This is a genomic window from Dietzia sp. WMMA184, assembly GCF_002441635.1.
Classification (GTDB): Bacteria; Actinomycetota; Actinomycetes; order Mycobacteriales; family Mycobacteriaceae; genus Dietzia; species Dietzia kunjamensis.
The window spans coordinates 402,046-517,388 of sequence record NZ_NXEI01000001.1; the positions used below are offsets into that span (position 1 = coordinate 402,046).

Annotated in this window: 103 protein-coding genes and 4 tRNA genes (2 of these 107 only partly in view); 76 read left to right on the forward strand and 31 right to left on the reverse strand. The window is 70.0% G+C overall.

Annotation, left to right across the window (positions count from 1 at the left end; translation table 11 throughout):
- The 6 genes in view from CK206_RS01860 to CK206_RS01885 are tightly spaced (at most 58 nt apart) and all read left to right on the forward strand, a layout consistent with a single transcriptional unit that may run on beyond the window.
- Positions 1-62, forward strand: partial view of a flavodoxin family protein gene (locus CK206_RS01860; protein ID WP_067717716.1) — the final stretch only. 391 nt of this gene lie to the left of the window's left edge; only the last 62 of its 453 coding nucleotides appear in the window; the start codon falls outside the window, past its left edge; its stop codon occupies positions 60-62.
- Positions 63-94: 32 nt separating this feature from the next.
- Positions 95-847: an FAD-dependent thymidylate synthase gene (gene thyX / locus CK206_RS01865; protein ID WP_067717719.1), complete on the forward strand. Its 753-nt coding sequence runs from the start codon at positions 95-97 to the stop codon at positions 845-847.
- A gap of 58 nt (positions 848-905) precedes the next feature.
- A complete protein-coding gene (gene dapA, locus CK206_RS01870) occupies positions 906-1,865 on the forward strand; it encodes a 4-hydroxy-tetrahydrodipicolinate synthase (RefSeq protein WP_096907226.1) in 960 nt (319 codons plus the stop codon).
- Positions 1,862-4,039 carry a ribonuclease J gene (locus CK206_RS01875; protein ID WP_096905351.1) on the forward strand — a complete coding sequence of 726 codons (2,178 nt, stop codon included), beginning with the start codon at positions 1,862-1,864 and terminating at the stop codon, positions 4,037-4,039. The genes dapA and CK206_RS01875 overlap by 4 nt, the downstream gene beginning before the upstream one ends.
- A 5-nt stretch (positions 4,040-4,044) precedes the next feature.
- Positions 4,045-4,701, forward strand: coding sequence for a TIGR03085 family metal-binding protein (locus tag CK206_RS01880; RefSeq protein WP_083249542.1), 657 nt, complete (start codon positions 4,045-4,047; stop codon positions 4,699-4,701).
- A 52-nt stretch (positions 4,702-4,753) separates the two neighbouring features.
- Positions 4,754-7,615, forward strand: a complete 2,862-nt coding sequence (locus CK206_RS01885; RefSeq protein ID WP_371606812.1) for a DNA translocase FtsK — start codon at positions 4,754-4,756, stop codon at positions 7,613-7,615.
- Positions 7,616-7,634: 19 nt separating this feature from the next.
- Here CK206_RS01885 and CK206_RS01890 read toward each other — a convergent pair whose 3' ends face one another.
- Positions 7,635-7,916 (reverse strand): YciI family protein, encoded by a 282-nt coding sequence (locus CK206_RS01890; RefSeq protein ID WP_069389096.1) that lies wholly within the window; start codon positions 7,914-7,916, stop codon positions 7,635-7,637.
- An 82-nt stretch (positions 7,917-7,998) separates the two neighbouring features.
- Between CK206_RS01890 and pgsA (CK206_RS01895) the strand changes: the two genes are divergently transcribed.
- The 9 genes from pgsA (CK206_RS01895) to CK206_RS01935 all read left to right on the forward strand — a co-directional run bounded on the left by pgsA (CK206_RS01895) (position 7,999) and on the right by CK206_RS01935 (position 14,750).
- Entirely contained in the window at positions 7,999-8,586 is a 588-nt protein-coding gene (gene pgsA, locus CK206_RS01895; RefSeq protein WP_069389095.1) for a CDP-diacylglycerol--glycerol-3-phosphate 3-phosphatidyltransferase, read from the forward strand.
- A 5-nt stretch (positions 8,587-8,591) separates the two neighbouring features.
- The gene (locus tag CK206_RS01900) at positions 8,592-9,125 is read left to right on the forward strand and encodes a CinA family protein (protein WP_173674751.1); all 534 of its coding nucleotides are present in this window, start codon (positions 8,592-8,594) and stop codon (positions 9,123-9,125) included.
- Positions 9,126-9,141: 16 nt separating this feature from the next.
- A complete protein-coding gene (locus CK206_RS01905) occupies positions 9,142-9,456 on the forward strand; it encodes a helix-turn-helix domain-containing protein (RefSeq protein WP_067717740.1) in 315 nt (104 codons plus the stop codon).
- Between the two features lie 96 nt (positions 9,457-9,552).
- The gene (gene pspA / locus CK206_RS01910; RefSeq protein ID WP_069389093.1) at positions 9,553-10,380 is read left to right on the forward strand and encodes a phage shock protein PspA; all 828 of its coding nucleotides are present in this window, start codon (positions 9,553-9,555) and stop codon (positions 10,378-10,380) included.
- A 67-nt stretch (positions 10,381-10,447) separates the two neighbouring features.
- Complete coding sequence (locus CK206_RS01915; RefSeq protein WP_067717747.1) at positions 10,448-10,642, forward strand: DUF3046 domain-containing protein; 195 nt, start codon at positions 10,448-10,450, stop codon at positions 10,640-10,642.
- Between the two features lie 226 nt (positions 10,643-10,868).
- Positions 10,869-11,975: a recombinase RecA gene (recA, locus tag CK206_RS01920; RefSeq protein WP_067717750.1), complete on the forward strand. Its 1,107-nt coding sequence runs from the start codon at positions 10,869-10,871 to the stop codon at positions 11,973-11,975.
- On the forward strand, positions 11,975-12,583 hold the full coding sequence (locus tag CK206_RS01925; protein WP_096905353.1) for a regulatory protein RecX: 609 nt from the start codon (positions 11,975-11,977) through the stop codon (positions 12,581-12,583). The genes recA and CK206_RS01925 overlap by 1 nt, the downstream gene beginning before the upstream one ends.
- Positions 12,584-12,609: 26 nt before the next feature.
- Positions 12,610-14,181, forward strand: coding sequence for a tRNA (N6-isopentenyl adenosine(37)-C2)-methylthiotransferase MiaB (gene miaB, locus CK206_RS01930; RefSeq protein ID WP_096905354.1), 1,572 nt, complete (start codon positions 12,610-12,612; stop codon positions 14,179-14,181).
- On the forward strand, positions 14,169-14,750 hold the full coding sequence (locus CK206_RS01935; RefSeq protein ID WP_096905355.1) for a hypothetical protein: 582 nt from the start codon (positions 14,169-14,171) through the stop codon (positions 14,748-14,750). The genes miaB and CK206_RS01935 overlap by 13 nt, the downstream gene beginning before the upstream one ends.
- A 129-nt stretch (positions 14,751-14,879) precedes the next feature.
- Here CK206_RS01935 and CK206_RS01940 read toward each other — a convergent pair whose 3' ends face one another.
- The gene (locus tag CK206_RS01940) at positions 14,880-16,268 is read right to left on the reverse strand and encodes a DUF349 domain-containing protein (RefSeq protein ID WP_096905356.1); all 1,389 of its coding nucleotides are present in this window, start codon (positions 16,266-16,268) and stop codon (positions 14,880-14,882) included.
- A gap of 198 nt (positions 16,269-16,466) precedes the next feature.
- On the opposite strand from CK206_RS01940, the gene CK206_RS01945 reads away from it, so the two are divergent.
- From CK206_RS01945 to CK206_RS01955, 3 genes are read left to right on the forward strand one after another with little or no spacing between them, the layout of a single operon-like run.
- Positions 16,467-17,198: a hypothetical protein gene (locus tag CK206_RS01945; RefSeq protein WP_254050451.1), complete on the forward strand. Its 732-nt coding sequence runs from the start codon at positions 16,467-16,469 to the stop codon at positions 17,196-17,198.
- On the forward strand, positions 17,195-18,148 hold the full coding sequence (gene miaA, locus CK206_RS01950; protein ID WP_096905357.1) for a tRNA (adenosine(37)-N6)-dimethylallyltransferase MiaA: 954 nt from the start codon (positions 17,195-17,197) through the stop codon (positions 18,146-18,148). The genes CK206_RS01945 and miaA overlap by 4 nt, the downstream gene beginning before the upstream one ends.
- Entirely contained in the window at positions 18,145-18,891 is a 747-nt protein-coding gene (locus tag CK206_RS01955; protein WP_096905358.1) for an IclR family transcriptional regulator, read from the forward strand. The genes miaA and CK206_RS01955 overlap by 4 nt, the downstream gene beginning before the upstream one ends.
- 178 nt (positions 18,892-19,069) lie before the next feature.
- Here the strand turns inward: CK206_RS01955 and CK206_RS01960 are convergent, their stop codons facing one another.
- The gene (locus CK206_RS01960) at positions 19,070-21,250 is read right to left on the reverse strand and encodes a malate synthase G (protein ID WP_096905359.1); all 2,181 of its coding nucleotides are present in this window, start codon (positions 21,248-21,250) and stop codon (positions 19,070-19,072) included.
- Positions 21,251-21,369: 119 nt separating this feature from the next.
- Between CK206_RS01960 and dapF the strand changes: the two genes are divergently transcribed.
- Entirely contained in the window at positions 21,370-22,260 is an 891-nt protein-coding gene (gene dapF / locus CK206_RS01965; protein ID WP_173674752.1) for a diaminopimelate epimerase, read from the forward strand.
- Between the two features lie 53 nt (positions 22,261-22,313).
- Positions 22,314-23,762 (forward strand): GTPase HflX, encoded by a 1,449-nt coding sequence (gene hflX / locus CK206_RS01970; RefSeq protein ID WP_096905360.1) that lies wholly within the window; start codon positions 22,314-22,316, stop codon positions 23,760-23,762.
- 39 nt (positions 23,763-23,801) lie between these two features.
- Here hflX and lexA read toward each other — a convergent pair whose 3' ends face one another.
- Complete coding sequence (lexA, locus tag CK206_RS01975) at positions 23,802-24,512, reverse strand: transcriptional repressor LexA (protein WP_371607057.1); 711 nt, start codon at positions 24,510-24,512, stop codon at positions 23,802-23,804.
- A 189-nt stretch (positions 24,513-24,701) separates the two neighbouring features.
- Between lexA and CK206_RS01980 the strand changes: the two genes are divergently transcribed.
- Positions 24,702-25,142 carry a hypothetical protein gene (locus tag CK206_RS01980; RefSeq protein ID WP_143337680.1) on the forward strand — a complete coding sequence of 147 codons (441 nt, stop codon included), beginning with the start codon at positions 24,702-24,704 and terminating at the stop codon, positions 25,140-25,142.
- 111 nt (positions 25,143-25,253) lie between these two features.
- Positions 25,254-25,709, forward strand: a complete 456-nt coding sequence (nrdR, locus tag CK206_RS01985; RefSeq protein WP_096905363.1) for a transcriptional regulator NrdR — start codon at positions 25,254-25,256, stop codon at positions 25,707-25,709.
- A 10-nt stretch (positions 25,710-25,719) separates the two neighbouring features.
- Here the strand turns inward: nrdR and hrpA are convergent, their stop codons facing one another.
- Both hrpA and CK206_RS01995 read right to left on the reverse strand, forming a co-directional pair.
- On the reverse strand, positions 25,720-29,634 hold the full coding sequence (hrpA, locus tag CK206_RS01990) for an ATP-dependent RNA helicase HrpA (protein WP_096905364.1): 3,915 nt from the start codon (positions 29,632-29,634) through the stop codon (positions 25,720-25,722).
- A gap of 51 nt (positions 29,635-29,685) precedes the next feature.
- Positions 29,686-29,874, reverse strand: a complete 189-nt coding sequence (locus CK206_RS01995) for a hypothetical protein (RefSeq protein WP_067717794.1) — start codon at positions 29,872-29,874, stop codon at positions 29,686-29,688.
- A gap of 49 nt (positions 29,875-29,923) precedes the next feature.
- Between CK206_RS01995 and CK206_RS02000 the strand changes: the two genes are divergently transcribed.
- The gene (locus CK206_RS02000) at positions 29,924-30,616 is read left to right on the forward strand and encodes a hypothetical protein (protein WP_096905365.1); all 693 of its coding nucleotides are present in this window, start codon (positions 29,924-29,926) and stop codon (positions 30,614-30,616) included.
- Here CK206_RS02000 and CK206_RS02005 read toward each other — a convergent pair.
- Together CK206_RS02005 and CK206_RS02010 are read right to left on the reverse strand one after the other, a co-directional pair.
- A complete protein-coding gene (locus CK206_RS02005) occupies positions 30,591-31,250 on the reverse strand; it encodes a TrkA family potassium uptake protein (protein ID WP_096907229.1) in 660 nt (219 codons plus the stop codon). The two genes, CK206_RS02000 and CK206_RS02005, sit on opposite strands and share 26 nt — an antisense overlap.
- Positions 31,251-31,326: 76 nt before the next feature.
- Entirely contained in the window at positions 31,327-31,989 is a 663-nt protein-coding gene (locus CK206_RS02010; RefSeq protein ID WP_096905366.1) for a TrkA family potassium uptake protein, read from the reverse strand.
- A gap of 98 nt (positions 31,990-32,087) precedes the next feature.
- Between CK206_RS02010 and CK206_RS02015 the strand changes: the two genes are divergently transcribed.
- From CK206_RS02015 to dxs, 3 genes are all read left to right on the forward strand, one after another.
- Entirely contained in the window at positions 32,088-34,094 is a 2,007-nt protein-coding gene (locus CK206_RS02015) for an APC family permease (protein ID WP_173674753.1), read from the forward strand.
- On the forward strand, positions 34,091-35,434 hold the full coding sequence (locus CK206_RS02020) for a class I SAM-dependent RNA methyltransferase (RefSeq protein WP_096905367.1): 1,344 nt from the start codon (positions 34,091-34,093) through the stop codon (positions 35,432-35,434). The genes CK206_RS02015 and CK206_RS02020 overlap by 4 nt, the downstream gene beginning before the upstream one ends.
- A gap of 119 nt (positions 35,435-35,553) precedes the next feature.
- On the forward strand, positions 35,554-37,428 hold the full coding sequence (dxs, locus tag CK206_RS02025) for a 1-deoxy-D-xylulose-5-phosphate synthase (RefSeq protein WP_096905368.1): 1,875 nt from the start codon (positions 35,554-35,556) through the stop codon (positions 37,426-37,428).
- 87 nt (positions 37,429-37,515) lie between these two features.
- Here dxs and CK206_RS02030 read toward each other — a convergent pair whose 3' ends face one another.
- Together CK206_RS02030 and CK206_RS02035 are read right to left on the reverse strand one after the other, a co-directional pair.
- Entirely contained in the window at positions 37,516-38,754 is a 1,239-nt protein-coding gene (locus tag CK206_RS02030; RefSeq protein ID WP_096905369.1) for an HRDC domain-containing protein, read from the reverse strand.
- Complete coding sequence (locus tag CK206_RS02035) at positions 38,751-39,338, reverse strand: DUF3000 domain-containing protein (RefSeq protein WP_067717809.1); 588 nt, start codon at positions 39,336-39,338, stop codon at positions 38,751-38,753. The genes CK206_RS02030 and CK206_RS02035 overlap by 4 nt, the downstream gene beginning before the upstream one ends.
- Before the next feature lie 106 nt (positions 39,339-39,444).
- Between CK206_RS02035 and hemE the strand changes: the two genes are divergently transcribed.
- Genes hemE through hemQ form a run of 3 tightly spaced genes read left to right on the forward strand, consistent with a single transcriptional unit; the run spans position 39,445 to position 42,641 of the window.
- Positions 39,445-40,557 (forward strand): uroporphyrinogen decarboxylase, encoded by a 1,113-nt coding sequence (hemE, locus tag CK206_RS02040; RefSeq protein WP_096905370.1) that lies wholly within the window; start codon positions 39,445-39,447, stop codon positions 40,555-40,557.
- Between the two features lie 2 nt (positions 40,558-40,559).
- Positions 40,560-41,942: a protoporphyrinogen oxidase gene (hemG, locus tag CK206_RS02045; protein WP_096907231.1), complete on the forward strand. Its 1,383-nt coding sequence runs from the start codon at positions 40,560-40,562 to the stop codon at positions 41,940-41,942.
- Positions 41,943-41,945: 3 nt separating this feature from the next.
- Entirely contained in the window at positions 41,946-42,641 is a 696-nt protein-coding gene (gene hemQ / locus CK206_RS02050) for a hydrogen peroxide-dependent heme synthase (RefSeq protein ID WP_096905371.1), read from the forward strand.
- 104 nt (positions 42,642-42,745) lie between these two features.
- Here hemQ and msrB read toward each other — a convergent pair whose 3' ends face one another.
- The 4 genes from msrB to CK206_RS02070 are packed head-to-tail and all read right to left on the reverse strand — an operon-like array spanning position 42,746 to position 46,718.
- Positions 42,746-43,180, reverse strand: a complete 435-nt coding sequence (gene msrB, locus CK206_RS02055) for a peptide-methionine (R)-S-oxide reductase MsrB (protein WP_096905372.1) — start codon at positions 43,178-43,180, stop codon at positions 42,746-42,748.
- Between the two features lie 9 nt (positions 43,181-43,189).
- Complete coding sequence (locus tag CK206_RS02060) at positions 43,190-44,386, reverse strand: glycosyltransferase family 87 protein (RefSeq protein ID WP_254050452.1); 1,197 nt, start codon at positions 44,384-44,386, stop codon at positions 43,190-43,192.
- Between the two features lie 53 nt (positions 44,387-44,439).
- A complete protein-coding gene (locus CK206_RS02065; protein ID WP_096905374.1) occupies positions 44,440-45,981 on the reverse strand; it encodes an alpha/beta hydrolase in 1,542 nt (513 codons plus the stop codon).
- Positions 45,978-46,718, reverse strand: a complete 741-nt coding sequence (locus CK206_RS02070) for a dihydrofolate reductase family protein (RefSeq protein WP_254050453.1) — start codon at positions 46,716-46,718, stop codon at positions 45,978-45,980. The genes CK206_RS02065 and CK206_RS02070 overlap by 4 nt, the downstream gene beginning before the upstream one ends.
- Positions 46,719-46,775: 57 nt before the next feature.
- Here CK206_RS02070 and zapE point away from each other — a divergent pair, with 57 nt between their 5' ends.
- The gene (gene zapE, locus CK206_RS02075) at positions 46,776-47,792 is read left to right on the forward strand and encodes a cell division protein ZapE (protein ID WP_096905376.1); all 1,017 of its coding nucleotides are present in this window, start codon (positions 46,776-46,778) and stop codon (positions 47,790-47,792) included.
- 317 nt (positions 47,793-48,109) lie between these two features.
- On the opposite strand, the gene CK206_RS02080 is transcribed toward zapE, so the two are convergent.
- A complete protein-coding gene (locus CK206_RS02080) occupies positions 48,110-48,643 on the reverse strand; it encodes a GNAT family N-acetyltransferase (protein ID WP_096905377.1) in 534 nt (177 codons plus the stop codon).
- A gap of 254 nt (positions 48,644-48,897) precedes the next feature.
- Here CK206_RS02080 and CK206_RS02085 point away from each other — a divergent pair, with 254 nt between their 5' ends.
- Positions 48,898-50,064, forward strand: a complete 1,167-nt coding sequence (locus CK206_RS02085) for a cellulase family glycosylhydrolase (protein WP_096905378.1) — start codon at positions 48,898-48,900, stop codon at positions 50,062-50,064.
- A gap of 12 nt (positions 50,065-50,076) precedes the next feature.
- On the opposite strand, the gene CK206_RS02090 is transcribed toward CK206_RS02085, so the two are convergent.
- Positions 50,077-51,165, reverse strand: coding sequence for a glycosyltransferase family 4 protein (locus CK206_RS02090; RefSeq protein ID WP_096905379.1), 1,089 nt, complete (start codon positions 51,163-51,165; stop codon positions 50,077-50,079).
- Positions 51,166-51,180: 15 nt separating this feature from the next.
- Positions 51,181-52,959 carry a condensation domain-containing protein gene (locus tag CK206_RS02095; RefSeq protein WP_096905380.1) on the reverse strand — a complete coding sequence of 593 codons (1,779 nt, stop codon included), beginning with the start codon at positions 52,957-52,959 and terminating at the stop codon, positions 51,181-51,183.
- Positions 52,960-53,279: 320 nt separating this feature from the next.
- On the opposite strand from CK206_RS02095, the gene CK206_RS02100 reads away from it, so the two are divergent.
- Complete coding sequence (locus CK206_RS02100) at positions 53,280-54,350, forward strand: hypothetical protein (RefSeq protein WP_143337681.1); 1,071 nt, start codon at positions 53,280-53,282, stop codon at positions 54,348-54,350.
- A gap of 29 nt (positions 54,351-54,379) precedes the next feature.
- Positions 54,380-55,480 (forward strand): glycosyltransferase, encoded by a 1,101-nt coding sequence (locus CK206_RS02105; RefSeq protein ID WP_096907232.1) that lies wholly within the window; start codon positions 54,380-54,382, stop codon positions 55,478-55,480.
- On the opposite strand, the gene CK206_RS02110 is transcribed toward CK206_RS02105, so the two are convergent.
- From CK206_RS02110 to CK206_RS02135, 6 genes are all read right to left on the reverse strand, one after another.
- The gene (locus CK206_RS02110) at positions 55,477-56,802 is read right to left on the reverse strand and encodes an O-antigen ligase (protein WP_159981058.1); all 1,326 of its coding nucleotides are present in this window, start codon (positions 56,800-56,802) and stop codon (positions 55,477-55,479) included. The two genes, CK206_RS02105 and CK206_RS02110, sit on opposite strands and share 4 nt — an antisense overlap.
- Complete coding sequence (locus CK206_RS02115) at positions 56,799-57,575, reverse strand: polysaccharide deacetylase family protein (protein WP_254050454.1); 777 nt, start codon at positions 57,573-57,575, stop codon at positions 56,799-56,801. The genes CK206_RS02110 and CK206_RS02115 overlap by 4 nt, the downstream gene beginning before the upstream one ends.
- Entirely contained in the window at positions 57,572-59,044 is a 1,473-nt protein-coding gene (locus CK206_RS02120) for a flippase (protein ID WP_254050455.1), read from the reverse strand. The genes CK206_RS02115 and CK206_RS02120 overlap by 4 nt, the downstream gene beginning before the upstream one ends.
- A gap of 74 nt (positions 59,045-59,118) precedes the next feature.
- Entirely contained in the window at positions 59,119-60,252 is a 1,134-nt protein-coding gene (locus CK206_RS02125; RefSeq protein ID WP_159981061.1) for a GNAT family N-acetyltransferase, read from the reverse strand.
- On the reverse strand, positions 60,249-63,104 hold the full coding sequence (locus CK206_RS02130) for a glycosyltransferase (protein WP_096905386.1): 2,856 nt from the start codon (positions 63,102-63,104) through the stop codon (positions 60,249-60,251). Before CK206_RS02130 ends, CK206_RS02125 begins: the two co-directional genes overlap by 4 nt.
- The gene (locus CK206_RS02135; RefSeq protein WP_240341294.1) at positions 63,101-64,048 is read right to left on the reverse strand and encodes an amino acid--[acyl-carrier-protein] ligase; all 948 of its coding nucleotides are present in this window, start codon (positions 64,046-64,048) and stop codon (positions 63,101-63,103) included. Before CK206_RS02135 ends, CK206_RS02130 begins: the two co-directional genes overlap by 4 nt.
- Before the next feature lie 293 nt (positions 64,049-64,341).
- On the opposite strand from CK206_RS02135, the gene CK206_RS02140 reads away from it, so the two are divergent.
- The 3 genes from CK206_RS02140 to CK206_RS02150 all read left to right on the forward strand — a co-directional run bounded on the left by CK206_RS02140 (position 64,342) and on the right by CK206_RS02150 (position 66,878).
- Positions 64,342-64,584 carry a phosphopantetheine-binding protein gene (locus tag CK206_RS02140; RefSeq protein ID WP_240341293.1) on the forward strand — a complete coding sequence of 81 codons (243 nt, stop codon included), beginning with the start codon at positions 64,342-64,344 and terminating at the stop codon, positions 64,582-64,584.
- Positions 64,585-64,699: 115 nt separating this feature from the next.
- Positions 64,700-65,749, forward strand: coding sequence for a glycosyltransferase family 1 protein (locus CK206_RS02145; protein WP_096905388.1), 1,050 nt, complete (start codon positions 64,700-64,702; stop codon positions 65,747-65,749).
- A gap of 28 nt (positions 65,750-65,777) precedes the next feature.
- Positions 65,778-66,878, forward strand: coding sequence for a glycosyltransferase family 4 protein (locus CK206_RS02150; RefSeq protein ID WP_143337682.1), 1,101 nt, complete (start codon positions 65,778-65,780; stop codon positions 66,876-66,878).
- A gap of 44 nt (positions 66,879-66,922) precedes the next feature.
- On the opposite strand, the gene CK206_RS02155 is transcribed toward CK206_RS02150, so the two are convergent.
- From CK206_RS02155 to CK206_RS02165, 3 genes are all read right to left on the reverse strand, one after another.
- A tRNA-Val gene (locus tag CK206_RS02155) sits at positions 66,923-66,997 on the reverse strand.
- 32 nt (positions 66,998-67,029) lie between these two features.
- Positions 67,030-67,100, reverse strand: a tRNA-Cys gene (locus CK206_RS02160).
- 49 nt (positions 67,101-67,149) lie between these two features.
- Positions 67,150-67,222, reverse strand: a tRNA-Gly gene (locus tag CK206_RS02165).
- Positions 67,223-67,591: 369 nt separating this feature from the next.
- Here CK206_RS02165 and CK206_RS02170 point away from each other — a divergent pair.
- A tRNA-Val gene (locus CK206_RS02170) sits at positions 67,592-67,663 on the forward strand.
- A gap of 146 nt (positions 67,664-67,809) precedes the next feature.
- Here CK206_RS02170 and CK206_RS02175 read toward each other — a convergent pair.
- Positions 67,810-68,490: a DsbA family oxidoreductase gene (locus CK206_RS02175; RefSeq protein ID WP_096905390.1), complete on the reverse strand. Its 681-nt coding sequence runs from the start codon at positions 68,488-68,490 to the stop codon at positions 67,810-67,812.
- A 142-nt stretch (positions 68,491-68,632) separates the two neighbouring features.
- Here CK206_RS02175 and thrS point away from each other — a divergent pair, with 142 nt between their 5' ends.
- From thrS to CK206_RS02265, 18 genes are all read left to right on the forward strand, one after another.
- Positions 68,633-70,732, forward strand: coding sequence for a threonine--tRNA ligase (gene thrS / locus CK206_RS02180; protein WP_096905391.1), 2,100 nt, complete (start codon positions 68,633-68,635; stop codon positions 70,730-70,732).
- A gap of 86 nt (positions 70,733-70,818) precedes the next feature.
- Positions 70,819-71,331, forward strand: coding sequence for an HIT domain-containing protein (locus tag CK206_RS02185; RefSeq protein ID WP_254050662.1), 513 nt, complete (start codon positions 70,819-70,821; stop codon positions 71,329-71,331).
- Between the two features lie 12 nt (positions 71,332-71,343).
- Entirely contained in the window at positions 71,344-71,988 is a 645-nt protein-coding gene (pgsA, locus tag CK206_RS02190) for a phosphatidylinositol phosphate synthase (protein WP_096905393.1), read from the forward strand.
- Positions 71,985-72,893: a phosphatidylinositol mannoside acyltransferase gene (locus tag CK206_RS02195; protein WP_096905394.1), complete on the forward strand. Its 909-nt coding sequence runs from the start codon at positions 71,985-71,987 to the stop codon at positions 72,891-72,893. Before pgsA (CK206_RS02190) ends, CK206_RS02195 begins: the two co-directional genes overlap by 4 nt.
- A 7-nt stretch (positions 72,894-72,900) precedes the next feature.
- On the forward strand, positions 72,901-74,016 hold the full coding sequence (locus tag CK206_RS02200) for a glycosyltransferase family 4 protein (RefSeq protein ID WP_096905395.1): 1,116 nt from the start codon (positions 72,901-72,903) through the stop codon (positions 74,014-74,016).
- Positions 74,006-74,605: an NUDIX hydrolase gene (locus CK206_RS02205; RefSeq protein WP_096905396.1), complete on the forward strand. Its 600-nt coding sequence runs from the start codon at positions 74,006-74,008 to the stop codon at positions 74,603-74,605. The genes CK206_RS02200 and CK206_RS02205 overlap by 11 nt, the downstream gene beginning before the upstream one ends.
- Positions 74,606-74,700: 95 nt before the next feature.
- Entirely contained in the window at positions 74,701-75,606 is a 906-nt protein-coding gene (gene pdxS, locus CK206_RS02210; RefSeq protein ID WP_096905397.1) for a pyridoxal 5'-phosphate synthase lyase subunit PdxS, read from the forward strand.
- 7 nt (positions 75,607-75,613) lie between these two features.
- Positions 75,614-76,477, forward strand: coding sequence for an acyl-CoA thioesterase II (locus CK206_RS02215; protein ID WP_096905398.1), 864 nt, complete (start codon positions 75,614-75,616; stop codon positions 76,475-76,477).
- The gene (gene pdxT, locus CK206_RS02220; protein WP_096905399.1) at positions 76,474-77,088 is read left to right on the forward strand and encodes a pyridoxal 5'-phosphate synthase glutaminase subunit PdxT; all 615 of its coding nucleotides are present in this window, start codon (positions 76,474-76,476) and stop codon (positions 77,086-77,088) included. The genes CK206_RS02215 and pdxT overlap by 4 nt, the downstream gene beginning before the upstream one ends.
- Positions 77,089-77,169: 81 nt before the next feature.
- Entirely contained in the window at positions 77,170-77,922 is a 753-nt protein-coding gene (locus CK206_RS02225) for a YebC/PmpR family DNA-binding transcriptional regulator (RefSeq protein WP_096905400.1), read from the forward strand.
- Between the two features lie 61 nt (positions 77,923-77,983).
- Positions 77,984-78,643 (forward strand): crossover junction endodeoxyribonuclease RuvC, encoded by a 660-nt coding sequence (locus CK206_RS02230; RefSeq protein WP_096905401.1) that lies wholly within the window; start codon positions 77,984-77,986, stop codon positions 78,641-78,643.
- A complete protein-coding gene (gene ruvA, locus CK206_RS02235; protein ID WP_096905402.1) occupies positions 78,640-79,239 on the forward strand; it encodes a Holliday junction branch migration protein RuvA in 600 nt (199 codons plus the stop codon). Before CK206_RS02230 ends, ruvA begins: the two co-directional genes overlap by 4 nt.
- On the forward strand, positions 79,239-80,363 hold the full coding sequence (gene ruvB / locus CK206_RS02240; RefSeq protein WP_096905403.1) for a Holliday junction branch migration DNA helicase RuvB: 1,125 nt from the start codon (positions 79,239-79,241) through the stop codon (positions 80,361-80,363). Before ruvA ends, ruvB begins: the two co-directional genes overlap by 1 nt.
- An 89-nt stretch (positions 80,364-80,452) precedes the next feature.
- Positions 80,453-80,761 carry a preprotein translocase subunit YajC gene (gene yajC, locus CK206_RS02245; protein ID WP_096905404.1) on the forward strand — a complete coding sequence of 103 codons (309 nt, stop codon included), beginning with the start codon at positions 80,453-80,455 and terminating at the stop codon, positions 80,759-80,761.
- 73 nt (positions 80,762-80,834) lie between these two features.
- On the forward strand, positions 80,835-82,535 hold the full coding sequence (gene secD, locus CK206_RS02250) for a protein translocase subunit SecD (protein WP_371606814.1): 1,701 nt from the start codon (positions 80,835-80,837) through the stop codon (positions 82,533-82,535).
- Complete coding sequence (gene secF / locus CK206_RS02255) at positions 82,532-83,593, forward strand: protein translocase subunit SecF (RefSeq protein WP_096905406.1); 1,062 nt, start codon at positions 82,532-82,534, stop codon at positions 83,591-83,593. The genes secD and secF overlap by 4 nt, the downstream gene beginning before the upstream one ends.
- Positions 83,590-84,147 (forward strand): adenine phosphoribosyltransferase, encoded by a 558-nt coding sequence (locus tag CK206_RS02260; RefSeq protein ID WP_096905407.1) that lies wholly within the window; start codon positions 83,590-83,592, stop codon positions 84,145-84,147. Before secF ends, CK206_RS02260 begins: the two co-directional genes overlap by 4 nt.
- A gap of 46 nt (positions 84,148-84,193) precedes the next feature.
- The gene (locus CK206_RS02265; RefSeq protein ID WP_096905408.1) at positions 84,194-86,617 is read left to right on the forward strand and encodes a bifunctional (p)ppGpp synthetase/guanosine-3',5'-bis(diphosphate) 3'-pyrophosphohydrolase; all 2,424 of its coding nucleotides are present in this window, start codon (positions 84,194-84,196) and stop codon (positions 86,615-86,617) included.
- 114 nt (positions 86,618-86,731) lie between these two features.
- Here CK206_RS02265 and CK206_RS02270 read toward each other — a convergent pair whose 3' ends face one another.
- Complete coding sequence (locus tag CK206_RS02270; RefSeq protein ID WP_096905409.1) at positions 86,732-87,655, reverse strand: peptidylprolyl isomerase; 924 nt, start codon at positions 87,653-87,655, stop codon at positions 86,732-86,734.
- A gap of 210 nt (positions 87,656-87,865) precedes the next feature.
- Here CK206_RS02270 and CK206_RS02275 point away from each other — a divergent pair, with 210 nt between their 5' ends.
- Together CK206_RS02275 and hisS are read left to right on the forward strand one after the other, a co-directional pair.
- Positions 87,866-88,531, forward strand: a complete 666-nt coding sequence (locus CK206_RS02275) for an MBL fold metallo-hydrolase (protein WP_096905410.1) — start codon at positions 87,866-87,868, stop codon at positions 88,529-88,531.
- Between the two features lie 46 nt (positions 88,532-88,577).
- The gene (gene hisS / locus CK206_RS02280) at positions 88,578-89,858 is read left to right on the forward strand and encodes a histidine--tRNA ligase (protein WP_096905411.1); all 1,281 of its coding nucleotides are present in this window, start codon (positions 88,578-88,580) and stop codon (positions 89,856-89,858) included.
- Between the two features lie 61 nt (positions 89,859-89,919).
- Here the strand turns inward: hisS and CK206_RS02285 are convergent, their stop codons facing one another.
- Positions 89,920-90,852: a neutral zinc metallopeptidase gene (locus tag CK206_RS02285; RefSeq protein WP_096905412.1), complete on the reverse strand. Its 933-nt coding sequence runs from the start codon at positions 90,850-90,852 to the stop codon at positions 89,920-89,922.
- Positions 90,853-91,087: 235 nt separating this feature from the next.
- Here CK206_RS02285 and aspS point away from each other — a divergent pair, with 235 nt between their 5' ends.
- Positions 91,088-92,887, forward strand: coding sequence for an aspartate--tRNA ligase (gene aspS / locus CK206_RS02290; RefSeq protein ID WP_096905413.1), 1,800 nt, complete (start codon positions 91,088-91,090; stop codon positions 92,885-92,887).
- A gap of 27 nt (positions 92,888-92,914) precedes the next feature.
- On the opposite strand, the gene CK206_RS02295 is transcribed toward aspS, so the two are convergent.
- Positions 92,915-94,219, reverse strand: a complete 1,305-nt coding sequence (locus CK206_RS02295; protein ID WP_096905414.1) for an alkaline phosphatase family protein — start codon at positions 94,217-94,219, stop codon at positions 92,915-92,917.
- A gap of 130 nt (positions 94,220-94,349) precedes the next feature.
- Here CK206_RS02295 and CK206_RS02300 point away from each other — a divergent pair, with 130 nt between their 5' ends.
- The 5 genes from CK206_RS02300 to CK206_RS02320 all read left to right on the forward strand — a co-directional run bounded on the left by CK206_RS02300 (position 94,350) and on the right by CK206_RS02320 (position 101,277).
- Positions 94,350-95,750 (forward strand): replication-associated recombination protein A, encoded by a 1,401-nt coding sequence (locus tag CK206_RS02300; protein WP_096905415.1) that lies wholly within the window; start codon positions 94,350-94,352, stop codon positions 95,748-95,750.
- Positions 95,751-95,994: 244 nt separating this feature from the next.
- Positions 95,995-98,655, forward strand: a complete 2,661-nt coding sequence (gene alaS / locus CK206_RS02305; protein ID WP_096905416.1) for an alanine--tRNA ligase — start codon at positions 95,995-95,997, stop codon at positions 98,653-98,655.
- A complete protein-coding gene (gene ruvX, locus CK206_RS02310; RefSeq protein ID WP_096905417.1) occupies positions 98,652-99,182 on the forward strand; it encodes a Holliday junction resolvase RuvX in 531 nt (176 codons plus the stop codon). Before alaS ends, ruvX begins: the two co-directional genes overlap by 4 nt.
- Positions 99,183-99,275: 93 nt before the next feature.
- Positions 99,276-100,448: an endolytic transglycosylase MltG gene (mltG, locus tag CK206_RS02315; RefSeq protein ID WP_096905418.1), complete on the forward strand. Its 1,173-nt coding sequence runs from the start codon at positions 99,276-99,278 to the stop codon at positions 100,446-100,448.
- Positions 100,438-101,277 carry a shikimate dehydrogenase gene (locus CK206_RS02320; RefSeq protein WP_096905419.1) on the forward strand — a complete coding sequence of 280 codons (840 nt, stop codon included), beginning with the start codon at positions 100,438-100,440 and terminating at the stop codon, positions 101,275-101,277. Before mltG ends, CK206_RS02320 begins: the two co-directional genes overlap by 11 nt.
- 78 nt (positions 101,278-101,355) lie before the next feature.
- On the opposite strand, the gene CK206_RS02325 is transcribed toward CK206_RS02320, so the two are convergent.
- The gene (locus tag CK206_RS02325; protein ID WP_096905420.1) at positions 101,356-102,870 is read right to left on the reverse strand and encodes an NAD(P)/FAD-dependent oxidoreductase; all 1,515 of its coding nucleotides are present in this window, start codon (positions 102,868-102,870) and stop codon (positions 101,356-101,358) included.
- Between the two features lie 70 nt (positions 102,871-102,940).
- Between CK206_RS02325 and CK206_RS02330 the strand changes: the two genes are divergently transcribed.
- From CK206_RS02330 to carB, 13 genes are all read left to right on the forward strand, one after another.
- The gene (locus CK206_RS02330) at positions 102,941-104,014 is read left to right on the forward strand and encodes an AraC family transcriptional regulator (RefSeq protein ID WP_096905421.1); all 1,074 of its coding nucleotides are present in this window, start codon (positions 102,941-102,943) and stop codon (positions 104,012-104,014) included.
- Positions 104,015-104,040: 26 nt separating this feature from the next.
- Positions 104,041-105,255, forward strand: coding sequence for a chorismate synthase (gene aroC / locus CK206_RS02335; protein WP_096905422.1), 1,215 nt, complete (start codon positions 104,041-104,043; stop codon positions 105,253-105,255).
- Complete coding sequence (locus CK206_RS02340; RefSeq protein WP_096905423.1) at positions 105,252-105,800, forward strand: shikimate kinase; 549 nt, start codon at positions 105,252-105,254, stop codon at positions 105,798-105,800. The genes aroC and CK206_RS02340 overlap by 4 nt, the downstream gene beginning before the upstream one ends.
- A gap of 58 nt (positions 105,801-105,858) precedes the next feature.
- A complete protein-coding gene (gene aroB, locus CK206_RS02345) occupies positions 105,859-106,986 on the forward strand; it encodes a 3-dehydroquinate synthase (RefSeq protein WP_067717930.1) in 1,128 nt (375 codons plus the stop codon).
- Positions 106,983-108,083 (forward strand): aminopeptidase P family protein, encoded by a 1,101-nt coding sequence (locus tag CK206_RS02350; RefSeq protein WP_096905424.1) that lies wholly within the window; start codon positions 106,983-106,985, stop codon positions 108,081-108,083. The genes aroB and CK206_RS02350 overlap by 4 nt, the downstream gene beginning before the upstream one ends.
- Positions 108,084-108,158: 75 nt before the next feature.
- Complete coding sequence (gene efp / locus CK206_RS02355) at positions 108,159-108,722, forward strand: elongation factor P (protein ID WP_067717936.1); 564 nt, start codon at positions 108,159-108,161, stop codon at positions 108,720-108,722.
- A gap of 2 nt (positions 108,723-108,724) precedes the next feature.
- Positions 108,725-109,303 carry a transcription antitermination factor NusB gene (nusB, locus tag CK206_RS02360; protein WP_096905425.1) on the forward strand — a complete coding sequence of 193 codons (579 nt, stop codon included), beginning with the start codon at positions 108,725-108,727 and terminating at the stop codon, positions 109,301-109,303.
- A gap of 69 nt (positions 109,304-109,372) precedes the next feature.
- Complete coding sequence (gene pyrR, locus CK206_RS02365; protein WP_067717941.1) at positions 109,373-109,957, forward strand: bifunctional pyr operon transcriptional regulator/uracil phosphoribosyltransferase PyrR; 585 nt, start codon at positions 109,373-109,375, stop codon at positions 109,955-109,957.
- Positions 109,954-110,895 carry an aspartate carbamoyltransferase catalytic subunit gene (locus tag CK206_RS02370; RefSeq protein WP_067717943.1) on the forward strand — a complete coding sequence of 314 codons (942 nt, stop codon included), beginning with the start codon at positions 109,954-109,956 and terminating at the stop codon, positions 110,893-110,895. Before pyrR ends, CK206_RS02370 begins: the two co-directional genes overlap by 4 nt.
- A complete protein-coding gene (locus CK206_RS02375; protein WP_069389336.1) occupies positions 110,892-112,217 on the forward strand; it encodes a dihydroorotase in 1,326 nt (441 codons plus the stop codon). The genes CK206_RS02370 and CK206_RS02375 overlap by 4 nt, the downstream gene beginning before the upstream one ends.
- Positions 112,214-112,762 carry a hypothetical protein gene (locus CK206_RS02380; RefSeq protein WP_067717949.1) on the forward strand — a complete coding sequence of 183 codons (549 nt, stop codon included), beginning with the start codon at positions 112,214-112,216 and terminating at the stop codon, positions 112,760-112,762. Before CK206_RS02375 ends, CK206_RS02380 begins: the two co-directional genes overlap by 4 nt.
- Entirely contained in the window at positions 112,759-113,967 is a 1,209-nt protein-coding gene (gene carA / locus CK206_RS02385) for a glutamine-hydrolyzing carbamoyl-phosphate synthase small subunit (protein ID WP_067717951.1), read from the forward strand. The genes CK206_RS02380 and carA overlap by 4 nt, the downstream gene beginning before the upstream one ends.
- Positions 113,967-115,343 carry the beginning of a carbamoyl-phosphate synthase large subunit gene (gene carB / locus CK206_RS02390; RefSeq protein ID WP_096905426.1) on the forward strand. Its footprint extends 1,986 nt past the window's final position, so 1,377 of the gene's 3,363 nt are visible here — the first part of the coding sequence; it begins with the start codon at positions 113,967-113,969; the stop codon falls past the right edge of the window. Before carA ends, carB begins: the two co-directional genes overlap by 1 nt.

Below are 115,343 nucleotides of genomic sequence, written 5' to 3' on the forward strand. Positions count from 1 at the left end.
GCCAGGATCTCGACACCGCCGCCGAGGTCGCGGCCACCGTCGCCGCACATCTGCTCGGCTGAACCGCCGGGCACATCATCGAAGGAGTCAAGCGATGTCCGAGCTCGTCCGCCGGCAGGTCCGCCTGGTCGCGCACACCGAGTTCATCCCGCCCGACGAGGTCGAGTGGGAGACGGACGCCGAAGGCGGATCGGCGCTGGCCGAGTTCGCGGGGCGGGCCTGCTACCAGAGCTGGGAGAAGCCGAATCCGCGCACCGCGACCAACGCCGGGTATCTGCGGCACATCCTCGAGGTCGGGCACCTGTCGGTGTTCGAGCACGCGAGTGTGTCGTTCTACATCACCGGGATCTCCCGCTCGTGCACCCACGAACTGATCCGGCACCGCCACTTCTCCTACAGCCAGTTGTCCCAGCGCTTCGTCCCCGAGCACGACTCGAAGGTGGTGCCCCCACCGGCGATAGCGGACGATCCCGAGCTCGTCGAGATCTTCCGGCGCGCGACCGACGCCTCCCGTGACGCCTACGCGGAGATGCTGGCGAAGCTCGAGGACAGGTTCGCGGACGTGCCCAACCCCATGCTGCGGCACAAGCAGGCCCGGCAGGCCGCCCGCTCCGTGCTACCGAACGCCACCGAGACCCGGATCGTCGTGACGGGGAACTACCGCTCGTGGCGCCACTTCATCGGGATGCGCGCCACCGAGCACGCCGACACCGAGATCCGGGGCCTGGCGATCGACGTACTCCGTCGTCTCCGCGAGGCGGCGCCGGCGGTGTTCTCGGACTTCGAGATCGCCACGCTGGAGGACGGCTCGGAGATCGCGGTCAGCCCCTACGTTCTCGAGGGATGACGACGCCCCCAGGGTGGGAATCGGGGTCTGCCGGGTACTGCGGGTAGTCTCGGAGACCATGACACACGTGACCACCGGGGGCCCTGTCGGCCGGCAAGCGCCGACCGACCGTGGCCGGGCCCCCGCCGATACAGGGCGCCCCGCGCCGTTCGGCACGGTCGTCACGGCGATGGTGACCCCGTTCGGGTCCGACGGTTACGTCGATCTGAAGGCCGTCGCACGTGTCGCGCGGCATCTCGTGGACTCGGGGTGCGACGGTCTCGTCGTCTCCGGCACCACGGGGGAATCGCCCACCACCACCGACGCGGAGAAGATCGCGGTCCTCGAGACCGTCCTCGCCGAAGTGGGGGACCGGGCGACGATCGTCGCGGGTGTCGGTACGTACGACACCGCGCACTCGGTGCACGCGGCCAAGCAGGCCGCTGCCTCCGGGGCGCACGGACTGCTCGTGGTGACGCCGTACTACTCGAAGCCCACCCAGGCAGGTCTGGACGTCCACTTCCGGACGATCGCCGACGCGACCGACCGGCCCGTGATGCTCTACGACATCCCGCCGAGATCGGTGGTCCCCATCCAGGCGGACACCCTGATCGGTCTGTCCGACCACCCGAACATCGTGGCGGTCAAGGACGCGAAGGGCGACTTCCACGACGCCGTCACCGTCATGTCCCACTGCGACCTCGTCTACTACTCGGGGGACGACCAACTCAACCTCCCGTGGCTGGCCGTCGGAGCGACCGGGTTCGTCAGCGTGATCGGCCATGTGGCCGCGTCACGGCTGGTCGACCTGCGCCGTGCGTACCTGAGTGGCGACATCGAGACGGCACGACGTATCAACCTCGGACTCCTCCCTCTCTTCGACGCCCAGCGGGCGCTCGGAGGTGTGTCGATGTCCAAAGCAGCACTAGAACTTCTCGGGGTCCCGGCCGGTGTGCCGCGACTCCCGCAGTTACCACCAACCGACGAGCAGCGAGACGCCCTCGCGGCGCTGCTGCACAGAGCAGGAGTCACCAGATGACGGAAAGTACCTCCACCGGCCGCGGACGCGGCCGCACCCGACGTGCCGCAGGACGGCCCTCGGGAGAGCCGGCGGCCACGACCGCCGTGCAGTTCACCGAGCCCACCCCGGTAGCCGACGCCCCCGCCGCAGACGCGGGGCAGGGACGCTCCGATCGGACCAAGGGTAGGCAGGACCAGCCCCAGCAGGGTAGGAACCAGCAGGGCGACGGCCCGAAGGGCAGCGGCCAGAAAGACAGTGGCCCGAAGGACAGCGGCCAGAAGGACAGCGGCCAGAAGGATTCGTCCAGGGGCGGATCGCGTGGCCGGGGCAGGGGGTCGTCCTCGGGAGCCAAGGGCGGACCCGCGACCGGCGACCAGAACGGCGGCCAGAACTCGGGCGGCCAGAAGGGCGGTCGTGGTCGCAGCGGACGCGGCCGCGGTCGCGGCGACACCTCCACCGCCGAGTTCGGTGGTGTGAAGACCATGCAGGGCGGCGACATGACGGTCCGCCTGCCCAGCCCGCCCAAGCCCCGCAAGGGTGCGCTGCGCATGGTGGCGCTCGGCGGCGTCACGGAGATCGGCCGCAACATGATGACCTTCGAGTACGACTCGAAGCTGCTCATCGTCGACTGCGGCGTCCTCTTCCCGAGCTCGACCGAGCCCGGCGTCGACCTCATCCTCCCGGACTTCGGCCACATCGAGGACCGCCTGGACCAGGTCGAGGCGCTCGTGCTGACCCACGCCCACGAGGACCACATCGGGGCGATCCCGTTCCTGCTCAAGCTGCGCCCGGACATCCCGGTCATCGGATCGCGGTTCACGCTCGCGCTGGTGGCCGCGAAGTGCCGCGAGCACCGCATCAAGCCGGTCTTCCGCGAGGTCGACGAGTCCAGCGTGAGCACCCTGGGCAAGTTCGAGGTGCGCTACTTCGACGTCAACCACTCGATCCCCGAGTGCCTCGGTGTGGTCATCCGCGCCGGTGGCCAGTCGGTGATGATGACGGGCGACATCAAGCTCGACCAGCTGCCCACGGACAAGCGCCCCACCGACCTGCCCAAGATGGGGCGATTCGGCGACGAGGGCATCGACCTGCTGCTGATGGATTCGACCAACGCCACCACTCCGGGGGTCAGTCGCTCGGAGTCGGAGATCGGTCCCGCGCTCCAGCGGCTCATCTCCGACGCGCGTCAGCTCGTCGTGGTGGCCTGCTTCGCCTCCAACGTCTACCGCGTCCAGTCCGTCATCGCGGCCGCCGCCGCGAGCGGTCGCAAGGTCGCGCTCACCGGTCGGTCGATGATCCGGAACATGGAGATCGCCCTCGAGATGGGCCTGCTCACCGATCCGAACAAGGTGATCGTGGACATGGACACGGCGGCCAAGCTCCCGTCGGAGAAGGTCGTCGTCATGACGACCGGGACCCAGGGGGAGTCCATGGCGGGGCTCAGCCGGATGGCCCGCCGCGAGCACCGGCAGATCAACCTCTCCGAGGGCGACACCGTGCTGTTCTCCTCCTCGATCGTCCCGGGCAACGAGGAGCCCGTCTTCAGCGTGCAGAACAGTCTGTCCCAGATGGGTGTGAACGTGGTGACCAGCCGCGAGGCCAACATCCACGTCTCCGGCCACGGGGACGCGGGCGAGCTGCTCTTCGTCTACAACGCCGTACGACCGAAGAACGCCATGCCGGTGCACGGTGAATGGCGGCACCTGCGCGCCAACAAGGCCCTGGCGATCGCCACCGGGGTGCCGGAGGAGAACGTCGTCCTCGCGCAGAACGGCGTCGTGGTCGACCTCGTGGACGGCAAGGCGTCCGTGGTCGGTCAGATCCCGGTCGGCAACCTGTACGTCGACGGCCTGTCCACCGGCGACGTCGGCGACACGGTCCTCGCGGACCGCACCGCGCTCGGCGAGGACGGCTTCATCGTCGCGACCGTCGTGGTGGACCCGCGTACCGGCCGGCCGGTGAGCAAGCCCCAGATCATCGGCAAGGGCTTCACCGACGAACCCGGCGCACTCGACCCGGTCGTCGAACTCGTGGAGAACGCCCTGTGGGACCTGGCCGGCGAGGGCGAGACCGATCCGTACCGCCTCGCCCAGGCCGTGCGACGCGTGGTCGGTCGGTGGGTGTCGGACAAGTGGCGCCGCAAGCCGATGATCGTGCCCACGGTCATCACCTCCGCCGTCGCGCAGGGCTGAGTCCGGTGAGTCCCGGCCGTCCGACCCTCGCGCAGCGGGAGCGCAGCGCTCTCGTGGAGAGCATGCGTGCCACCGGGCCCGACGCCCCGACGCTGTGCGAGGGCTGGACGACCAGGGACCTGGCCGCACACCTCGTCGTGCGGGAGTACCGCCCCGACGCCGCGGCGGGGATCGTCGTCCCCGCCCTCGCGGACCGCATGGAGCACCTGCGCCTGCGGGAGGCCGAGCGCCCGTGGGAGGACCTGCTCGACACGATCGCCGGGGGAGCCCCCTGGTACTCACCGCTGCGCTACGCGGACCGGGTCGCGAACCTGGCCGAGTACCTCGTCCACCACGAGGACGTGCGCAGGGGGCGCCCCGGGTGGGCGCCCCGCGAGTTCGAGGTGGACGACCTCGAGCGGGTCTGGTCCCTCGCCACGACCGTGGCGAAGACCTTCCTGCGCAAGGTCGGCGCCCGCGTCGACCTGCGCACCCCGGCCCACGTGGGATCGGCCACGATCGCGTCGGTCTCGACGGGCGCGGCGCTCGCCCCGCTGGTGAGCATCACGGCGGATCCCGTCGAGTTCCTCCTGTGGACGTTCGGTCGCGACGAGGTCGAGATCGACATCTCCGGTGCCCAGCGGGGGATCGACGCGCTCGAAGCCGTCCCACGCGGCATCTGAACCACCCCACGCCCGTGTGGCTGCTGTTACCAGTGGTGCTCCAGACGATAGAGTGACGGCCATGGCATCCAGCTCGAGCACGCGCTCCACCCGTGCCCCCGGCGGCCGACGTCCGGCTTCGACCTCGGGAGCACAGCGATCGACCAAACCCGCCCCGTCGTCGTCGCGGGGTGGCGGTTCCCGTCGCGGTGCGGTCGTCTCGACCCCCAAGAAGGGGACCCGCAGCGGTCCTCGTACCGCCGTCCCGGCGCCGGAACGCACCACGGGTGCGTTCGGTGCCGTGGGGCGTGGGCTGCGCGGAGGGTGGTCCGCGATGGCGAAGGGTGTCGGCCACGGGGTCCGTGGCCTCGGGGGTGGGGACGACGACGACAAGGTGGTCCCGCCGCACCGCCGTGACGGTCTCGGCCTGATCCTCATCGGCGTGGCGATCGTGTTCGTCGGCGCCGTGTGGTTCGGCGCGGCCGGCCCGATCGGCCACTGGATCGACACCGGGATCCGGACGGTGGTCGGCACCCCCGGTGCCCTCCTGCCGCTCCTGCTGGGCGGATGGGGCGTGCTCGTCATGGCCCGCGAACCCCGTCCTGACGTGCACTCGCGCTGGCTGGTCGGAACGACCGTCGCCGCTCTCGGTGTGCTCGGACTGTGGCACCTGGGGTCCGGCTCGCCGACCGATCCCGACGGGGTGCGGTCCGGCGCCGGGGTGCTCGGCCGGATCGTCGGTGGAACGCTCGAGGCCGGCCTGTCCGTCTTCGTCGCGGTACCGCTCCTCGTGCTGCTCGTGGCGTTCGGGATCCTGGTGATGGTGGGGCGGCCCGCGCGCGAGATCCCCGGCATCGTCCGTGGGTTCTTCGGCTGGGACGGCAGCGGCGACATCGTCGACCACGACTACGTCGATTCCGACGAGGACTGGGACGACGAGATGACGACGGCCTACCCGATCGCGGAGACGACGCGGGCGTCCGAGACCGAGCGCTCGGCGACGCGGCGCAGCTCCCGCCGCCGGATCGCCGCGTGGTCCGATACCCCCACGGCGGGCGAGACGGTCGAGATGCCCCGCGCCTCGCGGCCATCCGCCGAGCCCGAGGCGGCACCGGAGGTCGCCGACCTCCCCCCGGAGGAACCGGCCCGGGCCCCGGCACGCCCGAAGCGCACCCCCCGCAGGACCGAGGTCCTGCCCGCGGGCGGCGACGCCGACGAGGCCCCCGCCGGCCCGCCGGCCTCGGCCACCCCGTCCTCGCCGGCCACCGCGCCCGGACGTGCCGCCTCGACACCGTCGGTGGACACCTCCGCGGTCCCGCAGACCAACGTCCCGTCCACCCACACCGCCTCCGAGAGCGACGCGGAGCGGCTCGACTCCCAGACCCAGCTGCTGAACGGCGTGGACTACGCCCTGCCGCCCGTCAGCCTGCTCACGGCCGGTGACCCGCCCAAGGCGCGCAGCGAGTCCAACGACCAGATGATCGAGGCCATCCAGGGCGTCCTGGAGCAGTTCAAGATCGACGCGGCCGTCACCGGATTCACCCGCGGCCCGACCGTCACGCGCTATGAGGTCGAACTGGGCCCCGGCGTGAAGGTCGAGAAGATCACCGCCCTGCACCGCAACATCGCCTACGCGGTCGCCACGGACAACGTGCGGCTGCTGGCGCCGATCCCCGGCAAGTCCGCGGTCGGCATCGAGGTGCCCAACCTCGACCGTGAACTGGTGCGGCTGGCGGATGTGCTGACCGACCCCAAGACCGCCAGCAAGCACAATCCGATGCTCATCGGACTGGGCAAGGACATCGAGGGCGACTTCGTCACCGCCGACCTGGCCAAGATGCCGCACCTCCTGGTGGCCGGCTCCACCGGTTCGGGCAAGTCGAGCTTCGTCAACTCGATGCTCGTGTCCCTGCTCACGCGGGCCACCCCGGACGAGGTCCGCCTCATCCTCGTCGACCCCAAGATGGTGGAGCTCACGCCGTACGAGGGCATCCCGCACCTCATCACGCCGATCATCACCCAACCCAAGAAGGCGGCCGCGGCGCTCGCGTGGCTCGTCGAGGAGATGGAGCAGCGCTACCAGGACATGAAGTCCACCCGCGTTCGCCACATCACCGACTTCAACGAGCGCGTGAAGTCGGGAGCCATCACGACGCCGCCCGGCAGCGAGCGCGTCTACCGGCCCTACCCGTACATCGTGGCGGTGGTCGACGAGCTGGCCGACCTCATGATGACCGCGCCCCGCGACATCGAGGACGCGATCGTCCGCATCACCCAGAAGGCCCGCGCCGCCGGCATCCACCTCGTCCTGGCCACGCAGCGGCCGTCCGTCGACGTGGTCACCGGCCTCATCAAGACCAACGTGCCGTCCCGTCTGGCGTTCGCCACGTCCTCGCTCACCGACTCCCGGGTCATCCTCGACCAGGCCGGGGCGGAGAAGCTCATCGGTATGGGCGACGGCCTCTTCATCCCGATGGGTGCCTCGCGTCCCATCCGTATGCAGGGTGCGTTCATCACCGACGAGGAGATCCACGAGGTCGTCGACTACGCCAAGAACCAGGCCGAGCCCGAGTACGACGAGTCCATCACCGCCGCCAAGGAGGACGGCAAGAAGGACATCGACGCCGACATCGGCGACGACCTCGACGACCTGCTCGCCGCCGTGGAGCTCGTGGTGTCCAGCCAGTTCGGCTCCACCTCGATGCTGCAGCGCAAGCTCCGGGTCGGCTTCGCCAAGGCCGGCCGACTCATGGACCTGATGGAGTCGCGCGACATCGTCGGACCCTCCGAGGGGTCCAAGGCCCGCGACGTGCTGGTCAAGCCCGAGGAACTCGCCTCGGTGCTCTGGATGATCAAGGGCGGGGCCCCGCCGGAGGAGGATCCGGACGACGAGCCGGCCGACCTCCGCGACCCGGCCGAGACCCCGGTGGGGTAGCGGCCGGGCAGGGTGTGCGTCAGGCGAGGGCGCCGAAGACCGGCGTCCACTCCCGGACCGTGATCTCCGAGACCATTCCGCGCAGGCAGTGGGGGTCGTCTCCCACGAGCGATCGTGCGGCCTCGTCGTCGTCGGCCTCCACCACCAGCAACGCCCCGGATCCGTCGACGAACGGTCCCACGGACCGGACGGACCCGTCGTCGACGCGGGCGGACAGCCACTCGCGGTGGGCGGGCTTGTTGGCCTCCCGCTCCTCGGTCTGGGCGTCGGAGTAGCGGTAGGTGACGACGAAGAGCGGCATCGTGGATCTCCTGGGATCGGGATCGGGGTCGGGGGTGCGTCGCGACCAAGGGTATTCCCGCCGTCCTCGCTAAGGTGAGGGGGTGACTGCTTCCACGCGCGAGAACGGGCGCCGGACCGACGAGGTCCCCGTCCTCAACATCGCCAACGTGCTCACGGTGGTGAGGATCCTCCTGGTCCCCGTCTTCGTGGTCCTGTTCTTCGTCGCCGACGCCCAGGATCCCTGGTGGCGGGTGGGGGCGTTCGTCGTCTTCGCCGTGGCGATGTTCACCGACTACGTCGACGGGCACCTGGCCCGCAAGCTCGGGCTGGTCACCGACTTCGGCAAGATCGCGGACCCGATCGCCGACAAGGCGCTCATCGCCGCCGCGCTCATCTCGCTCTCACTGGTGGACGAGCTGTTCTGGTGGGTGACCGTGGTGATCCTGGTCCGCGAGGTGGGCATCACGCTGTGGCGCCTGTTCGGGGTGGACTACGTCGTGGCCGCGAGCAGGGGCGGCAAGCTCAAGACCGTCACACAGACGGTCGGCATGGGAATGCTCATCCTGCCGCTGCCGCACTGGGTGTGGCCGGTGGAGTGGATCGTCGTCGGTGCGGCCGTGGTGCTCACCGTCTTCACCGGCATCGATTACCTGGTCAAGGCCCGCCGGGCCGCACGCACCGCGGACTGACCCCCGTGGATCCCTCCGGTGCCGTGTCCCCGCCGGCGGCCGCCGCCGTCACCGCACTGCGGGACCGCGGATGGACCCTGGCCACGGCCGAGTCCCTCACGGCCGGGCTGCTCGCGGCCACCGTGGCCGAGGTGCCGGGCGCCAGTACGGTGCTCCGCGGCGGGTTGATCGTCTACGCCACGGACCTCAAGCACGAGCTCGCCGGGGTGCCGGCCGAGGTCCTGGAGCGGCACGGGGCCGTGTCCCCGGAGACCGCCCGCGCACTCGCGCGCGGTGCGGCGTTGCGCTGCGGCGCCGACGTCGGCGTGGGCCTGACGGGGGTGGCGGGGCCCGAGCCCCAGGAGGGCAGGCCGGTGGGGACCGTCCACGTCGGGCTGACGGTTCCCGGCATGGAGCCCTGGTCCGTGCCGCTCGCGTTGACCGGTGACCGGAGCCGTATCCGTACGGCGGCGTGCGCGGCGGCGCTGGAACTGGTCATCGCCGCGGCGACGGGGGAGGGGACCGGTGACGACGACGACGGGAACGAATCCGGGTCGTGATGCGTTGTACCCCGTGATGCCGAACATCCAGATGACCACCCTGCCCAGACCGGACCAGCCCGGCGGTGCCCCTCTGCTACGCGAGACGCTCGGGACGGTCCTGCGCGGGCTGCGCGGGGAATCCGGTCGGACCCTGCGGGACGTGGCCGACGCCGCCCGCGTGAGCCCCGGCTACCTCTCGGAGATCGAGCGCGGCCGCAAGGAGGCCTCGAGCGAACTGCTCGCCTCCATCTCGGGGGCGCTCGACGTCTCCCTGGGTGAGATCCTCATCCGCGCCGCCCTCGAGGTCTCCCCTCCGGGCACGTTCACCGAGCCGGTGCTCGCCGCCTGACCGCACGCCCGTCACGCCCGGTGGTCGCAACCGTGCGATGTTCGGTACCGTTGAACAGACCCGTCGTCCGAATCGGCAGAAGGACACTACGCAGCGATGGCCAATCCGTTTACCAAGGCATGGCGCTACCTCATGGCGTTGTTCGATTCGAAGATCGACGAGAAGGCCGATCCCAAGGTCCAGATCCAGCAGGCCATCGCCGATGCGCAGCGTCAGCACCAGCAGCTCTCGCAGCAGGCTGCCGCGGTCATCGGCAACCAGCGCCAGTTGGAGATGAAGCTCAACCGGCAGCTCGCGGAGATCGAGAAGCTCCAGGGCTCCACCCGGCAGGCGTTGCAGATGTCGGAGCAGGCGCGCCAGAAGGGCGACGCGGCCAAGGCCACGGAGTACGAGAACGCCGCGGAGGCGTTCGCGGCCCAACTGGTCACGGCCGAGCAGAGCGTGGAGGACCTCAAGGGCCTGCACGACCAGTCACTCCAGGCCGCGGCCCAGGCCAAGAAGGCCGTCGAGCAGAACGCGATGGTCCTCCAGCAGCGCGTGGCCGAGCGCACCAAGCTGCTCAGTCAGCTGGAGCAGGCCAAGATGCAGGAGCAGGTCAGCGCGTCCCTGCAGTCGATGTCGGAGATGTCCTCGGGTGGCAACACCCCGAACCTCGACCAGGTCCGCGACAAGATCGAGCGACGCTACGCCAACGCCCTGGGCTCGGCCGAACTCGCACAGAACTCGGTGCAGGGTCGCATGCTCGAGGTCGAGCAGGCCTCGACGCAGATGGCCGGCCACAGCCGCCTCGAGCAGATCCGCGCGTCGATGGCGGAGGGCGGCCAGCTCGGTTCCGGTACCGGCGCCACCGGCCAGCTCGGCCAGGGCCAGTCCGAGTCGGCCGCGCCGCCGCAGCAGCAGCAGGCGCAGACCGAACAGCAGTGATCTCACGGCAACGGGCCGTCGGCGACCACGCCGGCGGCCCGTCGTCGTCCGTAGGGGAGGGTGAGACGTGACCCTGACCGAGTTCCGCGCACGCACCGTGGAGGCCTTCGGCGAACTCCGTGCCGACAGTCTGACCAGATCACACCATCTCGCGGAGTGTGGCGGGAGGACCGCCCTCGAGGCGATCGACGCCGGCCTCCCCGTCAAGCGCGTGTGGTTGGCGTTGTGTGCCGAGTTCGAGGTGCCCGAACAGCTGCACTAGCGCTCCGTCCGCGGCGTGTCGGTCGACCTCGAACACCCGTTCGCCTACACTGGGTGTCACGTGATGACGGTTCGCCCCGTCCACAGGGCGCCCTTCCTCCACAGGAAAGCGGTCGCCGGGTTCGCGCGAGACGCTCGTGTCGTACCCGGCCCGTAACGTCCGCAACTGAATCACCACCCAGACCGATCGGCCGGACGCCGGGGGTCGCGCAGGAACGGAGAGCACCATGGCACCCAAGACCACCGCGAAGTCGGGGACCAAGACGGGCGTGGCCCAGAATCGCGAACAGGCACTGGAACTGGCCCTCGCGCAGATCGACAAGGCCTACGGCAAGGGCTCGGTCATGCGGTTGGGTGACGACAACCGGCCGCCGGTCCAGGTCATCCCGACCGGGGCGCTGTCGCTCGACGTGGCACTGGGCGTGGGGGGCTTCCCCCGGGGACGCGTCGTGGAGATCTACGGCCCGGAGTCCTCGGGTAAGACCACGGTCGCGTTGCACGCCGTGGCCAACGCGCAGGCGGCCGGCGGGATCGCGGCGTTCATCGACGCCGAGCACGCCCTGGATCCGGAGTACGCCCGCAAGCTCGGCGTGGACACGGACAACCTCATCGTCTCCCAGCCGGACACGGGTGAGCAGGCCCTGGAGATCGCGGACATGCTCGTCCGGTCGGGGTCGATCGACATTCTGGTCATCGACTCCGTGGCGGCGCTCGTGCCGCGTGCCGAGATCGAGGGGGAGATGGGCGACAGCCACGTCGGCCTGCAGGCGCGACTCATGAGCCAGGCCCTGCGGAAGATGACGGGCGCGCTGCACAACACCGGCACCACCGCCATCTTCATCAACCAGCTGCGCGAGAAGATCGGCGTCATGTTCGGCTCGCCGGAGACCACCACCGGTGGTAAGGCGCTTAAGTTCTACGCGTCGGTGCGGTTGGACGTGCGCCGTATCGAGACGCTCAAGGACGGTGCCGACGCGGTCGGCAACCGCACCAAGTGCAAGGTCGTCAAGAACAAGGTCGCGCCGCCGTTCAAGATCGCGGAGTTCGACATCCTCTACGGCGAGGGGATCAGCCGCGAGGGCTCGCTCATCGACATGGGCGTGGACAACGGCTTCATCAAGAAGTCGGGGTCGTGGTTCACCTACGGACCGGACCAGTTGGGCCAGGGCAAGGAGAACGCTCGGCGGTATCTCAAGGAGAACCCGTCGGTGCGGGACGAGATCGAGCGCAAGATCCTCGACAAGCTCAATATCGGCGCGGGGGCGGAGATCGCCGAGATCGAGGCGGAGTCCGACGAGGACGCGCCGATCGACGTGGTGCCCGTCGAGTTCTGATGTCGGGCAGGGACACCCGCGGGCCCCACGGCGCCGGGGCGCCCGGGGCGGAGGAACTCCGTACGGCGATCGCCGCGGTGGAAGCCAGGCCCTCCGGGTCCTCGGACCTGCCGCCCCTGGCCCCTGAAGCGCTCGAGGCCGCGAACGCCGCGCTCCGGCTCCTGCGCTACCGGCCGCGCAGTGAGCACGAGTTGCGCGAGCGGCTGCTCGACAAGGAGTACGCCGCGGAGGCCGTCGACGAGGCGCTCGGCAGGGTCAGGGCGTGGGGTCTGGTCGACGATGCCGACTTCGCCGAGGAGTGGGTGCGTGGCCGCAGGAGACGCCGCGGCCGTTCGCGCGGCGCCCTCGAGCGTGAGCTGCGGGACAAGGGCGTGGCCGAGGCGCACATCGCCCGGGCGGTCGGCGAGATCGACGAGTCGGATGACCGCCGGCAGGCCGCCGAACTGGTTCGCGGTCGGCTGGATCGCCGGCCGCGCGCCGCACTGTCCGGGCCGGACGTGCAGGGCGAGCGGCGCAGGCTCATCGCGTTCCTGGCCCGGCGGGGTTATCCGACGGGGTTGGCCGTGAAAGTCGTGGACGCCGAATTGGCGGCCCACGCATCGCCCTGAGTACCCTGGCCTGCGTGGATACTCTCGTGACCGACCTGCAGGCGGCGGCGCAGGACGCGCATGCCGAGGGCGACGCCCGCCGGACCTACCAGGTTCGCACCTTCGGATGTCAGATGAACGTCCATGACTCCGAGCGTCTGTCCGGGGTCCTCGACGCCGCGGGGTACGTCCCCTTCGTGGGCGACGCCGATCCGGCCGGAGGTCACCTTCCCGATCTGGTCGTGTTCAACACCTGCGCGGTCCGGGAGAACGCCGATAACCGGCTCTACGGCACCCTCGGTCATCTGCGGCCGTGGAAGGACTCGAACCCCCGCCTGCAGATCGCCGTCGGGGGGTGCCTCGCGCAGAAGGACAAGGACGTCGTCGTCTCCCGCGCACCGTGGGTCGACGTCGTGTTCGGCACCCACAACCTCGGACACCTGCCGACGCTCCTCGACCGCTCCCGCCACAACGAGCGGGCCGAGGTGGAGATCGCCGACTCCCTGCAGCACTTCCCCTCGACCCTGCCCGCCACCCGCGAGTCCTCGTACGCCGGGTGGGTCTCGGTGTCCGTGGGATGCAACAACACCTGCACGTTCTGCATCGTTCCGTCCCTGCGCGGCAAGGAGGTCGATCGTCGGCCCGGCGAGGTACTGGCCGAGGTGCAGGCGCTCGCCGACGAGGGCGTACTCGAGGTCACGCTGCTCGGCCAGAACGTCAACGCCTACGGGCGGTCCTTCCACGACCCCGACGAGCCCTCCGACAAGGGAGCCTTCGCCTCACTATTGCGGGCGGCCGGCCGGGTCGAGGGGATCGAACGGATCCGCTTCACCTCGCCGCACCCGGCGGAGTTCACCGACGACGTGATCGAGGCCATGGCCTCCACACCCACCGTCTGCCCGCAACTGCACATGCCGCTGCAGTCCGGGTCCGACCGCGTCCTGCGCGCCATGCGACGCTCCTACCGGTCCGAGCGCTTCCTTGGGATCATCGAGCGCGTCCGCGCGGCCATGCCGCACGCGGCCATCACCACCGACATCATCGTCGGGTTCCCCGGGGAGACCGAGGAGGACTTCCAGGCCACCCTCGACGTGGTCGAGAAGGCGCGGTTCTCCAGCGCGTTCACCTTCCAGTACTCGCCCCGCCCGGGGACCCCCGCGGCCACCATGGAGGACCAGATCCCCAAGGCCGTGGTCCAGGAACGCTACGAGCGGCTGATCGAGCTCCAGGAGCGCATCACGCTCGAGGAGAACCAGAAGCAGGTCGGGCGCGTCGTCGAGCTCCTCGTGACCGCCGACGAGGGCCGCAAGGACGCGGCCACCGCCCGGATGACGGGCCGGGCCCGCGACGGTCGGCTCGTACACTTCGCCCCCATCGGCGACCACGCCGACCGGGTGCGTCCGGGAGATGTGGTGACCACCCGCGTCACCGCCGCGGCCCCGCACCACCTGCTCGCCGATGACGGGGTGCTCAGCCACCGAGCAACCCGGGCCGGCGATCGTCACGAGGCGGGCCACAAGCCCGAGACCCCGCCCATCGGGGTCGGGCTCGGACTTCCCACGCTCCGGCGCGACACCGTCAGCGCCCCAGTCACCACCGAGAAGGGATGCCCCACGTGAGCACCGACGAGCGCCCCGATCCGATCGCGGGGATCATGGAAGTCACCCGGAACGCGGAATCGGAGATGCGGGACCGTGACCGCGTCCTCGGGCGCACCCTCGTGATCGGGCGGGCCTACCTGGCGTCCGCCGTCCTCATCGTGCTGTTGGCCGTGGCCCTGGCCCTGCCGCACAGCGAGGGGGTGCGGGGACTCGACGTCCTGTTCTTCACCGACGTGGCGCGTGAGCAGTACACGACCCTGCCGTCCCATCTGTTCGTCCTGCTGTACTCCGTGGGCACCATCGCGTTCGGGGCAGCGATGATCATGACGCAGAAGTGGTGGGCCGCCGGGATCGCCTGGAGCGCGACGTGCGTGTCCGCCGTGTACGGCGTGCTGGCGATCTGGCTCCGCCAGTCCGGTCGCGGCCCCAATCCCGATGTGCAGGACTTCGGCGGGCCCGGCATCGGCCTCTACGTCAGTGAGATCATCGTGTTCGCTCTGGTGATCACGCTGGCGAGTGTGCTGTGGGCGCGGACCCCGGAGCAGATCACGCTCGAGGAGAACGCCCGTCACGGAGACGGGCGCTGAACCGACCTCCCGGACGTCGCGCCGTCTGATGACCGGCGCGAGAAGAGCGCGGCCCCGTCGTGACGGGCCGGGCTCTTCTCGTCTGCGGGTTCTCGTCGCCCGTCGGCGGGTGGCCGCCGGTGGGGCGCGTCAGCGGGTGTCGACCGCCTTCTCGGCTGCCTCCGCCCACTCCTTCCACTGGGCGGCCTGGGCCCGTGCGCTCTCGGCGTCCTTGTTCTTGCCCGCAGCGTCCGCCTTCGCGGCCTGCTCCTCGAAGTCATGGACCCGGTCCCAGAACTGGCCGGCGCGGGCCTTGGCCTCCGGGTCGGTACGACGCCATTCCGTGTCGGCCGCATCGGCGACACGCTTCTCCAGGGCCCGAATACGCCCCTCCAGCTGACCCATCCGCTCGCGCGGGACCTTGCCGATCTCCTCCCACCGCGACTGCAGTTGCCGAAGAGCGGACCGGGCGGCGCCCAGGTCTGCCGCAGGATCGATCCGGCCCTCGTACTCGGCGAGCAGGTCCTCCTTGGCCTGGGCGTTGGTCTCGAACTCGGCGTCCCGTTCCGCAGCGGCGGCGTGGCGGGCGTCGAAGAACGTGTCCTGGGCGGCCTTGAACCGCTTCCACAGGGCCTCATCGGCATCCCGCGGGGCCCGGCCGGCGGCCTTCCACTCGTCCATGAGACGACGGAACGCCGTGGCCGTGTCGTTCCAGTCGGTGGACCCGGACAGGGCCTCCGCCCTCTCCACCAGGTCCTCCTTGACCTTCTTGACCGAGGCGCGGTTGCGGTCAAGTTCGGCGAAGTGCGAGCCCCGGCGACGGTTGAACGCCTCCCGGGCCTTGGAGAACCTCTTCCACAGGGCGTCGTCCGTCTTGCGGTCGATACCCCGGATCGTCTTCCACTCCTCGAGGATCTCGCGCAGACGGTCCCCGGCGGACTTCCACTGAGTCGACGACGCCCCGATCTCCTCGGCCTCGTCCGCCAACGCCTCCTTCCGCGCGATCGCGGCCGCCCGCTGCTCGTCCTTGCGCTGCTTCGACACGGCCTCGACCTCGCCGGAACGCTCGATCACCGCAGCCACACGCGCGGCGAGAGAATCGAGATCGCCCACGGCGGCGGCGGTGGGGATCTGTTCCGCCAGGGTCTCCGCCGAGGCGCGGGTCTTCCTGGCGTCCTGCGGATGGGACTCGAGACGGGTCTCGAGCAGGGCGACCTCGGCGGCGAGGTCATCGAAGCGCAGACCGAAGTGCGCGAGGCCCTCCTCGGGAGCACCGGCCTGCCACGACCCGACCTGACGCTCACCGTCGGAGGTCCGGACGAACACCGCGCCCGACTCGTCGACGCGACCCCACTGCGACGGGTCCGAGGCGCGCGTGACCCCTGGGGTACCCGCGGGGGTCGGCCGCGGTGCCACCTTGCGTGCCAGCGCGGCGGGGGATGGCGCACCCGGCCTCGGACCGGGGATCGGGGTCGCTCCGCCCGAACTCGCTCCGCCCGAACTCGATCCGCCCTGGGCGGTGGGTGACTGCTCGGTCATGTCGTCCTCGTTTCCTTCTGCCGCGTGTCACGGCACCATCACCGGGATCGCACCGGTCATCGCCTCGCCGCCCCGTTTCGAGGAGACGGCATCCTCCTAGTGTGTACCAACCTCCGCCCGGGTGTCCGGCGTATCCCCGCGGTATCCCCGGACGGGTCCGTTCCGCGGTGTCGGGGGCGGTCAGTAGGGTTTCCGGGTGTGAGCCCCTCTGTCGTCCTGGTCCCCGGAGCGCCGGTCCTCGTGCCGGAGCTGTCCGGCTCTGCGGTCGCCGAGACCGAGAGCGGGGTGGCCGCGATATGCGAGATGCTCCGCCGGGCCGGGCGCGGCGCGGCACGGGTCGTCGTCCTGGGGACCGACCACGCGGGCAGAAGTCTTGGGGACATGCGCTCCTCGCTCTCCAGATGGGGGCTCGACGTGCCCGTGGGCCCGCCCGGTGCCCCGCCGGCGCCGCACGCGGCGGTTCCCGACCCGGCGTTGATCGCCTGGTGGCTGCTCGACCTGGCGGGTATCGACCTCCCGAGGAGGTTCGTCGGCGTGACCGGGGGACCGCAGCCCGTCCCCACGCCGGTGTCGGACGACCTCGTCGTCGTCGTCGCCGACGGCCCCGCCTCCCTCACTCCGCGTGCTCCCGTACCGGAAGACCCCCGCGGTATCGCGCTCGACGGGCGGCTCGCCCGGTGGTTGCGCGCCTCGGGCGGGCTCCCCGACCCCGGCGAGCGAGTGGCCGACGAGATCGGCTGGTGGAGCCGGCCCTCGTGGCTCGTCCTGGCGGAGCTCGTCGCAGACCGAACGGCCGTCGAGTCGCTGTCCTGGGCACCGTTCGGCGTGGGGTATCACGGCGCGTGGTGGCCGCCGAAGGCCGCCGCGCATGCCACGGTGGTCGTCGACGCGCCGGCCGCCACGCCCGGCGAACCCGGGGCACCGTCATGACCGGGCGAAACCCCGTCGCCGTGGTGGGGCCGACCGGGACCGGAAAGTCCGAGCTGGCGCTCGGCCTGGCCGAGCGACTCGGCGGTGAGATCGTCAACTGCGATGCCATGCAGCAGTACCGCGGCATGGACATCGGCACCGCCAAACTGACACCGGCTCAGCGGCGGGGGATCCCGCACCACCGGCTCGACGTGCTGGACGTCACCGAGACCGCCAGCGTCGCGGACTTCCGCACCGAGGCGGAACGCGAGATCTCCGAGATCCGTGATCGCGGCCACGTGCCGATCCTGTGCGGAGGGTCGATGATGTACATCCAGGCGCTTGTCGACGGGTGGTCGATCCCGGACACGGACCCGGAGGTCCGGGCCCATTACGAACGTCGCCTCGAGCAGATCGGGGTGCAGGCCCTGCACGCCGAACTCGCCGTGGTGGACCCCGAGGCCGCGCAGACCATCCTCCCCAGCGACCCCAGGCGCACCGTGCGCGCATTGGAGGTCGTGGAACTCACCGGCAAGCCCTTCTCCGCCTCCCGACCGACGATCGGGGAGCCGCGCTGGGGCACGCGCATGCTGGGCCTGCGCTGCGGTCTGCCCGAACTGGACGAGAGGCTGACGACGCGTACGGCCGCGATGTTCGCCGGCGGGCTCGTCCCGGAGGTCCGCCGGCTCGTGGGAGTCGGGCTGCTCCGGGGCATCACCGCACGACGCGCGATCGGTTACGCCCAGGTGCTCGACGAGATGGACGCACAGCAGCGGATCGACGACGCCGGGGCGGCCCGCGCCGAGGAACGGACGGTGATCGGGACCCGCCGCTACGTCCGGCGCCAGCGGTCGTGGTTCGGCCGGGATCACCGGATCCGGTGGATAGACACCGACACCCACGGACGCGACGCCGACGCACCCCGGCCGCTCGAGACCGCGCTGGGGATCCTCGGGGAGGGCCGACCGTGAGCAGCCCCGGATCCGGGCGCTCGCGGGTCCAGTCCGTCGACCGGGCCTTCGACCTACTCGACGCGCTGAGCATCCGCGGGGGCCGGGCGAGCCTCGGGGACCTCGTCGCCGACACGGGTCTGGCCGCCGCCACCGTCCACCGGTTGTGCGGCACGCTCGCCGAGAGCGGGCACCTCCGACGCGACGCGGGCCGCGACTACCTGCTCGGACCGCGCCTCCAGCGGATCGGCGACGTCGCCGGACGCGCCACCGCGTCCTGGGCCGTGCCGGTACTCACCGCCGTGGTCGAGGGCACCGGGGAGACCGCCAACCTCGCCGTCCGGGAGGGCGACGGGGTGGTCTACCTCGCCCAGGTCCCGTCGCCGCACTCGATGCGGATGTTCACCGAGGTGGGCCGACGGGTGGACGTGCACTGCACCGCGGTGGGCAAGGCCCTGGTCGCGGGCGACGACGACGACGAGGTCCGCACCATGCTCGACAGGGCGGGCATGCGCCGCTTCACCGACTCGACCATCGTCGACCCAGACAGGTTGATCGAGGAGCTGCGTGTGGTGCGACAGGCGGGGTTCGCCACCGATGAGTCCGAGCAGGAGGAGGGCGTCCGCTGCGTCGCCATCGCGGTGGGTACCGGGGACGCCGCCTTCGCGGTGTCGGCATCCGGGCCCGAGGCCAGGTTCACGCGCGATCGCCGCGACGCCGCCGTCGCGATCCTTCGTGCGGCCGTGGCCGGGCTCGTCCCCTGATCTCGCGTCCGGCGATCACGCGCGCCCGCCGGACGCCATCGGGCCGGGCGCAGGACGCCCGCGGCCGTGAGGGCGGAGAATCCGCCACCCCCGCCCGGAACCGGCCCCACTGGCGTGGGATCGGAAGTCGGGCGGACGTGGCGGATTCTGCGGGTCGGCGGGTTGGGCCGACGCCGGTCTAGCCCGCGTTGGCGGCCTTGAACTCGCGACGACGGCGATGCAGGATCGGCTCGGTGTAGCCCGACGGCTGCTTGGTGCCCTCGAGGATCAGTTCCCGGGCCGCCTGCCAGGCGATGGACTTCTCGAAGTCCGGTGCCATGTTCCGGTAGGCGTCGTCGCCGGCGTTCTGCTTGTCGACGATCTCGGCCATCCGGCGCAGCGAGTCCTCGACGTCGTCGGCGGTGATGATGTCGTGACGGATCCAGTTGGCCAGCATCTGCGAGGAGATCCGCAGGGTGGCGCGGTCCTCCATGAGGTTGACGTCGTGGATGTCCGGCACCTTGGAGACGCCGATGCCCTGCTCGACCCACCGCACGACGTAGCCGAGGATGGTCTGGCAGGAGTTGTCGACCTCTTCCTTCTTCTCCTCGTCCGTCCAGTCCGTGGACGGGGCCAGGGGGACGGTGAGGATGTCGTCGACACTCGCGCGGGCACCCCCGGCGAGCAGCTCTTCCTGCCGGGTCATGACGTTGACCCGGTGGTAGTGGGTGGCGTGCAGCGTGGCGCCGGTCGGCGAGGGCACCCACGCGGTGTTGGCGCCGGCCTCGGGCTGGCCGATCTTCTCGGCGAGCATCTCGGCCATGAGGTCGGTCTTGGCCCACATGCCCTTGCCGATCTGGGCACGGCCACGCAGGCCGCACGCCAGACCCGTGTCGACGTTGAAGTCCTCGTAGGCCTTCATCCACCGCGCGCCCTTCATCTCGCCCTTGCGGATCATCGGCCCGGCCTCCATGGAGGTGTGGATCTCGTCGCCGGTCCGGTCGAGGAAGCCGGTGTTGATGAACACGACCCGTTCGGTGGCCTCGGCGATGCAGGCGGCGAGGTTGACGGAGGTGCGACGCTCCTCGTCCATGATGCCCACCTTGAGGGTGTTCTCGGCTAGCCCGAGGAGCTTCTCGACACGGCCGAACAGCTCGGTGGTGAACGCGACCTCCTCCGGCCCGTGCTGCTTGGGCTTCACGATGTAGATCGACCCGTGTCGGCTGTTCCGGCGCTCGTTGCCCTCGGCGATCCCGTGCATACCGGCGAGCGAGGTGATCAGTGCGTCCAGGATGCCCTCGGGCATCTCGTTGCCGTCGGCATCGAGCACCGCCGGGTTGGTCATCAGGTGGCCGACGTTGCGCACGAACAGCATCGAGCGGCCGTGGAGACGGACCTCACCCGAACCGTCGGGCGCGGTGAAGACCCGGTCGTCGTTGAGGACGCGGGTGAAGGTCTTGTCGCCCTTGCTGATCTCCTCGGACAGGTCTCCCTTCATGAGCCCCAGCCAGTTGCTGTAGCCCTGGGTCTTGTCCTCGGCGTCGACGGCGGCGACCGAGTCCTCGAAATCCATGATGGTGGACACGGCGGACTCCAGGACGACGTCCTTGACCCCGGCGCCGTCGGTCGAGCCGACGGGGGAGTCCGGGTCGATCTGGATCTCGATGTGCAGACCGTTGTTGCACAGCAGGACCGAGGACGGGCTGGAGGGCTCGCCGAGGTAGCCCACGAACTTCTCCGGGGCCGCCAACCGGGCGGTCGACCCGTCGGACACGGTCACCTGCAGGCCACCGTCGACCACGGCGTAGCCCGTGGAACCCACGTGGCTGCCCGACGCCAGCGGTGCGGCGTCGTCGAGGAATTCACGGGCCCAGTCGATGACCTTGTCGCCGCGGACCTTGTTGTACCCCGAGCCCTGCTCGGCGCCGTCGGACTCCGGGATCGCATCGGTGCCGTAGAGCGCGTCGTAGAGCGAACCCCATCGGGCGTTGCCCGCGTTGATCGCGAACCGGGCGTTCATGACCGGCACGACGAGCTGCGGGCCGGCGACCGTGGCGATCTCCGCGTCGACGTTCTCGGTCGTGACGGACACGGACTCGGGCTCGGGCACCAGGTACCCGATCTCCTGCAGGAACGCCTTGTAGGCGGTCGGGTCGATCGGCGCCGGATTCTCGTGGTGCCAGGCGTCGATCTCGGACTGCAACCGGTCGCGGGTGTCGAGCAGTTCGCGGTTGCGGGGGGCCAGCTCGGTGAAGATCTCGGAGGCGCCCGCCCAGAACGCGTCGGGATCGACCCCGGTGCCCGGGATCGCCTGGGAGTTGACGAAGTCGTACAGGACCTCGTCGACCTGGATTCCGCCGACAGTGATGCGTTCGGACATCGATGCTCTCCTGGAGGTAGGGGACCGTTCTCCCGGTCGACTCTAGTTGGCGTACCGTCCGGCATCATCCGACATTTCCACGGTGCGGAACGGTCCCCGCCGGCGAGTACGATTTCGCCATGACTTCGACGCGCCAGGCCTCGCAGCCCGACGGTATCGCCTTCCTCAAGGGCCACGGCACCCTCAACGACTTCGTGATCCTCCCGGACGATCAGGCCGACCTGGACCTCGACGTCGACCTGGTACGCGCACTGTGCGATCGGCGTGGCGGAATCGGCGCCGACGGGGTGCTGAGGATCGCGACCGCCGGAGCCCTCGTCGACCGGGGCGTGCTCGCGAGCCTGCCGCCCGGCGTGGACAGTGCGGACTGGTTCATGGACTACCGCAACGCCGATGGCTCCATCGCGGAGATGTGCGGCAACGGGGTCCGGGTCTTCGCCCACGCCCTCGTCGCGACCGGGAGAGCGGAGGTCGGCTCGATCCCGGTGGGCACGCGGTCCGGGGCCCGCCCCGCCGAGGTCCTCTCACACTCGGGTGATGACGCCGTGGTGCGGGTGGACATGGGGGAGCCGCGACTGCTCGGACTGTCGTCGGCGGAGGTCGGTGGCCGGACGTTCGCCGGGCTCGCCGTCGACATGGGCAATCCGCACCTCGCCTGTGTGGTCCCCGATCTGGACGCCGCGGACCTCGCCGGGCTGCGGGTGCAGGAGGCCCCCGGGTACGACCGGGCCTTCTTTCCCGACGGCGTCAATGTCGAGATCGCCACCCCGATGGTGGACGGTCGGGTCTCCATGCGGGTCCACGAGCGGGGATCAGGGGAGACCATGTCCTGCGGAACCGGAATCGTCGCGACCGCGGTCGCCGCGCTGGCCGACTCGGGGGAGGCGACGGGCGACGTCGTCGTGGTGGTCCCGGGCGGCGAGGTGGAGGTATCACTGACCGGTGCCGGGTCCTCGCTCACAGGGCCGTCCACACTCGTCGCCCACGGTCATTACCACCGTGGTCGGTAGCACACCGTCTCGAACGGGACACCGGGGGGCCCGGTGTGAGAAGATGAACCCGAATGACTACTGATCACACGGCCGCTGACCGGCCGACACGCGACCTCGATCCATCCATCGGTGAATTCCAGCTCGAGGAGAGATCCTCGATGCGCCGGGTGGCGGGGCTCTCCACCGAACTCCAGGACGTCAACGACGCCGAGTACCGCCAGCTCCGACTCGAACGTGTCGTGCTCGTCGGTGTCTGGACCGAAGGGTCCGCCGCGCAGGCGGACGCCGCGATGGACGAGCTCGCCCAGCTCGCCGAGACCGCGGGATCGGAGGTGTGCGACGCGCTCATCCAGCGCCGCGACAAGCCCGATGCCGCCACGTACATCGGGTCGGGCAAGGTCAGCGTCCTCAAGGACGTGATCGCGGCGACCGGCGCCGACACCGTCATCTGCGACGGCGAGCTCACCCCGGGGCAGCTGCTCGCGCTGGAGAAGGCGGTCAATGTCAAGGTCATCGACCGTACCGCGCTGATCCTCGACATCTTCGCGCAGCACGCCACCAGCCGTGAGGGCAAGGCCCAGGTGTCGCTCGCCCAGATGGAGTACATGCTGCCCCGTCTGCGTGGGTGGGGCGAGTCGTTGTCCCGCCAGGCGGGCGGCCGTGCCGGCAGCAACGGCGGCGTCGGTCTTCGCGGCCCGGGTGAGACCAAGATCGAGACCGATCGGCGCCGGATCCGCGAGCGGATGGCCCGTCTGCGTCGCGACATCAAGGGGATGAAGCAGGCCCGGGACACCAAACGGCACCGTCGGCGTTCCACTCCGGTGCCGTCCATCGCCATCGCCGGATACACGAACGCCGGGAAGTCCAGCCTGCTCAACAGGATCACCGGAGCCGGCGTCCTGGTTCAGAACGCCCTGTTCGCCACCCTCGATCCGACGACGAGGAAGGCCGAGTTGCCCGACGGCAGGGCGGTCGTCTTCACGGACACCGTGGGATTCGTCAGGCATCTGCCGACCCAGTTGGTCGAGGCCTTCAGGTCGACTCTTGAAGAGGTCGTCGACTCCGAGTTGCTCCTCCACGTGGTGGATGGTTCGGATGCCTTCCCGCTCCGCCAGATCGAGGCGGTGCGCAAGGTGATCAACGAGGTGGTGGAAGAGCAGAACGCGGAGCGGCCTCGGGAACTCCTGGTGATCAACAAGATCGACGCCGCGGATCCCGTGGTCCTCACCGAATTGCACCACGCGCTGCCCGACGCCGTGTTCGTCTCGGCGGTCACCGGGCAGGGTGTCGACGAACTCCTCGAGAGGATCACCCAGATCGTCGCCTCCGGGGACACCGAGCTGACCCTGTCCGTCCCGTACTCCCGCGGGGACGTGGTGTCGCGGGTCCACGCCGAGGGCGCGGTGGTCGAGGAGGAACACACCCAGGACGGAACCCGGCTGGTGGTCCGGTTGCCCGCGTCCGTGGCCGGCGAACTGGACGAGTTCGCGGTCCGCGATCCACATGACGGCGCCGCCTGACCCCTGCGGGGACGGGCGGCGCGTCGTTCGAACCGGGACTCAGAGTTTCCGGAACACCGTCACGACCTTGCCGAGGATCGTCGCGTGCTCGCCCGGAATCGGGCTGAACGACGGATTGTGGGGCAACAACCAGACTCCGCTCGAGTCGTTCCGGAAGGTCTTGACCGTGGCCTCCCCGTCGATCATGGCGGCGACGATCTCCCCGTTGTCCGCGACGTTCTGCCGCCTGACCACCACGTAGTCGCCATCGCAGATGGCGGCGTCGATCATCGACTCGCCGACGACCTTGAGCATGAACAGATCACCTGACCCGACGAGGTCCGCCGGCAGGGGGAAGATCTCCTCGACGGCCTGTTCCGCGAGGATGGGCCCGCCCGCCGCGATCCGGCCGAGGACGGGTACGTAGACGGGTTCGACCGCGCCTCCCGGACGCTGGGGCTCCGGCGCAGGTGACCGGCGGCCCCGTGACTTCTGCCCCGGGACACCGTGGACGTCGACCGCGCGCGGCTTGTGAGGATCCCGCGTCAGGAAGCCCTTCTTCTCCAACGTGCGGAGTTGATGCGCCACCGACGACGTGGACTGTAAGCCGACCGCGTCCCCGATCTCGCGGATGCTCGGCGGATAACCACGCTCCTTGACGGTGTCGTGGATGTGCAGGAGAACGCTCTTCTGTCGGTCCGTCAGTGACTCGAAATCGGGCTTCGGCATCTCGTGGGGTCCCTTCGGCGAATGGATGTTCGACGCTGTGATCTGTCTACACCCTAGTGCCAACCACCGCCTTGCGCCACACACGTGTTCGAAGAAATTCCTCTGCGAATCGTGATTGTGTCGGAGTCGCGTGATACAACTCTAGGGGAGTTCGGATTCGAACAGATGTACTGAGACAGACATACAGGTGTGCGAACCCTGATCGCACACCGTATCGAGTAGGGAGCCACCATGACCGTTGTCGAGCTTCAGTCCCACCCACGTCCGGCCGTGCGGTGGACCGAGGTCTGCCCCGATGACCATCGTGGACAGGGCGCTCACCTCGACCGGCCGAGAGATGTGTCGGTGCTCGTGCGTCCCACGCCTGCGCCGCGGCGCACGCTGGTCCGACCCGAGGGCAATCGGCTGGCCGTCACGTCCGCCCGTGCGGGGAACCTCGTCCGGCCGCGGGTGGCGGCCCGTCCGGCCACCGTCACATCGGTCGCCCCCGGTCGGCGTGTACTCGTGCGCCCGGTCTCGACGGACCGCGCGCGGGCGTGCCACGTCGAGGCCCCGGTGTCCACCGGGGTGGTCGACGACGTGCCGGCCTGGGCACTGCTGGCGTGCGGGATTGCATTCGGCGTGATCATGCTTCTCGCAGTGGCCTTCCTCGGCGGACCCGCCTACGCGTGACCGGGCAGCGGGCCTCCTAGAATGGACCGCGGGCGGCGGTCTGCCACCCCCGCGTTCCGTCAGGCACGATCCGGGACGTGTGAACTCCGGTCGACGAAGGGCCCCACGGGAATGTACTGCCCGACATGCCATCACGAGGACTCCCGGGTGATCGACTCACGATCCGTCGACGAGGGACAGGCGATCCGGCGTCGACGGGAGTGCCCCCGGTGCGGACACCGGTTCACGACGCTCGAGACGCCACTGCTGACGGTTCTCAAGCGGAACGGGGTGACCGAGGCGTTCAGCCGGGACAAGGTCGTTCGCGGTGTCCGCCGCGCGTGCCAGGGACGATCGGTCGACGAGGACGCTCTCCGTCGCCTCGCCCAGCAGGTCGAGGACGCAGTGCGCTCCGGCGGTGTGTCCGAGGTTCCGGCCCACGAGATCGGGCTCGCCATCCTGGGCCCTCTGCAGGATCTGGACGAGGTCGCCTACCTGCGTTTTGCATCCGTGTACAAGCAGTTCAGCTCGGCCGACGACTTCGAACGCGAGATCATCGCCCTCCGAGAGCGTCGCGCGAGCCGCTGACCGCGCAACGTCATCTGGACGACCGTGGGGCGAGCGCAGACGCCACCGCCTTGTCGATCCGCTCTGCCGACACTGGACGGGCCGTACCCAGTGACTGCGCGAACAGCCCCACCCGGTACTCGGCGAGCATCCACCGCAGATCCCGGCACGCCCGCGCCCCGCCCGGCCGCCGTCGCAGGGCCGCGCATGCGTCCTCGACGGTCGACTCGGAGCGGCTCAACTTCGCCGTGAGCTCGCCGTGCCGGGCGGGAGACTTCTCCGCGAGGTCCAACCGGACACCGACCGCCCGCACATGCCGCTCCAGATGTGGGAGCACATCCGAGGGATGGCGGGCGAGGAATCCCCGCCCGACGAGGAAGTCCAGCGAGGGACGGACATCGTCGGCGACGTCTGCCGGCACCTCCGCCAAACGGCCCGACACGGACTGGGCGGCCATCAGCGCGGGAACCGCCGCCGAGATCGCGGACGCCACCGCACCGGGGACCTCCGCCCTCGCAGTGGCCTGGATATCCTGGAACTCCGCGACCGTGAGAACCGGTGAGCCCTTACGTCGGGCGATGATCCGCCCACTCGCGGCGAGCGACGCATCCGAGACCAGGGACTCCATCCCGCCATGCGGGTACTGGGTGAGCGCGAGCCGCTGCTGGACCGGGCGACCGCGCAGAATCGATGCCGTCGAGACCAGGCCGCCCGAGACCAGCGTGAGCACCGCTGACGCCTGGGTGGATCGACGCTCGTCCTCCGTGGCGCACGCCACGACGTGGATGCCGTCCCCACCGACACGCAGGGCGGGGTAGACGGTCACCTCGACCCCGTCCACCGAGCCGGTGACCGACTGCGGGAGATCGCCGATGGTGTCGGATGTCCACTCCCGGTAGGGCCCCTTGTCCGGTACGAGACGGGCGTTGAGGGTCGCCCGCACCCTGTCCACCAACCGGGTCCTCAACTGTGCGAGATCCGTTCCCGAGGCCACGACCTCGTCACCGTCGACCACCTCGAAGCGCATCCGGAGGTGGCCCGGCAGCTGGTTCTGATCGAAGTCCCGCGGATCGACCGTGGTACCGATCCGGGCAGACAACGCTCGCGCGAGAGCCACGGACAAGGGGGCGGAGCGGGGCGAGACGTCGCCCGCCAACAGGGCCGCGAATTCCGCGGGCGGAGAACACAGCCGGCGCAGATACTTGGGGAGCGTGCGGAGCATCTCCGTGTAGAGCTCCTCCCGCAGCCCCGGCACCAGCCATTCGAACCCGGCGGTGGTGACCGAGGACAGCTGCGGCAGCGGGATGCGCACGGTGATCCCGTCGGTCGTGACGCCGGGATCGAACGCGTACAGCAGTTCGAAACTCCGCTCTCCCTGACGCCAGAGGGGCGGGAAATCGGCGGCGTCGGGCACCGCCTCGGAGGTGCGTATGTCCTCGGGAGTGAGACGGAGGCTGTCCGGGTCGCGATGACCACGTTTCTTCCACCAGGACTCCAGATGCCGGCCGGAGGTGATGTCCTCGGGCAGGCGCTCGAGATAGAAGGCCACCAACGCCTCGTCGTCGATCACCAGGTCCCGACGACGGCTCCGCGTCTCCAGCTCGCGGGCCTGCTCCACGGCCCGGGCGTTCTCGCGGATGACCGGGACCCGGGTCTCCAGGCGACCTTCCACGATTCCGTGGCGGACGAGCATCTCGCGGGCGAGCGGGGTGTCGACCCTGGAGAGCAGGATCCGCCGCGCCTCCACCACGGTCAATCCCAGCAGCAGGACCTTCTCGTACGCCATCGCGGCACCCTGCGCGTCCGACCAGTGCGGTTCGGAATACTGGGTGCGGGTGAGGTGACCCCCGAGTTGTTCGATCCACCCCGGATCGATCCGGGCGACATCACGCGCCCACAACCGGGACGTCTCGACGAGCTCGGAGGCCATCACCCAGCGGGGAGGCTTCCTGGACAGGTCCGACCCGGGGAACACCTGGAACCGGATGCCCCGTGTGCCCCGGAACTCGCGGGTCTCCTCGTCTCGCATACCGACGTTGGTGAGCAGGCCGGTCAGGACCGCCTTGTGGAGGTCGTCCTCCGCGGCGTGTCCCGACGCGGGATGCCACCCGCGTTCACGGCACATGCTCCGCAGCTGGGAGTTGAGGTCCTGCCACTCGCGGATGCGGAGCCAGTGGAGATACTCCGCCTTGCACATCTTGCGGAAGGCGCTGCCGGACAGCTCACGGCGCTGCTCGGTGATGTACCTCCACAGATTGAGATATCCGAGGAAGTCGGACGTCTTGTCCGCGAAGCGGCGGTGCAGCAAATCCGCCTTGTCCCGCTCCTCCGCGGGACGTTCGCGGACGTCCTGCACCGTCAGGGCGGCGACCACCACCAGCACGTCCGACAGCGAACCGTTGCGGTGGCCCTCGACCACCATCCGGGCGAGTCGGGGATCGAGGGGGAGTGCCGCCATGTCACGGCCCACCTCGGTCAGGTGAGGGCGCTCGTCGTCGTCGACCCTGACCGCCCCGAGTTCGGAGAGCAGAGTGAGCCCGTCCCGGACGGCCTTGCGGTCCGGGGGTTCCACGAACGGGAAGTCGTCGACGGGGCCCAGGTCCAGATCCGCCATCGACAGGATCACCGAGGCGAGGTTCGTCCGCAGGATCTCCGGGTCGGTGAACTCCGGTCGCGAGTCGAAGTCCTCCTCGGAGTAGAGGCGGATACAGATCCCGTCGGCGACGCGGCCGCAGCGTCCCGCGCGCTGCGCGGCGGAGGCCTGGGACACCGGTTCGATGGGCAGTCGCTGCACCTTCGTCCGGGTGGAGTAGCGGGAGATCCTCGCCAGGCCGGTGTCCACGACGTAGCGGATGCCGGGCACGGTCACCGAGGTCTCGGCGATATTGGTCGACAGGACCACCCGCCGGGTGGAATGGGCCCGGAACGCGCGCTGCTGTTCTGCTGCCGTGAGGCGGGCGAACAGCGGGAATATCTCGGTGCCCGGGAACTTCCGGCCCCGCAGCACCTCCTCGGCGTCGCGGATCTCACGCTCACCGGAGAGGAACACGAGGACGTCACCGTCGTCCTCGCGTAGGAGCTCCGCAACGGCGTCGGCGAGCGCGTCGAGGGGATCCAGGTCGACCACGCGATCGGCGTGTACGACCTGAAGGGGCCGGTACCGGACCTCCACGGGATAAGTGCGCCCCGAGACCTCGATGACCGGGGCCGGGCGCCCCTCCGGGCCGGCGAAGTGACGGGCGAAACGGTCCGGGTCGATCGTGGCGGAGGTGATGACGAGTTTGAGGTCCGGGCGACGGGGCAGGATCTGCTTGAGATAACCCAGCAGGAAGTCGATGTTGAGACTGCGTTCGTGGGCCTCGTCGATGATGATCGTGTCGTAGGCCCGCAGCAGCCGGTCACGCCGGATCTCGGCGAGCAGCACACCGTCGGTCATGAGCTTGACCGCGGTCTCGGGGCTGGTGCGGTCGTCGAAGCGGACGGCGGACCCGACCGGGCCACCGATCTCCACCCCGAGCTCGTGCGCGATCCGCTCGGCGACGGAGCGGGCGGCCAACCTCCTCGGCTGGGTGTGGCCGATCATGCCCTTGACCCCGCGCCCGAGTTCCAGGCAGATCTTGGGGATCTGGGTGGTCTTGCCCGACCCCGTCTCGCCGGCGATCACCACCACCTGGTTGTCCCGGATCGCCTCGGCGATCTCGTCCTTGCGGGCGCTGACCGGGAGCTGTTCCGGGTAGCGGGGGGTGGGGATCGACTCGGTTCGGCGCCGCACGCGCTCGGCGGCCTCGTCGATCCGCCGTCCGAGGTCATCCAGCTGGTCGACGCGGGCACGACGGACCCTGGACCGGAGACGATGGGCGTCGAGGGTGCCGACACCGTCGAGACGGGCGAGGAGGTCGTTTCGGGCGCGGCGGAGATCGGGAGTGGGTGAGGAGGACGACGGCATGGTGCCGCAAGGATATCGACTCGCGTCGCCGGGCTCCGACCGGCGCGGTCCCTAGTCGACGACGCCGTCCCGCCGACTCTGGATCCTCGCGTAGCGCTCGTGCAGCCGCTCCCGCACCTCATCGGGCTCGTAGGACCGCCGACGCCGCTCGGAACGGGCCGCCAGGATCCCCGTGGCGGCCACCCCCGCCGCACCCGCCGCGCCGATCACCTTGAGCCACTGCCGTCCCCTGGGAGCCATACGGCCGAGACTAGGCGGGGACGCACGGGCGGCCTGGCAGGATCGCGGTATGAGCGTCGACACCGTCCCCCTGGCCGCCGCGGCGCACCGCACCCGCACCGGGGACCTCTGGCTCTTCCGCGGCCGGAGTACGGCGGACCGGTTGATCCAGACCCTGACGAACGCACCCGTCAATCACGTGGGCGTCGCGGTGGTCCTGGACGACATGCCGCCGCTGCTGTGGCACGCCGAGATGGGACGGGCGCTGCCGGACGTGTGGACGGGTCGCCACCAGCGCGGCGTCCAGCTGCATGACCTCGAGTCCGCCGTCAGGCAGTGGGCCGGACCGTACGGCCAACGAGCGTGGTTCCGCCAGATCTCCCCGGAGGTGGGTGGGGACCACGAGGACGCGCTACTGGAGTCGATCGCCCGGTTGAACGGCGTGTCCTTCCCCTCCGCGGGACGTCTCACCGCGAGGTGGGCACGGGGACGGTGGGCGGCACGTGGGACACGGCCGGACACCAGGGGTCGCAGCGTCCGCTCGGGATCCGATGCCGGTGCGGCGATGCGTATGGAGGCGGCGTACTGCGCGGAGGTCGTGGGGGTCACCCTGGAGGCGATGGGTGTACTCCTGCCTGCGGGTGAGGCGAGTTGGTACGACCCGGGCCGTTTCTGGAGCGGTGACGACCTGCCCCTGGCCCCGGGATGGGACTACGGCCGGGAGATCGCGGTGACGGTCACCCGCCCAGGACGACCTCGCTGATACCGGCCTCGACCTCCTCCGGCGCCACCACGAGCAGTTCGTCGCCGGGCTCGAACGGAACGTCGGGTTCGGGGACGATCACCCGCCCGCCGCGCAGGATCGCGACGAGTGCGGCGTCCCGGGGAAACCGAACGCGGGACACCGACCGCCCCGCCAACGGGGTCTGGTCCGGCAGCGTCACGCTCACGAGGTTCGCCCCTCCGCGGCGCAGGGTCATCAGACGGACCACGTCCCCGACGGAGACCGCCTCCTCGACGACCGAGACGATCAGCCGGGGCGTCGACACCGCCACGTCGACGCCCCAGCGCTCGTCGTAGAGCCACTCGTTGCGGGGATCGTTGACGCGGGCGACGACCCGGGAGACGGCGAATTCTGTCTTGGCCAACAGGCTCACCACCAGGTTGGCCTTGTCATCACCCGTGGCGGCCACCACCACGTCCGCCGCCTGCAGGTCCAACCGTTCGAGGACGCTGAGCTCGCAGGCGTCGCCGACCTGTTGATCCGCCCCGTCGACGGGGTCGGCCGAGAACACGGTGGAGCGCTTGTCGATCAGCGTGACGGAATGGCCACCGGCCACGAGTTCGCGTGCGATCGACCGTCCGACGACCCCGGCCCCGGCCACCACCACCCTCATGGTCGCGGAGTACACGGTCCGGGCCGGGGCAGCGGCGAGCAGTCCCGACCCGTCGGCGTAGTCGGGGACGGAGTTCTCAGACATCCGAGGGTCCTTCCAGCATCAGGTCGTCCAGGTCCGCGACCGTCTGCGAGGGCACGATGATATGGAGGACATCGTCGGCCTGGACGAGCGTGCGAGCGTCCGGGAGGCGGCTCTCGCCGAAGCGGGTGACGGCCGCGGCACGTCCTCCGACCGCAGCGGCGAGCCGGTCGACCGGGCGCCCGACCCACGCCGCCGGTGGGTCGACGGCGACGAGGGACACGGAGTCCGTCTGGTCGCGCCACTCGACGGGACCCGACCCGGCGGTGATGTAGCGGACCAGTCGACCGGTGGCCCACGGAACCGTGGCGATGGTCGGGATCCCCAGTCGTTCGTAGACCTCGGCCCGGCCCGCGTCGTAGATGCGCGCTATCACCCGCTCGACACCGAAGGTCTCCCGGGCCACCCGCGCGGCGATGATGTTCGAGTTGTCCCCGGAGGACACGGCGGCGAATGCGTCGGCCCCCTCGATCCCGGCCTCGGTGAGCACAGTCTTGTCGAAGCCCTGGCCCGTCACCGTGCCTCCCGAGAACTCCGCCGACAACCTGGCGAACGCAGCCGGGTCGCGGTCGATCACCACGACCTGGTGGCCGGCTGCGTCGAGCTCGACGGACAACGCGGCCCCCACACGACCACAGCCCATGACGACGACCCTCATGACGAGTCCACTCCTCACGGCCCACGCACGTGAGCCAGTGACGGACACGCTACTCACACCCACGGATACTGCCCGGCGGGGCTCGCGGGCCCTACGATATGTCGGTGTCCAGGATCTCGAAGGTCTCCATGGGAACCAAGCGTCTCCTCGTGGGGCGCCCCTCCCGCAGCGACACGATCGGTGCCACCAGCCTCCGCAAACGGATCGCGTTGCCGGTGTTCGCGTCCGATGCGCTGTCCTCGGTGGCCTACGCCCCGCAGGAGATCTTCCTCGTGCTCTCCATCGCCGGGGTCTCGGCACTCACGTTCACCCCGTGGGTGGGACTGGCGGTGGCGGCGGTCCTGGTGGTCGTCATCGCCTGTTACCGGCAGAACGTCCGCGCCTACCCGTCGGGAGGGGGCGACTACGAGGTCGCCACCGTCAATCTGGGTCCGAGTGCGGGCCTGGCGGTCGGTGCGGCCCTGCTGTTCGACTATGTCCTCACGGTGGCCGTGTCGATTTCGGCCGCCGCCGCGACCATCGGATCGGCGATCCCCTTCGTCCAATCCAGGGAGATTCCGTTCGCCGTCCTGGCGATCATCCTCCTGGCGGCGCTCAACCTGCGTGGGCTCCGTGAGACCGGCGCGATGTTCGCCGTGCCCGTCTACGCGTTCCTCGCCTCCATGACCGCACTCATCGTCTGGGGGCTGTTCCAGGTGGAGATCCTGGGCCGCGACCTCCGGGCCGAATCCGCGGGATTCGAAATGGTGCCCGTGGACGGGGCGGAGTTGGCCGGACTCGCGCTCGCCTTCGTCGTCGCCAAGTCCTTCGCATCCGGATGTGCCGCCCTGACCGGTATCGAAGCCATCCACAACGGTGTCCCGGCCTTCCGGAAGCCGCGGGCCCGCAACGCCGCCGTGACGCTGGCCGTCCTCGGGGTTCTCGCGGTCTCGTTCCTCCTGGGGCTCATCGCCCTGGCCGGTCGGCTCGGGGTCCGGATCGCCGAGCAACCGGCGGCACAGTTGATCGGCGCTCCGGAGGGGTACCGGCAGAAGACGATGATCGCCCAGTTGGCGCGACCGGTCTTCGAGGGGTTGCCGCTCGCCTTCTACGCCGTCATCATCATCACCGCGCTGATCCTGGCACTCGCCGCCAACACGGCGTTCAACGGGTTCCCGGTGCTGGCCTCGGTCCTCGCTCGCGACAAGTATCTGCCCCGACAGCTCGCCACCCGCGGGGACAGGTTGGCGTTCTCCAACGGGATCGTCGTCCTCGCGATCGCGGCAGTCGTGTTGGTCGTGGCGTTCGACGCCCAGGTGTCGCTCCTCATCCAGCTCTACATCGTGGGCGTGTTCGTCGCCTTCACCCTCGGCCAGCTCGGCATGGTCCGACACTGGACCCGGCGCCTGGACCACGAGCGGGTCCCGTCCGTGCGTCGGCGGATCCACAGGTCCCGGGCGATCAACGCCGTCGGGTTCCTCGTCACCGCCGGTGTCCTGGTGATCGTCATGGCGACCAAGTTCCTCTCCGGGGCCTACATCGCGGTCCTGGCGATGCTCGGAGCGTTCGGGATCATGCGACTCATCCACCGGCACTACGTCGCGGTCGCCCGCGAACTCGACGACTCCTCGTGGGAGGTCGTCCTGCCGAGCCGGACACACTATGTGGTCTTGGTGTCCAAACTGCACCTGCCCACCCTGCGGGCCCTGGCCTACGCGCGGGCGGCACGCCCGGACTCGATCGAGGCGTTGACGGTGAACATCGATACCGCCGAGACCCGTGCCCTCGTGAGGGAATGGGATCGACGCGGCATCTCGGTTCCGCTCAAGGTGGTCGAGTCCCCGTACCGTGAGATCAACCGTCCCGTGGTGGACTACGTGAAGCGCCTTCGCGATCAGGCGCCGCGGGACGTGGTGACCGTGTACATCCCCGAGTACGTGGTGGGCCACTGGTGGGAGCAGATACTGCACAACCAGAGCGCGCTGCGGCTCAAGACCCGCCTGCTCTACGAGCGAGGTGTCATGGTGACCAGCGTCCCGTGGCAGTTGTCGTCCTCGGACGGCCGCGCGGAGCAGGCCCGCGACGAACCCATCGTCGGACGCTGGCGTGGACCGGAGGAAAGATGACCCAGGACCGAGCGACCGGCTGGACGGGCCGTGTGGTGCGCCTGCGCATGGAGGGACCGGCGCACGGCGGCGAGTTCGTCGCGCGCCACGAGGGCCGGGTGGTGTTCTGCCGCGGCGGGATCACCGGCGAACTGGTCGACGTCCTCATCGACGACGACCCCGGGCGCGCGTTCTGTCGAGGGACGGTCCAGGCGGTGGTCGAGGAATCCCCGGACCGGGTGGTCCCGACGTGCCCGGCGGCGGCCGCCGGCGCCGGCTGTTGCGACTGGAGCCACATCGCGTCCGATGCCGCCCGCGGTTTCGCCGGCAGGATCCTGGCCGAGCAGGTGTACCGGATCGGCCGGATCGCATACCGGGACGACGCGGTCCCGGTCGAGGTCCCCGCCGCGGATCCCGCGACGTCCGGCTGGCGTACCGTCGCCCGCTGGGTCACCGGCCCCGATGGTGTGCCGGGGGTCCGGAGGGCGCGCTCCCGTGAACTGGTGACCGAGCCCTGCATCCAGCCCGACCCGCGGCTGCGTGATGCGGTCTCCGCCACCACGCTCGGCCCGGGCCGTGAGGTGCTCGGAGTGCTCGGTGACGACGGAATGGTGCACATCGCCCACCGCCCGGCCGTCGGTGACACGCCGCGGGGCCGGAGCGGCCGATCCCGCCGGTCCTCGGCGACCCGCGCCAGGGCACGTCATTCGCGGGCGGCCGGTTGGGAGATCGTCGCCGGGGGACCGACCGTCGTGAGACGGGTGGGCGGCCACGAGTGGCGGCTGCCTCCCGACGCGTTCTGGCAGGCGCACCGCTCCGCCGCGAGCCACTACAGCCACGAGGTACGCACCGCGGTGACGCGCACCCCCGACCTGACCGACATCCCCGAGATCTGGGACCTCTACGGAGGCGCCGGGCTGTTCGCCGCCGGGGTTCGGGACGCGATCCCGGGCGCCCGCGTGACAGTCGTCGAATCCGCCACGGCGTCGCTGCACGCGGCCACGGACACCCTCGGCGGCCCGCCCGGGGACCCCGCCGGCGGGGGAGTGAGGACCCTGCGTTCCCGGGTCGAGACGTTCCTCGAGGACCGCGACGACCGGCCGGCGGACCACCCCGATCCGGAGGTCATCATCCTCGATCCCCCGCGCGGTGGAGCGGGGATCCCGGTCATGCGGCGGCTCGCGGCGACAGGTGCGTCCCGGATCGTGCACGTGGGCTGCGATCCGGCGAGTCTGGCGCGGGACATCGGCGTCCTCGTGGCCGCCGGGTGGACGCTCACGGACCTCCACGGGGTGGCGGCCTTCCCGGGCACCCATCACGTCGAGGGGATCGCCGTACTGGACTCGCCGGGACGCTCCTGATCCGGCACCGCAGGTAGGGGCCCACACGTCCGCCCGTGGGCGAGGTCGCGCGGCGCCAGCCCGTAGACTGACCATTCGACCCAGCAGGGTGTCGGTCACGGAAGGGGCAGTCGACAGCAATGAGCGTGCTCGAACAGGTTGACGGCCCATCCGATCTGCGGCGGCTCGGTCCCGGGGAGTTGGCCGCGCTGTGCGGGGAGATCCGTGAATTCCTCATCCGTAAGGTCGCCGCGACGGGCGGGCACCTCGGCCCGAATCTCGGCGTCGTCGAACTGACCGTGGCGTTGCACCGGGTCTTCGACTCCCCCCGCGATCCCGTCATCTTCGACACCGGACACCAGTCCTACGTCCACAAGATCCTCACCGGTCGTCGCGATCAGTTCGACGGGCTCCGCACCCGCGGGGGGTTGTCCGGTTACCCGTGTCGCGCGGAGAGCGAGCACGACGTGGTCGAGTCCTCGCACGCCACGGCCTCCCTGTCGTACGCGGACGGGTTGGCCAAGGCGTTCTCGTTGCGCGGGGAGTCCGATCGGACCGTCGTCACCGTGATCGGCGACGGCGCGATGACCGGTGGCATGGCATGGGAGGCCCTCAACAACATCGCCGCCGCCAAGGACCGCCCCATGGTCATCGTCGTCAACGACAACGGCCGCTCGTATTCGCCGACCATCGGAGGGCTCGCCGACCGCCTCGGCGCGCTGCGGCTCCAGCCGGCGTACGAGAAGGCGATGGATCGCACGAAGAACGCGCTCACGGGCCGCAAGGACGTCGTCGGGAAGGCCGTGTACTCGGTCCTCCACGGCATCAAGACGGGAGTCAAGGACGTCGTGTCGCCGCAGGAGTTGTTCGCGGACCTGGGGCTCAAGTACATGGGGCCGGTCGACGGGCACAATCTCGCCGCCACGGAGGCGGCCCTGCGCCTCGCGAAGGATTTCGGCGGCCCGGTGATGGTCCACGTCGTCACCCGTAAGGGGATGGGCTACGTCCACGCCGAGAACAACGAGGCGGACCAGATGCACGCCACCGGGGTCATCGATCCCGAGACCGGAAAGCCGCTGGCGACCTCCTCCGCCGTGGACTGGACGTCGGTCTTCTCCGAGGAACTGTGTGCGATCGGTGCCGAACGCGATGACGTCGTGGCCATCACGGCCGCGATGGCCGGGCCGACCGGTCTGGCCGCGTTCGGGGAGCGGTTCCCGGAACGGATGTACGACGTGGGTATCGCCGAGCAGCACGCCGTGGCCTCGGCGGCAGGGCTCGCGCTCGGTGGGCTGCACCCCGTCGTCGCGGTCTATTCGACCTTCCTCAACCGGGCGTTCGACCAGCTGCTCATGGACGTCGCGCTACTCCGACAACCGGTCACCATGGTCCTGGACCGGTCCGGCGTCACCGGCCCGGACGGTGCGAGCCACAACGGGATGTGGGACCTGTCGCTCACCGGCATCATCCCCGGGGTACGCGTGGCCGCTCCCCGGGACGCGACCACCCTCCGGCAGGAACTGCGCGAGGCGGTGGCCTTCGACGACGGTCCGACCGTCGTCCGATTCCCGAAGGGGTCGGTCGGTGATGCTCTGCCCGCCCTCGCCACGTCCGAGGACGGGGTCGACCGCGTGCACGGATCCGGTGACGCCGAGGTCCTCATCGTCGCGGTGGGGTCGATGGTCGCGCCCGCCATCGCCGCCGCCCGTGCCCTCGGGACAGAGGGCATCTCGGTCGACGTAGTGGACCCCAGATGGGTCTACCCGGTTCCCGCGTCGATCCTGGACGCCGCCCGTGGACGCCGTCTCGTGGTCACGGTGGAGGACAACGGCTTGCACGGTGGCGTCGGGTCAGCGGTGTCGGCATGCCTGGACAACGCTGCGGTGCGGGTCGATCGGATCGCGCTGGGCATCCCGCAGGAGTTCCTCGACCACGGCTCCCGGGGGGAGATCCTGGCCGACGCCGGACTGACCCCCGAGGGGATCTCGGACAGCATCCGGACCCGACTGGGCTGACCCGGGCCGGATCGCCGGACGCGTGCACACGCGGGCCCGTACCCACGCGTGACAGGGGCGGCGCCGGCCGGTGCCGGTGGCCCGGACTCAGGAATCCGCGCGGAAGCTCCGCACCGCCTCGAGCAGGGGGTCGGTGGCCAGTTCGATCTGCCAGGCACGGGCGCTCTCGGCGAGCAGGACGTGCTCGAGCAGTTCCGCGTCGTCCCCGGACCGGGTCGTCGCCGCGCGCCACACCCACAGTCTCAGCGTCGAGGGTTTGAGCAGGAGCCCGGGCTCCAGACCCAGGTCGTCGGCGAGTGCGCCGATCCGTTCGCGGGCGATCTCGAGCAACTCCGCGGCCTCGGGCTCGTTTCGCTTCCACGACGCGTGCGGCGGGTGCTCGGCGGGCGGCCCCTGCCGGGAGGGCAGGTCGGCCCGCCCCAGCCCGTCGGCCCACTCGAGGGCGGCGAGCCATTCCCCGACGAGCCGTCGGCGGTGAGGTCCGTCGAACCCCTCGATCGCCAGCAGTGCGGTTCTGTTCGTCGGCCCCACCCTGGCGGCCTCCACGATCGCCGCGTCACCGAGGAGTCGCTTGGGGGCGATGTCCCGCTCGGCCGCGACCCGGTCCCGGGCCATCCACAACTCCCTGGCGCGCGCCAGTTGCCGGCCGTCGCGCAGGCTCGACAGCCGGGACAGTCGACGCCAGGGGTCCGGCGCGGCAGGTGCCGGGCCGGACTCCACCAGGTACCGACACTCCGCCTCGAACCACTCACGGCGGCCGAGCTCGTCGAGCCGCGGCAGGACCTCGTCCGCCAGTTCGTGCAGGAACAGCACGTCATAGGCTGCGTAGTCCAACCACGCCGCCGGCAACGGGCGACGAGACCAGTCGGCGGCGGAGTGCGCCTTGGCCAGGCCGATCCCGAGGTGCTCCGAGATCATCGCCCCGAGGTTGACCCGCTCGGTGCCGAGGAAACGTCCGGCCAGCTCGGTGTCGACGAGCGAGGTCGGCGCGACCCCCAGCTCACGCAGCGACGGGAGGTCCTGACTCGCGGCGTGGAGCAGCAGGGGGCGGGTCGACAGGACGTCGGCGAGGGAGCCGATGGTCCGACCCGGGGTCTCCGGGTCCACGAGCAGGGCGGGGCCGGTCGGGGCGCGGAGCTGCAGGAGGAAGGCCCGGTCCGCGTACCGGATCCCCGAAGCGCGTTCGACGTCGACCGCGACGGGGCCGGTCGAGGACCGCAGGGCGTCGGCGACCGCCTCGATGGCGGGGAGGGCGTCGACGAACTCGTACTCTGCCGGGGATGGCTGTGCCCCGGGCGGGGTCTCGCCGCGGCGGCGCCCGCTCACGACCGCCGGTGCAGGGAGGTCACGCCGACGGGGGGGAGGCCGGCGGCCAGGGCGAGCGTCGTGCAGAAGGCGGACGCGTGGCCGGTCAGGTCGGGCTCGAGGGCGGTCCAGGACGCGCGCAGCTCGAGCTGGTGGGACTGGGGAGGACCGGCGATGTCGCCGTACCGGACGGAGGCGGTGCTGGTGACGGTGCCACCGAGCGAGGTGTACGGCCCGGCCTGCTCGCCGAGGGCCTCGGTGAGCCAGCTCCACGCCACCTGGGGCAGGAGCGGGTCACCTGCCAGCGAGGCCTCCATGTCGGCCTGGATGTAGGCCACGAGTCGGAGGGTGCCGTTCCACGCGTCGTCCCCGGAGGGGTCGTGCAGGAGGATGAGACGGCCGAAGGCGTCGCCGTCGGAGAATTCCGGGACGTCGTCGCCGGAGGGCGGGATGATCTCGACACCGAGTGCGTGACTGTAGGGCGCCAGTCGCTGCGGCGGGCGGATCGGGCCGACCGAGATCTCGGGGCGGACCTCGAGTCGCGACAGCGACTCGACCGCCTCCCGGAAGACCTCGGGCTCGCCGTCATTGACCGATGTACTCACGGGTCGTCACGCTAGCGACCGCCCCGGCGTGCCCCGAGGAGGCGCGCCGTCGCCTGCCCGGGTGGGCTGACCGGCCGCGGCGGCGGCGTCATGGGACGATGGGGGTGTGTTGAACTCTGATGCGTCCTCGACCTCCCGTCCCGCCGACCCCGCCACGGATGCCGTCGCCGGCCGCCGCGCCGGGACCGGCCCGTACCTCGACGAGGTCACCGGAGTCGGTGGCGCCCACACGCCGGTGTGGTTCATGCGCCAGGCGGGCCGCTCGCTTCCGGAGTACAAGGAGGTCCGCGCCGGGTCCACCATGTTGGAGGCCTGTTTCGACCCGGCGATGACGTGTGAGATCACCCTGCAGCCGGTCCGTCGCCACGGGGTGGACGCCGCGATCTTCTTCTCCGACATCGTCATCCCGTTGGCCGCCGCCGGGGTGGACATCGACATCGTGCCCGGGACCGGGCCCGTGGTGGCGGAGCCGATCCGGGACGAGGCCGGTGTCGCCGCGCTGCCCGAGCTCACCCCGGACCGCCTCGAGAAGATCGGGGAGGCCGTGCGGCTGGTCGTGGCCGAGCTCGACCCGCGGGTGGCGCTCATCGGCTTCGCCGGCGCCCCCTTCACCCTGGCCTCCTACCTCATCGAGGGCGGTCCCAGCCGCAACCATGAGCACACCAAGTCACTGATGTACTCGCGCCCCGACGTGTGGAACGCGCTCATGGCCAAGCTGGCGGACCTGACCACGGTGTTCCTGCGCGCGCAGATCGATGCCGGGGTGGACGCCGTCCAGCTCTTCGACTCGTGGGCGGGCGCGCTCAGCCAGCGGGACTACCGGTCGCTGGTGCTCCCGCACTCGACCCGCATCTTCGCCGACGAGATCATCTCGACGGTTCCCCGCACGCACTTCGGCGTGGGCACCGGCGAGCTGCTCGGGGCGATGGGCGAGGCCGGCCCGGAGGTCGTCGGCGTGGACTGGCGCATCCCCCTGGACGACGCCGCCGGGCGGGCGCCGGGCAAGGTCCTGCAGGGCAATCTCGACCCCGCGATGCTCTTCGCGGACCGGTCGGCGCTGGACGGCGAGGTCCGCCGCATCCTCGACGAGGGCCAGCGGGCCCGCGACCTCGGCGCACGCGGCCACGTGTTCAACCTCGGCCACGGTGTCCTTCCCACCACCGACCCGGGTGCGGTGACCCACGTGGTGGAGCTCGTCCACGAGCTGACCGGGAAGTGACGGTGGGCCCTCGCGTCGCCGTGGTGGGCGGCGGGCTCAGCGGGCTGACGGCCGCCTATCAGCTCTCGCGCGAGCTGCCGGACGCCCACATCACCGTCCTCGAGGCCTCGGACCGGCCGGGCGGGGCACTCCACACCGTCGACTTCCCGTCCGGTCCGATGGAGCTCGGCGCCGAGGCCTTCATCGGCCGCCGACCCGAGGCGAGCGACCTCGTCGCCGAACTCGGCCTGACCGGGTCGCTGCGTCATCCCGGGCCGCTCGGACCGGCGATCCTCACCGGGGGTCGGATGGTGCCCATGCCCGTCGGCACGTTGATGGGTCTGCCGTCCGACGTCGGGGCGTTGGCGGACGTGCTGAGCCCGCGGGAGCGCGCTGCGGCCGCGCGCGAGGCCGACCTGCCGCTGGACTGGGAGCCGGGCGGTGACGTCTCGCTCGGCTCGTTGGTCTCCGAGCGGTTCGGGCACGCGGTCGTCGCCCGGCTCGTCGACCCCATGCTCGGGGGCGTGTACGCCGCCCCCAGTACCGGGCTCGGGCTGCGACAGGTGATCCCTGGGCTGGCGCAGGCGTTGGACCGCGGCGCTCCCAGCCTCACAGCCGCCGCGCGGGAGCTCGTCGCGCACCGCGTGCCGGGCCCGGTGTTCGCCACCCTCGACGGGGGTTACCGGCTCCTCGTGGACGCCCTCGTCCGGGCCTCCGGTGCCGTGATCCGTACACACGCCACCTGCACCGCTCTCCACCGGGACGGTTCGGGCTACTCGTTGGCGGTCGCCGGCGACCGCGGGTCGTGGTCCGAGGAGGCGGACCTCGTCGTCGTCGCCGTCCCCGTTCCCTACGCCGCCCCGCTCCTGGAGGGTGCCGGGGGTCTCGACGCCGCGACCCGGGGCCTGTCCGGGATCCGGACGGCGTCCTCGGCCGTCGTCGCGTTGGAGGTCGACCGGTCCCTGGACCTCCCGGAGCGTTCGGGGGTCCTGGTGGCGACCGACGAACCGGTGCCGTTCAAGGCGATGACCTTCACCAGCCGCAAGTGGCCGCACCTCGACACCCGGCCCGGGCACCTGGTCAGGGTGTCGTTCGGGAGGATCGACGACGACGAGGTGCTCGCCGCCGACGACGCCACCCTCACCCGCATGGCCGAATCCGCGCTGGGGGGACTGTGCGGCTCCGCGCCGACGGTCCTGCACTCGCGGGTGCGCCGCTGGTCCGACGCCCTCGCCGAGATCGGTCCCGGACACGACACGCGGATCTCGGGCGTGCGCGCCGAACTGGCCGAGCGGCTGCCCGGCGTGGAGCTCGTCGGCGGCGCGACCGAGGGCGTGGGGGTACCCGCCTGTATCGGCTCGGCGCGGGCCGCGGCCCGGCGACTCGCCGCGGGGTGGCAGGATTGAGCCATGGCACGCCTTGACTACAAGAAGCTCAACTCGACCCTGCGCTACCTGATGTTCTCCGTCTTCACGGTGACGCCGGGGCAGCTCGGGGATGACCGGGACGCGGTCGCCGCGGACCTGGACGAGTTCCTCGCCCGCTACGACGGCACCGACGTGGTGGTCCGGGGTCTCTACGACATCTCGGGCCTGCGCGCCGAGGCCGACTTCATGATCTGGACCCACTCCGAGCACATCGAGGACCTACAGCGGTTCTACAACGAGTTCCGGCGCACCACCATCCTGGGCAGGGCCAGCACCGCCTACTGGTCCAACACCGCGCTGCACCGCCCCGCGGAGTTCAACAAGAGCCACATCCCGGCGTTCCTCGCCGAGGAGGAGCCGGGGGCGTACGTCTCGGTGTACCCGTTCGTGCGCTCCTACGAGTGGTACCTGCTCCCCGACGAGGAGCGGCGCCAGATCCTCGCCCAGCACGGCCGCGCCGCCCGCGAGTACCCGGACGTCCGCGCCAACACCGTGCCGTCCTTCACGCTGGGGGACTACGAGTGGATCCTCGCCTTCGAGGCCCCGCAGCTCGACCGGATCGTCGACCTGATGCGCGAGATGCGGGCGACCGAGGCCCGCCGCCACGTGCGCGAGGAGATCCCGTTCTTCACCGGACCGCGCGTCACCGCCGGGCAGCTGGCGGCATCGATGCCCTGAGGTCCACCGCGCGCCGACAACTCGACCTGACGCGAACGAGGGCCGACCGGGAACAGTCCCGGTCGGCCCTCTCGTCTCTGTGGGCCGGATGCGGCCGGTCGAGTTCAGCTCTCGGCCGGCTCCAGCGTCATGCTCAGGGAGTTGATGCAGTACCGCAGGTCGGTGGGGGTGCCGTAGCCCTCCCCGGCGAACACGTGCCCCAGGTGACCGTGGCAGTTCGCGCAGATCACCTCGGTGCGGGTCATACCGAGTGAGGTGTCCGTGCGCTCGATGACGGCGCCGCCTGCCAGCGGGGTGAAGAACGAGGGCCACCCGCAGTTGGACTCGAACTTGGCGTCGCTGCGGAACAGCTCGGCGCCGCATCCGCGGCAGCGGTACACGCCCTCGGTCTTGGTGTCGTTGTACTCACCGGTGAAGGGACGTTCGGTGCCGGCCTGCCGCAGGACCTGGTACTCCTCGGGGCTGAGTCGACGACGCCACTCGGTGTCGTCCAGCGTGAAGTCCGGCTGGGGGGTGTGGGTATCGGTGGGCTCGCTCATGCCCGCAGGCTACGCCGACGCGGCGGCCGGTGCGATCCGCTCGTGTCGGCGGGGGTCGCTTCGGCGCCACAGCAGCACCACGAGCACGGTGGCCAGCAGCAGCAACCATCCCAGGGTCGGGTGCGCGAACTCGAGTAGCCGCCCGTAGTAGGGCCAGCGCGCCGACTCCCAGAAGTCGAGGGTGAAGAACCCGTACGCGGCGAGCCACGCCGGCCAGTTGCGGACCAACGACTTGTCCAGCACCACCGTGAGCATGATCGGGATGAGCATCATCGAGTAGTACATCTGGCCGAGGGTGGAGACGAGGAACACACCGGCGAGCACGACCCCGGAGGTGGTGGCCAACCACAGCACCTCGTGGTTGTGGCGGTAGTCCATCAGCAGCCACACGGCGACGAGGGTGGCCACCACGACCAGGATGCGGGCCACCAGGATGACCGGCTCGGGTACGCCGTAGTACAGGCCCATCCCGGCGATCGAGCTGTTGTAGTAGTCGCGCACCTCACCCATGTACGTGAGCGTGGTGTCGAGGTAACTGCGGGCGTCGACGGTGAGGGCCCACCCCGCGGCCATGGTGACGGCGGGGATCGCGGCCGCGGTGACGAACGGCTGCCACTGCTTGCGGATGAGAGGCAGCACGAGCAGCGGAGCGAGCATCGGTTTGACGGCCAGGGACAGGCCGATGGCCGCGCCGGCCCACCAGAGGCGCCGTCGGTGCAGCAGGTAGAGGAACGCCACCTGGCACAGGAAGATCACGCCGTTGACGTTGGTGAATACCAGCGTGTTGGTGACCGCCTCGGTGCAGAACGCCGCCAGCAGGATGGCGGGGGCGGCGAACGAGCGGACGTCGAGGTCGAACAGCCGCATGAGCAGCCACAGCGCCGCGATGATCGCGGCGGTGTTGATTCCGATGAACAGCCAGCGCGCCAGCGTGTAGTTGTCGATCAGGCCGAACGGGGCGAGGACGAACGTCCCACTGGGGGCGTAGAGATAGTGCGGTTGCACCGTCAGCAGGTTCTCGACGTACACCGGCTCACCTGCCAGGAAACGCCTGGTGGCGGCGTAGACGGTGCCGAAGTCGTTCGTGATGGATCCGTTGACGGCCTTGATCAGGACGCGGTGGATGACGGTCATGATCGCCAGCGGCCACAACACGTGGGTGAGGACGCGGGGCACGGTCGACGTGCTTCGGGTGGGCAGCGGCACGACTCGCAGGGTACCGCCTGGCCTCCCGCGTCCCGGTGAGGCACCCCGGCCGGTCAGGACGGGCAGGCCGTGGACTGCTCAGCGGCATCCGGGTCGTCGAGGAAATCGACGACCGCGCCCCGGGCGCATCCGGAGTGCAGGATCACCTGTGCGCCCGGGGCGCCCCAGGTGACGATCCGCACGTCGGTGGCCCCGGCGGCGCTGAGGGCCCCGGCGGTGGGTTCGAGTGCGGCGGCACCGGCCCGGGGGTCGGCGATCCCTCCGACCAGGAGTACCGGCGTCTCGGCGGGAACGGAGACCGGAGACTGCCCGGGCACGGGCCAGGTGGAGCAGGCGGAGAGCTGCGCGGCGATGATCTCCCCGAACGGCGGGGTCTGCTCCCATTCGGCCCGCAGTTCCTCGACACGGTTGACCGGGACGCGGCGCGACAGGTCGGAGCATCCGGCCACGTACGGCAGCGACGTCCCGGCCAGTTCGGCGGCGCGGTCACGGACGCTGCCCGGGGTGTCCTCGGGGGCGGCGGCCGCGAGGTCGCCCAGGATGACGTCGCCTGGGGAGGCGTCGGCGGCGGAGGCGCCGGACAGGTCCGCCAACGCCGACCGGACCACGTCGGACAGCAACGCCGCCGGGACCGCCACGCCGGGTTCGCGGGCGCGGTCGAGCGCGCGGGTCACGGCCTCGACCTTCTCGTCGGCGTCGCCGGGTCCGCACTCGGTCCGGGTGCACGAGGCGGCCCACAGGCGCAGCGCCGCGTCGGAGCCGTCGAGGGCGGCGCGGGCCGCGGCCTCCTGGTCACCGTCGGCGGGGGCGGGGGAGTCGAGCACGAGCAGGGAGAGGCGACCCGGGTGTGCGCCGGCGTAGGCGAGGGCGGTGCGGGCCCCGGTCCCGATCCCCATCACGGCGAGCCCGGGCACGTCCCACTGCTGGCGTAGGCGTTCGAGGTCCTCGGCGGCGCCGGCGGAGCCGAAGTCCAGTTCGCGGCCCTGGAGCTGGTCCGTGCAGGACTGTGAGGTGTCGGCGAGGTCGCCGCGCAGTTCGGGCGAATCGGGGTCGGTGCCCCGGTCCGCGAGCCCGTCGAGGGTGCGGCGGGCCGGGAAGGTCAGGCACGTACCGGCCGGGCCGGTCCGTCCGCGGTGGTCCACGACGACCAGCGGTCGGGTGTCAATGAGTTCGGGGCCGGACGAGGCGAGTCGGGAGGCGAGGGTGTCGGCCGGTGTCTCGGAACCGGCGACGACGACGAGGGGCGCCGCGTCGTCGGGTGTCCCCGTCGCGGTGAGCCGCAGGACGGGGGTCTCCCCGAGGAGGGAACACTCCACGGCGGCGCCCTCCGGTATCCCGCCGGTCCGGCCGTCGGGACACGGGACCCAGGTGAGGTCGCTGCGCGGCGCGAGCCAGTCGGGTCGGTCGGCGGTCTCGGCCGCCTCGCCACCGCCGGAGGATCCCCCGGGGCCGTCGCCGGTCGCCAGGCGCGGCCCCGTCGCGGGCAGGGGCGCACACCCGGCGATCGTCACCGCCAGGGCCGCCAGCCCCACGCCGAGTGCCCGTACGTGCCGGTGCCGCGTGACCGCGCGTGTTCCCGCTCGACGGTTCCTCACCCGTCGGCCCCGGTGACGACCCAGCGGGTGTAGAGCCCGCCGCGGGGGCACGTGAAGGCCGCGGCGACGCGCAGCGGAACCCGGGTGGCGTCGGTTCCGACGGCCAGTCGCGAGTCGTCGCCGCCGACGATGATCTCGGGGGCGACCGACAGGACGAGTTCGTCGATCGCGCCCTCGCGCAACAACGTCCCGAGCAGCTGCGGACCGCCCTCGAACGTCACCTCGGAGGCCCCGAAGTGTGTGGCGAGGGAACGGACGGAGGTGCGCAGTGGACCCGAATCGAGCACGTGCACCGTGACACCCCGCTCCCGGGCGGCCTCGAGTCGGTCGCCGGGCACTCCGTGGGCGGCGACCACCTGCAGTCCGTCGCCGGCGTCGGCGCAGTGCTCGATGAGCGCGTCGCCCAGCGCGCGGGTGAACACCAGGACGACGGGCGGGGGACCGGGTCGTCTGTCCGCCCACACGGCGGCGGTCCGGGCGGGGCCGTACCCCTCGGCCAGAACGGTGCCCGAGCCCACCAGGATCAGGTCGGCCCGGGCCCGCATGGCGTCGTAGACCAGCCGGTCCGTCGGGGTCCCCAGCCCGCCGCTGCGGCCGTCCACGGTGGTCGTGCCGTCGACGGAGGAGATCATCACCGCGCGGATGCACGGCACGGGCAGACCCGGTTCGGGGTCCAGCGCCGCCCACAAGGCCTCGAGGGCGGCGGGGTCGTCGTCGATCACGGTGGGCCGTGTCATGTGCACCGGGGACTCCTTCCGTTCTGACGCTGGGTGTCCCCACGATAGGCTCTGCCCATGGTCTCTCGCCTCGTTGACGTCACCCCGGTGGTTCCTGCCGATCAGCTCGTGGCACAGATGGTTCCCCCGTCGATGTTCGACGATGTCAGTTTCGACTCCTACATCCCGGACCCGGCCGAGCCCTCGCAGGCCGCCGCGGTCAAGGCGTGTCGCGAGTTCGCCGAGTCCGTGGTGGCCCGTCGCACTCCCAAGAAGGGGCTGTTCGGCCGGCGACCGAAGGCGGTGCAGGGGACCGGTATCTATCTCGACGGCGGCTTCGGGGTGGGCAAGACCCACCTGCTGACGTCGATTTACCACAATTGCCCCGAGCCCAAGGCGTTCGGGACGTTCGTCGAGCTGACCCACGTCGTGGGTGCTCTCGGCTTCAACCGGGCCGTCGAGGAGCTCTCCGGGCACTCCGTCCTGTGCATCGACGAGTTCGAGCTCGACGATCCGGGCGACACCATGCTGGTGTCTAGACTGCTCGCGGAGCTCACCACCGCCGGTGTCAGCGTCGCGGCCACCTCCAACACACTGCCGGAGCAGCTGGGGGAGGGACGGTTCGCGGCCAAGGACTTCATGCGGGAGATCCGCAAGATGTCGGGGATCTTCGAGTCCATCCGGGTCGACGGTCCGGACTACCGGCACCGCAACCTGCCGCCGGCGCCGGACCCGATGACCGACGAGGAGCTGCGGGCGGACGCCGAGGCTGTCGACGGCGCGACGCTGGATGACTTCGACGAGCTGTGCCAGCACCTGTCGACGCTGCACCCCTCGAAGTACAACCGCCTGGTCGACGGGGTGGATCGTGTCTGCCTGAGCGGGGTCAAGCCGCTGCCGGACCAGTCGATCGCCTTGCGGCTCGTGGTGCTCGCGGATCGTCTCTACGACGCGGGCATCCCGGTGCGTAACTCGGGCGAGAAGCTGGACGCGATCTTCACCGAGGAGATGATCGCCGGCGGGTACCGGAAGAAGTACCTGCGGGCGACCTCGCGCCTGCTGGCGCTGTCCCGCTTCGAGACCGTCGGCGGCTGACCTCCGGCCGTGGCGTCGCCGCGCACCCGGCGCCGCCCGCGCACCCGGCGCCGCCGCCCCGTCCTCACCCGCCGGGGTTCCAGACCCCCGATAGGTGCACTGCACTCCCACGATGCGATGACCCGCACGCTCGTCCACTCATGGATCGCCGGCGATGAGATGGGCGGTGCTCCGCCCGGGGGACTCGCGCCAGACCGGCTTACTCGTGGGCCCGGCCTCATTCGCCGGCCCGGCGTTCTCGGCAGTCGGTCGGCGTCAGGGCGGCCGACGCCCGGCGGCGCCCGGAGACCTGGCTACCCCGACTGCGGAAGGATTGTTCAGAGAGGCAGTTCGTAGACGACGTCGGTGTTGGCGACGCCGCCCACGTCGAAGGTCCGGTTTCCCCGGGGCTCGAACCCGTGCTTGTCGTAAAACCTGCGGGCGCGGGTGTTGGCGACGTTCGTGGCCAACCAGATGCTCTGAGCACCCGCGTCCCGGCACCGCCGCGTCACCTCGTCGAGCATCCGCGACGCGATGCCCGCGCCGTGGTGGTCGGGGTGCACGTAGAACTTGCTGATCCCCGTCGTCGGGCGGTGGACTATCTGGCGCGCGCAACCCGGATCCATCGCGGTCCCGGCGACGAGCAGCACGTATCCGACGATCGCGCCATCGGCTGAGCGGGCCACCAGTACGTCGTGGTCCGGGGCCTCCAGGTACGCCCTGAACGCGTGCTCGCTGAGGTGCTCGGCGACAAAGACACCGATCACCTGCTCGTCTAACCCGGGTGGGCACGCCAGCGGGAAGGTCAGGGCGGCCAGCTCCGATAGCGGGCCGAGGTCAGCCTCTACGGCCTCGTCGAGTCGCGCGGTCACCCGACCAGCCTAGGGCCACCGTTCGCGCACCCACACGCAGGACAGGTAGAGATGTGCGTCGGTGCTACCTCACCGCGGAACTCGGCTTGTATAGGTACTTCGCCCCGCTGTCCGGCGTAGGATGCCATGATCGTGCTCGTGGGGATCGGGGGATCCTGCGTCCGCGGACAGTGCGGAGAACGCATCGCGAAGGAGATGGAGCAGTGGAATCCCGATCCACCAGGAATGCGTTTCATTTGCGGAGTTGGGGAACGGTGCTCGTCGCGGTCGTCTCCTCGGTGGTGTTCGTTCTGGGAACCCTCATGGGCTACTCCCCGTTCACCGCGTTCCGCCCCGCCGCGGTAGAGACGCCACTCGGCACCCAGGCGCCGTGCATGGACATCGGGATGTCCGGCAACGCGGCCTGGGACCGCATGTCCTCCGACGAGTACGCCCGCGCGAACAGGCTCACCCGAGACCTGGGCATGGGGCGGGTGCGGATAGGCGCCAACTGGGGTGAGATCGAGCGCGCGAGAGGAACGGACGACTGGTCGCCGCTGGACACGAGGGTGCGGCGGGCCCGCGAAGCCGGGGTCACGCCACTACTGGTCATCCAGTCCGTGCCAGATTGGCTAGACGTTCCGACCGGGCCGGTCACGGCCGAGCACCGATCGGTAGCTGGGCTCTACGGCGAGTTCGCCGGGAAGGTAGCAGCGCGGTACGGGGATCAGGTAGATGGATACGAGATCTGGAACGAGCCGAACTTGCACCACTTCTGGCCCAACCCCGATGTCGCCTTCTATTTCGAGATCTTGAAGGCCGCGTACCCCGCGATACGCGCAGCGGATCCCGATGCCACCGTTATCAGCGGTGGCTTGGCACCTGTTGCGGACACCGACAGGTCGATCGCCCCGCTGACCTTTCTCTCCAGGCTGTACGACATGGGCGGCCGCGAGTATCTGGACGCCGTCGGCATGCACCCCTACTCCTACCCGGAACTGCCGTCCGGGCAGTCCAGGTGGAACACGTTCAGGTCCCTCGATGAAGTCGAGCAACTGATGCGGTCTCACGGGGACGGTGACAAAAAGATCTGGCTCACCGAGTTCGGCGCCCCCACGGGCGGACTCAAGGCGGTCAGCCCGCAGCACCAGGCAGCGATGGTCGTCGAGGCGTTCCAACTCGCCAGAAGTGAGCGGGCACTGGGGCCGATCTTCATCTACACGCTGGTCGACGGCGATGCCCCGCGGACGGACTCGGAATACCATTTCGGCCTCTATTACGAGGACCGACGGCCCAAGCCCGTGGTCGGGGCGCTACAGGAAGCTGTGGCCGACTGCACCTCTACCGAAGACCGCGCTGAAGACCCGGCGCAGTCCCCAGGTGAGGGGCCACCGGGACAATTCCCGGGAGCCGGCGCCGGGGGCGTCGGCTTCGGCTCCTGACCCCCGGGGCGGTCACCTGTTCCGGGTCGGCTGCCTTCCGGCGGCCGCAGTCATATAGCAATCGCGATAGTCCGCGGCCATTCGACCGACAGAAAAGCGTTCCAGGCCCGCGGCCGCCTTCCCGCGCAACTCGGACCGAAGCTGGGGATTGTCAAGCACCCTGACGAGTGCTGATGCGAGAGCCTCCGGCTCCTCGACCGGCACCAGAATCCCTGCGGCACCTTGATCGAGACCTTCTCGAGACCCGTCAGTGTCCGTCGCGACGATCGCAGCGCACGTTTCTCGGGCCTCGAGCAGTGCGAGGGCCAGTCCCTCCCGACGGGACGGGACGGCCACAACGGTCGCCGCCGCGAGAAACGACCCAGGGTCGGTAGAGAGTCCCGGGAAGTGGATGCGGTCGGCGAACTCCGATGAGCGGGCTCGCTGTATGACGTCGGCCCAATCCGCGTTTCCCACGTACCAGAGGTGGGCTCCCGGTCGGGAGCCGGCCAAAGCGATAAAGGCGTCCAGGAGCACGTCGGCCCCCTTACGGTGGGAAACCGCGCCGACCGTCACTATGGACTCGGGGCCGAGAACTGCGCCATCGTCCTCGCTCCGGATCCCGCGTTTCGGTCGCCGGGGCGACGAGACGACGCCGTTGACCACTGTTTCCACGAGAGGTGAGTGCCACCGACGTCTGCGCACGGTCCGTGACACCGACTCGGCGACTCCGATCGTCATGTCAGCCGTGGCCATTAGCACCGACGACCGCTGGTAGACATTGTGCATCGTGGCCACGAGGACGAAGTCGGGAACCCCGGGGCTTCGACGGACCGCTGCCGCGATCGCGCAGGGCGCAGCGGTGTGCGCGTGGACGACGTCCGGTCGGAACTCGCGGACCCACCGCCTCAGCCGACCGAAGGAGCGCGCAGGCCGGTTTCGGAAATCGATGTCCACGTGTCGCACACCATGGGTGACGACCAGCTCGACGAAGCCGCCCCCGCTGGACGCGATGGCGACCTCGTCGCCGCGAGCAGCGCAGTCGATGGCCAGATCGACCGCGACATTGACGATTCCGTTCCCGGTGTCGACGAGTTCGTTGACCAGATGGAGTATCCGCATCGCGGTCAGCGCCGGTCAGCGGACGACGACCGGCGCGGCAGTGACCTCGCCGATCAAGCGGGAGACGTCCGCACGATCAACCCCGCCACTGTCTCGGCCCAACCGTACAGTGATCCTGCGTTCCGACACCGAGATCTCGGCCCCTGCGCACCGAGCATCCCGGGCCAACGCGTTCCGCACGCCCTCCAGTTCGACCCACGAGCCGTTCACCGCCACCCGATCCGAGGATTTTCCGCGGTATTCGATCGCCCCGTCCCGGCGAAGGGCCACGAGAAGGTCCGTGCGGTGCTCACCGCGAGGACTGTGGAGCGTGACCCGGCCCGGCGAGCCGATGACTGACGGGCGACCGAGCGCTGATCGCACCGATATCCCTGACGCCCCGGCGACCCCGGCCGCGGCCGCCAGATCCGCTACAGTGCACGGCTCTCGCCACCCCAGCGGGCTCGGCTCACCTGCCGCAGCGGTTGCCTCCAGCTCCGAATGGAACTTCTCCTCGTCCTCTGTGAGACAGACCAGATCCGCGAGGATTGCGCTGGTGTTCTCCACGATCTGTTCGAGCCACCTCCCCAGGCGGTCGGCGTGCTCCTGACGCGCTTGGGGGCCGTATAAATCCGGATTGAACAGGAATTTCGTCCTTATACCGTTGTCCGGACCCGGGATCATAGTCATGGCGAGGTCATCGATGGGCCCCTGGTCGATGACCTCGAGGCCGCTCTCAAGACTTCCGGCGGTCGAGGGCACCTCGAACGGGATCACATTGATCATCGGACCGTAGATCCGGCCGGTGCGCCATGCCACGGGGAGCTCGGCGCGCAAGGTGTGCGGAGCCTGACGTTGATGGTTTCGCGTGCTGCGGAACGTGGTCTGGAACAGCCGGACCAACTCCGGAAGCGGCGCCGAGTGGTCGACGGTCAGGTGGAGCGGCAACGCACCCATCGACTGCGATGGAGTGATTTTCTCCTCGGGAGCAAACCTCCCTGTCACAGGCAAGCCAACCACCACTGTCGGGTTCTCGACTAGTACCGATACATACCCGATCGCTGCGGCCGCAGCAACATGCGCCCAGTTGACGCCGTCGAGTGTCTCGGCGACCCGGGCGACGAAGTCCGGCGTGAGAACATCGATCATCGAGTGGAGGGGAGCCGGCGGGACGACACGGTCGGCGAAGCTGATCACCTCCGGCGCACCTTCGAGGTGCTGCCTCCAGAACTCCAGGTCGGCAGGGTCCGGCTCCGGCACTACGGCGATCATCTCCGCGATCCGTCCGAACCTGCAGTCAGGAACGTCATTCCCGTTGACGAGTGCGGCGAGGATTTCTCCCACACGGGACCGCAACAGGTTGGCGCCGTAGCCGTCGATCACGACGTGGTGGCACACGAGTAGCCATCCGAACGAATGCTCGCCGAGAACGAACAGGTATGACCGGAAGGGGAGTTCGGGGCCGCTGATCTGGAGCGCCCGTCGGATCTCTCGATCAGCGATAGTCAAGGCGGCGGCTCTCGGATCACCTTCCCCTGTGAGATCGATCCGGGTCATGGGAATCTCCTCGGCGGGATCGAACTGCTGGTACCAGTTGCCGCTCTCGTCGACGCCACACTTCAATAGCAGGGTCTCGCACTCCCGAAGCCCACGGTTGAACGCCTCGACGAGGACCTCTTCGGTCAGGTTCTCCCCGGAGTACCAGACGATCTGCGCCTGGGAGTACGCCGAACTCTGCGGGTCCTGGAGGTGCCCGTCCCGCATTGCCACCTGCGCTGGGGTTAGAGGAAGACGGGGGGACAGGGTCTCGGACATGACACACCTCGGGCTCTGGTCGCCAGAAGGGATTGGTCCCACCGGCTGTGTGGGGATGGTAACCCCTCAGGGGCCCTGCGGGGAGGGCCACATGGAACAATGTTTATTTGCGGGTGCCGGGCGCTAGGATTTCGCGAGGACCGACGATCCCCGGCATGACCGGGGTGGCGACAACCGCCAGTTCGTCGGAAGGGGGTCCACATATGCCGTCATCAGCAATCGCGGAACGCGGTTCGCACTCGGTCGATTCCTCTAGACCATCGCGCCCTCCGGCCGTCGATCTTCGGCTGCTATTCGGCGCCTACCTCCGGTCGCTCCCGGTGGCACTCGTGGTGGGCGCGATAGTCGGAATCATCGTCGCGTTCTCTTACTCCAGGGCGACGCCCGTCTATTCCGTCGAGACGACGGTGACGGTCGGGACCGCCGCCCGGGCGGAGCGGGATGCCGTCGCCATGGACGCAGTCGCCGCCGGGATGTCCGAGTTCGTCACGGACGAGCGAGCGAAGGAGATCATCGAGGACCGCAGCGGTGAACCGGTAGTACTCGCCGGCAGGCGACCGACCGTTGAGGTGTCCACCGCGACGGTGCCCGGGCTGCTCAAAGTGGTGACCCGGTCCGAATCTGGCTCAGACGCGGCTGCACGGATGGGGACCGCTGTCGTGGAGGCGATGAACACTCGCGCCGGAGAACTCCGCGAACAGTTCCTCGCTCCGGTCGTCGACTCGGCCGACGAGGAGATTGCCGACCTCGAGGACCAGATAGCTGCTCGACGGCAGTCGGACAGAAACGCTGATACATCAGACCTCGCACGGCTCATTCAAGAAGCGCGGTCACGTACGGACACTCTGCGGGCGACCTACCCCACCGCGAATGTTATCGGGCAGGACGTCGGAAGCGGGAACCCAAGCTGGCCCACCCCGCTCCGGTCCGGGGCGGTGGCGGGAATCGTCGTCACCCTGGCGGCGGCGGCGGTACTCGGCGCGGTTCGGCTACGTAGAGGACGCCGAACAGACAAGACCTGGGCGCAGTCGGTGGGGCACCGCTACGGTTCAGTTGTGGACGTCGACGCCGCACCGCCGACCGGGCTACCCGCCTTGACGGAGGCGGCCGTGTCCGCCGTCCTCTCCTCCGGCGGGTCAGCCGTGCTCCTTGGTGACGTCGATCCGATCGTTCCGCCTCCCGATGACCGCTCCGAAGAGCACAGGCTACTCGTGGCCAGCCATGGCGAGCCGTGGTGGCGGGAGGTTGCCGCGTCCGCCGTGGATTTGGGAGTGGTGGTCGTCGACCACGGGTCCCGCAATGGGCGGGCTGCGGAGAAGGCACTAGCCGCTCTGGTCGAGGTCGGTGTACCGACGCGGGTGGTCGTCAGGAAGTCCGAGGCGGCCGGATGAACGCACTGGGAGCCGCCAGCGGGCGCCGGATGCCGAAGGTTGCACTGGTCCACGAGCGTCTGACCGACATCGCCGGCAGCGAACACGTGGTCGAGCAGATGGCCCGAGTCTGGCCGGACGCCCGGATCCATGTCCCGTTCTCGCGCCCGCAGGGCATCCCGAGCGGACTCGGCCCCCGCGTGCGCACCGGTCCGCTGCAGGCGGCGTATCGCATGACCGGCCAGGCCTCGTACGCGCACCTGATGCCGCTCGTCCCCTCGGTGCTGCAGCGGACCGCCATCGATCCCGAGGACACCGATGTGGTGGTGATCAGCCACCACGCGTTCGCGATCTCGGGGGCCGCGGTCGACATTCCCTCGGTGGCCTACGTCCACAGTCCGGCCCGGTGGGCCTGGGATCAGGCCTTCCGGCACGGGGAGTCCGACTCCCGTGCCGGCCGGGTGGCGCTCGCGGTGTTGGCGGCCAGGGCCAGGGCCAACGAAACCCGCTGGGCGCACCGCCCGCAGATCGTCGTGGCGAACTCGACGGCCGTGCGGGACCGGATTCGAAACTGGTGGGGCCGGGACGCGGAGGTCTTACACCCACCGGTCGACACCGGATACTTCACCCCCGGGGACGCACCCCGTGGTGACTACTTCATCTCGGTGGGCAGATTAGTTCCATATAAGCGGGTCGACCTCGCCGTCGCGGCCGCGGTTGCCGCCGGCGTCCGACTTGTCGTGGTGGGCGAGGGGCGGGACATGGACCGCTGCCGGGCGCGATCAGGGCCCGGCGTGGAGTTTCTCGGACGTCTGCCCCGCTCCGAGATGAGGGACATGCTCCGCGGCGCCCGCGCCCTGGTCATGCCGGGGGAGGAGGATTTCGGGATAGTTCCCGTCGAGGCCATCGCCGCGGGTACGCCGGTCCTTGCGCTGGGTCGTGGTGGCGCCCTCGACACCGTCATTCCGGGTGTCAGCGGAGAACTTGTGAACGGGCGCGGCGACGACGAGGTGATAGCAGCCCTGGCCCGGGCGATGCGCGAGTGGAATGACTCCGACTACTCGACATCAGACCTCGTCGCCTTCGCAGCCGGGTTCTCCGAGGAATCGTTCCGCGGCAGGATCGCCGAGGTGGTCGAGCGGGTCGTCTAACGCTCCAGTATCCGCGGACGCGACGCCGGTTGCCGCCCCGTGACTCGGTCCCGCACCTTTCTGGACGTACTCGCCGCGACCGCGGGGAGCAGCCAGAAGTACGCATCCAGGGGAAAAATCTCCAGATAGGTCGCAAAGAATGCGGCCACGCAAGCAGCAAGCGCGACGGATGCGCCACCGGCCAGGAGCCCGCGTTCGAGGGGATCAGGGGTGTGGGGGATCATCCGGGTGAGCGTGAGAACCATAAGACCTACGATCAATGCATACGCGGCGAGTCCGATCGGCCCGAGTTCGAGCAGAATCTTCATGTAGTTGCTGTCCGGCTGGTATAAGGGGCTGGAGGGGTCGTGGCCCTCCGAGACCTTTGCCGCCGAGGAACCGGTCGTGCCCAGACCTGCTCCGAAGGGCTGGCTCAGCACAAGCGGGATGTTGACCGACCAGTGGCCTCCGCGCTCCTCGAGGCTGCTGCTCGAGACGAAGGTCCTAAGGATGTCCGACCCAGACAGGAAAGCGAACGTCAGGACGACGGGGACCGCAACGCAGAAGGTGATGAGCAGCCGCACAAGGAACCGCCGGGACAGCAGGACGCCGACGGCGACGAGCCCCACGGCTACTCCGATATAGCTAGCGCGGACTACCGATAGAAGCATACCGGCGGCGAGCACGGGGAACACGGCGACGAAGAACTTCGATCGGAGCCGGTGAGGTTCCGCGAGAGCCGCGGCGGTGGCCACCACGATGACGAGCATGAGGAACAGACCGAACGGGAAAGGCTGGTTGAACGTCCCGATGCTTCGCATTATCGGCCCGGCACTGCGAATGTGCACGTTCCACTCGTATCCCAGGTCGACCAGCGCGGCCCCGCCGACAAACTGCTGCCAGATCCCGTAGGACGCCGCCACGACACCCGCCCCCAATAGGACCGAGACCAGGCGATCCTTGTCGGCGCGGTCGAACGGGAACATCATCACGATGAGAGGAAGCAGGACGTAGAAGAACGCGATCTTCAACGGGAAGAATGCCAGGACACCGAACGCCGCGATAGCCGACACGGTTCCGATCGGAATGAGCAGGATCAGCGGAATGATCCACGGCGCGACCACGGTGCGGTGCGAACCGACCCGGCGTGCGAAGGGGCAGGCCGCCAGCACGGCGAGGACGGCAGCTTCTTTCCACGAGTTCATCGACAGCGGGGTGATCAACAGGAGTCCGTGGAACGGCAGGAGCCCGGCGATGGCGATAACCCCCCACTGGGGTCGTCTGATCGAGAGCGCGAACAGTGCGATGCAGATCAGCAGAATGACGACCGCGCCACCGATCATGCGTTCACCGCGGGGGGTTGGCGGCGGAGATCCCGAACCGGCGGCCAGGTGCATCGTGGTCGGATCACAGTCGCGAGGAACTTCGCAGGGCTCAGCTCCTCATGCATCGCCAGCCGTGGCTGCGCGAATGGGTCGGTCGCCGGATGACAGCGTCCGTTGGTGAACGAATAACCGCATCGGTACCCGGCGTCCCTGGTCAGTTGTCTTACGTCGGAAGTATGATGACCGAACGGATAACAGAGGTCCCGCACCTCGCGACCGGCCCAGGCAGACAGGGTCTCGCGGGATCGCCTTAGTTCGTCGAGCGCTTTGGCCGGAGGAATGTCGGGAAGCGACACGTGGGTGGCGGTGTGTCCACAGAGCGCCGCTCCCGAATCGAGGGCCTCGGCGATCTCGACACGCGTCATCGTGCGATCCGCCTCCGGCCACCAGTCGGGATCGACTCCTGTCCGGTCGGTGACGGGCAGCAGCGTCCACGGGATTGACCGTTCGGCCAACCTGGGCATCGCGATTCGATGCACACCGACGATCGCGTCGTCGAACACCACCGCTACCAGTCCGGAAGCGTCGCCGGCGAGCAGGTTGTCGGTGAATTCGGCAAGGGTCACCGGTCGAAGGCCGAGAGCTTGGACCATGTCGAGGTGGCGGAGAAACGTCGATTCACGGACCGCATACGGGTAGACGGCGCGCCGGTCGGGGAGTATGTCGTGGTAGGCGAGCACCAATCCCGAGCGTCCGAAGGCTGTCAGGAGCCCGCTGAGCCGTTCCATCATGACCCCTTCCCATTGCATCCTGAATCGACGAACCGTCGACCGATGAACGGTGGCAGCACTCGGCCGATGAGTGAAACACCCTCTAGCGAGTCGCTGAGCTCCGCCAGGAGGAGGAATACGAGCAACGAACCGAGGACAACCGGGAGCCACGGCCAAGCCGAGTATGTGATGAGGACGACGGAGGGGGCGACAACCGCAGCAGCCAGAAGCGCCAGACGAACCAGTGGCCCCCACGGGACGACTCCGCGAATCCCGATGCTGCGCTGGACCAGCAGGAGCACCGAAACGAAAACGAGCGCCTCGGTGACGAGAGTGGCTGCGGCCGCGCCCTCGTAGGACCAGCGAGGGATCGCGACGAGGTTCAACGCAACGTTGAGTAGCACGCCCCCGGCGGCCACCCAGGGGAACACGGTCAGCTTTCGAGCGGCGATGAGGGCGACGAGGCCGATGTTCGTCGCGCCGGAGAGCGCGCTGGCCAGCACCAGCAGCTGTGCGGTCCCGGCCGCCTCGACGAACCTCTCTCCGTACAGGAGGCCGACGAAGAAGTCTGCCGTCGGCCAGAAGCCCACCACGGCGAGCAACCCCAGAACGCCGGCGATGATCATGGCCTGTCTCGTCCGTTGGCGAAAGGTCTCGTCGTCGTCGGGCCACGCCCGGACCAGCACCGTCGTGAAGGGTACCGAAATGGTGACGGCGACCATGATCACCAGGTCGGAGAACTTATAACCGATCGCGTACATACCGACCGACTCGAAGGTGTCCAACCTCTGAAGGATGAGGATGTCTACCTTGGTCAACAGCATAATCAGCGCGAACCCAATCGAGATGGGGACGGCCTCACGGAGCATTTCCCCCCAGTACGCCGTCCCCGCGCTGAACACCGGACGAGGTCCGAGCCTGCCCCGTAGAACACCCGCGGCGCGGGCCACGAGGACGGTTAGCTCCTTGGCCAACACCGGGACAATGAACCAGACGAGTGACGGTGCAGTGCGTGCGACTATCAGCACCAATGTCAATTGCACGATGTGGGCTACGGCGTCCCACACAGTGATCGTGACGAGCCGCAGTCTCGCCTGGTACAGCACCATCAGTGCGTTTGCAGGGGTGGCCAGGACCACACCGATCGCTGCGAACGCCACCACCGCGACGAGTTCCGTCGACATTCCCGTGATCGCCGCATAGGCCACCGCGACGGCGAATCCGATGAGACCGAGAACGAACCGCAGCAGGATGAACGACCCCGCCACCCGCCGGGACTCCTCGCACGACGCACCGGTAAGGCGAGCAAGCACAACTCGACCTACACCGAGATCGGTCACCAGGGACAGGACGCCGAGCAGGCCGAAGACGAACGAGTAACGCCCCCAGTCGTCTGGCGACAGGGAACGGGCTATCACCACGCTGCCTGCCCACCCGAGAACCGCCGTGAGGATCCGGCCAGCGACCATCGCGCCCGAGTTGGCGAGCAAGGAACGGCTCTCGCTGTCCGCACCCGGCCCCCGGACGTCCCCCCCGGGGCGATCGTCCAGGGTGCTCTTCGGAGTCATGACCGCGGCGCTGTCGCCGGTCCAGCTCCACCACCGAACACCGCGACCATCCGGGACCGGACCCGTCCCGCGCCGTCCGACGCCCGAGCGGCCCCGCCGCGGACCAGCCCCGCCGCGAGGTCGGCAGCGCCCATCCTCGTCCTGACCCCTCGCGAACCCGATGGAGCTGCTACCAGAGTTCCCACTTCGTACTCGCCGGTCTGCCAGTCGCTCTTATAGCCATTTCTACCGAGGAGGAGATCCACACGGGTGACGCCGAGCTCGTCATGGTTCTCGCAGATCGCTTCGATTAGGTGGTGGCCCGGCCGGCAACGCTTGTGGCGGGGATCGAACCGGGTGAACCACAGTTCCGCAGTCCCATGTGTCGCCAAGGTCGCGACGTGGGCTCCCCATCCGCCACCGAACGTCCCGCCCCAGATGATGAGGTGCCCGGTTTCGGCTTCACGACGTAGGAATTCGTTGGTGAAGCCGCTATAGGGAGGAGCGCATAGATTGAGCCGACTCACCTCCTCCTGTTCTTCCGCCGCCGCGGCCGTCGCGACGATGTCCGGCCATCGCCTGTCGAACTGGGCGGCGGTGCTCACAGTCTCCACTGCCAGTTCGAGCCCCTCCCTGGCGAGTTTGCGCCGGGAGGAGGCCGCCCGGGAGAGCGTGGACTTGCTACGCAGGTCGGACGCCCGGGTGCCCTCAGGCAGTGAGATCACCGGGCAGTAGTCGTCTCCAGTGAAGGTCGCGTCCCACCCTGGATCCGCCCGCACCGCGGCCACCAGCGGTGAATCGGACGGAAGGTGAGTCAGTTCGAGCGCTGCGCCCGAGCGTGCGAGCCCCGAGACTAGATCCGCTAGAGCCGCCTCATCTCGCGCGAGGGATTCCCCGATCGTACCGAGCCCGTGGCCGAGCAGTCGGTAGACCGCCACTCCCAGGCGCCGTCGGCTATGAAGTGGCAGCAGGGCCACCAGCCGGCCGTCCCGGCGCACGGTTGCGAGCCGGAGCGGCCCGCGCCCGAGGTGGCGGTGCCAGGACAACCCGTAGGACGGACGCGAGGCGAACCTCGTACCGACTTCCTCGGCCAGTTTCTGCCATTCGTGCAACAGTCGGTCGTCTACTGCTTCATAGATCCGGAAGCTCATGGCTCGCATTCCTCGGGGAAGGCGTCGACAGCCCTGTGGAGCGCGCAGACGATCGTGTCCGCGGACCGGACGATGTTGTAGTGCTCACGAACGTGCGCGCACCCTGCCTCGCCCATTCTCCGGCGCATCCCCGGGTCGGAGATCAGGGTGTCGAGCGCGCCGACCACCGCGCGTGGATCCGAGCCGTCCACCAGGAGCCCGGTAACGCCGTCGATCACCATCTCTGGAATGGCGCCCGCGGGGTGCGCGATGACCGGAAGCCCGGCGACAGCGGCCTCGAGAACCGCGTTCGGAGCCTGATCGATGATCGACGGAAAACACATGATGTCTGACCCGGCCAACAGTTCCCATAGCCGGTCGTCGCCGGGGCGAAGGTCGCGGACGACCCGCAACCCAGGCTCCTCGGCGACGGCGTCGAGCGTGATCAGCAGTAGATCAGCGCGGTCCCGGAGGCATGATCGCCACGCCTCGAGAAGCAGTGTCCCCCCTTTGCGATCCATCGAGGTACCCAGGAAGACCACGGTGGGTCGGCGATCTGGCGGTCGTTTTGGTAGCTCTTTCGTCAAGAACGGAGACCAGATGCCCATCCGCAAGAGGGAGACCGAGTCCGGCGAAAGACCGTAGTCAGGTGAGGTGAGTGACTCGACGACGGGCAATGCGTTGGCCAGGACGTGGTGCGCGGCGTCGAGGACCGGTCGCTCGAATGGAAGAGCGGCCCTGCTGGCCTTGCGGGTGAATCGGGTCGGCGATCGATAAGGGATGCTGAAGGCGTTTCGCAGCCCGGTGCTATCGGTCGTGATGACCGTAGGCACGCGACGCACAATTCTCGTCCCGCCGAGCATCGCGTTCTGGGTGTAGAGGTGAATAGCATCGATGTCACCACGATTCAGCCGCTGCCGGACCCTCTTGTTGATCGCCCACGAGTGGACGAGCTGACCTCGCAGCGGCTGTAGGTCGAGGTCGGCCCGCGCCAGACCCGGCACCGGGGCTCTGAGCACCTTGCCCACGATCCCCGGCCCTTCCGCGTCGAGGAATTCCGCCGCGATATCGTCTCTGTCCGCCAATGCGCGGCGCAGCGCGAGGTGAACGGTGGCATGACCGCCGATGTTCTCGTTGACGAACAAGGCACGCAACGGTCTGTGCTCGCCTCTGACTGTGGGGAGGCCGAGTCGTGACCGCAGGGCGTCGGCTTCCTCTCGTATCAGCCGACGGGCGGCCTCCCGGGTGTCAGGCCTGTACAGGTCGTGATCCCCCTGCGGGCTGGGAATCCGTTCGATGCGTCCCCGATAGCCTCGTCGTCTCAGTCGCCGTAGGCCGGCGTCGCCTCGCTGTGCGACGAAGTGGTCGTCGTCCTGGGGCGTCAGCGCGACGGTAGTGAGGACACCGGCGCGCCACAGTTCGCCGAGGAGGGGCCCGGGCACCTGAGTGATTCCTCTGCGTCCCAATGCCTCCCACGCTGAGTAGGGGAGGAGGCGTCGGAGCAGAGGTTTGAGCCGTGTTCGCGCAGACTTCGTGGCCGCAGGAGACACATTCTCGGCGTCATACCCGAGAGCGCTGAGGAACTCGCGGGTCACGGGCTCGCGGACCCGTGACCATTGGATCATCCCGAACAGCAGCACCGTGCCGGCTCTCGCGCGGATCGCGGACTCCGCTGCCATCCAGGCGCCCGAACAGAGTCCGACCGACAAGGTGGCGCTCGAGGGCAGGCCCCGATCCGCTAGTGCGAGGAAGACCTCGTGGGCATCACGGCGCGATTCATGGGAGTACAGGACCGCGATCTCGCCGCCGTCGACAGTGCCGGCCTCACCGCCGCCCGCCTTGTCAAATCGAAAGCAAACGAGTCCACCGCCTGCGTTCTCGCGGGCGGAGTCGACCCATGCACGCGTCGGCCCCCACGCCGGCTCGAGCGCCGTGCTCTGGAAGACGACGGCGCCCAGTGCTGACTCACCCTCAACGCGCGTGGAGAACAACTGCAAGTCGCTCGAACCTCTGACGGACTCGATCTCCTCCACTATCGGAGAGCCGTCGGGTAAAACGCCGACGACTGCTCGACGCCGGATCAACGGGTGCAGTGTCAGGGTCGTATCGCCTGCGCGGTCGGCCAAGTGTGACACGATCGCGCCGATGTCCGACTCGGGAACGTGGTGTACGAAGGCCGGTGGAGCGGCGAAGAGCTCTGCCCCGACCAGAGAGACCGTCTCCGCTCGGCCGCCACCGATCGATCCGAAGTCCGGGCTCGACAGGACGTCTGGGCGTCCGGCTACGAGGCTGGCCGAGTCGCCGGCGGACCACGTGGCGGACTTGAGCCGCTCGGCGGCGGCCCGTGAGAAGTGCCCTCCAAGTACGGACACCCCCGGATCGCACCCTACATCCCCGACACTGAGGCGGAATTTGGTCGTCTGCTCGCGCAGCCAACGCCGCCCCGAGCGCGGAGGGTCCCAATGCACCAGACGGGCATCGAGACCGTGGACCGAGCCGAGTGCGGCATCGGCGACGACACAGCCGGCACGGATCGCCACGAGCGTGACGTCGTTCACCCCCTGCGCCTGCACCATCGCAACGGCCTCGAGGACACCTTCGCGCCACTCGTCCCATGCCGTGTCCGAGAGCTGGTCACCGGTCGACGACCCAGTCCCCGGGTGGTCGTATCGCAGGGTGACGAAGCGCGCCCGGACGAGCTGTTCGGTGAGTCGACGAGCGCCCCGGTAGGTGGTGACCTGTTCGATCCCCAGAGACGGGACGACAATCACCCCCGCCCTGATCTCTCGGTCCGACGGGAACTCGAGGACTCCGAAGAGCGAGCGGTCCTCCGGGCCGAACCAGGTCGCCATCTTCGTGGGAGAGACCGTCATCGGAACAACGTCCGTTGGACCCCGGTGGGCCACTCTTCGTGATCGAACCCATGCTCGGCGAACAGAGCCAGCGTGATTCGTTCCAAGCCGAAGCCCACGCACGCGGTATGCGCGGTGGAGCCGTCCGGGAGGGTGAGGTCGAAGTTTTTTCCGAAGTGATCCTCCGCGAGGTTGCAGGAGGCGATCGCATCAGGCGGATGGGTATTGCCGTAGACGTGCGTGACAATTTCGGTCTTGAGATCGTTATTGAGTTGCTCGTTGGCGAGCAACTTTCCCGCGCGTCCGAAGAACGGATCGTTGGCGGCGACCGGACGGACCTCGAGACCCAACCCGGTCAGTAGGTCGACGGCCCGATCGACCCACGCTGCGCGGAATCGGGCGGCATCTTCGGGCGAGCCTGCCCGGACGAACTCGTGCATACGGAACATCTGCATCCGCATGGGGTCAGTCGACGGCTCGTGGCGGAAACAGAATCCACTGACATCGGCTGCGATCCCCCCTGCCGGAAGCGCCGACGGGATCGCCCCGTAAAGCGGGTGACATGCCGAGGAGACCATCACCGTGTCACCGGGGGAGAGGTGGTGGTCCCATGACCGGCCCTCCGCCCGGTCCGAGAGTAGTTGTCGATGGTCGGAACCCGTCCCGCCGAAGGTGTTGACCACACCCGTCAGGTCGGGGAACGACTCTATGTAGTCGGTCTTCTCGTAGGTATGCCGAGAAAAAACCGGTGGGAAGCGGAAGTACTCGTATCCGGCGCCCCCGGGCGTGAGAGCTCGGGCGTCGTCACCCGCACGGGTGATGGCGTCGTCGACGGCATCGAGTACCAACTCGAATCCCGCCCCCCGGGCATAGAGCCCGTCGACGCCTGCGGGGATGAGCAGTCCGGCGCCTACGAGCCCCTCACGGAACTCGTCTTTCATTCGGGCCAGTGATTCCAGGGTCACGACTCGCCACCTCTCGCCTCGTCACCCGAGGCTGCGTGCACGATGGGACATCGCGCGGAACAAGATGAGAGAATACCCACATGAAGGACGGATAGGGAAGTCCTCACTTCGCATTGCCCCTAATGCCGCGACGCAAGTGAAGTCGGAGGAGCTGGGACTGTTCAAAACTCGCTTCATGAGGGAAACTTCTCCTGGCTGCACGTTCGGTACACGCCTCCCGCGGCGATCCGGCAAGCGCGGCCGGGAGGCGTTCGGAGGAACGCCGGACACCGAATCAGGAATCCGGGGGGATCATGCACGAAATTGAGAAGCGCGTCCGACACGCACTACGAATGGCGCTGGGCGGAACGGTCGACGTGGGAGGGCTGGACAGATCCGACGATCTGTTCGCCGCCGGCATGACCTCGCACCAGACCGTGCAGGTCATGCTCCGGCTCGAGGACGAGTTCGATGTGGAGTTCGCCGATGAGGAACTGGTGAAGGCGACCTTCGCCACCATCGACTCGATGGTGGCGGCGCTCGCGGTTCACTCATGAAATTATTAGACTTTTCCGGAGCCGCGCCGTTGCCGCCGGCCGACCACTCCCCACCTGCGTTTTACCTGAGAATTAGCGCCTTTGATACCGCCCGCGGGGCCCAAAGCGTCGACCGATGACGCCGTCCGGAAGCGCGCCGGTAGTATGGGGAGCTCTCGCCCTTCGGCCCGGGGGCAGCGGGGTTCAGACCTATCAGCGCGAATTTATGCGAGCCGCCGCACTGGCGGGGTCCGGCCACGCCTTCGCCGCCGTGGTTCAACGCGACGCGGTGGGGGAACTCCCGGCGTCCGTCCACCCGCTGACGCGCCCCATAGCGAGCGGGGTGCGTCGAGCGCTCTCGGGTCTGCGGCCGGTACGTACCGAGGGAATCTTCCATTCCCTCGATGTCGATCTGCCTGTCGCCCAGCGCAGAGCGCGTGTGAGCACCGTGCATGACATGTCGGTGTTCGACGCGCCCTGGGCCTCCGGGCCGATACGAGCCCGGGGCGAGCGCGCGCTATTGCGCCGGTCCCTGAATTGCGCCGACGCGGTGATCGCGGTCTCAGCGTTCACCGCGGAGAGAGTGCAGGCCCTGACGGGTCGTATGTCGACCGTCATCCCGCTCGCGCCCGCCAGCTGGGCGAGGGTGCCCGCCCGGGCCGAGGTTAGAGCCGTCGTCGACCACTACGGTCTTCCCGATCGATTCGTCCTCCAACTCGGAACACTCGAGCCGAGGAAGTGCCCAGAGGTGGCCGCAGAGGCCGCACGGGTGCTCGGTCTGCCAATGGTCCTTGCTGGCGCCGGCACGGAGGCCCCAAACCTGGCGCCCGGGACCATGGGCCTGGGATATGTAGATCGAGCGCACGTCCCCGCCTTGTACAGGGCCGCGACCGTCGTGGCGTACGCGTCGAGGTACGAGGGGTTCGGCCTCCCTCCTCTGGAGGCGATGGCCTGTGGCGGCGTGGTGGCGGCCAGCGCGGTCGGTGGCATCCCCGAGGCGGTCGGTGCCGGGGCGGTGGTCGTTCGCGCAAACACTGTCGAATCCTGGGTCGACGCACTGAAAGAACTCGCGTTCGACGGCGATCGCAGGACGGAGCTTCTCCACCGGGCGGAACGCGTCGTGCGGAACCGCTCGTGGGACGCGGTCGCGGCGGAAACCCTCGCCGTGTACCGCACTGTGAGTTGACTGGGCCACATTGAGGAGTCGTCGATCCGTGAACACCAGAAATGTCGTATTGGTCAACGCCAGCGGAATGCGCTCTGGAGCCGAGAACGTACTTGCCGGGGTCGCTCAGACCCTTGCGGCCACGGGCGCTCAAATCATCCTGGTGAGTCCCCATGGTCCCGTCGTCGGAGCGTTCCCGTCCGGGACGGTTCATGTGGCCATCGACACCCTCGGATTGCAGGGTCGCTCCGGAGCGTCCCGGATCATCGCCGTCGCTCGGGTCGCGGCCGCCTGGATTCGAGCTGGCCGCACGCTACGCCGGGTCGTCGGCCCATCGGACACGGTCGTGGTCAACTCGCTCTTCGCTTTGCCAGCGCTGCCGGCGGCTTTCCCCAGAGGCAGACATACGGGCCTCACCACCTGGTTCGTCCATGACACGGTGGTCAGTCGGAAGCAGCGTGTCGCGGTGAGGTTAGGTGCCCGCCATCTCGACCGCGCGGTCGCGGTCTCCGGGGCCACCGCCGCCTCGGTCCGGGGCTTGGTGCGAGAGGTCGTCCTCCGGCCCCATGGGGTGGAGATCGGCGACGACGATGCCTTCGGATCGCCCGATCGCGGGCAGGTGATCGGCATCCTCGCCACACTAACCCCCTGGAAAGGGCACGATGTGCTTCTCGAGGCCGTCGCTCGCATTCCCCATCTCATCCTGGAGATCGCAGGGGGCGAACTGCCCGGAGAGTCCAGCTACGTCGCGACGTTGAAGGCCCGCGCTGAACAAGACGACCTTCGAGGCAGGGTGGTGTTCCTCGGCCACGTCGACCGCTCCGAGGTGCTGTCGAGGTGGTCTGTGGCCGTCTCCGCCTCAATCCTTCCGGAGGCCGGCCCGTTGGTCGCGTTGGAGGCCATGGCAGCAGGGGTGCCGGTCGTCGCCACATCCCACGGCGGCGTTCGCGAATATCTTTCCGACGGTGCCGGCGTGTTGGTCGCACCTGGCGATGTCGATGCTCTCTCCCGTGCTCTGCAGGAGCTGACGGGGGACGCGCGACGCCGCGAGGAGATCGCGCGGGTTGCGCGAGCGCGAGTGAAACGCTCGCACGATATCCGCCGCACGCTGCCGGCGATGGTGGATGCCCTCACCATCGACAAACCCTGATGGAGCTTAAAGCGGAGCGCCCCGGCCTGAGGCCGGGGCGTTGGTGGTGCGCGATACTGGGATTGAACCAGTGACCTCTTCCGTGTCAGGGAAGCGCTCTCCCGCTGAGCTAATCGCGCGGGTTTCTGCGACCGGACGAGTCCGGCCGTAGAGGTGGAGACGGGAATCGAACCCGTGTTGACGGCTTTGCAGGCCGCTGCCTCACCACTCGGCCACTCCACCGCAAAGGTATCGAGCCTGGTGAGGACGTCCTGGCTCCTCGATCCCTCCGAGCGGATGACGGGATTCGAACCCGCGACCCTCACCTTGGCAAGGTGATGCGCTACCAGCTGCGCCACATCCGCATCGCTTCCCGGCTCGCTGTTGCTCACCGCGTTGCGAGAATGAACATTAGCCGACGACTTCGACGGAACACAAATCCGGGGTCGGAAATGGTCGATGATCTGGGCATACGTCCGAAATCGCCCGACGACAGCACCTCCCGGCCGGGCGCCGACCGTCGCGAGGTCACACCTGCTCACGTCTCCCCAGGGCGCCTCGTCGGAGCAGCGTCATCTGTGACCACTCGCCGGTCGGCAGGGCCGCCGGCGGCCGGGGCAGTGCGGCATGGGCCCGCGAACAGGGCTGCGAGGGCCTCTCGGACCCCGAATTGGGCGGTGGCCCGGGGCTTGCTACAGTGTTCCGGTGCCGAGCGAGACAGCGCGGCGCGGTGGGGTCCTATAGCTCAGCGGAAGAGCGCTCCGTTCACACCGGAGAGGTCACTGGTTCGAACCCAGTTAGGACCACAACGAAGACAGAAGCCCTCCCGGGAACGGGAGGGCTTCTGTCGTCGCGGGGCCTACCCGGGACCGCGGGGTCGGCGCAGGCCTACGCCAGACCGCGGGGACTACCAATCTGGCGGGTCAGCGCTCGCCCGGCGGGCCGACGGCGATCAGACCGCGTCGGGGGACGCCTGTGTGACGGACTCCAGTGCCTGCTCCAGCGCCTGGGTGAAGACTTCCACCGGCTGCGCACCGCTCACCGCGAGCCGGCCGTCGAACACGAAGAACGGCACCCCTCGGACCCCGAGGCCGCGGGCCGTCTCCGCGTCGCGCCGGACCTCGTCGGAGAAATCGTCACCGGCCAGCACCCGGTCGACCGCGTCGGAGGGCAGGCCGGCGTCGACACCGATCCGCCGCAGCACGGCGGGGTCCGAGATCACCTGACCCTCGGAGAAATGGGCGCGGCGCAGTCCCTCGTCGACCTCGTCCGCGCGCCCGCGCTCGGCCGCCAGCGCGGCGAGCCGGTGCGCGTCGAACGTCGAACAGACCCGCGCCGACCGCCAGTCGAACTCCAGGCCCAACTCGCGGAAGCGGGAAGCCATCTGCTCCTGACCGGCCTCGGCCTCGGCTAGGGACATCCCGTACTTGCGCGCGAGCATCTCGACGCTGGTCTCGCCCGGCTCGTCGCCCGTGACGCGAGGTGCGGACGGATCCAGTTCGTAGGCGCGCCACGCGACCTCGACCTCGGTGTCGGGATGGTCGACCCGGAAGGACTCCAACGCCGCCTCCAGGTGCCGTTTGCCGATCCAGCAGAACGGACAGACGACGTCGGACCAGATGTCGATGCGCATGCCGGGTGCAACGTCGCGCCGCGGTCCGGGATTCCGTCAGGGCCCCGGGTAGCATGGACCGGCCCGGTCCCTGTCGTGGACCGGTGTCAGCCCGGGTGGCCCACCGGCACCCGACGTCCACTGCCCGAGGAGATCTCCCCCCGTGTCCGAGAACCGCATTCCGGAAACCGATGCCGACGCGACGGGTGCGGCCCCTGTGACGACCGTCGTCCCGGCCGGTGAGCCCGCGGGCAAGATCCTCGCCGAGCGGGAGCTGCAGTCGCGCAGCGGCCCGCAGACGATCGTCGTGGTGCGGGACCCGGAGGGGACCCTGCGGGATCTGTCCTGGACGCCCGCCGAGGACACGGAGGTGGAGCTCGTCCGGGCCGACTCCGAGGACGGGCGGTCGGTGATCCGGCATTCGTGCGCACACGTGCTCGCCCAGGCGGTGCAGGACAAGTTCCCCGAGGCCAAGCTCGGGATCGGCCCGCCGATCGAGAACGGCTTCTACTACGACTTCGACGTGGCCGAGCCCTTCACGCCCGAGGACCTCAAGGACCTCGAGAAGCGGATGAAGAAGATCATCAAGGCCGGCCAGCGCTTCTCGCGGCGGGAGTACGCCTCGCTCGACGAGGCGCGCACCGAGCTGGCGGGCGAGCCGTACAAGCTCGAACTGGTCGAGGACAAGGGCCGGGCGGACGCCGGCGACGCCGACGGCGCGGTGGCGCTCGAGGACTCCGAGATCATGGAGGTCGGCGCGGGTGCGCTGACCGCCTACGACAACCTCAACCCCCGCACCGGCGAGGTCATCTGGTCGGATCTGTGCCGCGGCCCGCACACGCCCACCACCAAGTTCATCCCCGCGTTCACACTCACGCGCTCGTCCGCTGCCTACTGGCGGGGCGATCAGAACAACGCCGGTCTCCAGCGGATCTACGGCACTGCCTGGGAGAGCACCGAGACCATGGACGCCTACCTCGACCGTCTGGCCGAGGCGGAGAAGCGGGATCACCGTCGGCTCGGGACCGAGCTGGACCTGTTCAGCTTCCCCGACGAGATCGGGTCCGGGTTCCCGGTGTTCCACCCCCGCGGCGGGATCATCCGCAACGAGATGGAGCAGCACTCCCTCAGGCGCCACCTGTCCGCCGGGTACTCGCTCGTCAACACCCCGCACGTGACCAAGGGCGACCTGTTCCGCAAGTCCCAGCACCTGAGCTGGTACTCGGAGGGGATGTTCCCCCCCATGGTCCTGGACGCGGAGTACGACGCGGACGGCAGGGAGACCAAGCCGGGGCAGGACTACTACGTCAAGCCGATGAACTGCCCCATGCACAACCTGGTCTTCGACTCCCGCGGCCGCTCGTACCGCGAGCTCCCGCTGCGAATGTTCGAGTTCGGCACCGTGTACCGGTACGAGAAGTCCGGGGTGATCCACGGTCTCACCCGCGCCCGCGGCTTCACCCAGGACGACGCGCACATCTACTGCACCGAGGAGCAGATGGAGGGCGAGATCGCCTCCGTGCTGTCCTTCATCATCTCGCTCCTGCGCGACTACGGCCTCGAGGACTTCTACCTCGAGCTGTCGACCAAGGACCCGGAGAAGTACGTCGGCGGCGACGAGATCTGGGAACGCGCGACCGACACGCTGCGTCGGGTGGCCACGAACTCCGGCCTCGAGCTGGTCCCGGACCCGGGCGGGGCCGCCTTCTACGGCCCCAAGATCTCGGTCCAGGCGCGTGACGCGATCGGGCGGACGTGGCAGATGTCGACGGTCCAGCTGGATTTCAACCTGCCCGAGCTGTTCGACCTGACCTACAACGCCGCGGACGGCACCAAGAAGCGGCCGGTGATGATCCACCGCGCTCTCTTCGGCTCGATCGAGCGGTTCTTCGCCGTCCTGCTCGAGCACTACGCCGGTCTGTTCCCGGCGTGGCTGGCGCCCGTGCAGGTGGTGGGCATCCCCGTGGCGGAGGCGCACGAGAAGCATCTCGAGGACGTGATCGACGAGCTCCGGGGGCGCGGTATCCGCGCCGAGCTCGACGTCTCCGACGAGCGGATGCAGAAGAAGATCCGCAACCACACCACCGGCAAGGTCCCGTTCATGCTCCTGGCCGGTGACCGCGACGTCGAGGCGGGCGCGGTGAGCTTCCGGTTCCCGGACGGGACGCAGCTCAACGGGGTCTCGCGGAACGCCGCGATGGACAAGATCTCGTACTGGGTCAACTCCCGACGCAACGACGTGCCGACCGCGGAGCGCGTGTGACGGCCGGAGATCCGTCCTCCACGGGCGTCTACCGCCAGTTCGGGGTGGGGGAGGACAACCTCCAGTTGTTGTGGGCGCCCTACCGGATGTCGTACATCGCCGAGTCGCGTCCCGAGCCGGCCGAGGGGATGACGGGGGAGCCGTTCCTCGACATCCCGCGGATGAGCGACGAGGACGGGCTGGTGGTCGCCCGGGGCGAGCACGTCTACGTCGTGCTCAACCTGTTCCCCTACAACCCGGGTCACTCGATGGTGGTGCCGTACCGCAAGGTGGCGGACCTGGAGGACCTCGACGACGACGAGTCCCGCGAACTCATGTCGTACACGCAGCACCTGATCCGGGTCATCAAGGCGGTCTCGAACCCGGACTCGTTCAACGTGGGGCTCAATCTGGGTGGCGCGGCCGGCGGGTCCCTGTCCGAGCATCTGCACCAACACGTCGTGCCACGCTGGATCGGTGACGCGAACTTCATTACCGTGACCGGCGGGACCAAGGTGCTGCCGCAGCTCCTCCGACAGACGCGGCAGCTGCTCTCGGAGGCGTGGTCCACCACGGTGTCATCGGATGGCGTGTCCGGACCAGACCGCACCTCGAAGTAGGCAGGGAGTCGAATGCTCAGCGAGTACGGAAGGTCGGGGGTCGCCAGGGTGGCCCACCCCCTGGCGGCGTTCCTCGTCCGCAGCGGCGTCACCGCCAACGGGATCACCCTCGCCGGCCTCCTGCTGACCTGTGCCGCGGCGATCACCCTGTTCGGACCCGGTCACCTGGTGGCCGGCGCGATCGTCATCGCACTGTGCACCCTGTTCGATCTGGTGGACGGGGCGGTCGCCCGCGCGAGCGGGGGCGGGTCACCGTACGGGGCCCTGGTCGACGCTGTCTCCGACCGGGTCGCGGACGGCGTGATCCTGGCGTCGCTGGTGTGGTGGCTGGTCCACACCGAGCCCGACAACCGGTACGCGCTGGTCATGCTCCTGTCCTGCCTGATCCTGTCCCAGGTGGTGTCCTACTCCAAGGCCCGCGCCGACGCGGGCGGGCTGCGCACACCGGGCGGGCTGATGGAGCGCGCCGATCGCCTGGTCCTCATCCTGCTCGGCGCCGGCCTCGAGGGGCTGGGGGTGCCGTGGGCGCTCGAGGTCGGGCTGACCGCCGTCGCGGCGGGCAGTTTCGTCACGGTGATCCAGCGGGTGTGGGGCGGACGCACCGACTACCTCGAACGCGTGGCGCGTAGCGCCGCCCCCGCGGTGGGAGACCGATGAGCGCGCTCGGTGATCGCCTTTCCGATCTCGGGTACGCCGCCGGATGGGCAGTGGTGCGCGCCCTTCCAGAGCCGGCCGCGCGCGCCCTCTTCCGTGTGGGCGCCGATCTCGCGGCCCGCCGACAGGGTCCGGACTCGCAGCTGCGCAGGAACCTGGCCCGCGTCCTCGGGGTCGCCCCGGCCGAGGTCCCCGACGACCTCATCAGGGAGTCCTTCCGCTCCTATGCCCGCTACTGGCGCGAGGCCTTCCGTCTCCCCTCGATGGACCGCGAGGCCGTGGCCCGCGAGATGGACCGGACGATCGCCGGGGTCGAGAACCTCGACGCGGCGCTCGAGCAGGGGCGCGGGGTGGTCGTCGCGCTGCCGCACTCGGCCAACTGGGACCTGGGCGGCACCTGGCTGGCGCGACGCTACGGCGGGTTCGCCACCGTCGCCGAGAGACTCGAGCCGGAATCGCTGTACCAGCGCTTCCTGGACTTCCGCGAGGGCCTGGGCTTCACCATCTACCCGCACACGGGCGGACCCACCCCGCCGCTGGACGCCCTGCGCGAGTACCTCGCAGGGGGCGGGATCGTCTGCCTACCGGGGGAGCGGGACCTGCGCCGGACCGGGGTGCCCGTGACGTTCTTCGGCGAGCAGACGCGCATGCCCGCGGGTGCGGCCCGGCTCGCGGTGGAGACCGGCGCGCCGCTGCTGGTCGCCCAGTTCTGGTACGCCGACGAGGAGACGATGCGGGTCCGCATCACCCCGCCCATCGACGTCTCGGACGGGATCGAGCCGGCGGTCCAGGCGATGGCCGACCTCTTCGCCGAGGGGATCGCCCGACACCCCGCGGACTGGCACATGCTCCAGCCATTGTGGCTGGACGACCTGCCGGCCGAGCGGCGTGCGCGGATCGAGGGCTGACCCCGCCGTGCGCATCGGCATGATCTGCCCCTACTCCTTCGACGCCCCGGGCGGGGTGCAGGCCCACGTCGTGGACCTGACCGAGGAGCTGCGACGCCGCGGACACACTGTCCGGGTCCTGGCCCCGGGCAGTCCCGGCAGCGCGCCGGTCTCCGGGATGACCCTGACCGGGCCGGGCGTCCCGATCCCCTACAACGGCTCCGTGGCCCGGCTCAGCTTCGGCCCCGCCACCTGGCGGGCCACCCGGCACTGGCTCCGCGAGCAACCGCTGGACGTCCTGCACATCCACGAGCCCAACGCCCCGGGCGTCGGCATGTTCGCCCTGGCGATGTCCTCCGGGCCCATCACGGCCACGTTCCACACCTCCACCACGGGGTCGATGATCCTCGGCGCCGCCGACGGGGTCCTGGCCCCGCTGCTCGAGAAGATCCGCGGTCGGATCGCGGTGTCGACCCTGGCGCGCCGCTGGCAGATGGAGGCCCTGGGCTCCGACGCCGTCGAGATCCCCAACGGGGTCGACGTGTCCGCGTTCACCGACGTCGACACCTCCGCCGAACCGACCGACGCACCGACCGTGGCGTTCCTCGGCCGCTACGACGAACCCCGCAAGGGGATGGGCGTGCTCGCCGCGGCGCTCCCCGCCGTCCTGCGGGACGTCCCGGACCTGCGGTTGAGGGTCATGGGCGACGGCGACGAGCGGGCACTGCGCGCCGCCCTCCCGGCCGGGTTGGACGTGGAGTTCCTCGGCCGGGTCGACGACACCCGCAAGGCCGCGGTGCTGGCCGCGGCGGACGTCTACTGCGCACCCAACACCGGAGGGGAGAGCTTCGGCATCGTCCTCGTGGAGGCCATGGCCGCCGGGACCGCCGTCGTGGCCGCCGACCTCGACGCGTTCCGCCGGGTCCTCCGGGACGGCGAGTGCGGGGAACTCGCCACGGTCGGCGACGCCGACGCCCTCGCCGCCGCACTCACGAGGGTCCTCACCGACCCCGGGCTCCGCGCCGACCTCCGCACCCGCGGTCTCCAGGCGGTCCGGGAGTACGACTGGCCCGTCGTCGCCGACCGGGTCGTGCGTGTGTACGAGACCATCCGCGGCCCGGGGGAGACGCTCCGTGTCCGTTGAACTGATCGTCCTCGTCGTCGTCGTCCTCGTCGCCGCGCTCGCGGCGTTGCTGACCGCGTACCTCACTGCCCACCGCCTGGACCGGCTCCACATCCGCACCGACCTGGCCCGCGCCGCCCTGACCGGGGCCCTGGAACGACGCCACACGGTCGCCGCCGCCGTCGCCAGCGACCTCTCGGCGCGGGACCCGGCGGGCGCGGACCGCCTGGTGCGGGCGCTCGCGCACGCCCGCGCCCACGCCCCGGGGGCGATCGCCGGGCCGGACCCCGCGCCGCACCCCGACCACCGACGCCGTCGCGACACGGGCAGCTTGCCGGACGATGCCGGCGAGCCCGACGCCGAGGTCGCGGAGAACACCCTCGGCGTGGTCCTGTCCGGGGTCGACACGGACGCGCTGCCCGGCGATCTCGCCGCCGAACTGGAGGACGCCTCGGATCGCGTGTCCATGGCCCGTCGCTTCTACAACGACGCCGTCCGCGACACCCGCAGTCTGCGGGAACAGGCCCCGGTCCGCCTCCTGAGACTGGCCGGCCGGGCCCCGATGCCCGGGTACGTCGAACTCGTCGACGCACCGCCACCGCAGGCCTGACCAACCCCGGTGGGGCGGCGGTTGGGGCGCCGGGGTGAGGGAGACCTACACTGGACCCCTGTCACACGTCGTCTGAGCCAGGAAAGGCCTATTTCGTGAGCGACCCGCAGTCCAGCGAGAACACCACCGGAACCGCACGCGTCAAGCGAGGTATGGCCGAGATGCTCAAGGGCGGCGTCATCATGGACGTCGTCACCGCCGAGCAGGCGAAGATCGCCGAGGACGCCGGCGCCGTGGCCGTGATGGCCCTCGAGCGCGTCCCCGCCGACATCCGGGCCCAGGGCGGCGTCGCCCGCATGAGCGACCCCGACCTCATCGACGGCATCATCGAGGCCGTCTCCATCCCCGTGATGGCCAAGGCCCGCATCGGGCACTTCGTCGAGGCCCAGATCCTCCAGGCCCTCGGCGTGGACTACGTCGACGAGTCCGAGGTCCTCACCCCGGCCGACTACGCCAACCACATCGACAAGTTCGGCTTCACCGTGCCGTTCGTCTGTGGCGCCACCAACCTCGGCGAGGCCCTGCGCCGGATCACCGAGGGCGCGGCGATGATCCGCTCCAAGGGCGAGGCCGGCACCGGTGACGTCTCCAACGCCACCACCCACATGCGCCAGATCCGCCAGCAGATCCGCAAGCTCCAGAGCCTGCCGTCCGACGAGCTGTACGTGGCCGCCAAGGAGCTCCAGGCGCCGTACGAGCTGGTCAAGGAGGTCGCCGAGACGGGCAAGCTCCCCGTGGTGCTGTTCACCGCGGGCGGCATCGCCACCCCGGCCGACGCCGCGATGATGATGCAGCTCGGTGCCGAGGGCGTGTTCGTCGGTTCCGGCATCTTCAAGTCCGGCAACCCCTCCGAGCGGGCCAAGGCGATCGTCAAGGCGACGACCTTCCACGACGATCCGGAGATGCTCGCGAACATCTCCCGCGGCCTCGGCGAGGCCATGGTCGGCATCAACGTCGACGACATCCCCGAGCCCCACCGGCTCGCCGAGCGGGGCTGGTGACCCGCCGGTGGCGAAGATCGAGGACATCCTCGAGATCGAGCGGATAGACCGCGACCTCTACCGGGGTCCGGCCATCCGCACGCACCTGCAGCGGACCTTCGGCGGCCAGGTCGCCGGTCAGACCCTCGTCGCCGCGGTCCGGACCGTGGACTCCGACAAGCACGTCCACTCCCTGCACGGATACTTCATCCGGCCGGGCATCCCCGACGTGCCGACCGTCTTCCAGGTCGACCGCCTCCGGGACGGTCGCAGCTTCGCCACCCGCCGTGTCACCGCCATCCAGGAGGGGGAGCCGATCTTCTCCATGTCGGCCTCCTTCCACCTCGTCGACCAGGAGGGCATCGAGCACCAGGACTCGATGCCCCGGGTCGTGGGGCCCGAGGAGATCGACGTCCCGACGATCGACGAGGCCCACCGCGTCTTCGTGGAGGAATGGGCCCAGTGGGACATCCGGATCGTCCCCCGGGACCGCCTGGAGACGAGTTCGGTCCTGGCCTCGCAGCAGCGGGTATGGTTCCGCAGCGTCGACACGCTGCCGGACGATCCGAACTTCCACGTGTGCACACTCGCGTACATGTCGGACATGACGTTGTTGGGCTCGGCCAAGGTCCCGCACCCCGACGAGCCCACCCAGGACGCCTCGCTCGACCACGCCATGTGGTTCATGCGCCCCTTCCGGGCCGATGACTGGTTGCTGTACGACCAGACCTCGCCGTCGGCGTTCGGGGGGCGCGCCCTCACCCAGGGGCGGATCTTCGACCGCTCCGGCCGACTCGTCGCCGCCGTCACCCAGGAGGGACTGTCCCGCCGTCTGCGCCCGGGTGCGCAGCCGTTCCCGGTGAGCACCACCGACGACCCGTCCGAGAAGTGAGCACGGACGCCCCGACCGTCGGTGTCCTCGCCCTCCAGGGCGATGTCGCCGAACACGTCCGCCACCTCGAGTCCGTCGGCGCGCGGGCCGTGGCCGTCCGCCGGCGCTCCGAACTCGACGGCGTGGACGGACTCATCCTGCCCGGCGGGGAATCCACCGCGATGAGTCGGCTACTGGACGTCTACGACATGTACGAACCGGTGGCCGAGAGGATCTCGGGCGGCATGCCGGTCTACGGCTCCTGCGCGGGCATGATCCTGCTGGCGTCGGTCGTCCTCGACACCCGGGCCGATGCCACCTGGTTCTCCGCGATCGACATGACCGTCCGACGGAACGCCTTCGGACGGCAGGTCGACTCGTTCGAGGCCGACCTCGTCGTCGACGCCCTCGGCGCCGACCCGGTCCGGACCGTGTTCATCCGCGCACCCTGGGTCGAGACCGTGGGCCCCGACGTGGAGGTACTCGCCCGCGTCCGCGCCTCCGACGGCCACGATCACGTGGTCGCGGTGCGGCAGGGCAACGCCCTGGCGACCTCCTTCCACCCCGAGGTGACCGACGACGTGCGCGTTCACCGGTACTTCGTCGACATGGTGCGGCAGTCGACCTCGTAGACTGGCCAGTCAGCGACACATCGCACCGGGCGGCCAACCGCGGTCGGCCCGGACTGACACCCCCGGAGGGCGGAACATCCCATGTCAGGCCATTCCAAGTGGGCCACCACCAAGCACAAGAAGGCCGCGATCGACGCCAAGCGCGGCAAACTCTTCGCCAAGCTCGTCAAGAACATCGAGGTGGCGGCCCGTACGGGCGGCGGTGACCCAGCCGGCAACCCCACGCTCTACGACGCCATCCAGAAGGCCAAGAAGAACTCTGTCCCGGGCGACAACGTCGAGCGCGCGCGCAGACGCGGCGCCGGCGAGGAGGCGGGCGGCGCCGAGTGGGAGACCATCATGTACGAGGGGTACGGCCCGAACGGCGTGGCCCTGCTCATCGAGTGTCTGACCGACAACCGCAACCGCGCCGCGGGCGAGGTGCGCACGGCGATGACCCGCAACGGCGGCAACCTCGCGGACCCCGGTTCGGTGGCCTACCTGTTCACCCGCAAGGGCGAGATCGTGCTGGACAAGGGTGAGCTCGAGGAGGACGACGTCCTCATGGCCGTACTCGAGGCCGGGGCCGAGGAGGTCAATGACCTCGGCGAGCAGTTCGAGGTGGTCTGCGAACCCACCGACCTCGTCCGGGTGCGCACCGCGCTCCAGGAGGCCGGCATCGACTACGACTCGGCCGAGTCCGGGTTCCGCGCCTCGGTCGAGGTGACCGTCGACGCCGACGGCGCCGCGAAGGTCTTCAAGCTCATCGACGCGCTCGAGGACTCCGACGACGTCCAGAACGTCTACTCGAACCTCGACGTGCCGGACGACGTGCTGGCGGCGCTCAACGCCTGATGGGCGGCCCACTGGTAGGGTCTCGAACGTAGGTTCTACCACTGGTCGGCGAAAGGTCGCTATGCGCGTGATGGGTGTGGACCCGGGACTGACCCGGTGCGGGCTCGCGCTGATCGAGACCGAGCCGGGTCGGGCCGTCACGGCGTTGGACGTGGACGTGGTGCGGACGACCGCCCAGGAACCACTCGAGAGGCGCCTGCGGGCGGTCCACGCCGTGGCGGACGAGTGGATGGAGATCCACCGCCCGGACGTGGTCGCCATCGAGCGGGTCTTCGCCCAGAACCAGGTCTCCACCGCCATGGGCACTGCCCAGGCCGCCGGCGTCGTGGCACTGGCCGCCGCCTACCGCGGCATCCCGGTGGCCTTCCACACGCCTTCCGAGGTCAAGGCGGCCATCACCGGCAGCGGGCGCGCGGACAAGAAGCAGATGACCCTGATGATCACCCGGATCCTCGGCCTGCAGAAGCCCCCCAGCCCGGCGGACGCGGCCGACGCCCTCGCCCTGGCCGTGTGCCACAGCTGGCGGGCGCCCATGCAGGGCCGGGTCGCCGCGCTGGACGGCCATGTCGCGCGGTCCCGGGCCGGGTTCGAGTCGAAGGTGGCGGCGGCACGGGACGCCGCCACGTCGAACGCACACGGTGGTCGCAGCGCGGCCGCCGATCAGGAGCGCGCCCGGGCCGCGGCCCGGGGCATGGCGCGGACGAAGGGAGTGCGCTGGTGATCGCCTCGATCCGGGGGACCGTGGCCGAGATCGGCCTGGACCGCTGCGTGGTGGAGACCGGGGGAGTCGGGGTGCTCGTGCACGCGACCCCCGCGGCGCTCGCCGGTCTCCGGCGCGGGGCGGAGGGGATGCTCCACACGGAGCTGGTGGTGCGCGAGGACTCGCTCACCCTGTACGGATTCGACTCGGTGGACGCGCGTCAGTTGTTCCTCACCGTGCAGACCGTCTCCGGCGTCGGACCACGACTGGCACTGGCGATCGTCGCGACCCTCGAGCCGGAGGCCCTCGTCCGGGCTCTCGGAACCGGGGACGTCAGGGCGTTGACCCGCGTCCCCGGCGTGGGCAAGCGCACGGCCGAACGCATGGTGCTGGAACTCAAGGACAAGGTCGGTCCCGTGTCCGACGGTGGCTCCGTGGGGATCCAGGGCGGCGCGACAGGCGGGTCGGCCGCGACCGAGGTCGCAGAGGCACTCGAGGGCCTGGGCTTCTCCTCCGCGGAGGCCGAGAAGACCGCCACCGCGGTGCTCGCCGCCGAGCCGGACCTCGACCCGGCGCAGGCCCTGCGACTGGCCCTCAAATCACTTGGTAGGCGCTGATGGCGGGACCGTTCGACGCGCCCGGCGACGGGCGTTCCCCCGACGTCGACGACGGGGCGGGCCACGAGGGCGAGCTGTCCGCGTCCGCGACCCCGTTCGATACCGACGTCGAGGGTGCCCTCCGACCTCGCAGCCTGGGCGAGTTCATCGGTCAGGAGACGGTCCGGGAGCAACTGGACCTGGTCCTCACCGCCGCCACCCGCCGCGGGGTCGTACCCGACCATCTGCTCTTCTCCGGGCCGCCCGGGCTGGGCAAGACGAGTCTCGCGATGATCGTCGCGGCCGAACTCGGCGGCTCACTACGGATCACCTCCGGTCCCGCCCTCGAACGACCCGGCGACCTCGCCGCGATGCTGTCCAATCTCATCGAGGGCGACGTGCTGTTCATCGACGAGATCCACCGCATCGCGCGCCCGGCCGAGGAGATGCTCTATCTCGCGATGGAGGACTTCCGGATCGACATCATGGTGGGCAAGGGGCCCGGGGCCACCTCGATCCCGCTGGAGATCGCCCCGTTCACCCTGGTCGGTGCCACCACGCGATCCGGAGCGCTGACCGGTCCGCTGCGCGACAGGTTCGGGTTCACCGCGCACATGGACTTCTACACGGACACCGACCTCGCCAGGATCGTCACCCGCGCGGCGGACATCCTCGCCATCCCCGTGGAGCCCGATGCCGCGCTGGAGATCGCCGGCCGGTCGCGGGGCACACCCCGGATCGCCAACCGGCTCCTGCGGCGGGTCCGCGACTTCGCCGAGGTCCGGGCCGACGGTCGCATCACCGTGCCCGTCGCCAGGGCCGCCCTCGAGGTCTACGAAGTGGACGAGCTGGGTCTCGACCGTCTCGACCGCGCGGTCCTCAGGGCGCTCCTCGTCCAACACGAGGGCGGGCCCGTGGGGCTGAGCACCCTGGCGGTGGCCGTGGGGGAGGAGTCCACCACCCTCGAAGAGGTCTGCGAACCCTTCCTCGTCCGGGCGGGTCTGCTCGCACGCACCCCCCGCGGGCGCATCGCGACCGCCGCGGCGTGGGAGCACCTGGGCCTCACCCGGCCAGGGCCCGACAGGGCGGCCGGGGACCCGATGTTGCCGGTCGAGGTCGACCGGGGCCCCGGCGCGCGCGGCTGAGCCCCGGGCTGGCATCCTCGGACGAGACCGTCCGTAGCCCGGACCCGCCAGCGACCCGGAACCGGCGGGTCCATGTCAGGAGGACCCGAATGGGACTGGAACTGCTGCTGCCGTTGATGATCGTCGTGCTGATCGTGCTGATGGTCCTGCAGAGCACGAGACAACGCAGGGCGATGAAGGACATGCGGGAGATGCAGGCCTCACTGACGGCGGGCGATCGCGTGCTCACCACCTCGGGTCTGCGCGCGACCATCGTCTCCGTGGGCGACGAGACCGTGGAACTGGAGATCGCCGAGGGCGTCCACACCCAGTGGGACCGCCGCGTCATCCGCGAGAAAATCGACGCCGGTACGACCCCCGGAGCCGACACCGGCACCGGTGCGGCGGATTCCCTGTAGGCCACGACCGGCGAGTAGTGTAATGGGGCCCTCCAGCCGGAGGGCCCCAGACGAAGACCGAGAGAGATCACCTGTGTCACCAGCTCGTCCTCGAGGCGCCGACGCCCGCCCCAGACCGTGGGCGCTGCTGTCCGCGTTCTTCCTGGTGCTGTTCATCATCTTCCTCGGCGCCTTCGCCGTCGCCGAGCGCGGCCTGACGCCCAAGCTGGGCATCGATCTGCAGGGCGGTACCCGCGTCACGCTGATCCCCAAGGGGGACCCCGACGAGGCCGACTTGCGACTGGCCCAGGACATCATCCGCGACCGGGTCGACGGGCTCGGCGTCGCCGGGACCTCGGTCGTCATCGAGGGCAGCAACATCGTCCTCACGGTCCCCGGTGAGGACTCCAGCCAGGCCCGTGACCTCGGCACCACCTCGCAACTGACGATCCGTCCCGTGCTGCAGGTCCAGCCCGTCGCCGAGGGCGACGTCGAGCCCGTGCCCGCCGCCAAGGGGGACCGCGACGCCGTCGCCAGGGAGGTCGAGGAGGCCCGCGAGATCCGCCAGGGCGACCCGCAGGAGCTCACCGAGACCCTCGCGACCTTCCGCTGCCCGGAGCGCGATGTCCTGGCCGGCTTCGACGACCCGTCCCAGGCCCTCATCGCCTGCGGTGAGGGCGCCAAGTACGTCCTCGGCCCGGTCCCGTTGCTCATCGGGGAACCGGAGGACGGGAAGCGACTCGACGGGCAACAGATCGTCAAGGACTCCGTCAGTTCCGGGTTCAACCAGCAGGCCGCCAAGAACGAGGTCTCCTTCCGGTTCAACGCCGGACCCGGTGAGCAGGGGAGCGCCACCTGGTCCCGCTTGACCCAGGAGAACCTCCAGCGGCAGATCGCCATCCTCCTCGACGGCGAGGTCATCAGCGCGCCCGTCGTCCAGGGCGTCACGCCGGTCGGTTCGGCGACCTCCATCACCGGTGACTTCAGCACGGACGAGGCGGCCTCTCTCGCCGCGAACCTGCGCTACGGTGCCCTGCCCATCTCCTTCGAGGACCCCAACGTCGACAACGTCCCGGCGTCCCTCGGTCTGGCCTCGCTCGAGGCGGGCCTGCTCGCGGGCGCCATCGGATTCCTGCTGGTACTGGCGTACTCGGCCTTCTTCTACCGCCTGCTCGGTGTGCTGGCGTTCCTCTCGCTGGCCCTGTCGTTCCTGCTCACCTACATCCTGTTGGTGTTCCTCGGATACACCGTCGACTACAGCCTCGACCTCGCGGGCATCGCGGGCCTCGTCATCGGTATCGGCATGACCGCCGATTCCTACGTCGTATTCTTCGAGCGCATCAAGGACGAACTGCGGGACGGCCACCGTTTCAGATCCGCGGTGCCGCGGGCCTGGAAGAGTGCCAGCCGCACCATCGTCACCGGCAACATGGTCAGCCTCATCGGAGCGCTGGTGCTCTACCTGCTGGCCAGCGGCGAGGTGCGCGGATTCGCGTTCACCCTGGGCCTCACGACCATCATGGACGTCTTCGTCGCGTTCACCGTGACCTGGCCGCTCGTCTACCTCGCCTCCACCAAACCCACCTTCGCCAAGACCTGGGCGAACGGGATGGGACGGATGGAGAACCTCCAGGCAGCCGCGGCGGAACAGCGCCGCATCGACCGGAAGACCGAGAGCGATCTCGAGCAGGGCCGGGGCCGCGGGGTCACCGCGACCATCCGCGGCCCGGGCGGCGACACCATCACCGAACCGCGCACCGAGCGTCCCGCCACCGATGAGGAGGAGGGCCGATGAGCACTCCCACGACCACCGAGCCCGGGAGCGGCGCCGCCGCCCCCGCCGGCCGGTCCGACAGTCTGTTCACGCGGCTCTACACGGGGACCGGGGCGTTCGGCATCGTCCCGAACCGCCGGAGGTTCTACGTCCTCACCACCGTGATCGTGGCGATCTGCCTGGCGAGCATCATCTTCCGTGGCTTCAGCTTCGGTATCGACTTCACCGGTGGCACCAAGCTCACCATGCCCGCAGCCGACCACGACAAGAGCCGCGTGGCCGCGGTGGTCGAGGAGTCGGTGGGTGAGGAACCGCAGACGGTGCAGATCGTCGGAGCCGGGGACGCGCGCATCGTCGAGGTGGAGACGCGGTTCCTCACCAGCGACGAGATCCGTGCGGCCAAGAACGCCCTCTTCGAGGAGTTCCGGCCGGTCACGGCCGACGGTGACGCCTCAGTGGAGGCGATCGGCGACTCCGCGCGCTCGGAGAGCTGGGGAGGACAGGTCACCGAGAACGCACTGATCGCTCTCGGGGTGTTCCTCGTCATCGTCTTCGCCTACATCGCGTTCCGCTTCGAGTGGCGGATGGCCACCGCAGCCATCGTCGCCCTGCTGTTCGACGTACTGACCACCGCCGGTGTCTACTCTCTCGTCGGCTTCGAGGTCACCCCGGCCACCGTGATCGGTCTGCTGACCATCCTCGGCTTCTCGCTGTACGACACGGTGATCGTGTTCGACAAGGTCGAGGAGAACACCCGCGGCATCAGACACACCGCGAGCCGCACCTATGCCGAAGAGGCGAACCTGGGTGTCAACCAGACCCTCATGCGTTCGATCCACACCACCATCATCGGCGTGCTGCCCCTGCTGGCGCTGGTCGTGATCGCCGTGTGGATCCTCGGGGTGGGCACCCTCATGGATCTGGCACTCGTCCAGATGGTGGGGATCATCACCGGCACCTTCTCCTCGGTATTCCTCGCCACACCCCTGCTGGTGTCGCTCAAGAACCGCGATCCGGAGATCAGACGCCAGACCGCCAAGGTCCTGGCCCGACGCGAGAAGGCCGAGGCCGCCGCATGACCGAACCAACTCTCAGCCCCGTCTCACCTGCCATCAGTTCGGCCGTGGAGCGGTTGATGCGTCGCGTCGAGGATTTCCCCTCCGCGGGCGTCCAGTTCTGCGACCTCACTCCGGTCCTCGCGGACGCCGACGGCTTCGATGCCGTCGTCGCCGGGCTGATCGCCGGGCACGAGATCGGCAGTGTGGACTACGTCGCCGGGCTCGACGCCCGGGGGTTCCTGCTCGCCGGCGCGGCAGCCGTGCGGCTACACACCGGGGTCCTGGCCATCCGTAAGGCCGGCAAGCTCCCGCCACCGGTGCATTCGCGGTCCTACGAGCTCGAGTACGGCGCCGCCACGTTGGAACTCCCCGCGGACGGGCTCGATCTCGGGGGGAAGCGCGTCCTCGTCGTCGACGACGTCCTCGCCACCGGGGGGACCCTCACCGCCGCGGTCGGTCTGCTGGAGGACTGTGGGGCGATCGTCGCGGGGCTGTCCGTGGTACTCGAGGTCCCCGGCCTCGGGGGGCGGGATAGACTGGCCGCCACACCGCTGACCTGCCTCACGGTCGCGTGACCGCCGGCCGTTCCTGACGGCCCGGAACTGGAGGGAGGAGCCGGAGATGACGCAACGGCAGGACCCCGCCGGGCAGCCGGACGGGGGCGCGCAACCCGGACAGACGGCTCAACCCCAGCCCTCGACACCCCAGCCCTCGACACCCCGGCCCCCGGCACCCCAGTCCGCGACACCCCAGTCCGCGACCCAACCGCTCCCCGTGATCCCGGGCAACCGCCCGTCCGCCGGTCGACGGGTGCGAGCGCGGTGGGCGCGCCGCCTCACCTCGGGTCTGACCGTCACCTCCACGCCGGCGGTTCTCGAACCGCTGGTGCGCGTCCACCGGATACACCACGCCAAGGCCGACGTCGGTCTGCTGGCACGCGCGTACACCCTCGCGGAGAAGCAACACGAGGGCGTCTACCGCAAATCCGGCGATCCCTACATCACCCACCCAGTCGCCGTGGCGACCATCTGCGCGGAGATGGGGATGGACACCACGACGCTCGTGGCGGCGCTGCTGCACGACACGGTCGAGGACACCGACTACTCGCTCGCACGGCTGGAGGCCGACTTCGGCGGTGAGGTCGCTCATCTGGTGGACGGCGTCACCAAGTTGGACAAGGTCGAGTTCGGCGAGGCCGCCGAGGCGGAGACCATCCGCAAGATGATCATCGCGATGGCACACGACCCGCGCGTCCTGGTGATCAAGGTCGCCGACCGCCTGCACAACATGCGCACGATGCGGTTCCTGCCGCCCGAGAAGCAGGTCAAGAAAGCGCGGGAGACCCTCGAGGTGATCGCCCCGCTCGCGCACCGGCTGGGGATGGCGACCATCAAGTGGGAACTCGAGGACCTCGCCTTCGCGATCCTCGAGCCGAAGAAGTACCAGGAGATCGTGCGGCTCGTCGCCGACCGGGCCCCCAGCCGCGACGTCTACCTGCAAACGGTGACCAACCGGGTCAGGGCGGACCTCGAGAAGGCGCACATCCAGGCGCGGGTCGAGGGCCGACCCAAGCACTACTGGTCGATCTACCAGAAGATGATCGTGCGCGGTCGGGAGTTCGACGAGATCCACGACCTCGTGGGCATTCGTGTCCTGTGCGAGGACGTGCGCGACTGCTACGCCGCGATCGGGGTCGTCCACTCGACTTGGAAGCCGATGCCGGGGAGGTTCAAGGACTACATCGCCCAGCCCCGCTTCGGCGTGTACCGGTCGTTGCACACCACCGTGATCGGACCCGACGGCAAACCCCTCGAGATCCAGATCCGCACCCACGAGATGCACCGCAACGCGGAGTACGGCATCGCGGCGCACTGGCGCTACAAGGAGACCCGCGGCAAGCACAACGGCGACCCCGCCGAGGTCGACGAGATGGCGTGGATGCGGCAACTGCTCAGCTGGCAGCGTGAGGCCGCCGATCCCGGCGAGTTCCTGGACTCCCTGCGTTTCGAGATGACCAGCAAGGAGATCTTCGTCTTCACCCCCAAGGGGGACGTCATCAACCTGCCGGTCGGCGCCACGCCCGTGGACTTCGCCTACGCGGTCCACACCGAGGTCGGTCACCGCTGCATCGGGGCACGGGTCAACGGCAAACTCGTCGCCCTCGAGCGCCCGCTCGAGAACGGCGAGGTGGTGGAGGTCTTCACCTCCAAGGACCACAACGCCGGCCCCAGCCTGGACTGGCAGAAGTTCGTGGTCTCCGGCCGCGCCAAGAGCTCGATCCGGCAATGGTTCGCCAAGGAGCGCCGAGAAGAGGCCCTGGAGCGGGGCAAGGACCTCATCACCCGTGAGGTCCGACGGGGCGGGGTCCCCGTCCACCGCATCTTCTCCAACGAGTCGCTCGCCGGCGTGTCCCGCGAGCTCGGATTCGCCGACGTCACCGCGCTCTACACGGCGATCGGGGAGAACCACGTCTCCGCCAAGACCGTGGTCGGTCGTCTCATCGCCGCCCACGGGGGCGTGGACGAGGTGACCGAGGAACTGGCCGACCGCTCCCGCGACAAGACCATGACCCCGCCCCGCCCCACGACCTCCGGGGCCGGCGTGCTCGTGGGCGGTGTCGAGGACGTCCACGCCAAGCTCGCCCGCTGCTGCACCCCGGTGCCGGGGGACCAGGTCCTGGGTTTCATCACGCGCGGCGGTTCGGTCAGCGTGCACCGCACCGACTGCACCAACGCCTCCGACCTGCACCGGGAGCCGGAGCGACTGGTCAAGGTCGAATGGGCGCCCCAGCCGGGCGCGGTGTTCCTCGTGGCCATCCAGGTGGAGGCCCTCGACCGCCACCGTCTGCTCTCCGACATCACCAAGGTCCTGGCCGATGAGAAGGTCAACATCCTGTCCGCGTCGGTGCAGACCGCGGGCGACGACAGGGTGGCGATCTCCCGGTTCACCTTCGAGATGGCCGACCCCAAACACCTGGGTCACGTTCTCGGCGCGGTCCGCAAGGTCGAAGGCGTCTTCGACGTCTACCGGATGACCTCGAACTGACCGACGCCTCCGCGGCTGACCGACCCTCCGCGGCCGGCGGTCGCGGACCCGGTGGGACGACGCCGGCCCCGGCCGGGAGGCCGGGACCGGTGCTCACGGCCGGGTGCTACGGGTTCACGCCTCGGGCAGACCCTCCTGGGCGCCGACCGTGACCTTCTCGATGACCACCGGTCGGCGCGGTGCCTCGTAGTCCGGATCGCTCTGGTCGTCGCTCTTCGTCCCGGCCTCGGCGATTTCGTCGAGGACCTCCAGACCGGACTCGCCGATCGTGCCCATCACGGAGTACTCGGGCGGCAGCATGGAGTCCTCGTACACGAGGAAGAACTGACTCCCGGCGCTGTTCGGCGCCTGCGACTTCGCCATGGCGACCGTGCCGCGCGGGTAGACCGACATACCCGAACCGTCCTCGGCCACGGGGAGATCGGTGGGCGGCTCGTCCACGATCGAGTACCCGGGGCCCGAGAGCCCGGTCCCCGTCGGGTCACCACACTGCAGGACGGAGAGCTGCGAACCCTCCCCACCCTGCGTCAGTCGATGGCACTCGGTGTCGTCGAAGTACTCCTGCTCGGCGAGGTGCACGAAGCTCGCGACGTTGCAGGGGGCGCCCTCACGGTCGAGGGTCAGGGGGATCTCACCGCTACCGGTGGTCACGACGATCTCGGCCGTGCCCCTCCTGGCCTGGTCCCCGGTCGGGGGGTCCATCTCGCGCTTGGACTCCTCGATCTCGTCGACCTGCTCGTTGAAGCGACGCGCCTCGGCGACGATCTCGGGCCCCTGGTCCTCGAACTCCGCCGGGTCGACCTTCTCCATGGGACTGGTGTCCTGCGGGTACTCACAGGTCACCCAGTCGGCGGCGTACTGCTCGGCGCGGGACTGTTCCGCCTTGTTCCAGACCACGACGCCCACGATGCCGAGGAGGACCACCACCACGACCGAGGCACCGGCGATCTTCAGCTGCTTCTCGCGGCGCGCCTGCGCCTCCATCTGCTCACGCAGACGTTGGCGCGCCTCGGCTCGGCGTTCCTGGTTGGTGGACACTGACCCTCCTGGGGACCTGGACTAGGCTGGGACTCCACGGGCGGATCCGTACGGTGGGGCTCCGTGAAGAGCCCCACGCGGCGGTCCAGCCCAGGGTCCTTGTCTACCAGGTCGGGTAGTGACGGCCGAACGCCACTCCGGTGTCGGGCGCCGTTGCCCGGCACCGGGCGCCGAACGGCGCCGACAGTGTCGAGAAAGGGAGTACGGGACGTGCAGATCGTCGGTTTCCCCGCCGGGATGTTCCAGACCAACTGCTACATCGTGGCGGACGACGCAGGCGACTGTGTGGTCGTCGACCCGGGGCAGGACGCGGAGGAACAGGTCCGCCGGCAGATCTCCGAGGCCGGGCTCCGACCCCGCGCGGTCCTGCTCACGCACGGGCACCTCGACCACATCTGGAACGCGCGGCAGGTGGCGGATCACTACGGGGTCCCCGCCTACATCCACCCCGAGGACCGCGAGATGCTCTCCGACCCGGGCAAGGGCCTCTCGCTCGACCTGTCGGCGATGCTCAAGGGCGTCACCTTCACGGAGCCGGCCGAGGTCATCGAGGTGTTCGACGGCGACACCCTCACCCTCGGTTCGATGACCTTCGATGTGGACCACGTCCCGGGTCACAGCCCCGGCTCGGTCTCGTTCCGGATCACCGTGCAGACCGAGGACGGACCCCGGCTGGTCGTGCTCGGTGGGGACGTACTGTTCCAGGACGGTGTGGGACGCACCGATCTGCCGGCGGGGGACACCGAGGTGCTCATGCAGTCCATCGCCAAGAAGTTCCTCGTCCTGGACGACGACGCCGTCGTGTTGCCCGGGCACGGGCCGTCCACGACCATCGGTCGTGAGCGTCGGTCGAATCCGTTCCTGCGCGACCTCTAGACCCACCAGCCCCACCCGCCCCTCCAGACCCAAGGACGCCTCACCAGTGACCGGCAACGCCAAGAAGACCGCACTCAAGGCACCCAAGGGTGTTCCCGACTACGTGCCTCCGGCCTCCGCCGGGTTCGTGACGGTCCGGGACGCCATCACCACCGCCGCCCGTCGCGCCGGGTACGGACACGTCGAGCTGCCGATCTTCGAGGACACGGCGTTGTTCGCACGCGGCGTGGGGGAGTCGACGGACGTGGTGTCCAAGGAGATGTACACGTTCTCCGACAGGGGCGGCCGGAGCGTCACACTGCGCCCCGAGGGCACCGCCGGGGTCATGCGCGCGGTGATCGAGCACGGGCTGGACCGGGGCCAGCTCCCGGTCAAGCTCTGCTACGCGGGGCCCTTCTTCCGGTACGAGCGCCCCCAGGCCGGCCGGTACCGCCAGCTCCAGCAGGTGGGCATCGAGGCGATCGGCGTCGACGACCCGGCCCTGGACGCCGAGGTGATCGCCGTGGCGGACGAGGCGTTCCGCTCCCTCGGACTCACCGGGTTCCGCCTCGAGCTCACCTCACTCGGGGACGAGACGTGCCGCCCCGACTACCGGGAACGGCTCCAGGACTTCCTCACCGGGCTGGACCTCGACGAGGCGACGCGAGAACGCGCTCGGGTCAATCCGCTGCGCGTCCTGGACGACAAGCGCCCCGAGGTGCGTGCCCAGCTCGAGGGCGCTCCTCTGATGATCGATCACCTGTCGGACGTGAGCGCCGAGCACTTCGCGACCGTTCGGGCGCACCTGGACGCGCTGGGCGTCGCGTACGAGGTCAATCCCCGCATGGTGCGGGGCCTGGACTACTACACCAAGACGACCTTCGAGTTCGTGCACGACGGCCTCGGCGCCCAGTCCGGGATCGGTGGCGGTGGCCGCTACGACGGCCTGATGGAACAGCTCGGCGGCCAGGCGCTGTCCGGCATCGGGTTCGGTATCGGCGTGGACCGCACGGTGTTGGCACTGCAGGCCGAGGGGATCGACCCGGCGGCCGAGGGGCGCGTCGACGTGTACGCGGTGGCTCTCGGCGCGCAGGCCAAGGCGACTCTGGTGCCCGTCCTCGCCGAGTTCCGCCGCAGCGGGCTCCGCGCGGACATGGCGTACGGGGACCGCGGCATGAAAGGCGCCTTCAAGGCCGCGGACCGCTCCGGAGCGGCGGTCACCGTCGTCGTCGGGGAGAACGAACTGGCCACCTCCACGGCCGTCGTCAAGACGATGGCCACCGGCGAGCAGGAACCTGTGCCCCTGGAGGGTCTCGTCGACCACGTGACCAGGGCCGTCTCCCGTTGAACCCGACCGTCCGGCGCGACCGGGCGACCGGGGCCCCACCCGCGCGTCAGAGCCGGGCGACTCAGAGCTGTGCGCGGAAGGTGTCGCAGGCCTGCATCGAGCCCTGCTCGTAGCCCGTCAGGAACCACTGTCGGCGCATCTCCGATGACCCGTGGGTCCACGAGCCCGGGTCGACACGGGCGCCGCCGGTGCGCTGGATGTGGTCGTCGCCGATCGCCTCGGCGGTCCGGATGATCGCGTCCACGTCGCTCCCGGTGAGGCTCTCCAGCAGCGGCGGGCCGCCGTCGGGAGCCGGGGTCGAGGTGGCGTAGTGGGCCCACAGGCCGGCGTAGCAGTCGGCCTGGAGTTCGACCCGGACCGCACCCGAGGAGGGGCCCTGCGGGTCCTGCTGCGACCGGCGGATGTCGCCGAGCATGGTCTGCAGGTGGTGGCCGAACTCGTGGGCGACGACGTACATCTGCGCCGCGCCGGAGGGTGACCCCCCGAGCTGGCCCACGAGGACCCGGTCGAAGAACGCGGGGTCTACGTACACGTTCTCGTCGGCCGGGCAGTAGAACGGTCCGATGTCGGAGGAGGCGCCTCCGCATCCGGTGTCGACGGCACCGGTGAAGATGGTGGTGTGGGGTTGGACCCAGCGCATCCCGATCTGGTCGGGCAACTGGGTGTTCCACACGTCCTCGAGGCTCTCGGTGGTGGCGACGACGCGGCAGATGGTGTCGGTGTTGGCCTGCTGCAGGTCGCACTGGTCGATGTGGGCCTGGAACTGCTGCGCCGAGTCGGAGGTCTGTGCCCGGCCGCCGGTGGCGCCCGGGTCCGTGCCACCGCCGTCGAGTCCGAGCTGGCCGGGGTCGACGCCGAGGAACAACGCGATGACGACGACGACGAGGCCACCCACACCCCCACCGACCGCCATCCCCCGACGACCCCCTCGGCCCCCGCGGCCCCCGCCGGAGACCCCGCTGGTGTCCAGTCTCCCGCCCTGCCGGAACGTCATATCGTCGCCTCTCGTCCACACCGACCCCCGGTCCACCCGGGCACGCCGCACCACCACGGTGCTTGTCGGATCACTGTATGGGCCGTCGGGACGAGGTCGCAGCCGAGACGGGGAACGCCCACGGGTGGACGTAGACTGTCCCTCGTCCGAACCCGGGGCCGACCGCTCATCCGGCGGTGGGTCCGTTCCGGAGTTCGCCGACCACACGACTTTTCCCGACGAGAGGACAACCGCAGTGCTGCGCACCCATTCCGCCGGCCAGCTCCGAGCCGCCGACGCAGGGGAGACCATCACCCTGGCCGGCTGGGTCGCGCGCCGCCGGGATCACGGCGGGGTCATCTTCGTCGATCTCCGCGACTCGACCGGCGTCTGCCAGGTGGTGTTCCGCTCGGAGGACGTGGCCGAGCGCGCACACCGCCTCCGCAACGAGTACTGCGTGGCCGTGACCGGCGTCGTGGACCGCCGCCCGGAGGGGTCGGAGAACCCGAACCTCGCCTCGGGCGAGGTCGAGATCGACGTGACCTCGTTCGAGGTGCTCGGCGAGGCCGCGGCCCTGCCGTTCCAGCTCGACGACGAGGTCGGCGAGGAGGCGCGCCTGCGTCACCGCTACCTCGACCTGCGGCGTGAGGGCCCGGGCGCGGCGCTGCGCCTGCGGTCCGAGGTGAACGCCGCGGCGCGGGGCGTCATGGCCCGTCACGACTTCGTGGAGATCGAGACGCCCACGCTGACCCGCTCGACGCCCGAGGGGGCCCGCGACTTCCTCGTGCCCGCCCGCCTGCAGCCGGGGACGTTCTACGCTCTCCCGCAGTCGCCGCAGCTGTTCAAGCAGCTGCTCATGGTGGCCGGGATGGAGAAGTACTACCAGCTCGCCCGCTGCTACCGGGACGAGGATTTCCGCGCCGACCGGCAGCCGGAGTTCACGCAGCTGGACGTGGAGATGAGCTTCGTCGACCAGGACGACGTGATCGCCGTGGCCGAGGAGATCCTCACCGAGGTGTGGGCCACGGCCGGGTATCAGATCTCGACCCCCATCCCGCGCATGACCTACGACGAGGCGATGCGTCGCTACGGTTCGGACAAGCCCGACCTCCGGTTCGACATCGAACTGGTCGAGTGCACGGAGTTCTTCGCCGACACCCCGTTCCGGGTGTTCAAGGCGCCGTACGTCGGAGCGGTCGTCATGAAGGGCGGGGCGTCGCAGCCCCGTCGTCAGCTCGACGCCTGGCAGGAGTGGGCCAAGCAGCGCGGCGCCAAGGGCCTGGCGTACATCCTCGTCGGTGAGGACGGCGAGCTGGGCGGCCCCGTCGCCAAGAACCTGTCGGACTCCGAGCGCGCCGGGATCGCCGCGCACGTGGGCGCGGAGCCGGGGGACTGCATCTTCTTCGGCGCGGGAGCGGTCAAGTCCACCCGGGCGCTCCTCGGTGCGGCACGCGGCGAGATCGCCGAGAAGCTCGGCCTGATCGACCCCACCCGGTGGGCGTTCACCTGGGTCGTCGACGCCCCGATGTTCGAGCCCGCGGACGACGCCACCGCCGCCGGCGACGTGGCCGTCGGTTCGGGTGCGTGGACCGCCGTGCACCACGCGTTCACCTCACCCAAGCCCGAGCACCTCGACACGTTCGACACCGATCCGGGATCGGCGCTGGCATACGCCTACGACATCGTGTGCAACGGCAACGAGATCGGTGGCGGGTCGATCCGTATCCACCGCAAGGACGTCCAGGAGCGGGTCTTCGGCGTCATGGGCATCACGCAGGAGGAGGCGCAGGAGAAGTTCGGCTTCCTGCTCGACGCCTTCTCCTACGGCGCCCCGCCGCACGGTGGCATCGCCTTCGGCTGGGACCGCATCTGTGCGCTGCTGGCCGGAACCGAGTCCATCCGCGACGTCATCGCCTTCCCCAAGTCCGGCGGCGGGGTCGACCCGCTCACCGACGCTCCCGCGCCGATCACCACCCAGCAGCGCAAGGAATCCGGCATCGACGCCAAGCCGGTCCAGCGCGGGCAGGCCGCCCAGGACGGGGCCGCAGCCGGGTAGTACCCGAGGCGGGCGGCCCCTGGCGTCTCAGAGGTGGAACGCCTCGAGCGCCGGGCGCCCGTCCATCCCGGAATGGTCGAGTCCGAACAGCCGGGCCACCGTCGGCGCCACGTCGAGGGTGCGCACGGGACGGTTGACGACCTGCCCCCGGCGGACGATCCGGTGCCCGCCGGCGATGAAGAACGGGATGCCGAGCGTGACCTCGTGTCCGTGGTTGCCGGGGATGGGGTTGGAGAACGGGGTGGGGTCGGAGAACCGCCATCCCGGATGACAGGTGGCCACGAGGTCGCCACCGCGCTCGCCCAGGTCGAGTTCGGCCGGATCGTAGAGGCGGTTGACCCCCGGGAGCGCGCCGACCACCTCACGCAGGCGCGCCAGGGTCGCCTCGCGTTCTCCGGCGGGGCCGAGGTGGGCGAAGGTGTCGGCGCCCCCGTTCTGGGCGATCCCGACGCGCCCGCGCAGCGCCGGGTCGGCGTCGATCGCGCCGGCGGCACTGATGAGGCGGAGCGGCTCCGACCAGTCCATGCCGTGATCGGCCAGCACGATGAGCACCGACCGTTCCCACCGGCCGGTGGACCGCAGGAACTGCTCGAGGTCCCACAGCTTGTGGTCCGAGTTGTACACCGCCTGGTTGCGGGCCAGTCGCAGTGAGGTGCCGGACAGGTCCATGTGGCCGAAGCGGTCCATGTCGCCGAGGTTGACGAACGTCATCCGCGGGGCGTGGTCGGTGATGGTCTGCTTGAGGGCCTCGACGGTGAACCAGTCGAGCGAGTGGTCGGTGACCGGCACCAACGGGAAGGGTGCCCACTGCACGCTCGCGCGGCCACCGAACAGGCCGTGGAGGTAGTCCTTGCTGAGCACGCTCGCGGTGGTCAGACCCGCCTCGGTCCGGATGCGGTCCAGCACGGTGGCCGCCCGCAGGTCGTCGGGCCGGTCGAGGGTCCTCTCGTCCCCGATCGCGTGGTCCCAGATGGCGTTCGCGGGCACCCCGTTGCGCGCGGGCAGCACCCCGGTGACCATGGCGGCGTGGTTGGGCAGGGTCTCGGCGATCATCACGGAGGAGGCGTCGGTGAACCGCGTCCCCTCGGAGGCCCATCGGTGCAGGGTGGGCGCCTGGGCCGGGTTGAGTTCGTCGGGCCTCATGCCGTCGGTGACGATCACGTAGACGTCGAGGTCGTCGGCCACCGGGCGCACCGGGTTCGCCCACACGGGGGCGGGCTCGGCGAGCAGGGTCACCCCGACGGCGCCGGCGGCGGCGACCATGCCGGCGCCGGCGAGCGCCTCACGACGGGTGAGTGTGGGTCCGTGGGTGGGGTTGTCGTCGCGGCACATGGGGCTGGGGTCCTGACGGTCGGGTGGTGGCTGGCGGGGCGGTGTGCCCGGCGGGGGACGTGGCATAGCTGACCACCAGGGAACCCGACGACGACGAGGGCTGCCCACACTTTCGGTGATCGGACGCCGAATGTTCACCCGGGGGTCGGAATCCGGGCCCGCCGGTAGCCTGGTCGGCGTGACAGACGATGCCGGGTTGTTCGCCGCCGGGGACGCGGGCGGACACGCGCCCCTCCCGCCCGCGGCGGGGGACGTGGACCCGTCCGCACCGCTGGCCGTGCGTATGCGGCCACGGAGTCTCGACGAGGTGATCGGCCAGGAGCACCTGTTGCGGCCCAACTCCCCGCTGCGCCGGCTGGTGGAGGGGCGCGGCGGCTCCTCGCTGATCCTCTACGGTCCGCCGGGTACCGGGAAGACGACGCTCGCGAACCTCGTCGCGAGCACCTCGGGTCGGCACTTCGTGGCGCTGTCCGCGTTGAGTGCGGGGGTCAAGGACGTCCGCGCGGTCATCGACGACGCCCGCACCCGCCAGGTGCACGGTCAGCGCACGGTCCTGTTCATCGACGAGGTGCACCGGTTCTCCAAGAGCCAGCAGGACGCCCTGCTCGCCGCGGTGGAGAACGGCATCGTCCTCCTGGTCGCCGCCACCACGGAGAACCCCCACTTCTCCGTGATCGCCCCGTTGCTGAGTCGATCCCTCATCGCCGAGCTCCGGGGGCTGGACGACGCGGGTGTCGCCGGCGTCCTGAGGCGCGCGGTGGCCGAGGAGCGGGGCCTGGCCGGCGAGGTCGAGCTGACGGACGAGGCGGTGGAGGACATCGTCAGACTGTCGGGGGGCGACGCGAGGCGCAGCCTCACGATCCTCGAGGCGGCGGCGGGGGCAGCGGAGGACGGGGTGGTGACCCCGGAGATCGTGGAGCTGAGCCTGGACGCCGCGCCGGTGCGCTACGACCGCGACGGGGACCAGCACTACGACGTCACGAGCGCGTTCATCAAGTCCATCCGTGGGTCCGACGTGGACGCCGCCCTGCACTACCTCGCGCGGATGCTGGTCGCGGGGGAGGACCCGCGGTTCATCGCCCGGCGCCTCATGGTCCACGCCAGTGAGGACATCGGGATGGCCGACCCCACCGCGCTGCTGGCCGCGGGGGCCGCCGCCGAGATCGTGCAGAAGGTCGGACTGCCGGAGTGCAGGTTGGCGCTGGCGCAGGCCACCATCCACCTCGCCACGGCCCCCAAGTCCAAGGCGGTCATCGCCGCGATCGACGCCGCGATGGCCGATGTCCGCGCGGGCGGGGTGGGCGAGGTGCCCAAGCATCTGCGGGACGGCCACTACGCCGGGGCGAAGGGCCTCGGCAACGGGGTGGGCTACCGCTACGCCCACAACGCGCCCGCCGGGGTCGTGGCGCAGCAGTACCCGCCCGACGAGCTGGTGGGGCGTGACTACTACGAGCCGAGCCCGCACGGGCACGAGCGGGAGCTGGGTGCGCGGGTGGACAAGCTCCGCAAGATCATACGAACAGAGACGTAGCCATTTCTTCGGCATCGTCCTGCCCCCGATGCCGCGCTGAGCTCCCATCAGGCAGGGCCCGCCCTGCACCGGGCGCCCATCCGCCGGTTCGGCCGGGTGGGCGCCCGCTGGCGTTCCCGGGGCCGCCCACCTCGTCGTCGTGGTCAGGTCCGCCCCGGCCCACCTCGTTCCCGGTCCCGCCCGGGCGCGGCGGTAGGCTGGGACCTCGCCCGAGACCACCAGTAGACGACCAGTGAGGCCCCCAGTGCAGACCCATGAGATCCGGCGCCGCTTCCTCGAGCACTTCGTCAGGGCCGGCCACGCCGAGGTCCCCAGTGCGTCTCTGGTGTTGGACGATCCCAACCTGCTGTTCGTCAACGCCGGGATGGTGCCGTTCAAGCCCTACTTCCTCGGCCAGGAGACCCCGCCGTACGCCACCGCGACCTCCATCCAGAAGTGCGTGCGCACCCTCGACATCGAGGAGGTGGGCATCACCACCCGCCACAACACCTTCTTCCAGATGGCCGGGAACTTCTCCTTCGGCGACTATTTCAAGGAAGGCGCCATCCGGCACGCGTGGTCGCTGCTGACCACCCCGGTCGACGCCGGCGGGTTCGGGATCGACCCCGCGCTGCTGTGGGTCACCGTCTACCTCGACGACGACGAGGCCCACGGCATCTGGCGGGACGTGATCGGGGTGCCCGAGGAGCGCATCCAGCGCCGCGGCATGGCGGACAACTACTGGTCCATGGGCGTGCCCGGCCCGTGCGGGCCGTGCTCGGAGATCTTCTACGACCGTGGGCCCGCCTACGGGGTGGACGGCGGGCCCGAGGCCGACGAGGACCGCTACATCGAGATCTGGAACCTCGTGTTCATGCAGAACGAGCGAGGGGAGGGCACCGGCAAGGACGCCTTCGAGATCCTCGGCCCGCTGCCCAAACAGAACATCGACACCGGCATGGGCGTCGAGCGCGTCGCGTTCCTGCTCCAGGGCGTGGAGAACGTCTACGAGACGGACCTGCTGCGCCCGGTCATCGAGACCGCCGAGCGACTGTCCGGCGCGAAGTACGGTGCGGACGGCGCCGCCGACGTGCGGTTCCGCGTCGTCGCCGACCATGCCCGCACCGCCTACATGCTCATCTCCGACGGCGTGACGCCAGGCAACGAGGGCCGCGGGTACATCCTGCGCCGTCTACTGCGTCGCATCGTCCGCTCCGTGCGACTGCTCGGGGCGACCGGCGAGACGATGGCCGAGTTCATGGCCACCGTCCGCGACGCGATCGGCCCGTCTTTTCCCGAGACCGTCTCCGGGTACGACCGGATCGAGCGGATCGCGGTGGCCGAGGAGGTCGCGTTCCTCAAGACCCTCGAGTCCGGGACGCAGCTGTTCGAGCGCGCCGCCTCCGACGCCCGGTCGTCGGGCGCCGCGGTGCTCACCGGCCGCCAGGCGTTCGCCCTGCACGACACGCACGGTTTCCCGATCGACCTCACCCTCGAGATGGCGTCCGAGGCCGGGCTGCAGGTGGACGAGGAGGGCTTCCGCTCGCTCATGTCCGAGCAGCGCGCCCGCGCCAAGGCCGATTCCCGGGCCAAGAAGCACGCCCACGCCGACCTGTCCGTCTACCGTGACTTCCTCGACGCCGGCGAGACCGTCTTCACCGGCTTCACCGACCTGACCGACGAGTCGCGGCTGCTGGGCATCGTCTCCGGCGGCGAGGCCGTCCACGTCGCCCGCGAGGGGGACGCGGTGGAGTTCCTCCTCGACCGCACCCCGTTCTACGCCGAGTCCGGCGGACAGCTGGGCGACCGCGGCATGATCTCCACGGCCGGCTTCCAGATGCGGGTCGACGACGTCCAGAAGATCGGCAAGAAGCTCTGGGTGCACAAGGGCGTCCTCACCGGCGGCGAGGCCGAGGCCGGTCAGCTCGTCACCTCCGCCGTCGACCCCGAGTGGCGCAAGGGCGCCACCCAGGGCCACTCCGCCACCCACCTCGTCCACGCCGCACTGCGGCAGATCCTCGGCCCGGAGGCCGTCCAGGCCGGTTCGCTCAACAAGCCCGGTTACATGCGGTTCGACTTCAACTGGTCCGGCTCGATCCCCTCCGACGTCCTGGCGCAGGTCGAGGAGGTCACCAACACCGCCGTCGACGCCGACTACGGGGTCAACACCGTGGAGACCACCCTCGAGGAGGCCAAGCGCATGGGCGCCATGGCCCTGTTCGGCGAGAACTACGGCTCCCGGGTCCGCGTGGTGGAGATCGGCGGCCCCTTCTCCATGGAACTGTGCGGCGGGACCCACGTGTCCAGCTCCGCGCAGATCGGCCCCGTCAGCCTGCTGGGGGAGGCGTCCGTCGGCTCCGGGATCCGGCGCGTCGAGGCCTACGTGGGCATGGACGCGTACCGCCACCAGGCCCGCGAGCGGGCGCTCGTGTCCGGGCTGGCCGCCTCGCTCAAGGCGCCCACCGACGAGCTGCCCGATCGCGTCGCCGCCCTCACCGCCAAGCTGCGTGAGGCGGAGAAGGCGCTCGAATCCCTGCGGGCCTCCCAGCTCGCGGCCCAGGCCGGCGACCTGCTGAACTCGGCCGAGGACCTCGGTGGCATCCGGTTCCTCGCGCACAGCACCCCCGGCGGCGCCGCGGGAGACCTGCGCACCCTCGCCTCCGATCTCAAGGGACGGCTCGGCTCGGACGCCGGGGTCGTGTTCCTCACCGCCCCGGCGCAGGACAAGGTCCCGTTCGTCATCGCCGTCAGCCCCGCCGCGCAGGATCGCGGACTCAGGGCCGGCGACCTCGTCAAGGCCATCGCGCCCGCGCTCGGTGCCCGCGGCGGGGGCAAGCCGGACATGGCGCAGGGTGCCGGGTCCGACCCGGCCGGGATCGACACCGCGGTGTCCGCGCTGCGCGACGCCGTCCGGGACGCCGGATGACCGACGCCCCGGGCGCCCCGGGCGCCGCGGCCGGGCCAGCCGGGCCCGCCGAGCCAGCCGAGCCAGCCACGTCCGGCGGCGGCTGGACCCGCGGGCGCCGACTCGGACTGGACGTGGGCACCGCCCGCATCGGTGTGGCCTCCTGTGACCCCGACGGGATCCTCGCCACCCCCGTCGAGACCATCAAGGTCACCGACGGCGACCCCCAGTGGGCGAGCGAGCTCCGGCGTCTCGCCGAGCTCGTCGAGGAGTACGACGCCGTGGGTGTGGTGGTCGGGCTGCCCACCTCGCTCAAGGGCCGGGAGACCGCGTCCACCGCGATGGCCCGCTCGTTCGCCACCGCCCTGACGGCCGGGGCGCCCGACCTGCCGGTGGACCTCGTCGACGAGAGGCTGACGACGGTGACCGCGAGTTCGGCACTGCACGGCGCCGGCCGCAACACGCGGAAACAGCGCGACGTGATCGACCAGGCGGCCGCCGTTGTCCTGCTCCAGGCCTGGATCGACTCGCGGCACGCCCGCCGATGAGCGACCCCCCGGCGTGCCCGCCTGGATAAACTGGCCGACGAGCACGATGCTGTCCGCGGGACAGCTCCCCTGACACCATGACCGAGGAGCACGATGTCTGCGGCACGAGGACGCTCACGTACAGGAGCCACCACGAGGTTCATCCTCCTGGCGGCCGTGATCGGGGTGGTCCTCGCCTTCGGCGTGATGGTCTACCGCAACCAGAACACCGAGGTCGCGCCGGCCCCGGACTTCGACGGACAGGGCAGCGGGAACGCGCTGCTGCACGTGGAACCGGGCGACACCCTGGGGGTCGTCGGGGACCGCCTCTACGACATCGGCACCGTGGCCAGTACCCGCGCCTTCACCGGAGCGGCGGCGGGGACGCCCGTCGAGGGCATCCAGCCCGGCTACTACCAGGTGCGGCAGGAGATGAGCGCCGCCGCCGCGGTGGACGCGCTGGCGGACCCGCAGAACCGCGTCGGTTTCATCGAGGTCAAACCGGGCGGCCGGCTGCTCGACACGGTCGTGGTGGGCGGCGGCAGGGAGAAGGGCATCTACACCCTGATCGCCGACGCCACGTGCGTCCGCGATCTGGACGAGCCCGAGGCCGCCCCGATGTGTCGGCAGCCCCAGGAGATCGTCGACGCGGCCGTGCAGGCCGACCCGGCGGAACTCGCCGTCCCCGAGTGGGCCATCGACGAGGTACGGGGCGCCCCGGACCCGGTCCGTCGCCTCGAGGGGTTGATCGCCCCGGGGGTCCACAACATCAACCCGCAGTCCGAGCCCGTCGAGATCCTGCGTCAGCTCATCGACGCCTCGACCGCCTCCTACGACGAGACCGGACTCGTCCCGGCCGCCGACCGTATCGGTCTCACCCCCTACGAGGTGGTCACCGCCGCGTCGCTGGTGGAAAAGGAGGGCAAGCTCCAGGACTTCGACAAGGTCGCGCGGGTCATCCTCAACCGCCTCGCCGAGCCCATGCGTCTCCAGTTCGACTCCACGGTCAACTACGCTCTGGCCGACCAGGAGATCGCCACCACCGACGCCGACCGGGCCGAGGTGACCCCGTGGAACACCTACGCGATGGACGGACTGCCCTACGGGCCGATCGGTTCACCGGGACTCGACGCACTGCGCGCGATGGAGAACCCTGCCGACGGGCAGTGGAAGTACTTCGTCACGGTCGACATGGAGGGCACCACCAGATTCGCGGACGAATACCCGGAGCACGAGCGCTATCAGAGCGAGGCCATCGCCAACGGAGTCCTCGCCAGTGGTCGCTGATCCCACGGGCGCACCGCGCTCGGCGGCCGTCCTGGGGCACCCGGTGGACCACTCGCTGTCCCCGGTCCTGCACGGTGCCGCGTACCGGGCGCTCGGCCTCGACGACTGGACCTACGAGCGCATCGACTGCGACGCCGAACGACTGCCGTCTGTGGTCGACTCGTCGCCCGCCGACCGCATCGGTTACTCGGTCACGATGCCCGGCAAGTTCGCCGCGCTCGCCCACGCCGACGAGGTGAGTGAACGCGCCCGCATCGTCGGCAGCGCCAACACGCTCGTCCGGCGGGCGGGCGGCTGGTTCGCCGACTGCACGGACGTCGACGGTGTGACCGGGGCGCTCGCCGCCTTCGGGGACCTCCCGGACCATCCGACGGCAGTCGTCCTGGGCGTGGGGGGAACCGCCAGACCGGTTCTCGCCGGGCTCGCCGAGGCCGGCGCCACGCAGGTGGTCCTGGCCTCCAGGCGCGACAACGCCGGGCCGGCGGCCGACTGCGGACGGGCCCTCGGGCTCGGGGTCCGCACCATGGGCCTCACCGACCCGGAACTGATCGGGGAGATCACGCGGGCCGATGTTCTGATCAACACCGTCCCCGAACCCGGCGTGCGGGAGCTCACCGACCTGGTCGCCGGTGCCCGACGGGTGTTCGACGTCCTCTACGACCCCTGGCCCACCGCGGCCGGCGCAGCAGCCCAGGCCGCGGGCATCCCCGTGGTCGGTGGCGACGTGATGTTGCTCCACCAGGCCTTCGGTCAGGTGGAGCTGTTCACCGGGCACCCGGCGCCGCGCGGGGAGATGGCCGCCGCGCTGTCGCAGGCGCTCGGTCGCTGACCGCGCGGACACGGAGACGCGGGGACACGGGGACACGGGGACGCCCACCGTGCCGGAGTCGCACGGCCGGATGATCGGTCAGATGCCCGAGGGCTCCGTGGCGCGACGGGGGGCGACCGTCTCGAAGTCGGCCGGGTCCGCGGTCCGGGTGCGACGCTGGTACTCGTGCACCAGCCCCGGCCAGTTCGTCGTAATGCGGCCTGAGTCCGCCTTGTACCAGGAGTCGCAGCCGCTCCACACCGACGCACCGAGGCGGCGCATGATCTCGTCGTCGTAGGCCTCGTGCACCTCGCGACGGACGTCCACGGCCACCGTCCGATCCGCCCGAGCCAGTTCCTCGACCACCTGGCGGATGTACCTCGCCTGCTGTTCGATCATGAGGATGATCGAGCTGCTCCCGAGATTGGTGTTGGGTCCGTAGATCACGAACATGTTGGGGAAGCCCGGCACGGCCATCCCGAGATACGCGCGCGCACCCTCTCGCCACTGCTCGTGCAGGTCCCGACCGCCGCGTCCACGCACGGTGATCGGTGCCAGGAAGTCGGTGGCCCGGAAACCCGTGCCGTACACCACGACATCGACGGGGCGCATCCGTCCGTCCGCGGTGACGATCCCCTCGGGGACGACCTCGGCGACGGTGTCGGTCACCACGTCGACGTTCGGCTGCGCGAGTGCGGGGTACCACTGGTTGCTGAACAGCATCCGCTTGCACCCGATCGGTTCCGTCGGGGTGAGGGCCTCGCGCAACCGGGGGTCGCGGACGGTGAGCCGCAGATTGGCGCGGGCGAGCCCGCCGAGGATCCTGGCGAGCGGCCGCGCGGAGGTCAGTGCCAGGCCGATGACCTCCGTCGTCTCCCAGATCGTGCCGCGCATCGCGGTCATGAGGCCGGGCACACGGGCGAACGCCGCCCGGTGGGCGTCCGTGTAGGCGCGGTCCGGCTTGGGCACCACCCACGGCGCCGAGCGTTGGTAGACGGTCACGTGCGCGGCCACCTCGCGGATGCGGGGGACGAACTGGATGGCCGAGGCCCCGGTGCCGAGTACCGCGACCCGCTTACCGGTCAGATCGACATCGTGCCGCCACTCGGCCGAGTGGAACGACGGGCCGGCGAACGTCTCCGACCCGGGGATGTCCGGGTAGGCCGGACGGGACAACTGACCCACCGCGGGCACGAGCACCTCGGCCTCGAACGACTCGCCGGAGGCGGTGTGTACCGTCCACGTGGCGCTGTCGTCGTCGAACTCCGCGGAGGTCACCTCGATGCCGGTGCGCACGAGTTCGCGCAGGCCGTACCTGTCGGCGGTCTCCCGGATGTAGGACAGGATGTCGGGTTGCTCGGCGTAGCGACGGCCCCAGTCCGTCCTGCGGTGGAAGGAGTACGAGTAGAGGTTCGACGGGACGTCGCAGGCCGCTCCGGGGTAGGTGTTGTCCCGCCACACCCCTCCGACGTCGTCGGCCTTCTCCAGGATCGTCACCTCGGCCAGGCCGTCACGGGTGAGCTGGTAGGCGGCGCCGAGGCCACCGAATCCGGCTCCGATGATGATCACGCGCGGTCGTCGCCGCCGGGTCCCGGGGGAGGAGGAAGAGGTCATGTCGTGACGGTAGTGCCCCGGCCCCGCGTGGCCGCAGACATTCACGGACGAATAATCCATAATTCCGGACATGACCACCTGGGACGACCCCGCGGTCCCACACTGGGACTTCCCCCGCTCGGCCATCGGGATCGGCGTGCTCGTCGAGGCCGGGGACCGGCTCGGCGTGGAGGCCGGCCGGGTCCTGCAGGGGATCGCGCTCTCCCCGGCCGACCTCGCCACCCCCGATCTACTCGTGACGCCGGACCAGGAACTGACCGCGATCCGCAACCTCCGCGCCGCCGCGGGCGACCGGCCCGCCCTCGCCGCCGAGGTGGGCGCCACCTACCGGTTGACCACCTTCGGGATCTTCGGATACGCCCTGCTGTCGAGCCCGACGCTCCGCGACGTGATCGCCGTGACGCTCCGCTTCATCGACTTGAGCTACATCTTCAGCACGATCGGTGTGGAGTCGACGGGGGACAGGATCGTGGTGCGTCTGGAGGACACCGCGCTCCCGGACGACGTCCGCGAGTTCCTCGTGGACCGCGACCTGTTCGCGATCCACTCCGTCCTCGGCGAGCTCGTCCCCGGAGGTGTCCCGTTCACCGACATCTCCTTCGGTGGGGGGCGGTCATCCGGGACCCTGACCGCATACGGGGAACGGCTCGGCCTCATACCGTCGGAGTCCGACCACGGCGCCGGCGTCACGATGGTCTTCGACGCCGACCGCCTCGACGAACCGCTCCCACAGGGGAGCCCGGCGGCGGTGACGGTGGCCGAGGCCATGTGCCGCGACCTGGCCGCCACCCGCCGGACCCGGGGGCCGGTGAGCAGCCGGGTCCGCGTCGAGATCGCCGGTCGTCTCACGCAGGGGGCCTCCATGTCCTCGGTGGCCGCCGGACTGGGGGTCAGTTCCCGGACCCTGCGCAGGCACCTGTCGGACGAGGGCACGTCGTTCCAGCGGCTTCTCGACGACGTCCGGCTGGAACTTGCCAGGCGGATGCTGGCGACCGGTCTGCTGTCGGTGGAGGACGTCGCGTTGCGTCTGGGGTATGCCGAGGCCTCGAGCTTCATTCACGCGTTCCGGCGTCTCACCGGTGACACCCCGCACCGGGCCGTCGTCGCCTCGCGGGCGCGGCGGTCCGCGACGACCCGGGCCTGATGTGCCGGGCCGTACCCCGACGTGGGATGATCGGCGACGTGCTGAAGTGGACCACTGCCGGAGAATCGCACGGCCAGGCCCTGGTGACGATCGTCGAGGGCGTGATCGCCGGGGTCGAGGTGACGAGCGACGAGATCGCCTCGCAACTCGCGCGCCGTCGCCTGGGCTACGGCCGCGGGGCGCGGATGAAGTTCGAGGCGGACGCCGTCCGGGTCCTCGGCGGCGTCCGCCACGGCCGGACCATGGGATCGCCGGTGGCGATCGAGGTCGGCAACACCGAGTGGCCCAAGTGGGAGCAGATCATGTCGGCGGACCCCGTCGACCCGGAGGCGATCGACGACAAGGCCCGCGCCGCCCGCCTGACCCGCCCGCGGCCCGGTCACGCCGACTTCTCCGGGATGCTCAAGTACGACTTCGACGACGCCCGGATGGTCCTCGAGCGCGCGAGCGCCCGGGAGACCGCCGCCCGCGTCGCGGCCGGGACGGTCGCCCGTGCGGTGCTGCGGGACGTCCTCGGCGTCGAGGTCCTCTCGCACGTCATCTCCATCGGTGCGTCCGAGCCGTACGTCGGACCCGAGCCCGGGTTCGCGGACCTCGAGGACATCGACGCCAGCCCTGTGCGGGCCTTCGATGCCGCCGCCGCGGAGTCGATGATCGCCGAGATCGAGGCCGCGAAGAAGGCCGGGGACACCCTCGGGGGCGTCGTCGAGGTGGTCGTCCACGGCCTCCCGATCGGTCTCGGCTCCCACGTGTCCGGCGACGATCGTCTCGACGCACAGCTCGCCGGCGCCCTCATGGGCATCCAGGCCATCAAGGGTGTCGAGGTGGGGGACGGCTTCGAGACCGCGCGCCGCCGTGGCAGCGTCGCCCACGACGAGATGGTCCGCGGTGACGACGGCGTCGAGCGTCGTAGCAACCGGGCCGGGGGCCTGGAGGGCGGCATGACCAACGGTCAGCCCCTGCGGGTACGGGCAGCGATGAAGCCCATCTCCACGGTGCCCCGTGCGCTGAGCACGGTGGACATGGAGGACGGATCCGCGGCCACCGCCATCCACCAGCGGTCGGACGTGTGTGCGGTTCCGGCGGCGGGCGTCGTCGCGGAGTCGATGGTCGCCCTCGTGCTGGCCCGCGCGGTCCTGCAGAAATTCGGTGGCGACTCGCTGGCGGAGACCCGCCGGAACGTCGGCGGATACCTCGACGCGGTCGCCGAGCGGCTGGACTGGGCGACGGACGAGGCATGAGCGAGCCGGCACGGCCGGTCGCCGTGCTCGTGGGACCACCCGGTGCCGGCAAGACGACCATCGGCCGCAAGCTCGCCCGGCGGCTCGACGTGCCGTTCCGCGACGCCGACCACCTCATCGAGGAGGCCGAGGGCCGGTCCATCCCCGAGATCTTCGCCACCGACGGCGAGCCGCACTTCCGCGAGATCGAGGAGCGGATCATCGGTGACGCGCTCACGTCGTTCGACGGCGTCCTGTCCCTGGGGGGCGGGGCGGTCCTGTCGGCGGTGACCCGGCGACGCCTGCGAGGCCACCGGGTCGTCCACCTCACGATCGGGGTGGCCGAGGGGGTGCGCCGATCCCAGGGTCCGGGTCGCCCGCTGTTGGCCGGGGGCGACGTCACAGCCCGGTACCAGGCACTGCTGACCGAACGCTCGCCGCTGTACCGGGAGGTCGCCTGGACCACCGTGAGCACCGAGCGGCGCAGTTCGGGCAAGGTGGTGACGGACATCGTCGACAGGCTCCACTCCGGCGACCCGCACCTGCGGGGCGGCGTTCGGAGATGAGTGACGACCAGACGCGTAGCGACACGAGTGCGACACGAGCGATGAGCGGGAGCAGCAGATGAACCAGGACGAGAACACCACCGAGCCCGTCGTCGTGGAGGTGCGCGCCGCGGACCCGTACCCCGTGGTCATCGGCCGGGGCCTGCTCCCGGAGATCCTCGAGGCGTGTTCGTCCTCGCGAACCGTGGCGATCTTCTACCAACCGCCGCTGGCCCAGACCGCCGAGGCGCTCCGCGAGAAGCTCGCCGACGCCGGCATCGACGCCCACCGGATCGAGATCCCGGACGCCGAGGCCGGCAAGGACCTCGCCGTCGCCGGGTACTGCTGGGACGTCCTGGGCCAGATCGGGTTGAACCGCAAGGACACCGTCGTGAGCCTCGGCGGGGGCGCGGCCACCGACCTCGCCGGCTTCGTCGCCGCCACCTGGATGCGTGGCGTCCGGGTCGTACACATCCCCACCACCCTGCTGGCGATGGTCGACGCCGCGGTCGGTGGCAAGACCGGAATCAACACCGATGCCGGGAAGAACCTGGTGGGCTGCTTCCACGAGCCCGCCGCCGTGTTCATCGACACCGCGACGCTCGAGACCGTCCCGCACAACGAGTTGGTCTCCGGAATGGCCGAGGTGGTCAAGTGCGGCTTCATCGCCGACCCGGAGATCCTCGACCTCATCGAGGCGGATCCCGCTGCGGCGCTCGATCCGGGCGGCGAGACGATCGTCGAGCTCATCCGCCGCAGCGTGCAGGTCAAGGCCGACGTGGTCGGCCAGGACCTCAAGGAGTCCGGCCTGCGGGAGATCCTCAACTACGGCCACACCCTCGGCCACGCCGTGGAGCGTCGCGAGCAGTACCGGTGGCGTCACGGCGCGGCGATCAGCGTCGGGATGTGCTTCGTCGCCGAGCTCGCCAGGCTGGCGGGCCGACTGGACGACGCGACGGCGGACCGTCACGCCTCCGTCCTGGCGTCCCTCGGACTTCCCACCGGGTACGACGAGGACGCCTTCCCGCGGTTGCTCGAACTGATGGCCGGCGACAAGAAGAACCACTCGGGTTTCCTGCGCCTTGTCGTGCTGGACGGACTGGCCCGCCCGTCGCGCATGGAGGCCCCGGACCCGTCGCTCATGACGGCGGCGTACGCCACCATCTCGGAGGGCCGCAAGCCCAGCGGCGGGGGGATCCTGCTGTGATCGAGCGTCTCGCCCCACGTCGCCGCGCCGTCGCCGCCGCCCTCGCCGACGTCGGTGCCGACGCCCTGTTGGTGACCGATCCACGGAACATCGCCTACCTGACCGGGTTCTCCGGGTCGGGTGGGGCCGTCCTGGTGGAGGACGACGGCGAGGCGGTCCTCTGCACGGATTCCCGCTACGAACTCCAGGTCGTCGAGCAGGCCCCGGACGTGGGCCACGTGATCTCGCGCGAGTACGTCGCCGGCGTCCTCGGTCGTCGTCGCGGACCCGCCGACGCCCCGCTCGCCGTCGAGGCCGATCAGCTGACCCTGTCCGCGGCCGCCGGACTGCGCCGTGCGCTCGCGGCGACCGGGGGAGCGGACGCCCGGATAGTGGAGACCAGCGGGCTGGTGGAGACGGTGCGCCGCGCCAAGGATCCCGACGAGCTCGCCCTCATCGCCAGGGCGTGCACGGTGGTCGACGAGGCGTGGACCCACGTGCTGGGCAGCGACCTGGTGGCGGCCGGTCGGACCGAACGAGAGGTCGCGGCGGACCTGGAGCACGCGATGCGGCGGGCCGGTTCGGACGGCGTGGCGTTCGAGACGATCGTGGCCTCCGGACCCAACGGAGCGCACCCGCACCACGTTCCCGGGGACCGGGTCCTGGCCGAGGGCGACCTGGTGGTGGTGGACTTCGGAGCCACGGTCTCGGGGTACGCGTCCGACTGCACCCGCACGGTCGCGTTGGGGACCGCCCCGGACCGTCTGGTGGAGGCCTACGAGGTCGTCCGCCGAGCTCAGATCGCGGGGGTCGAGGCCGTCCGCGCCGGCGTCCCGTGCGCCGAGCTCGACGCCGTCAGCCGCGACATCATCACCGACGCCGGGTTCGGCGACCACTTCGGCCACTCGCTGGGGCACGGGGTGGGGTTGGACGTGCACGAAGCGCCCGCGGTGTCGACCCGGTCCACGAGTACACTGTCCGACGGCGATGTGATCACCATCGAGCCGGGGATCTACCTCCCGGGCCTCGGCGGGATCCGAATCGAGGACACCGTGGCCGTCACCGGCGGTGGCGGACGGTCCCTGACCACCACGTCGAAGGACCTCAGGGTGCTCTGAGGATCCGACCCACGATCATGCGCGCGACGCCGCCCCCGGCTGCGGCGCGGACGACTTCCCGAAGGAGTACCGACTATGGCGTCCACCGCCGATTTCAAGAACGGCCTCGTCCTCAAGGAGGAGGGCCAACTCTGGCAGATCACCGAGTTCCAGCACGTCAAGCCCGGCAAGGGCCCCGCATTCGTGCGGACCAAGATGAAGAACGTGGTCAGCGGCAAGACCATCGACAAGACGTTCAGTGCCGGCGTGAAGGTGGAGACCGCGACCGTCGACCGGCGCGACATGACCTTCCTCTACCGCGACGGCGAGGACTACGTCCTCATGGACGAGAAGGACTTCGAGCAGATCAACGTCACGCCGACCGTGATGGGTGACGGTGCCCGCTTCCTGCTCGAGAACACCTCGGTCCAGGTCTCCATCCACGAGGGTGTCCCGCTGTTCGCCGAGATGCCGGTCGCCGTCGACCTGCTGGTCCAGCACACCGACCCGGGCCTGCAGGGCGACCGTTCGACCGGTGGCACCAAGCCGGCGACCCTCGAGACGGGTGCCGAGGTCCAGGTGCCGCTGTTCATCAACACCGGCGACAAGCTGCGCATCGACACCCGTGACGGCCGCTACCTCAGCCGGGTGAACGACTGATCATGTCGGAAGACGTCGACCACCGCCGTCGCGGATCACGCTACCGGGCGCGCAGGCGCGCGGTCTCGCTGCTGTTCGAGGCGGAGCTACGTGACGCGGACGTGGTGGCGCTCGCCGAGGAGCGTCGGCAGATGGGCGAGGACTCCCAGGAGTTCCACGACGTCGCGCCCTACACGATGGAGATCGTCACCGGCGTCGCCGAGCGGCTCGACCGCCTCGACTCCACCATCACCGAGCACCTGAGGGAGTGGACGCTGGAGCGGCTGCCCGCCGTCGACCGCGCGGTCCTGCGCGCCGGTGCGTGGGAACTGCTCTTCGGCTCGGACGAGGTGGACGCCGCCGTCGTGATCGACCAGGCGGTCCTACTGGTGTCCGACCTGTCCGCGGAGAAGTCGGTTCCGTACGTCAACGCGGTCCTCGACCGCGTGGCCGGCCTGGCCCAGCACATCAGGGCCGCCGAGCGGGCCGTGGCGGGCCTGGACACCCCGTCCGCCGACGTTGCCTCCGAGGCCGCCGGCGACGTGCCCGGAGACGTGTCGGAGGCCACATCCGCCGATCCCGGAACGGACACCGCGGACTGATAGAGTTCGGGACCGAAAGCTATCCCTTTAACGAGCCGTCCAGCGAGGCGGACAAGGAGGTGGTGATCGGTGAGCGCTGACGGTTCGCAAGAGAACTCGGTGTCACTCTTCACGTCCGACGACGTCGCCAGGACGGTGTCCCGCCTGGCACATCAGATCATCGAACGCACTGCTGCGGACGCGCCCGATTCGGGCCCCGTGGTGCTGCTCGGAATCCCCACCCGCGGGGTGCCGCTCGCCGCCCGACTCGCCGAGAGGATCCGTGAGTTCAGCGGCGCGGACGTCCACGCCGGGGCCCTCGACGTCACGCTCTACCGCGACGACCTCGCCGGAGGCCCGCACCGGCCGATGAACCCCACGCGGGTCCCGTCGGCCGGGATCGACGGCGCGACGGTGATCCTCGTGGATGACGTCCTGTTCTCGGGCCGGACCATCCGCGCGGCGTTCGACGCCCTGCGCGACCTCGGTCGACCGGCGCGGGTCCAGCTCGCCGTGCTGGTCGACCGCGGGCATCGTGAACTGCCGATCCGGGCCGACTACGTGGGCAAGAACGTCCCCACCTCCCGCGACGAGGGAGTGTCCGTCCGGCTCACCGAGGTCGACGGGGTCGACGCCGTGGTCCTGCGGCGTCCGGACGCGGAGAGGACGAGATGAAGCACCTGCTCTCGGCCGCCGACCTCGACCGCGACTCGGCCCTGTCCATCCTCGACGAGGCGGAACGACTCAAGGAGACGCTCCTCGGTCGCGAGGTCCGCAAGTTGCCGACACTGCGGGGCAAGACCGTCCTCACCGTGTTCTACGAGAACTCCACCCGCACGCGGGTGTCGTTCGAGACGGCCGGCAAGTGGATGAGCGCGGACGTCATCAACGTCTCCGCCAGCGCCTCCTCGGTCCAGAAGGGCGAGTCGTTGCGCGACACGGCGCTCACCCTGACCGCCATCGGCGCGGACGCCCTCATCGTGCGTCACCCCGCCTCCGGGTCCGCTCAGCAGATCGCCGGGTGGGTCGCGCCGGGTGGCGTCGGCCCGTCGGTCATCAACGCCGGTGACGGGATGCACGAGCACCCCACCCAGGCCCTGCTCGACGCCATGACCCTGCGTGAACGCCTCGGCGGGATAGACGGACGCCGGGTGGTGATCGTCGGGGACATCCTGCACTCGCGCGTCGCCCGGTCCAACGCCCTGTTGCTGTCCACGTTGGGCGCCGAGGTGGTCCTCGTCGCCCCGCCGACCCTGCTCCCGGTGGGAGTCGACGGCTGGCCGGTCCGCGCGTCGACCGACCTCGACGCGGAGTTGGACGGTGCGGACGCCGTCATGATGCTGCGCGTCCAGGCCGAGCGGATGAACGGTGGGTTCTTCCCGTCCGCCCGCGAATACGCGGTGCGCTACGGGCTCGGGCCGACGCGCGCCGCCCGGCTCCGCGACGACGTCGTGGTCCTGCACCCGGGTCCGATGGTCCGTGGGATGGAGATCGGCTTCGACACCGCCGACGCGCCGTCCTCCGCGATCCTCCAGCAGGTCACCAACGGCGTGCACGTGCGCATGTCGGTCCTGCTCCACACTCTCGTCACGGCGGAAGGAACCCCTGAGTGAGCGCCCCCCACACACCGACCCTGTTGCTACGGCGGGTGCGTCCCTACGGCGAGGGCGACCCGGTCGACGTCCTCGTCCGCGACGGCGTCGTCGCCGCGATCGGTCCGGACGCGGGCGGGTCCGTGGACCTGTCCGCGCCGGGCACCGAGGTCCTCGATGCGGACGACGCCGTGCTGCTGCCGGGGTTCGTCGACCTGCACACCCACCTGCGTGAACCCGGTCGCGAGGACACCGAGACCATCGCCTCGGGTTCTGCCGCCGCGGCCCGCGGGGGGTACACGGCGGTGTTCGCCATGGCCAACACCCAACCCCCGCAGGACAACCAGACGGTGACCGACTCGGTCTGGCGGATCGGCCGCGAGGTCGGACTGTGCGACGTGCACCCCGTCGGCGCCGTCACCGTGGGTCTCCAGGGTGAGCAGCTCACCGAGATGGGGCAGATGGCCGCGGGGGAGGCCCGCGTCAGGGTGTTCTCCGACGACGGGATGTGCGTCCACGACCCGCTGGTGATGCGTCGAGCCCTGGAGTACTCGGCCGGATTGGGCGTCCTCGTCGCCCAGCACGCCGAGGAACCCCGACTGACCGGCGGCGCCGTGGCCCACGAGGGGCCCCACGCCGCACGCCTGGGACTGACCGGATGGCCGCGGTCGGCGGAGGAATCGATCGTCGCCCGGGACGCGATCCTGGCCCGCGACGCCGGCGCCCGCGTGCACATCTGCCACGCCTCCACGACCGGCACCGTCGAACTGCTGCGGTGGGCCAAGGACCAGGGGATCTCGATCACCGCCGAGGTCACCCCGCACCACCTGCTCCTCGACGACTCCCGGCTCGAGACCTACGACGGTGTCTACCGGGTCAACCCGCCCCTGCGCGAGGCACACGACACCCTCGCGCTGCGCGAGGCGCTGAGGTCCGGCGTGATCGACTGCGTCGCCACCGACCACGCCCCGCACGCCGCGCAGGAGAAGTGCTGCGAGTTCGCCGCCGCCCGGCCGGGCATGCTCGGACTCGAGACCGCCCTGCCGATCGTCGCCGCCCTGCTGGTCGAGACCGGGGACATGACCTGGCGGGACCTCGCCCGTGTCATGAGCACCCGGCCCGCCGAGATCGCCGGCCTGTCGGACCAGGGGCGACCGATCGCCGTAGGGGAGCCCGCGAACCTCGTCGTCGTCGACCCCGACTCCCCGTGGACCGTCGTCGGCGACGCGCTCGCAAGTCTGTCCGCCAACACCCCCTACGAGGGAATGACATTCGCGGCCAGGGTCGTCGGCACCGTGTACCGGGGCCGCCTGACCACCCGCGACGGAGAGGTACTCGCATGACCCAGGACTACTGGACCGTCATCATCGTCATCGCCGTGCTGCTCGCGCTGATCGGTCTGATGACGCTGGGATGGCGGAACCGTAGCCGGTCCCAGGCCGGGCTCTTCGACGAGCTCCCCACCCCGCCCGCCGACCCGGGCGAGATCGTCCTGGGGCCGCTGACCGGTGTGTACATCGGCAGCACCGTCGCGGGGGACTGGCAGGCCCGGATCGCCCGCCCGCCCCTCGGCCACCGCTCCGCCGGCACCCTGACCGCCCACACCGGCGGCATACGCCTCGAGCTGGCCGACGCCGTCGTGTGGATCCCCCGCGCCGACCTCGTCGACGTGCGCCGCGCCTCGGCGCTGGCCAACAAGACCGTGCCCGGCGGCGGCATCCTCGTCGCGCGATGGCAGGTGACGGGCACCGACGGCCGAACGCTCGTCGACTCCGGTTTCCGGGCGGACGACAAGGACACCTACCCCCGCTGGGAGGCGCTGCGCGGAGACGCCGACCCCTCCGACACGCCCACCGACTCCAGCTCCACCACCGAGGAGAACCAGTGACACCGCACAGCACCACGCCCGCGCCGCAGGCGGGCCCGCAACCCGCCGCGCTCGTCCTCGAGGACGGACGCATCCACCGCGGCACCTCCTTCGGTGCGACCGGGACCACCCTCGGGGAGGCCGTGTTCACCACCGGCATGTCCGGCTACCAGGAGACCCTCACCGACCCCTCCTACTGCCGGCAGATCGTCGTGGCCACCGCGCCGCAGATCGGCAACACCGGCTGGAACGACGAGGACGGCGAGTCCCTCCTCGACGGTGAGGCCCGCGGGGGCCGGATCTGGGTCTCCGGCTTCGTGATCCGCGACCTGTCGCGACAGCCCTCCAACCACCGGTCCAGCCGCAGCCTCGAAGACGAGATGGCCGCCCAGGGCGTGGTCGGCATCGCCGGTATCGACACGCGCGCCGTGGTCCGCCACATCCGGGAGCTCGGGGCCATGAAGGCCGGGATCTTCTCGGGCGACGACCTGACCGACGACGAGACCATGCTCACCGCGGTCCGGGCCCAGGAGTCCATGGCCGGCGCGTCGTTGTCCGACGAGGTCTCCACGCGCGAGGCCTACGTGGTGGAGCCGGAGGGCGAGGCGTCCTACACGATCGCCGCGCTGGACCTGGGGATCAAGACCAACACCCCCCGGATGCTCACCGAGCGTGGGGTCCGCGTCCACGTCCTGCCCGCCGACTCGACGCTGCAGGACATCCTCGACCTCGGCGTCGACGGGGTGTTCCTGTCCAACGGTCCGGGCGACCCGGCGACGGCCGACCACGCGGTACACCTCACCAAGGAGGTGCTGGGCCAGGGGATCCCCTTCTTCGGCATCTGCTTCGGAAACCAGATCCTCGGCCGGGCTCTGGGGCTGGAGACCTACAAGATGCAGTTCGGGCACCGCGGCATCAACATCCCGGTGATCGAGAAGGCCACCGGCGCCGTGGCCATCACCTCCCAGAACCACGGGTTCGCGCTGCGCGCCCCGGAAGGTGACACCTGGCAGACCCCGTGGGGCACGGCCGCCGTGACCCACGTGTGCGCCAACGACGGCACCGTCGAGGGCGTCGCCCTGGTCGACGGCAGCGCCTTCTCCGTCCAGTACCACCCCGAATCCGCGGCGGGCCCCCGGGACGCCGCCGACCTCTTCGACCGCTTCGTCAGCCTGCTCGAATCCTCCGACCTCGGCTCCGCAGACTCCAGAAAGGGTTCGAACTGATGCCCCGGCGCACAGACATCAACCACGTCCTCGTCATCGGCTCCGGGCCGATCGTCATCGGCCAGGCCTGCGAGTTCGACTACTCGGGCACCCAGGCGTGCCGCGTGCTCAAGTCCGAGGGCCTGCGTGTGACCCTGGTCAACTCCAACCCGGCCACGATCATGACCGACCCGGAGTTCGCCGACGCCACCTACGTCGAGCCCATCACGCCCGAGTTCATCGACAAGATCCTGACCAAGGAGGCCGCCGACGGCCACCCCGTGGACGCGGTGCTCGCGACCCTCGGTGGGCAGACCGCGCTGAACGCGGCCATGCAGCTGGACGCCCAGGGGCTCCTCGACAAGCACGGGGTCGAACTCATCGGCGCGGACATCCCCGCCATCAACCGCGGCGAGGACCGGCAGACCTTCAAGGACATCGTGGCCAGCGTCGGCGGCGAGTCGGCCCGCAGCGCCGTCTGCCACACGATGGAGGAGGTCCATGCCACCGTCGCCGAGCTGGGGCTGCCGGTCGTGGTCCGGCCCTCCTTCACCATGGGCGGCCTCGGCTCGGGTCTGGCCTACACCACCGAGGACCTCGAGCGCATCGCCGGCGGCGGGCTGTCCGCCTCGCCGACCGCGAACGTTCTCATCGAGGAGTCCATCCTCGGGTGGAAGGAGTACGAGCTCGAGCTGATGCGCGACAACAAGGACAACGTCGTCGTGATCTGCTCGATCGAGAACGTGGACGCCCTGGGTGTGCACACCGGCGACTCCGTCACCGTCGCGCCGTCGATGACGCTGACCGACCGCGAGTTCCAGAACATGCGCGACCTGGGCATCGCGATCATCCGCGCCGTGGGCGTGGACACCGGTGGCTGCAACATCCAGTTCGCCATCAACCCCGTCGACGGCCGCCTGGTCGTGATCGAGATGAACCCCCGGGTCTCGCGGTCCTCCGCGCTGGCCTCCAAGGCCACCGGCTTCCCGATCGCCAAGATCGCCGCACGGCTGGCCATCGGGTACTCGCTCGACGAGATCACCAACGACATCACCGGCGAAACCCCCGCGTGCTTCGAGCCGACCCTCGACTACGTGGTGGTCAAGGCGCCCCGGTTCGCCTTCGAGAAGTTCCCGGGTGCCGACGACACCCTCACCACCACCATGAAGTCGGTGGGCGAGGCCATGAGCCTGGGGCGCAACTACCGGGAGGCCCTCGGCAAGGTCATGCGGTCGCTGGAGACCAAAGCCTCGGGATTCTGGACCCTGCCCGACGAGACCATCGCACCCGGGCGCTCCACCGACGTGGATGCGGTGCTCGCCGACCTGGTCCGTCCGACCGAGGGCCGGATGTACGACGTCGAGCTGGCGCTGCGCCTGGGGGCGACGGTCCAGCAG

Coding starts and splice junctions, on each gene's coding strand:
- thyX (WP_067717719.1), top strand. CDS start 95: ATGTCCGAGCTCGTCCGCCGGCAGGTCCGCCTGGTCGCGCACACCGAG.
- dapA (WP_096907226.1), top strand. CDS start 906: ATGACACACGTGACCACCGGGGGCCCTGTCGGCCGGCAAGCGCCGACC.
- CK206_RS01875 (WP_096905351.1), top strand. CDS start 1,862: ATGACGGAAAGTACCTCCACCGGCCGCGGACGCGGCCGCACCCGACGT.
- CK206_RS01890 (WP_069389096.1), bottom strand. CDS start 7,916: ATGCCGCTCTTCGTCGTCACCTACCGCTACTCCGACGCCCAGACCGAG.
- CK206_RS01905 (WP_067717740.1), top strand. CDS start 9,142: ATGCCGAACATCCAGATGACCACCCTGCCCAGACCGGACCAGCCCGGC.
- pspA (WP_069389093.1), top strand. CDS start 9,553: ATGGCCAATCCGTTTACCAAGGCATGGCGCTACCTCATGGCGTTGTTC.
- recA (WP_067717750.1), top strand. CDS start 10,869: ATGGCACCCAAGACCACCGCGAAGTCGGGGACCAAGACGGGCGTGGCC.
- CK206_RS01925 (WP_096905353.1), top strand. CDS start 11,975: ATGTCGGGCAGGGACACCCGCGGGCCCCACGGCGCCGGGGCGCCCGGG.
- CK206_RS01935 (WP_096905355.1), top strand. CDS start 14,169: ATGCCCCACGTGAGCACCGACGAGCGCCCCGATCCGATCGCGGGGATC.
- CK206_RS01940 (WP_096905356.1), bottom strand. CDS start 16,268: ATGACCGAGCAGTCACCCACCGCCCAGGGCGGATCGAGTTCGGGCGGA.
- miaA (WP_096905357.1), top strand. CDS start 17,195: ATGACCGGGCGAAACCCCGTCGCCGTGGTGGGGCCGACCGGGACCGGA.
- CK206_RS01960 (WP_096905359.1), bottom strand. CDS start 21,250: ATGTCCGAACGCATCACTGTCGGCGGAATCCAGGTCGACGAGGTCCTG.
- dapF (WP_173674752.1), top strand. CDS start 21,370: ATGACTTCGACGCGCCAGGCCTCGCAGCCCGACGGTATCGCCTTCCTC.
- hflX (WP_096905360.1), top strand. CDS start 22,314: ATGACTACTGATCACACGGCCGCTGACCGGCCGACACGCGACCTCGAT.
- CK206_RS01980 (WP_143337680.1), top strand. CDS start 24,702: ATGACCGTTGTCGAGCTTCAGTCCCACCCACGTCCGGCCGTGCGGTGG.
- nrdR (WP_096905363.1), top strand. CDS start 25,254: ATGTACTGCCCGACATGCCATCACGAGGACTCCCGGGTGATCGACTCA.
- hrpA (WP_096905364.1), bottom strand. CDS start 29,634: ATGCCGTCGTCCTCCTCACCCACTCCCGATCTCCGCCGCGCCCGAAAC.
- CK206_RS01995 (WP_067717794.1), bottom strand. CDS start 29,874: ATGGCTCCCAGGGGACGGCAGTGGCTCAAGGTGATCGGCGCGGCGGGT.
- CK206_RS02000 (WP_096905365.1), top strand. CDS start 29,924: ATGAGCGTCGACACCGTCCCCCTGGCCGCCGCGGCGCACCGCACCCGC.
- CK206_RS02005 (WP_096907229.1), bottom strand. CDS start 31,250: ATGAGGGTGGTGGTGGCCGGGGCCGGGGTCGTCGGACGGTCGATCGCA.
- CK206_RS02010 (WP_096905366.1), bottom strand. CDS start 31,989: ATGAGGGTCGTCGTCATGGGCTGTGGTCGTGTGGGGGCCGCGTTGTCC.
- CK206_RS02015 (WP_173674753.1), top strand. CDS start 32,088: ATGTCGGTGTCCAGGATCTCGAAGGTCTCCATGGGAACCAAGCGTCTC.
- CK206_RS02020 (WP_096905367.1), top strand. CDS start 34,091: ATGACCCAGGACCGAGCGACCGGCTGGACGGGCCGTGTGGTGCGCCTG.
- dxs (WP_096905368.1), top strand. CDS start 35,554: ATGAGCGTGCTCGAACAGGTTGACGGCCCATCCGATCTGCGGCGGCTC.
- hemQ (WP_096905371.1), top strand. CDS start 41,946: ATGGCACGCCTTGACTACAAGAAGCTCAACTCGACCCTGCGCTACCTG.
- msrB (WP_096905372.1), bottom strand. CDS start 43,180: ATGAGCGAGCCCACCGATACCCACACCCCCCAGCCGGACTTCACGCTG.
- CK206_RS02070 (WP_254050453.1), bottom strand. CDS start 46,718: ATGACACGGCCCACCGTGATCGACGACGACCCCGCCGCCCTCGAGGCC.
- zapE (WP_096905376.1), top strand. CDS start 46,776: ATGGTCTCTCGCCTCGTTGACGTCACCCCGGTGGTTCCTGCCGATCAG.
- CK206_RS02090 (WP_096905379.1), bottom strand. CDS start 51,165: ATGCGGATACTCCATCTGGTCAACGAACTCGTCGACACCGGGAACGGA.
- CK206_RS02095 (WP_096905380.1), bottom strand. CDS start 52,959: ATGTCCGAGACCCTGTCCCCCCGTCTTCCTCTAACCCCAGCGCAGGTG.
- CK206_RS02105 (WP_096907232.1), top strand. CDS start 54,380: ATGCCGAAGGTTGCACTGGTCCACGAGCGTCTGACCGACATCGCCGGC.
- CK206_RS02110 (WP_159981058.1), bottom strand. CDS start 56,802: ATGATCGGTGGCGCGGTCGTCATTCTGCTGATCTGCATCGCACTGTTC.
- CK206_RS02115 (WP_254050454.1), bottom strand. CDS start 57,575: ATGATGGAACGGCTCAGCGGGCTCCTGACAGCCTTCGGACGCTCGGGA.
- CK206_RS02125 (WP_159981061.1), bottom strand. CDS start 60,252: ATGAGCTTCCGGATCTATGAAGCAGTAGACGACCGACTGTTGCACGAA.
- CK206_RS02130 (WP_096905386.1), bottom strand. CDS start 63,104: ATGACGGTCTCTCCCACGAAGATGGCGACCTGGTTCGGCCCGGAGGAC.
- CK206_RS02140 (WP_240341293.1), top strand. CDS start 64,342: ATGCACGAAATTGAGAAGCGCGTCCGACACGCACTACGAATGGCGCTG.
- CK206_RS02145 (WP_096905388.1), top strand. CDS start 64,700: ATGACGCCGTCCGGAAGCGCGCCGGTAGTATGGGGAGCTCTCGCCCTT.
- CK206_RS02175 (WP_096905390.1), bottom strand. CDS start 68,490: ATGCGCATCGACATCTGGTCCGACGTCGTCTGTCCGTTCTGCTGGATC.
- CK206_RS02185 (WP_254050662.1), top strand. CDS start 70,819: ATGTCGTACATCGCCGAGTCGCGTCCCGAGCCGGCCGAGGGGATGACG.
- pgsA (WP_096905393.1), top strand. CDS start 71,344: ATGCTCAGCGAGTACGGAAGGTCGGGGGTCGCCAGGGTGGCCCACCCC.
- CK206_RS02195 (WP_096905394.1), top strand. CDS start 71,985: ATGAGCGCGCTCGGTGATCGCCTTTCCGATCTCGGGTACGCCGCCGGA.
- CK206_RS02225 (WP_096905400.1), top strand. CDS start 77,170: ATGTCAGGCCATTCCAAGTGGGCCACCACCAAGCACAAGAAGGCCGCG.
- CK206_RS02230 (WP_096905401.1), top strand. CDS start 77,984: ATGCGCGTGATGGGTGTGGACCCGGGACTGACCCGGTGCGGGCTCGCG.
- ruvB (WP_096905403.1), top strand. CDS start 79,239: ATGGCGGGACCGTTCGACGCGCCCGGCGACGGGCGTTCCCCCGACGTC.
- yajC (WP_096905404.1), top strand. CDS start 80,453: ATGGGACTGGAACTGCTGCTGCCGTTGATGATCGTCGTGCTGATCGTG.
- secF (WP_096905406.1), top strand. CDS start 82,532: ATGAGCACTCCCACGACCACCGAGCCCGGGAGCGGCGCCGCCGCCCCC.
- CK206_RS02260 (WP_096905407.1), top strand. CDS start 83,590: ATGACCGAACCAACTCTCAGCCCCGTCTCACCTGCCATCAGTTCGGCC.
- CK206_RS02265 (WP_096905408.1), top strand. CDS start 84,194: ATGACGCAACGGCAGGACCCCGCCGGGCAGCCGGACGGGGGCGCGCAA.
- CK206_RS02285 (WP_096905412.1), bottom strand. CDS start 90,852: ATGACGTTCCGGCAGGGCGGGAGACTGGACACCAGCGGGGTCTCCGGC.
- CK206_RS02295 (WP_096905414.1), bottom strand. CDS start 94,219: ATGTGCCGCGACGACAACCCCACCCACGGACCCACACTCACCCGTCGT.
- CK206_RS02300 (WP_096905415.1), top strand. CDS start 94,350: ATGTTCACCCGGGGGTCGGAATCCGGGCCCGCCGGTAGCCTGGTCGGC.
- ruvX (WP_096905417.1), top strand. CDS start 98,652: ATGACCGACGCCCCGGGCGCCCCGGGCGCCGCGGCCGGGCCAGCCGGG.
- mltG (WP_096905418.1), top strand. CDS start 99,276: ATGTCTGCGGCACGAGGACGCTCACGTACAGGAGCCACCACGAGGTTC.
- CK206_RS02325 (WP_096905420.1), bottom strand. CDS start 102,870: ATGACCTCTTCCTCCTCCCCCGGGACCCGGCGGCGACGACCGCGCGTG.
- CK206_RS02330 (WP_096905421.1), top strand. CDS start 102,941: ATGACCACCTGGGACGACCCCGCGGTCCCACACTGGGACTTCCCCCGC.
- aroC (WP_096905422.1), top strand. CDS start 104,041: ATGATCGGCGACGTGCTGAAGTGGACCACTGCCGGAGAATCGCACGGC.
- CK206_RS02340 (WP_096905423.1), top strand. CDS start 105,252: ATGAGCGAGCCGGCACGGCCGGTCGCCGTGCTCGTGGGACCACCCGGT.
- aroB (WP_067717930.1), top strand. CDS start 105,859: ATGAACCAGGACGAGAACACCACCGAGCCCGTCGTCGTGGAGGTGCGC.
- efp (WP_067717936.1), top strand. CDS start 108,159: ATGGCGTCCACCGCCGATTTCAAGAACGGCCTCGTCCTCAAGGAGGAG.
- nusB (WP_096905425.1), top strand. CDS start 108,725: ATGTCGGAAGACGTCGACCACCGCCGTCGCGGATCACGCTACCGGGCG.
- CK206_RS02370 (WP_067717943.1), top strand. CDS start 109,954: ATGAAGCACCTGCTCTCGGCCGCCGACCTCGACCGCGACTCGGCCCTG.
- CK206_RS02380 (WP_067717949.1), top strand. CDS start 112,214: ATGACCCAGGACTACTGGACCGTCATCATCGTCATCGCCGTGCTGCTC.